The following is a 111,523-nucleotide window of genomic DNA, read 5'->3' on the forward strand; positions in this document are numbered from 1 at the left end:
CGACCGGCTCCTTCGACACCAGGAAGCGTGACCCGCCGGCGGGCGCCGTCATGAACCCGCCGTCGATGCGCACGGCCTCCTCGGCGAACCACCGGAAGAACTCGGCTGCGTAGGTGACCTCACCGCGGGCCTCGGCCAGGGGCTTGCCCATCTCGAGGGTCATGATCAGCGCCAGCCGCTCACTCTCCTCGATGAGCAGGTCGTAGGCGCGGGTGAGGATCTCGCTGCGCTCCCGGGGCGCAGACGCGGCCCACCCGGGTTGCGCCTCGACGGCGGCGTCCAGGGCGGCCGAGGCCTCCTGGGGAGTCGCGTCGGCGATCTCGCACAGGACCGTGCCGGTGGACGGGTCGATGACCGGCAGCGTGGCGGCAGTCGGGCGCCACTCCCCCCCGATGAAGAGGCCGGTGGGAACCGACTCGATGGCCTCCCGCTCGCGGTCCTGCGTGATCTGGGTGTCCTGCATCGCCTGGCTCCTTCGTCGTGTCCTTGCCGTTGCCACCATCCTAGAAGTATTGTCAACAATCAGACAACCAATCTGGAGGTTATCGATGACAGCGCTGTCCCCCCTTCTCAAGCAGGCCACCCCCGTGACCGTCGACCACGCACTCGGTTGCGAGGTCTTCGACTCGGACGGTCGTCGCTTCCTCGACTTCACCGCCGGCATCGGCGTCGTGAGCACGGGCCACTGCCACCCGAAGGTCGTCGCCGCCGCGCAGGAGCAGGTCGGCAAGCTCATCCACGGCCAGTACACCACCGTGATGCACAAGCCACTGCTGGAGCTCGTCGAGAAGCTGGACGGGGTCCTGCCCTCGCACCTGAACTCGCTCTTCTTCGCCAACTCCGGCAGCGAGGCGCTGGAGGCATCGCTGCGCCTGAGCCGTCAGGCCACCGGCCGGCCCAACGTCATCGTCTTCCACGGCGGCTTCCACGGCCGCACGGTCGCGACGGCGACGATGACGACGTCGGGCACCCGCTTCTCGGCGGGATTCAGCCCGCTCATGGGCGGGGTGCACGTCGCCCCCTTCCCCACCGCCTACCGCTACGGATGGACCGAGGAGGAGGCGACCCGCTTCGCCCTCCAGGAGCTGGACTTCATCTTCGCGACGCTCACCTCCCCGGAGGAGACCGCCGCCTTCGTGGTCGAGCCGATCCTCGGCGAAGGGGGCTACATCCCGGGCAACACCGCCTTCTTCCAGGGGCTGCGCGAGCGTGCCGACAAGCACGGCATCGTCCTGGTCATGGACGAGGTCCAGGCGGGCTTCGGCCGCACCGGCAGGATGTTCGGCCACCAGCACTTCGACGTGCAGCCGGACGTCATCACCCTCGCCAAGGGCATCGCCTCCGGCTTCCCGATCTCCGGGATCGCCGCGACCGAGGAGCTCATGGCCAAGGCCTGGGCCGGCTCGCAGGGCGGCACCTACGGCGCCAACGCCGTGGCCTGCGCCGCCGCCGTCGCCACCCTCGGGGTCATCGAGGAGGAGGGGCTGGTCGCCAACGCCGCCGAGCGCGGCCACCAGCTGCTCGACGGGGCGAAGTCCGCAGCAGTCGACGGCGTCGGCGACGTGCGCGGCCTCGGGCTGCTCGTCGGCAGCGAGTTCACCACCGCCGACGGCCAGCCGGACGCCGAGCGCGCCAAGGCGGCTCAGCAGCTCGCGGCGACCAAGGGCCTGCTCCTGCTCACCTGCGGCGCGTACATGAACACCGTGCGGATGATCCCGCCGCTCGTGGTCACGGCCGAGCAGGTCGACGAGGCCCTGGGCATCTGGTCCGAGGTCCTGGCGGAGGTCTGAGATGGCAGCCCGGTACGTCACGATCACGCTCGAGTCGCGGGGGGTGACCGCCCGGGCGCGCCTGCTCGATGACGAGGCGCCGCTGACCTGCGAGGCGGTGTGGCAGGCGCTGCCGACGGGCAGCGACGCCTTCCACGCCAAGTACGCGCGCAACGAGGTCTACACGCTCGTCCCACGGATCACGGCGGCGCCACACCGGGAGAACCCGACGATCACCCCGATCCCGGGGGACGTGTGCCTCTTCGACTTCGAGCCGTGGGAGATCGGCAACCCCGCCTACGGGTACGACCCGGGGTCGACGGCGCACGCGGAGCAGGGCGCGACCGACCTGGCGATCTTCTACGGCCGCAACAACCTGCTCATCAACGGCGACCTCGGTTGGGTACCCGGGTCGGTCTTCGCCACGATCGAGGAGGGCCTGCCCGAGATGGCCGAGGCCTGCAACGACCTGTGGCGCAACGGCTTCGCCGGGGAACGGCTGACCTTCGCGCGGGCCTGAGCACAGCGAAGGGGGTGACCCGCCGGTGATCGGCGGGTCACCCCCTTCGCCATGCCGTGGGCCGGGCGGTGGCGAAGACCGGCAACGCCGGACGACGGGCAGCTCGGCCCCGGTACCCCGCGATGGCCGGGAAACCTCGCGACGGCCGCGCCACAACCCGGTCATGGCTCGCCGGCCCGGCCACGACGGGACGTCCCGGTCCACCACACGCTGATCGGCCCCGCTGCTCGTGCAGTGGGGCCGATCGGCGTGGAGAGGACCGGCGTGCTGTCAGGTGGTCAGCAGCCACTCCACGAAGCGCGCGACGGCCAGGACGAGGTCGTCGGAGTGGCGCGGCCCGATGATCTGCAGCCCGACCGGCAACCCCGCAGAGGTGGTGCCGACGGGGATGCTGATCGCCGGCTGCTGGGTCATGTTGAAGGGGTAGGTGAAGGGGGTCCAGTCCGCCCAGTGGGTCATCCCGCTCCCCGGCGGCACGTCGTGGCCGGCCTCGAAGGCCGGGATCGGCATCGTCGGCGTGATGAGCACGTTGTGCTCCTCGTGGAAGGCTCCCATCGTGATGCCGAGCGCTGCGGCCACGGCACGCGCCTCGAAGACATCGACGGCGCTCGCCGCCTCGCCCACGTCCCACGCCTGTCCCAGGCCGGGGTCGATGGTCTCGCGAACGCCGGGCATGGTCCGCAGCAGGGTTGCCGCACTGGCGCCCCACAGGAGCTTGAAGGGCTCGAGCGGGTCCTCGAAGCCGGGGTCGACAGCCGTGACGGGCATCCCCGCTGCATCGATCCTCGCGACGACCTCGTCGCAGATCCGCCCGACCTCCTCGTCGACCGACACGTACCCGAGCGTCTTGGAGTAGGCCACCGGGAGCCCGGTGACCTCGCGGTTGAACTCCCCCCGGAAGGTCAGCCGCGGTGGGGCGAGCGCGGTCGGGTCGCGATGGTCGGGCAGCGAGATGATGTCCATCAGCAGCGCCGCGTCCTCGACGGTGCGCGTCATCGGGCCGGCGTGCGCCAGCGGCCCGAAGGGGCTCGCCGGGTACATCGGGACCCGGCCGTGGGTTGGTTTGAAACCGACGATCCCGCAGAACGAGGCCGGGATGCGCACGCTGCCACCGGCGTCGGTGCCCACGCAAACCGGCCCCATCCCCGCGGCGATCGCCGCCGAGGCTCCTCCCGAGGAGCCCCCGGCGGTCGTCCGGGGGTCGACGGGGTTGCGGGTGACCCCCGTCAGCGGCGAGTCGGTGACGCCCTTCCACGCCAGCTCCGGTGTCGTGTTCTTCCCGACGAAGACCATCCCGTCGGCGCGCAGCCGTGCGGTGACGGGGGCATCGACCTCCCACGGCTGGTCGGGGTCGATCGCCTTGGAACCACGCAGCGTCGGCCAGCCCTTGGTGAGGAAGATGTCCTTGATCGAGGTCGGCACACCGTCCAGCAGTCCCTGGGGCGTCCCGGCCTGCCAGCGCGCCTCGGAGGCACGCGCCTGCTCCAAGGCGCTCTCCCGGTCGACGAGGCAGAAGGCGTTGATCTCGCCGTCGGCCTCCTCGATGCGGTCGACGACCGCATTGGTCGCCTCGACGGGCGAGAGCTCCTTCGCGCCGTAGGCGGCGACGAGCTCGACGGCGGTCATCTCGGTTGGGTTCATCTCTCAGCTCCCGGTGGTCGGAACGTAGCCCAGCGACGTGTCGACGACGTTGTCCAGCGAACGACCCTCGACCCAGCGCACGAAGTTCTCGGCGAAGAGATCGACCAGTGCGTCACGCCAGCCGACGAAGTCGCCGGAGTTGTGTGGGGTGATCATGACGTTCGGCAGGGTCCACAGCGGGTGGTCCCCCGGCAGCGGCTCCGGGTCGACCACGTCGAGGGCGGCGCCGGCGATCTGCTCGGAGCGGAGGGCGTCGACCAGGTCACCGGTCCGCACCAGCTCGCCACGGCCGACGTTGACGAAGCGGGCGTGCGGCTGCATGGCGGCGAAGGCGTGCGCGTCGAACATCCCTGCGGTCTGGTCGGTCAACGGCGCGATCGCGACCACCCAGTCCGCCTGGCCGAGCGCCTCGTGGAGGTCCTCGGTGGCGCTGACGTCGCCGAAGTCCGGGTCGCCGGTCCGCTCCCTTCGCCCGGATCCCGACACCTCGAGGCCGGCGGCACGCAGGAGGCGCGCGACGGCCCGGCCGATCGGCCCGGTCCCGACGACGAGCGCGCGCGTCCCCGCGACCCGCTCCGACTCGCGGTGCTGCCAGGTGGCCTCGTCCTGCAGTCGCAGCGAGCGAGGCAGGTCCTTGGCGAAGGAGAGGACCTGGCCCAGGACGTACTCGGCGATCGCGTCGTCGAAGACGCCGCGGGAGTTGGTGATGACGACGTCGCTCTCGCGCACCTCGGGCGTCATCAGCGGGTCCACCCCGGCTGCCGCGATGTGCACCCACTGCAGCGACCCGGCCGCGTGCCAGGCCTCGGCGAGCGCCGTGCTGAGGAAGTCGTAGGCGAAGACGACATCGGCGCCGTCCATCGCCTCGGCGAGCCCCGGGGCCTGCGTGAAGCGGACATCTGCCCGCTCGGTCACCGGCGCGAGGGCGTCCACGGACGGGCGATTCTCGTTGTGGAGGACCACGACGACGGGCGTTGTCGACATGTTGACAACCTAGGAGCCCGCTCCCTAGATTGTCAACAATCCGGCAATCTCGCTGCCCGATGAGAGAGGGGCCCTGCGTGGAGCTGACAGACGTCGAGTTCGAGGGGCCGTTGGCCCAACGCGGGATCGGCATCATCGCGCCCTTCGACCTCGCCCTGGAGCGGGAGCTGTGGCGCTGGGCGCCGCTCGAGGTCAGCTTCCACCTGGCGCGGACCCCCTTCGAACCCGTCTCGGTCAGCCTCGAGCAGGCCGAGCTCGTCTCCGGCAAGGAGCACCTGCAGAAGGCCACCCGCGACGTCCTCGGCGTCGACCCCGAGGTCGTGGCCTACCTGTGCACCTCGGGCAGCTTCATCCACGGACCGGAGTACGAGGCCTCGCTGCGCCAGGCGATCCTCGACGCCGGCGCCCCCATGGCGGTCACCACCTCCGGCGCCCTCATCGAGGCCGTCGAGAGGCTGGGCCCACGACGGATGTCGGTGGTCACCCCCTACGACCAGGAGCTGACCGACCGACTCGGCTCCTTTCTCGCCGCGCTGGACGTCGAGGTGATCCACTCGCACTACCTCGGCCTCGGCGGCGGCATCTGGCGGGTCAACTACCGCACCGTCGTCGAGCAGATCCTCGCCGCCGACGACCCCCAGGCGGACGCCATCTTCGTCTCCTGCACCAACCTGCCGACCTACGACATCATCACGCCACTCGAGCGCGAGCTCGGCAAACCCGTGCTCACCGCCAACCAGCTCACCGTCTGGGCCTGCCTCGGGCGGATGGGGCTGCCGATGGTCGGGCCCGGGAAGTGGTTGCGCGACGTCTTCCAGGAGGAGCCATGAGCCACACGATCGGCATGATCTATCCCGACCACGCGGCCGAGGACGAGTACCCGTGGGCCGCCGAGCTGCTGGGGGTCGACCTCCCTGTGGCGCACATCTACGGCACCGACCTGCACGCGGTCCCCCAGCTGCTCGACCTGGGCAGTCCGGAGCGGCTCGCCGGGGGCGCCGAGGAGCTGTCCAGACACCACCCCGACGCGGTCGTGTGGGCCTGCACATCCGGCAGCTTCGTCTACGGCCCGAAGGGGGTCGAGAGCCAGATCGCGGCCCTCACCCATGCCGCCGGTGTGCCGGCGTCGAGCACGAGCGCGGCCTTCGTCGCGGCACTGGCCCACCTCGGGGTGTCGAGGGTCGCCGTCGCCGCCAGCTACCCGCAGGAGGTCGCCTCCCTCTTCGTCGACTACCTCGACGCGAACGGCACCCGGGTGGTGGCCCTGTCGAGCGCGGGAATCGACACGGCGGCCGAGGTCGGCACCCTCACCCCCGAGCAGGTCGTCGAGCTCGCCGCGGCCAACGACCACCCCGACGCGCAGGCCCTGCTCGTGCCGGACACCGCGATGCACACCCTTGCGGTCATACCGGAGCTGGAGACCCGGCTCGGCAAGCCGGTGCTCACCGCCAACCAGGTGACGATCTGGCAGGGACTGCGGCTGGTCGGAGCGACCCCCTCGGCCCCGCAGCTCGGCGCCCTCTTCCGGACGGAGGCAGGCTCATGACACTCGAGGACCTCAAGCCTGTCCGACGGCGCTCCACGGTCGAGCACATCGCCGGCGAGCTCCGTGCGGCGATCATGTCCGGTTCGCTCGAGCCGGGTGACCAGCTCGGTGAGGCCGACCTCGCCGAGCGCTTCTCCGTCTCGCGGGGCCCCCTGCGTGAGGCGATGCAACGGCTGGTGTCCGAGGGGGTGCTGGAGGCGATCGCCAACCGTGGCGTCTTCGTCGCCGAGCTGACCCTCGACGACGTCCGCGACGTCTACCGCACCCGCTCGGTCATCGAGCGCGGCGCGATCGAGGTCGTCCTCCGGCAGCGCCGTCGTGAGCAGCTGCACCGGGCCGTCCAGCCGAGCATCGCTCGGATGCGCCGCGCCGCCACCCGCGCAGACGGGCCCGGGGTGTCGGACGCCGACCAGGCCTTCCACGAGGCGCTCGTCGAGTGCTCGCACAGCCCCCGGCTCATCCGTGCGATGCGCACGCTGCTCGTCGAGACCCGCCTGTGCCTGGGTGAGCTGCGCACCACGTACCCCGACCTGGACACCCAGGTCCACGAGCACGAGGCCCTCGCCCGCGCCTTCCTCGACGACTCTCCCGCCGCGGTGAAGGCCGCGCTGCTCGCGCACCTCGACGACGCCGTCGACCGGCTCGTCACGAAGCGCACCGAGCCGGTCGACTGACCTCGTCGCCAGCGGGGGAGGTCAGGACAGGGGACTTGCCACCTGCGTGGGGTCCGACGACAGCGGCAGCACCATGGCGACCTCGTCGACGTCCTTCTCGCTGGCGCCATCGGGAACTCGCACCGGTCGGCGCTTCGCCGTCGGACGGAAGCCGAACCTGCTCGCGAAGCCGATCGCTGCGGCGTTGTCCGAGACAACCCAGAAGTAGAGGAGTCGCAGACCGTCCTCGGCGGCGTGGTCGCGGGCAGTCGACACCAGACGCCGGGCCACGTGCTGGCCCCGAACCGTCGGCGCGGTCCACAGGCCGAACACCTCGCCGGTGCCGGGATCGGCATCGTGCAGCCCCACGCTCGCGGTGCCCACCGGCTCGCCACCGCGCTCGGCGACGATGCGGTGGGCCCGGCGCATCCGTGCCCGCCAGAAGCTCTCGTCCTGGGCGGCCTCGTCCTCGACCCGGGCCACGAACGCACTCGGCGCCTCCCGCAGCGCCGCCAACCGGACGTCGCGGTAATCACTCCACGCGTCCTCGTCGAGAACGCGAATGCCCACATCAACCATGCTCCACACTCTCACAACGCTCGTCGGGGCCCGGCGGCCGACGCCGGAGGGGAGCCACGGACCGCATGGCTCCCCCCCTTCCCTGCCCGAGGCGTCGTGGCCCCGCGTCAGGGGACGGTGATCTCGGCCCCGGCGAGTCCGGCGTGGTTTGTCGATGCGATGACCCGACCGGTGTCGCGTGGCGAGACACCCATCCCCCGCCACTCGGCGAGCATGACGGCCACCTTGGAGCGCATCTCCGTCTTCAGCCGGGCGAAGGAGTCGTCCGGGTGGTCACCGACCTGCCCCTGGAGCAGCCACCAGGCCCATGCGGCCGCACCGGCGTTGGCGACGAAGTCGGGGATGACCGGGACACCGTTGCCGATGAGCATCGCCTCGGCCTCGTAGGTGGTCGCCGCGTTGGCCGCCTCGACGACGACCTTCGCGGTGATCTCGGAGGCGTTCTCCTCGCGGATCGCGTACGAGATCGCCGCGGGGACGAAGATGTCGGCCCGGGCCGAGAGGACCGCCTCGCGCGGCAGCTGCTCGACGCCCTCGGGGATCCGCGCGCGGTCGATCTCGCCGTACTCGTCACGCAGCTCGAGCAGCGTCGGCACGTCCAGCCCCTCGGGGTCGGACAGGGTGCCGGCGGCGTCCGCGAGCGCCACGACCTTCACCCCTGCCTCGTGCAGGTAGAAGGCCGCGGCCCCGCCCATGGTGCCCACGCCCTGGATGGCGACGCTCGTCGTGCCGATCTCCCAGCCCAGGGAGTCGACGACACCGAGGCACGCCTCGGCGACACCGTAGCCACCGATGACCTCACCGAGCTGCAGGTCGTCGTCGGTTCGGGCGTCCATGCCGGCACGCACGCGCTGCAGGGTCTTGCTCGGTCGGGGCGAGCGCTCGATGGCTGCGTGGTAGGACTGACCGAGCCCGAGCCTGGCGAAGACCTCGTCGATGCGGGACTGCGCCACACCGAGGTCCTCCGCGGTGACCCAGTGGCCGTCGAGCCACGGCAGCATCGCCGAGCAGAAGCGCTCGAGCACACCCACCGCTTCCGGGTCCCTGGGGTCGAAGTCGATGCCTCCCTTCGCCCCACCGACGGGCAGACCGAAGACGGCCGTCTTGGTGGCCATCCCCCGGGCGAGGTCACCGACCTCGGAGATCGTGCACCCCGGCCGCATGCGGGTACCCCCGGTGGCGAGACCACCGACGAGGGTGTGCACGACGAGGTAGCCGCGGGCACCGGTGACCGGGTCGGTCCACGACACCTCGTGCGCCGGCGGGCCGTCGAGGAGGTCCGACCCGGGAGCGGTCTCGGTGGTCCACTCGATCTGCGGATCGTGCTGGCCGACGTACTGCTGCGTTTGCTTCGTCGAGTCCCAGTGCGGACTGTGCATGATCGTCACGTCAACCACCTCTTTCTGCAGGTTCCTGTCCTCTCAGCGTGGGCCCGGCCGCAGCGGGGCGTCCAGCGCGTGAACCTGCACGATCATGTGCACTTCCCCTTAAACATGGGAATCACCCCTACATTGGGTCAATGGAGTTGTCCTTGCGTCGGTTGCAGATGCTGCGCGAACTTCATCGCCGCGGCACGGTCACTGCTGCGGCGGCAGCACTCCACTACAGCCCGTCAGGGGTCTCCCAGCAGCTCGCCCAGCTCGAGCGGGAGGTCGGCGTCACCCTCGTCGAGCGCTTCGGCAGACGGGTCCAGCTGACCGACCTCGGGCTGGTGCTCCTCGAGCACGCCGAGGAGATCCTCGGCGCGGTCGAGCGCGCGACGACGGCCCTCGAGCAGGCCCAGGAGGGCGTCACCGCCAGGCTGACGGTCGGGGTGTGGGCCTCGGTGGCCGCCGGCCTGCTGCCCCGCTCCCTGACCACGCTGGCGGCCAACCACCCGGGGATCGAGGTGCACACGACCGAGCTGGTCCCCGAGCAGAGCGCCGCCGCGGTTCTGGAGGGGAAGTTCGACGCCGCCTTCGTCATCGACTACTCGGACCACGAGATGGACTGGGACCCGAGCCTGACCCGGACCGTGGTCGCCGTGGAGCGGCTGCACGCAGCCGTCCCCGCGGAGACGCTGCTCGGCGACACCGTCTCCCTGCTCCAGCTGGCGGACCACCCGTGGATCCTGTCCGGTCCGCGCTCGCACTTCGGTCGGGCGGTGCGCATCGCCTGCCACAAGCAGGGTTTCGCGCCGCGGATCGCGCACACGGTCGAGGAGCAGCCGACGGCGCTGGCCCTGGCGGCCGCCGGTCTCGGGGTCACCCTCGTCTCGGACCTCGCGCTGGCCATGAAGCCGGAGGGAGTGGACATCGTCGCCCTGGACAAGCCGGTGATGCGCACGATCTCGCTCGCCCACCGCGCGTCCTCGGCACCGCGACGCTCGATCGACCTCTTCATCGACGCGGTGCGCACCACGGCGGCCGAGCAGGGACTCGGGGCCAGCACCTCGCTACCGCTGGCCGCGAGCGACTGATCAGCCGGGCGGTCCCGTGCGCGGTCGACCGAGGACGATGGCGATACCGGCGAGGACCTGCCACACGAGGACCGAGTAGACGGCGATCCGCTCGACGAGACCGAAGCCACCGATCCCCAGCACACCGCAGACGCTGCCGGTCAGGGAGAGCAGACCCAAGGCCGCCGTGATCAGCGACATCCGCCGGTGGCTCCCGGACAGCGACACCGCCAACGCCAGCAGGAGCAGGCTCCCGCCGAGGATGGTCAGGACGGCGCCGACTCCGTGCACGTCCGCGCGAGCCGAGGGCATCCCGGTCGGGAAGAGCCCGACGATCACCGTGCCCAGGCCGTAGGCGATGACGAGGCCGAGCACGCTCCGCCGTGCCCGCCGGGGGACGAAGGGGGCCAGGACCAGCCCCGCGATGAGGACCCGCAGGCCGGTGGCCACGAAGGTCGCGTTCATCACCGCGTGCTTGGTCGCGGCGAAGGGATCGCCTCCCGCGGACCGCGTCTCCGGGACGCCGAGCTCGCTGATCGCGTCGACCGTCCAGCGGTAGGGGCGCCCCTCCCAGCCGGTGGCCGCCCAGGCCTCCCCGACGAAGTACAGACCGGCGAGCAGCAGGAGGACACCGCCGAGGCGGTACCGGGTCGTCCCGTGCCGTCGATCGGGGTCGGTGGGGGTGTGCGGGTCAGCGACGCGGCCGGGTCCGGGGCTCACGCGGGGAGATGGTCGTCGAACCACCGGATGACGTCGGCCATGACCTCGTCGCGGTTGGTCTCGTTGAGGATCTCGTGACGGGCCCCGGGGTAGAGCGTCACCGTCACGTCGCGCACTCCCGCCGCGACGAAGGCGTCGGCGACCTCCCGCACGCCCTGACCCCCCTTGCCACCCACCGGGTCACGGTCGCCGGAGACGAAGTACACCGGCAGGTCGACGGGCACCAGCTGCGCCTTCTTCGGCAGGCTGTTGATCCCGCCGAGCATGTCCGCGAAGAAACCGGCCGTGAAGACCTCACCGCAGCGCGGGTCGGCGACGTACTTCGCCACCTCGTCGGCGTCCCGGGAGAGCCAGTCGAACTTCGTCGTCGTCGGACGGAAACCGAGGTTGAACTGCCCGAAGGTCAGCGTGTTCATCAACGGTGAGGTGGCTCGTCGGCCGCGCACCCGGGACTCGAGGGTGGCGACGGCCTGCCCCACCGTGCCGAGCAGCCCCTGGTCGCCGCCGGTGCCGCTGAGGACCGCACCGTCGAGGTGCTGCCCGTAGCGGGTGATGTGGTCGCGCCCGAGGAAGGAGCCCATCGAGTGCCCGAAGAAGAAGAACGGCAACCCGGGGTGCTGAACGCGCGCGGCCGCGCCGACGGCGTGGATGTCCTCGACGGCAGCGTCCCAGCCGTGCTCGTCGGCGTAGACACCACGGTCCTCCGGTCGTCTCGCGGTCTCCCCGTGGCCACGGTGGTCGTGGGTCCAGACCGCGTACCCGGCATCGGTGAGCGCCTGCGCGAAGCGCTCGTAGCGGCCGGAGTGCTCGGCCATGCCGTGGGCCAGCTGCACGACCCCCTTCGCCTCGCCGTCGGGGAGCCAGGTCCGCACGAAGAGGGGAGAACCATCGTGGGGGGAGGCGATGGTCGTGGTGTCGGGGCGCATGAGGACAGGGTAACGACGGCGGCCGCTCAGGAGACCTTCAGACGCCGATGTCATACTCTCCCCGCCTCTCCACCGCCCCCGACCCGAGGGACCCATGAGCAAGAAGACGAAGCCGACGTCCGCCCGCGATGCCCGGCTCGCCCAGGCACGTCAGGAGCAGCAGGCCAAGGAGCGTCGCCGGACCTTCCTCCTCGTCGGAGTCACCGCCGTGATCATCGTCGCGATCGTCGCCATGGTCGGCTACGCGATCGTCAGCGAGGCCGACGAGCGGGAAGCAGCCGGCAACCTCGAGGCGGTCAAGGAGTACGAGTACCAGGGCGGCAACCACGTCCAGGGCGAGATCGACTACGCGGAGTCGCCACCCGTCGGCGGCGAGCACAACCCGATCTGGCTCAACTGCGGGGTCTACGACGAGCCGGTGCCGAGCCAGCACGCCGTCCACTCCCTCGAGCACGGCGCCGTCTGGGTCACCTACGACCCCGACCTGCCGGCGAGCGAGGTCGAGACGCTCGAGGCGACCCTCCCCGACACCTACACCCTGCTCTCCCCCTACGAGGGCGAGATGCCCTCGAAGATCGTCGCCAGCGCCTGGGGCCACCAGCTGGCGCTGGACTCGGCGGACGACCCCCGGCTCAAGGGATTCATCAAGGAGTACCGCGAGGGGCCCCAGACCCCGGAACCGGGAGCGGCGTGCACCGGCGGTGTTGACGCGTCCGGGACCGTCTCCCAGTGACGCCGAAGGCCATCGTCGCGGTCGTCGTCGCGCTCGCCCTCGGGCTCGTCGGAGGCCTCGCGCTGAGTGGCGTCGGCGGCGAGGAGATGCCGGCCGACGACAGCGTCGCGGCCGGTTTCGCCCGGGACATGAAGACCCACCACGACCAGGCCGTCGAGATGTCGTGGATCGTGCGCGACCGCACCGAGGACGACCTCGTGCGCTCGCTCGCCTACGACATCGCCCGCACCCAGGAGAACCAGTCCGGGCGGATGGCCGGCTGGCTCGCGGTCTGGGGCCTGAGCCCGACCGGGTCCGAAGAGAAGATGGCGTGGATGCAGGGGTTGGGGCACGACCACGAGGACGACCCGGACGCCCAGCTGACCGATGACGGCACGATGCCGGGGATGGCCTCGCCCGAGGAGCTGGAGCGGCTGACGTCGCTCCGCGGCGAGGAGGCCGAGGTCTTCTTCCTGCAGCTGATGATCCGTCATCACCAGGCCGGCGTGCCCATGGCGCAGGTGGCCCTCGACTACTCGCAGAACGAGCCCGTCGAGACCCTGGCACAGTCGATCATCACCTCCCAGACCGCCGAGGTGGAGACGATGACGCAGATGCTCGCCGAGCGTGGCGCGGAGCCGCTCGACTGACGCACGATGGGTCCATGACCTTCGGCATCGAGACGATCAGGGACGCGGCGCGGCGCCTCGAGGGACGGGTGCGCACCACCCCCCTGCTCTCCGTGCCGATGCTCGATGAGCTCACCGGCGCACGGGTGCTCGTCAAGGCCGAGTCGCTCCAGCTGACCGGTTCGTTCAAGATCCGCGGCGCGCTGAACACCCTGCTGTCGCTCACGGACGCCGAGCGGGAGGCCGGGGTGCTCGCCTTCTCCACCGGCAACCACGGTCAGGCGGTCGCGGCGTCGGCGCGGATGACGGGCGCCCGCGCGAGCGTCGTCATGCCGCAGGACGCCCCCCGGATCAAGGTCGAGGGGGTGCGCTGGTGGGGCGGCGAGGTCGTCTTCTACGACCCGGCGACGCAGGACCGCGAGGAGGTCGGGCGCGGCCTCGTCGAGGAGCGCGGGACGACCCTGGTGCACCCCTACGACGACGTCCGCGTGATGTCCGGTCAGGGGACGGTCGGTCTGGAGATCGTCGACCAGCTGCACGAAGGGGGCCACTCCCCCGACGCGATCGTCCTCCCCTGCAGCGGTGGCGGGTTGTCGTCGGGGACGATCGAGGCGGTGCGCTCGACGTACCTGGGGGTCACCCCCTTCGTCGTGGAGCGGGACGGCTACCCGAAGATGGCGCGCTCGCTGGCCTCCGGCCGGGTGGAGACGGTGCCGGCGGTGCCGGTCTTCCTCGACGCGATCGGCTCGCCGACGGTCGGGCAGCACACCCTGACAGCCCTGTCCCGGCACCCGGTGACGCCGCTGACGGTCACCGACGACGACGCCCGGGTGGCCATGCGTGCGGCCTTCCGCACGCTCAAGCTGGTCCTCGAGCCGGGAGGGTCAGCGGCGCTCGCAGCGGTCATCGCGCAGCGGGAGCGCTTCGCCGGGCAGAGCGTGGTCGTCGTGGCCAGCGGGGGCAATGTCGACGCCTCGGTCTTCGCCGAGGTGCTCGCCGGCTGAGCCGTCCTCCGTGGCACCTCCGCGCACACTCAGCGCAGAGTGGCGGCCAGCTGCTCACCGTCGAGGTCTCGGTCCGCGTAGACCAGGCGCACGGCGTCCGGATCGGGGTTGCAGAAGTCCTGCCCCCGCTGCTGCAGAGTCAGGCCGAGCTTCTCGGCGACACGCCGGGAGGCGACGTTGTGCTCGAGCAGGTAGGCGACGACGGGCGCCTCCGGGCGGACGGCGACGGCTGCCTCGAGCCCCGCCCGTGCGGCCTCGGTGGCCAGGCCACGCCCGTGGGTCTCGGCAGCGAAGCGGTACCCGAGGTTCCACCACCCGGCCGGTCGCAACGAGCACCCCGCGTGACCGAGGACGGCGTCGTCGTCGGGCGCCCGGACGATCCACTGCCCCAGGCCGTCCCGGTCCCAGGCATCGATCCACCCCTCGAGCATGGACCGGGTCCGCTGCGCGTTGGTGTGGCGCATCACGGGGAAGTGCGTCCAGACCCTCGGGTCGCTGTAGATCTCGTGGAGCGCGCCGAGGTCGTCGATGGTCGGAGCATCCAGGCGGAGTCGCTCGGTGCGGTGGTGACGACGGTCGGTCATGCGCTGATCCTGTCAGGCGCCGCGGACGATGTCGGGACGGCCACGCTCCTGTGGACGGGTGAGCCCACGCTGTCACCGGGCACGGATACGGTCTGACCGTGGCACTTCACCTCCACCGCGCGCAGCGGACCGACCTCCTCGCCGAGGACCTCGGCGAGCTGCTGTCGACCCCGCTGCCCGACCCCTTCGCCGAAGAGGTCGTGGTCGTGCCCGAGCAGGGCATCGAGCGGTGGCTGGCCCAGCGACTCTCGCACCGTCTGGGCACGGGCGAGCGGGGTGGTGACGGAGTATGCGCCGGCGTCCGCTTCATGCGACCCCGCTCCCTGGTCACGATGCTCACCGGCCGCGACGAGGACGACCCGTGGCTGCCGCAGCACCTCGTGTGGCCCCTGCTGGAGGTCATCGATGCCGCGATCGGCGAGCCCTGGTGCGCGGCCCTGGGCCGGCACCTCGGCCACGGCTCGGGCGATGCGGACCTCTTCGAGGTGCGGGCCGGTCGTCGCTACTCGGTCGCGCTGCGTCTCGCACGCCTCTTCCACCGCTACGGGCAGAGCCGTCCGACGATGCTCACCGACTGGAGCGAGGGCCGCGACACCGGCGGCGGCACCCGCGTCCTCGACGACGACCTGACCTGGCAGCCGGAGCTGTGGCGGCGCCTCGTGACGCGCATCGACGCGCCACCGCCGGACGTGCGGCACCGCGAGACGGTGGCACGGTTGCAGGCCCTGGGCGAAGGGGGCACCGCCACGGCTCCCGCAGACGGCCGTGACGCGCCGGACCTGCGGCTGCTTCCGCACCGGCTCTCCCTCTTCGGGCACACGCGGCTCGCGGTCACCGAGGTCGAGCTGCTCGAGGCGCTCGGGCTCTCCCGTGACGTGCACCTGTGGCTGCCGCAGCCCTCGCCCGTGCTGTGGGAGCGGCTCGCCGACTCCGGCGCGACCGGGGTGGTGCCGCGGTCGCAGGACCGCACGAGCGACCTGGTCCACCACCCGCTGCTCGCCTCGCTCGGCCGCGACTCCCGCGAGCTCGGGCGGGTCCTCGGTGACCGGGCCGAGGACGCCACCGCCCCGGCGACGGCCCCGACCTTCCCGCAGACCGTCCTGGGCTGGCTGCAGTCGGACCTGCGCGAGGACCACGTCCCCGATGCCGCCGAGCAGGCGACCCGCGCCGTCCCCGACGCCGATCGGTCGATCCAGGTCCACGCCTGCCACGGTCCCGCCCGCCAGGTCGAGGTGTTGCGCGAGGTGCTCGTCGGCCTCCTCGAGGACGACCCGAGCCTCGAGCCGCGGGACGTGCTCGTCATGTGCCCGGACGTCGAGACCTACGCGCCACTCATCGGGGCGGCCTTCGGCCTGGGCGACCACGGCACCGATGCCGAGGGCGTCGACACGCACCCCGCGCACCGGTTGCGGGTGCGTCTGGCCGACCGTTCGCTCCGGGCGACCAACCCGCTGCTCGATGTCGCCGACCGGATCGTCGCCCTGGCGGGTGGACGGCTCACCGCGAGTGAGGTGCTCGACCTGGCCGCGACGGATCCGGTGCGTCGCCGCTTCGCGCTCGGCGACGACGACCTGGAGACGTTCACCGGGTGGGTCGGCGACTCCGGCATCCGGTGGGGCTATGACCAGGTGCACCGCGCCCCGTTCCGCATGGAGGTCGAGCACCAGGGGACCTGGCGATTCGGACTCGACCGGCTCCTCCTCGGGGTTGCCGTCTCCGCCGACGGTCCCCTCCAGGTGGGTGAGGTCATGCCCCTCGACGACGTCGGCAGCGGCTCCGTCGACCTCGTCGGCCGCGTCACCGAGTTGCTCGAGCGGATCGGCTCCGGCCTGGACGCGCTGGAGGGCGCCGGCACGGCCGGCGAGTGGATGAGCGCGTTGACCGAGGTCGTGCTGTCCCTGACCGACGTACCGCTGCGCGAGCGCTGGCAGGTCGGGGACCTGCAGCGCACCCTCACCCGCGCCGCCCGGCACGCCGACGACAGCGTGCCGCTGCGGCTGGCGGACGTGCGTGTCCTGCTCGCCGACCAGCTGGCCGGACGTCCGAGCCGGGCGAGCTTCCGCACCGGCGGGTTGACCGTCTGCACGATGACCCCGATGCGCTCGGTGCCCCACCGCGTCGTGTGCCTGCTCGGCATGGACGACGACTCCTTCCCGCGCCAGCAGACGGTCGACGGCGACGACGTCCTGGCCCGGGTGCCGCTCACCGGCGAGCGCGACGCGCGCAGCGAGGATCGGCAGCTGCTGCTCGACGCCGTCCTGGCCGCCCGCGAGCGACTCGTCATCGCCTACACCGGTTCCGACGAGCACACCGGCGAGCACTGCCCGCCGGCGGTGCCGCTCGGCGAGCTCATCGACGCCGCCCGAGAGACGACGAGCGCGCCGCTCGAGGTGGTCCAGCACCCGCTGCAGCCCTTCGACACCCGCAACCTCGCTCCGGGTGCGTTGGTCGGTGCCGCGGCCACGTCGGGCAGTTCAGCGGCGCCCGCCACGCCCTTCACCTTCGACCGCTCCGCCCTGGCTGCCGCCCGCGCGAGCCTCGGCGAGCGCACCGAGCCGGGCCGGCTCCTCACGAGGCCGTTGCCCGGCCGGGCCGTCGAGGACATCGCGCTGGTCGACCTCATCGCCTTCTTCGAGAACCCCGCGCGGGGATTCCTGCGGGACCGGCTGCACGTCGGGGTCTCGCGAGAGGCCGAGGAGGTCAGTGACCGGCTGCCGATCGACCTCGACGGCCTGCAGAAGTGGGCCATCGGCGACCGTGCCCTGCGCGCCCGGTTGGCCGGCGACGACGCGCGCGAGATCTACCGGGCCGAGCTGCTGCGCGGGGAGCTGCCGCCGGCCGGACTCGGCGCCATCACCCTCGAGGAGATCGGCCGGCAGGTCGAGCAGCTGATGGCCCAGGTGGCCAGCGGCCCAGCCGAGCCGACCCGGTCGGTCGATCTCGAGGTCGGCCTGCTCGGCGACCGCCGGCTCACCGGAACCATCGACGGGGTCCGTGGGCTGCACCTGGTCGACGTCACCTACTCCCGCCTCGGCCCCAAGCAGGAGATCGGCTCGTGGATCCGGCTGCTCGCCCTGACCGCCGTCGGTGGCGACGCCGAGCCGTGGCAGGCATCGGCGCTGGGCAAGGGTGCGCGGGGGTCCGTCGCCCGCACCACCCGCGGACCGTTGCCGCGCGAGGCCGCCCGCTCTCACCTGTCCGCCCTCATCGACCTCTACGCGCTCGGCCTCAGCGCGCCCCTGCCCCTGCCGGTCAAGACGGCCCACGCCTGGGCCCGGGTCGTCGAGCGCAACCCGACGATGACCCGGGTCGCGACCACCAAGGGCCGGAGCGAGTGGGAGCCGACCCGGATGCGCAACGGCGGCGTCATCCCCGGCGAGCAGGACGACGCGTGGTGGCAGCTCGTCCACGGGAGCGAGGCTCCCTTCGCCGTCCTGCTGGACGACGTCGCCGGACCCGACACCAACCTCGCCGCCCTCGCGCCGACGGTGTGGGGTCCGGCCCTGACCAACATCACGGGGAGCGCATGAGCACACTGACCCCCTTCGACGTGACCGCGGACCTGCCGACCGGCACGGTCCTGCTCGAGGCGAGCGCCGGCACCGGCAAGACGTGGACGATCGGCGCCCTCGTCGCCCGCTACATCGCCGACGGCACGCCGCTGGAGGAGATGCTCGTCATCACCTTCGGGCGCGCGGCCTCCCGGGAGATGCGCGAACGCGTCCGCGAGCACCTGCGCGACGTCCACCGACACCTGGCCGACCCCACCCTGACCAGCGGCGACGAGGTCGTCGGGCTGCTGCGGGACGGCTCTCCCGAGGAGGTCGCGCTGCGGGAGCGTCGCCTGCGCGACGCACTGACCCACTTCGACGCGGCGACGATCGCGACCACCCACCAGTTCTGCCAACTCGTGCTGCGCGGGCTCGGCGTGGCCGGCGACTCCGACCCGCACTCCCGACTCGTCGAGGACCTGTCCGACCTGCGCGACGAGGTCGTCGACGACCTGTACGTGCGCGGCTTCGCCGGTGGGGGCACGCCTGCCTTCACCCGGGCGCGCGCCGGCGAGATCGCCCGGGCCGTCACCGAGAACCCGCACGCCACCCTCGACCCGCACTCGCTCGACGACGGGTCCGCAGATGCGCGGATGCTGGCCTTCGCCCACCTCGTGCGCACGGAGATGGCCCGGCGCAAGCGCCGCCTCGGCGTGCTCGGCTACGACGACCTGCTCTCCCACCTGGCGACCGCTCTCGAGGCCGAGGACTCCCCCGCCCGCGAGCGGATGCGCCAGCGCTGGAAGGTCGTGCTCGTCGACGAGTTCCAGGACACCGACCCGGTGCAGTGGCAGGTGCTCGACCGGGCCTTCACCGGGCACAGCACACTCGTGCTCATCGGCGATCCGAAACAGGCGATCTACGGTTTCCGCGGCGGTGATGTCGACACCTACCTCACCGCCTCCGCCACGGCAGCAACCAGGCACACGCTCGGCGTCAACCACCGCTCCGACGGACCGCTCGTACGCAGCCTCGGGGTGCTGCTCGGTGGCTCCCGGCTCGGCGACCCCGAGATCGTCGTCCACCCGGTGAGCGCGGCGAAGGGGGGCTCACGCCTGGGCACGATCGACGGCACCGCCCCGGAGGGGATGCTCGCCCCGGTCCGACTGCGGACCATCACGACCGAGCGGGTCCTGCCTCCCGGGGACAGGTCCGTCGCCATCTCGGTGGTGCGTCCCCTCGTCGCCGCCGACTGCGCCGCCGAGATCACCCGACTGCTGGCACGGGGTACGACCTTCGAGGGACGGCCGCTGCGCGCGGGGGACGTCGCCGTCCTCGCGCACACCCGCAACCAGCTCGACCACGTGCGCCAAGCGCTCACGGCCGTCGGGCTGCGCTCGGTGATCGTCTCCAGCGACAGCATCTACTCCTCCCCCGCCGCCGCGGCCTGGCTGACCCTGCTCGAGGCGATGGAGCTGAGCCACCGCCCCGAGCGGGTGCGCGCGGCGGCGCTGACCCCCTTCGTCGGCGCCTCTGCCGCCCAGCTCGACGAGCGTGGCGAGGACCTCACCGAGGAGGTCGCCCACCGGATGCGGACGTGGGCGGGCCTGCTCGGACGTCGCGGTGTCGCCGCGGTGCTCGCGGCAGCCAGCGCCGACGGGCTCGATGCGCGGGTGCTCTCCCGGACCGACGGCGAGCGCCTGCTGACCGACCTGCGCCACGTCGGCGAGACGCTCCACCAGCGGGTCGTCACCGAGAGCGACGGTCTGGCCTCGCTCACCGCGTGGCTGCGCGAGCGGATCGGCGCCGCCCGCAAGGAGGAGCGCGCCCGCCGCCTGGACAGCGACGCGGACGCCGTGCACCTCGCGACGATCCACTCGAGCAAGGGGCTGCAGTACCCGATCGTCATGCTGCCCTTCGTCGCCGATCGGTGGTTGCCGACCCCGGACGTGCTGCACTTCCACCGCGAGGACCGCACCCGCTGCCTCGACATCGGGATCCACTCCGACGAGGGGCGGGCCGACCGGCTCGCGCGGGCCGCCACCGAGGAGAGCGGGGAGTCGCTGCGGCTGTTGTACGTCGCGATGACGCGCGCGCAGAGCCAGGTGGTGACGTGGTGGTTCCCGTCGGCGAAGAACACCGGCCCCTCCCCCCTGCATCGCGTGCTGCTCGGACGGCGCGAGGGCCAGGGCGAGGTCCCCGCCAACCACCCCGTCCCCGGCGACGAGACCCTGATGAGCCAGCTCCAGGAGTGGGAGCGGCGCGGGGCGCTGCGCGTCGAGCTCGTCGACCAGCCCACCCCGATGACCGTCCCGGCGACCGCGCCGATGACGGACCTGTCCGTGCGCTCCTTCACCCGCAGCGTCGACACGCAGTGGCGCCGCACGTCGTACACGGCGCTCACCCGCCCGCTGGACGAGGCACCCCGCCCGGCCGAGGAGCTCGTCGTCAGCGAGCCGGACGTCACCGACCGTCAGGACGACGAAGGGAGTACCCCGCTCGCCGGCGCACGTGGAGCCACGTTCGCCCCCTCCGCGGGGGGCGAGGGGGGCGACGTGCCGGCCCCCCTCGCAGACGACCAGAGCATCTTCGACGCCTCGGCTTCCTCCCCCGACGAGGGGGACGGCCGTCACCTCCCCTCACCCATGGCCGACCTGCCCGTCGGGGCCGGCTTCGGCTCCCTCGTGCACGCGGTGCTGGAGGAGGCGGACGTCTCGGCGCCGGACCTGCTCGCGGAGCTGCGGGAGCACATCGAGGACCAAGTCATCCACTGGCCGGTGCCCGACCTCGACCGTGATGCCCTCGCCGAGGCACTCGTCGAGGTGGTCGACACCCCGCTCGGTCCGCTCGCGCCAGGCACGTCCCTGCGCGACATCGGCCGTGGCGACCGGCTGTGCGAGATGGACTTCGAGCTGCCGCTCGGGGGCGGCGACGCCGCGAGCGATGCCGCCGACCAGGCACTGCTCGGCGACCTCGCCGCGCTCATGCGCGAGTACCTGCCCGAGGGCGACCCCGTGCTGCCCTTCGCCGAGGTGCTCGACGACCCGCTGCTCGGGGACCAGGCCCTGCGCGGGTACCTCACCGGCTCCGTCGACATCGTTCTGCGCGTCGGCGGACGCCACCTCGTCGTCGACTACAAGACGAACTGGCTCGGCCCCGTCGACGCCCCCCTGACCACCGGGCACTACGCCCCGGACGCCCTGCGCGAGGCGATGAACCACTCGTCCTACCCGCTCCAGGCGATCCTCTACGGGGTGGTGCTGCACCGCTTCCTGCGCTGGCGCCAGCCCGACTACGACCCCGGGGAGCACTTCGGCGGGGTGCTCTACCTGTACCTGCGCGGCATGGCCGGTGCGCAGACGCCCATCGTCGACGGCCACCCCACGGGCATCTTCTCCTGGCAGCCGCCGATCGCCCTGATCGAGGCCCTCTCCGATCTGCTCGACGGGCGTCGGCCCGTCACGACGGACGGACGGCGACCCGTGACGCAGGAGGCACGATGACCACGATCGAGGCCGACCGGTACGACCGGCGACTGGCCCTCGGCGCCACGGGCGATCTCGCCACCCTCAACTCCGCCGGAGTCGTCGAGGCCGCCGACGTGCACGTCGCCACCCGCTTGGCGCAGCTCGTCGACGAGGCGGACCCGCTCGTGCGCGTGACGCTCGCGCTCGTCGTGCGGGCTGCCCGCGAGGGGTCGACGAGCCTCGACCCGGAGCATGCCCGCGAGCTGCTCACCGAGTCCGGGGGCGCGTGCGAGGACGCGGTCACCGCGTCTGACCCCGCCGCCTCCATCGATCTGCCACCGACCGAGGAATGGCTGCAGCGGGTCAGCAGCAGTGCCCTCGCGAGGACAGGAGTGCTGTGCGTCGAGCACGCCCTCGTCTACCTCGACCGCTACCACCGCGAAGAGGTGCAGGTCGCCGAGGACCTCGCCCGCCGCGCCGCCACCCCCGCGCCGACGGTGGACGAGGCGATCCTCGGGGCCGGACTGGAGAGGGTCTTCCCCTCAGCTACCTGGACCGAGCAGCGGGAGGCCGTGCGCACGGCAGCCACTCGCCTGACCACGGTGCTCGTGGGTGGCCCCGGCACCGGCAAGACGTCGACCGTCGCCGGGCTGCTCACCCTGCTGCTCGAGCAGGCCGAGGGCACCGACCGCCGACCACGCATCGCCCTCGCCGCACCGACCGGCAAGGCCGCGGCCCGGCTCCGCGAGTCGGTCATCGAGTCCCTCGCGCGGCTCTCCCCCGGGGACCGGACGCGTCTGGGTACGGACATCGAGGCCGTGACCGTCCACCGCTTGCTCGGGTGGCGCCCCGACAGCGGCAACCGCTTCCGACGTGGCCGCGGCAACCCCCTGCCGCACGACATCGTCGTCGTCGACGAGGCGTCGATGCTCTCGCTGACGCTGACCGCCCGGCTGCTCGAGGCGTTGCGTCCCCACGCACGCCTGGTGCTCGTCGGCGACCCCGACCAGCTGGCGTCCGTCGAGGCGGGCGCGGTGCTCGCGGACCTCGTCGCGGGCTACGGCGAAGGCGGTGCCCGCACCTGCGGGGAGGAGGGGCCCACGCCCCGCACGGTCACTGCGACGCACATCCCGAGGAGGGACGACAGCCCGATCGCACGACTGGAGACATCGCACCGCTTCGGCGCGGAGATCGGTTCGCTCGCGGAGGCAGTACGGGTTGGCGACCCCGACACGGCCCTGTCGATCCTCGACGCCGCGACACCGGGCGGTCCCGTGCACCACGTCCCGGTCGACGACGTCCTCGAGGCCGACGAGGCGCTGCGACCCCGGCTGCTAGAGCACGCCCTGCGGATGCGTCGTCGCGCGCTCGACGGGGAGCACGCGGCGGCCCTGCACGAGCTCGGCGCGCACCGGTTGCTCTGCGCACACCGCGACGGCCCGTGGGGGGTCGGCCCGTGGAACCAGCGCGTCGAGCGCTGGCTCGGCGAGGCGACCGACTACCACGGTCGTCAGCAGGTGGGAAGGCCACTGCTCGTGACCGCGAACGACCGCGGCCTGGGTCTTTTCAACGGCGACACCGGTGTGCTGTCGCTGCGCCAGGACGGACGCGTGGTGGGGGTCTTCGGTGAGCCGAACGCGCCGCAGGTGCATGCCGCGACATCGCTCGCGGACGTCGACACCGCGTACGCGATGACGATCCACAAGAGCCAGGGCAGCCAAGCGACGTCGGTGACCGTGCTCCTGCCCGACGCCGACTCACGGTTGCTCACCCGCGAGTTGCTCTACACCGCGATCACCCGAGCGCAGAGGTCGGTGGTGCTCGTCGGCTCGCGGGAGGCGATCCGTGCCGCGATCACTCGTCGGACCCAGCGCGCGACGGGCCTGCGCCACCGCGTCTGACCTCCTGCCCGCACGGGTCGATGTACCACCGCGCCTGCCGCCCCACCCGGCTGCACCGGCCCGCTGGACACGTCGGCCGGGCAGGCCTCAGGCGGGAGCGGGCTCCGCGTGCAGGACGCGGAAGCGCTCGAGGACGACGGGCATGTCCCGTGCGAAACCCTTGTCGTGGCTCGCGTGCTCGGTGAAGAAGTCCTCGTGCACCCGACGCCAGTGCGCGAGGGACCGGTCGCCCTCCCCCTCGGCGCGGGCGTGCTCCTCGTCGACCTCGTCGAAGGGCACCGTGCGCACCTCCGTCGTGACGACCAGGGCCCGCGGCGTCCCTGCGCTGTCGACGACGATGCCCAGCGTGCCGACGTCGGGCAGGTCCTCGCTCTCCGCCTCGTAGTCCCACAGGGCCGACGACGTCGCAGTCTTGGTCCCCTCGAGCACGAGACCGACCAGCTCATCGGCCTGCTCGGGCGTCGCGCCGAACGCCCACGCCGGAGGTCTCAGTGCCGCGATGATGCTCTCGCCCATGTACGACCTCACGGTCGCCAGATCGGCGTGCTGCTGCGCGCGCTCCCAGAAGGCCTCGATGTCATCCATGCACCCATCCTGCCCTGCCGGCACCCCGTGATTCGCGGGCAGGGCGTCCCCCGTCGCGGGGCAGTCAGCGCAGGACGGTGCGCTGGTAGGTCCGGATCGACAGCGGCACGAAGACCACGAGGATCAGCAGCACCCACGCGAGGGTGTAGATCTCCGCGTGCTGCAACGCCCACGTGTACTCGGCCGCGTCCCGAGCAGCCTGCCCACTCATCCCCTGGGCCGCGAGGGCATCGAGGTTGCCGAAGTTGTCCCGGGCAGCGTGCGCCAGGGTCGAGACGGGATTCCAGCCGGCGAAGGTCCGCAGCACCGACGGCAGGTTCTCGGACGGGACGAAGGTGTTGGCGATGAAGGTCAGCGGGAAGATGACGATGAACGAAGCATTGCCGACCACCTCGGGGGTGCGGACCTTGAGCCCGACGAAGGCCATGATCCAACTGATCGCGTAGGCGAAGAGGAGCAGCAGCACGAACCCGACGACGATCTCGACGATCCCTGCGTGGATCCGCCAACCGATGACAAGCCCCGTCACCGCCATGACCACGAGCGAGATGGTGTTGTTGACCACGTCCGAGAGGGTCCGACCGATGAGGACCGCACCCGGGTGCATCGGGAGCGTGCGAAAGCGATCGATGACCCCCTTCTGCATGTCCTCCGCCATCCCGAATCCGGTGTAGGTGCCGCCGAAGACGACGGTCTGCGCGAAGATGCCGGCCATCATGAACTCGCGATATCCCTCGGCGTTGCTGCCGACGAGGGACCCGAAGACGAAGCCGAAGAGCAGCACGAACATGATCGGCTGCAGCGTGGTGAAGACGATCAGGTCGGGCACCCGCTTGATCTTGATCAGGTTGCGCCGCACGATCGTCCAGGAGTCGCTGACGAGGTGGTTCATGCGCTCTCCTCCTGGATGGCGTCCTCGTCATCGGCCCGGTGACCGGTGAGGGAGAGGAAGGCGTCGTCGAGGGTGGGGCGGCGGATGCCGATGTCCTGGACGGTGATGCCCTCGCCGCCCAGCCGACCCACCGCGTCGACGAGTGCGCTCGTCCCGGTGTCGATGGGGATGATGATCGTTCGCGTGTGCTGGTCGACGTCGGCGTCCCCGATGCCCACCGGCTCCAGAAGGGTGACGGCATCGCCGATGCGGTCACCGTCGGTCACGGTGACCGTCAACCGCTCACCCCCGACCTTCGCCTTGAGCTGGTCGGCGGTGCCCTGCGCGATGATCCGGCCCTGGTCGATGACGACGATGTCGTCGGCGAGGTAGTCGGCCTCCTCCAGGTACTGGGTCGTCAGCAGCACGGTGGTGCCACCACGCACCAGGTCGCGGATGACCTCCCACATGTCTCCGCGCGAGCGCGGGTCCAGCCCGGTCGTCGGCTCGTCCAGGAAGACCACCGGTGGGCGGGTGACGAGCGCGCCGGCGAGGTCGAGGCGTCGGCGCATGCCACCGGAGTAGGTCTTGGCCGACCGGTCGGCGGCGTCCTCGAGACGGAAATCGGCGAGCAGCTCCGTGGCCCGCCCCCGGGCAGCCGCTCCGCCGAGGTGGTAGAGCCGACCGATCATCTCGAGGTTCTCCCGACCCGAGAGGTACTCGTCGACGGCGGCGTACTGGCCGGCGACCCCGATCCGCGAGCGGACGGCGAGCGGATCGGCGACGACGTCGATCCCGGCGACGGTCGCTCGGCCCGAATCCGGCTTGATGAGGGTGGAGAGGATACGTACTGCGGTCGTCTTGCCGGCCCCGTTGGGCCCGAGCACGCCCAAAACGCTCCCCGTCGGCACGGACAGGTCGATGCCCCGTAGGGCCCGGACCTCCCCGTAGTTCTTCGTCAGGCCCTGGGCCTCGATCGCTGCATCGCTCACGATCGGCAAGGCTATGCCAGACCACCGACGGACCCAACACGATTTCGGCGGGAACCACGACAGAGCCGGCCGCCTCCCCGGGGGGTGGAGGAGAACCCGCGGGGAGGCGGCGGTCGGCCCCCTTCGCCTGGGAGGTGGGATCAGGCGACGGGGGCGGTCGTCACGACCCGTAGACGGACTGGATGCCCTGTCGGTCCCAGTCGGTCATGGTCAGGCTCCCGTCGGAGCCGTTGCACTGCGGGTAGTGCATGATCGACGACGAGTCGTAGGGGGTCAGCGGACGCCAGTTGTCGTCCTCGAAGCAGGTACCGGCCTCGGGGCGCGTGTGCTCGTGGCGGAACCCGAGGGTGTGCCCGAGCTCGTGGGCCATGACGTTGTCCGCAGCCCACCCCGAGGTGAAGATCTGGCTGGTGTTGACCAGGACGTTCATGTACCGGTCCGACGAGCTGGGGAAGAAGGCCCGGGCGATGTAGTCGGCCTGCGTGACCGGCTCGACGGAGAAGAGGACGTTGCTGTTGCGGGTGGTGCACCGACCGTCCTGGCTCGCGTCGTGCACGAAGTCGACCCCGGAGCTGGCCGACTCCCACTGGGCCGCGCCGGACGCCATCGCCGCGGCGACCGCGTCGTGGTCGCCGCGGAACCGTGTGCTGACGCAGTAGGTGAGGTTCCTGGCCTCGCCGGCGCTCCACACGTCGTCCTGACCGTAGACCTGGTTGACGACGAGGTTGGTGCTGTTGCCCTGCCCGGTCATCGCATCGTAGAAGTCGCGCAGGTCGGCCTGCGTGCTGACCGGGATGTCACCGTCCACGATGTACTGCCGGTCGGCGTCCCGGTAGGTGTCGGCGCGGAACTCCTGGTACGAGGGCGGGTCGACGTCCTCGGCCTGGACGGCCGTCGCCGCCCCCAACGAGACGGAGGCCGCGATGGCGAGGATGCCGGCAGCGCGGGTGGTACGCGTCATGTGGTTGTCCCTTCCCTGTGGCGAAGGGGGTGCGGTCGCACCTCCTTCGCCCGACGGTAGGGCGCCCGCCTCCCTCGAATCTGCCAGCCGTGAGTACGGGAAGAGCCACGACGTCTCGCGATTTGGTCAGGACATCTGACGACCGGCGCGTGGATCCGACGGAGATCCTGCGTCGCTCAGGCAGTCCTGCCGGCTGCTTCGGCGACGATCTCCAGGGTGCGCACCCGCTGCTCGAGACCGGGTGCCGGGTTGGTCAGGATCAGCTCGTCCGCATCGGCGAGCGTCGCGAAGCCCGCGAGCCCGGCGGCGACCTCGTCGCGGTCACCGGCGACGGTGTGGGTGAGCATGTGCTTGGCCTGGGCGCCGACCTGCGTGTCCAGGAGCGCGACGACCATGTCGTCGTCGATGCGCCCGGAGCCGACGCGACCGGCGAGCATCCGCACCCGGGCGTGCAGGACCTTCTCCTGCGCGGCCTGCGCCGCGGCGGAGTCGTCGGCGGCGATGACGTTCACCGCAGCGATGACGTGGGGCTGCTCGAGCTGCTCACTCGGGGTGAACCGCTCACGGTAGACGCGCACCGCCTGCTCGAGCGCGTCCGGCGCGAAGTGGCTGGCGAAGGCGTACGGCAGCCCGTAGGCCGCAGCCAGCTGGGCGCCGAAGAGGGAGGACCCGAGGATGTAGAGCGGCACATTCGTCCCACGCCCCGGGTACGCGTGGATGCCCTCGATCTGCGTCTCCCCGGTGAGGTAGCCCTGCAGCTCGCGCACGTCCTGGGGGAAGGCCTCGGCAGCACGCGGGTCGGTGCGCAGCGCCCGCATGGTCGCACCGTCGGTGCCGGGCGCACGCCCGAGGCCGAGGTCGATGCGATCGGGGTGCAGCTCGGCCAGGGTGCCGAACTGCTCGGCAATGACCAGCGGTGAGTGGTTGGGCAGCATGACGCCACCGGAGCCGACGCGGATGCGCTCGGTGCGGGCCGCGACGTGGGCGATGAGCACCGAGGTCGCCGCCGAGGCGATCCGCGGCATGTTGTGGTGCTCGGCGAACCAGAGGCGTTCGAAGGCACCGAGGTCGTCGGCCGTCCGGGCGAGCGTGACCGTCTCCTCCAGCGCCTCGGCGACCGGGCGATCGCGGCCCACGGTGGCCAGGTCGAGGAGGGACAGGGGTGGCAACGGGGCAACCATGTCCTCATCGTCTCACCAGTCGGGTGCGCGCCGGACGCCCACCCACCACCCACCGGTGGGCCGCGTCGTCAGGGGTGGCGCCTACTCTCTGGCGCATGGACATCGGGGACGCACGACTGCTGGCGAGGGAGCTGATGGACGAGCACGGCCTCGGGGACTGGACGCTGGTCCTCGACCGTGCCAAGAGACGCGCGGGGGTGTGTCGGTACTCCGACCGGGCGATCGGCCTGAGCGCACACCTGACGCGTCTGCACACGCCGGACCAGGTCCGCGACACCGTCCTGCACGAGATCGCGCACGCGCTCGCGGGGCCCCGAGCCGCCCACGGGCCGCGGTGGCGGGCGAGGGCGGTCGCCATCGGCGCCAGTCCCGATCGGTGCCTGCCCGAGGACGCCGCCCGGATCCCCGGTAGCTGGCTCGGCACCTGCCCACGCGGGCACACCGTCGATCGGCACCGCCGTCCGTCGAGGGTCCTGTCCTGCCGCCGGTGCGGCCCCGGCTTCAGCGTCGACTCGATCTTCACCTGGACCCACCACGGAGTACCGACCGACCCGGGTCCGGGCTATCGTCGCGAGCTGGCCGGCATCCTCGCGGGCCGCTGACCGTGGGGCCGGGGATGGATTTCGGGCCCCGGCATGGTTGGCTGGTGGGTGTGAACGTTCGTGAGATCCTGCCCCCCGGCGTCGACCTGCCCTCCCCGGGCACGGTGACGATGTTCTCCACGACCTGGTGCGGCTACTGCCGCCGGCTGAAGTCGCAGCTGGATCGCGAGGGCATCGGTTACACCGAGATCAACATCGAGAACACTCCCGGCACCGCCGAGCTCGTCGAGACGATCAACGGCGGAAACCAGGTGGTGCCGACGCTGCTCTACCCCGACGGGTCCTCCGCCACCAACCCGTCGCTGCCCGACGTGAAGAAGCACCTGGGCTGACCATGGCCAAGCTGTCCCAGCCGACCAAGGCCGCGATCGGCACCAGCCTCGCCGGTGGCGCCTTCTCGGCCCTGTCCAGTGCTCCACTGCAGTTCGGGCACCTCTTCCGGGGGCGCTTCCCGACGGTGGCCGTGACGGGCATGACCGGTGTCGGCAAGACCCGCTTGGCCGACCGTCTTGCCCGGCGGGCCTCCGTCGAGGCCACTCTCGACGACGGCTCGGCGACGATGGAGCGACGTACGCGCAAGACCGCCAAGGGTCGCGGCTTCCGTTTCCGGGTCGTCCCGGGTGACAACGCCGCGACGCGGCTGTCCGCGCTCGACGAGGTCTTCCACGACGACCCGGTCGACGGCGTGCTGCACGTCGTGGCCAACGGCCACGCCACACCGCGCGGGTCCATGTCGACAGACGCCACCCGCGAGGAGCTCCTGGCGACCGAGCTGGAGGACTTCGCGATCACCGCGCACCGGATCGCCTCGATGGCCGTGCGGCGCGACCGACCGATCTGGGTGGTCATCGTCGTGACGAAGGCCGACCTCTTCACCGACGACGTGGACGACGCCGTCAGGTACTACTCCCCCGGCAGCGGCACCCCCTTCGGCGCCAAGGTCGACGAGCTGCGCTCGCTCGCCGGCAGCGCCCGCCTCTCCGTCGACGTCCTGCCGATGTTCACCGAGGCCGAGACCGTCACCGGCAGGGAGAAGAAGCAGGCCGACCGCGGCTCCGCGGAGCTGATCAGCCGCCTCGAGTCCCGGATGGCCCAGCTCAGCGGCCACGTCTGACCCTCCGGGCGCCCACGGTCCGCAGGACGACCGGTGCACCAGACCCTCTCGACCAGCGGGCCACTCAGAAGGTGTGCCGCAGCGGGTAGCTGCTGACCCCCTTCGCGTCCGTGCGGGTCGCGAGCACGTGGGAGAGCTCGAGCTCGTGCCGCTCGAAGGCGATCCGGGAGCCGGTCATGTACAGCCCCCACACGCGGGCAGTGCCCTCGCCGACCTCCGCGACGGCCTCGTCCCAGTGCGCCTCGAGGTTGCGGTTCCATCCGGCGAGGGTCATGGCGTAGTGGGGACGCAGGTTCTCGGCGTGCTGCACCTCGAGACCGACGTCCTGGGCCGCGCCGAGCACCGTGCCCATCCCGATCAGCTCCCCGTCGGGGAAGACGTACCGGTCGATGAACGCACCGGTCTGCTGACGCCGGTTGTCCGGCCGGGTGATGCAGTGGTTGAGCAGTCGTCCCCCGGGACGCAACTTGTCGCGCAGGGTGGTGAAGTACGCCGGGTAGTTGCGCACGCCGATGTGCTCGGTCAGGCCGATCGAGCTCACCGCGTCGAAGTCACCCTCCGGCACGTCGCGGTAGTCCATGAACCGCACCTCGGCGAGGTCGCCGAGCCCGGCGCGGTCGATGGCCTCCTTGGCCCAGTCCGCCTGTGCGCGCGAGAGGGTCACGCCGAGCGCCTTGACCCCGTACTCGCGAGCGGCGTGCATGACCATCCCACCCCAGCCGCAGCCGACGTCGAGCAGCCGCTGACCGGGCTGCAGGTCGAGCTTGCGGGCGATCAGGTCGTACTTGGCGAACTGTGCCTCCTCGAGCGAGGACGCCACCGTCGGGAAGAGGGCGCAGGTGTAGGTCATCGACGGACCGAGGACCAGCTCGTAGAAGCGGTTGGAGACGTCGTAGTGGTGGCTGATGGCCTCCGAGTCGCGGTGCTTGCTGTGCCGCACGCCCTCGAAGACGCGCCGCCAGCGCGGGAGGGTCTCCTGCGGCGGCACCGGCGGCGGGTCGAGGTGGCGCCAGCCGAGCCCGCGCACGAGCTCGAGCGCCTCGCGCGGACCGGGCATGTTCCAGCGCTCCTGGTTGCGCATGGCGTTCATCAGCGGGTACGGGTCGCCGGGGTGGAACCCGGTCGCCACGAGGTCCCCCATGATGTAGGCCCGCGCCACGCCGAGGTCGCCGGGCGCCGTCAGCAGATAGGACAGACCACGCTCGGTGCGCAGGTCCATGGTGAAGGGCGCGTCCGGCGGCCCGGCCGAGCTACCGTCGTACGCCGTGATGTGCACCGGGAGTTCCTCCGGCACGAAGGATGCCAGCGCCTCAGCGATCGCGATCCTGCTCATTTCCTGCCCACCGCCTTCTCGTAGAGGCCGGTCAACCGGCCGTCCGGGTCGTACTCGTCTCGTACTCGGGTGAGGTTCTCGCCATCGTAGAGACGGTCGAAGACCTCTCGCTCGTAGTAGGCCTCGGAGTAGAGGGACTTGTGCCCGCCCAGCTCATGCACCGTGGCCTCGATGGCGCGGTTCAGCGGGCCCCTGGGTGCCTCGTCGCCGACGGGCACCGTGCCCCAGAACCCGACGTTGACGTAGGTGACCCCCGGACGAAGGGGGTAGGTGGGCCAGGTGCGCACCCGGCCGTCGACCTCCCGGAGGCGAAGGGGGCACAACCACACCGGACGCATACCCACCTCGGCGTCGAACCACGCGAGGAACTCCGGCAGCCGGTCGAGGGTCACCTCGACGTCCTGGATGACCCGCTCGCGCCGCGGCCGCCCCGCACGGGCGTCGAGGCGGTCGATGACATCGAAGCGCCGGTCGAGGCCGATGATCGTGTGGTAGACGTCCGACCGCCGCCAGCGGCGGGGCCAGACGCGGCGCACCCAGGGGTTCTGCACGCCGAAGGCGCCGGAGCACCAGAACCAGTCGGTGTCCCAGCGCCAGAGGTAGTCGTGGGTGGTGAGCAGGTCGGTGGTGCGCTCCCGGAGGGAGCGGTAGTAGATCTGCTGCCCGGTGTAGTCACTCGTCGGGCGGGCGTCATCGGTCCACGTCCCGAGCGTCAGGTAGAGCTCGTCCGGGGAGAAGGCGACCCCGTCCAGCGCGTCGACCCGAGTCCCCTCGTGCTCGCCATCGGCGACGATCGCCTCCACCGCCTCGACGAGCGACCGCGCGTCGTCGAAGCGCAGGTGCCGCAGAGCCACCCGGGAACGCACCGGCTCGAGCTCGATCTGCAGCCGGGTGGCGTACCCCAGCGATCCGTAGGAGTTGGGGAAGGCAGCGAAGAGGTCGGCGTGCTCACCGTCCGGGGTGGCGGTGACGACCTGACCGGAGCCGGTGAGGACGTCCATCTCGAGGACGGACTCGTGCGGCAGGCCGTTGCGGAAGCTCGTCGACTCGATGCCCAGCCCGGTGACCGCTCCGCCGAGGGTGATCGTGCGCAGCTGCGGCACGACGAGCGGGATGAGGCCGTACGGCAACGTGGCCGCGACGAGGTCCTCGTAGGTGCACATGCCCTGCACCTGTGCGGTGCGGTGCCGGGCGTCGACCTCGATGACGCCGGTCAGGCCGGAGACGTCGAGGCCGGGTGCGTGGGTGCCAGAGCGGGGCCGGAAGAGATTGGAGGTCTTCTTCGCCAGGCGCACCGGTGCGCCGCGGGGGATCGCGTCGTGGGACCGCACGAGGCGGTCCACGGCCTCGGCGTGCGAAGCCCAGCCAACTGTCTGCGCCATACACAGAACACTATCCCTCGTCCGGTGGACCGCCACACCCGGTTTTCGAGCACCGGACACCGCCCGCACCCCCCCGTCGCACCTGCCCGGGCTCCCGCGCCCGGACACGAATCGCCGCAGCACGTTCGACGGGAGCGAGCCGGTCAGCCAGCGAAGTCGACGATGACGTCGAGGCACTCGCTCGGCGCCTCCCACAGCGTGTTGTGGTCGCGCCCCTCGACCAGGACGCGGCGAGCATCCGGGATGACCGACCCGAGGACCGCGCTCATCTGCGGGGGGACGAGAGAGTCCTGCGCGCCGTGCACGAGCAGCGTGGGCACCGTGACCCGGTCGGCGAGCGCGTCGGTCTCCCACCGGTCCGGCACGAGGAGGCGCGGGAAGGCGCGCACCACCCGACGCACCATCGCGGTCATCGAGATGAAGGGCGAGACGAGGACCAGGCGGCCGCCCCCTTCGCCGTCCTGCAGGTGCCCGTCCGCGGCGAGGTGGGCGGCGACCGCGGATCCGAGCGACTCACCCACCAGCAGCGTGTCAGCGGCGGCGAGCCCGCCCTCGCGCAGGTGGTCGAGGCCGTCCGCGGCGGCTGCGAGGATCCCCGCCTGCGAGATCCGCTGACCGGCAGCCGGGCCGTACCCGGGGTACTCGATCGCTGCGAAGCCGAGACCGTGCCGGGCGAAGAGCTCCGCGAGCGGGGCGATGGAGGCGAGGTCGGACCCGTTGCCGTGCAGGTAGACCACGGTGCGCCCGCCCCGGGGCGCGGGGCGATGGAGCAGGTGGGTCCCGCCCGTCGTCGTCTCGTGCTCGGTACCGGCGTAGTCGGGCACCGGGTAGATCAGGCGACGCAGCATCTAGATGGCCATCGGCGGCGGGCCGAGCAGGATGCCGTCACCGGGATCCGGATCGGGGAGGACGTCCCCGCTGTCGACGATGTGCACGACGTAGCCGTCGAGGCGCATCCGTCGCATCCCCTCGAGCAGCATCCTGCGGGCGACGCTCTCGATGTCGTGGACCTCGGTCAGGTCGACGACGACGGTGCGCTCCGGCGGCGGGTCCTCGCTGAGCCACTGCAGGACACGCTCGGCGGCGGTGAAGCCGATCAGGCCGGACAGCTCGAAGACGCGCACGGCGTCCTCTCCCTCGCCGACGACACGGACTGCGTGGACGACCGAGCGCGCCGGCGGGGCGACCTCCATCAGGTGCAGCCCCATGTCGGCGGACAGGCGCTCGAAGGTCTCGATCCCGCGCACGCTGTTGCCGTGCTGGTCCAGGCGCGGGGAGAAGGTCGAGATGCCGAGCTGCCCCGGCAGGGAACCGATGATGCCGCCGCCGACACCGCTCTTGGCGGGGATCCCGACGGTGGAGACCCAGTCGCCGGCGGAGTCGTACATGCCGCAGGTGAGCATGACCGAGAGCAGCTGGCGCACCTGCTCACCGGAGAAGACGCGCTTGCCGGTCACCGGCTGCACGCCGCCGTTGGCCAGGGTCGCCGCCATCACCGCGAGGTCACGTGCCGTCACGAGCACCGCGCACTGGCGGGAGTAGGCGCTGATGACCTCCTCCGCCGGGTCGGTGATCAGCCCCTTGCTGCGCAGCATGTGGGCGATCGCGAGGTTGCGGTCGCTCGTGTGCACCTCGGACTGCCAGACCTCCTCGTCCACCCCGAGCTCTCGACCGGCCAGGTCGCACAGGAGGCGGTGGATCAGATCGAACCGCTCACCGGCGTCGATGCCGTCCCTCCCGACGAGCGTGTGGGCCGTGATGGCACCGGCATTGATCATCGGGTTGCGGGGTCGCCCGGTGCTCGCCTCGAAGGAGAGCTCGTCGTAGGGGTCGCCCGAGGGCTCGACATCGACCTTCTCCAGGACGGCGGCCAACCCCCGCTCGCGGATCGCCAGACCGTAGACGAAGGCCTTGGAGATCGACTGCATCGTGAATTCGACGTCGCCATCGCCCACCGAGTAGATCGAGCCGTCGACCGTGGCCATGGCCAGACCGAAGTACCTCGGGTCCACCCTGGTCAGCTCGGGGATGTACGAGGCCAGCTCGCCACCGGTCGACGACGCGCACGCATCGGCGACCTCCGCCAGGTAGTCCGGGACGGGAGTATGCATGCGGCGATCCTGTCATGGCCGACCCTGCGTCCGGTTCAGGCGAGCGGCACGCACACCTCGGTGAGCAGGTCCTCCGGTGCGGTCTGGCTGGGGTCACTCAGGGAGCGGTTGAAGCCGAGCCGCTCGATCGGGTCGTCGAGACCGTGGCGCTCGGCGGGCACCGGGCCCTCCGCCGCGACGAACTCCTCGATCCCGGCGTGCGCCCCGACGATGAGCGTGAAGGGACCCTCGACCCTGGCCATGACGACCTGCTGCTCCGGGACCTCGTGCACCTCGAGCGGGGCCTCGACGGCGGTGCCGGCGGGCACGGGGAGCCAGATGGACAGGGTCGGGTCGCCCTCGCGGTACTCCCCGACGGGCCGTCAGCCGCTGCTGGACCCGTCAGGTCGGCTCGACCCGCCCAGGACGGGCGGCGCAGGCGCGGCCGCCCTCGCCCGGTCCCGTGCCTCTCAGATCGTCGCGGCGTCGATGACGAAGCGGTAGCGCACGTCGGATGCCAGCACGCGCTCCCAGGCCTCGTTGACCTTCTCCGCCGGGATGACCTCGACCTGGGAGCCGATGCCCTTCTCCGCGCAGAAGTCGAGCATCTCCTGGGTCGCGGGGATGCCACCGATGAGCGACCCGGCGAGGTTCTTGCTCCCCGCGATCAGCGAGAAGGCGGGCACCGCGAACGGCTCCGGTGGTCCGCCGAGGTTGACCATCGTCCCCTCGGGCCGCAGGAGCGACATGAACTCGGCGATGTCCAGCGGAGCGCTGACGGTGCTGATGATCAGGTCGAACTGCCCGCGCAGGTCCGTGAAGGTGGTCTCGTCGCTCGTGGCCCGGTAGTCGGTGGCACCGAGCGCGAGCCCGTCCTCCTGCTTCTTCAACGACTGGGACAGCACGGTCACCTCGGCGCCGAGCGCGACCGCGAGCTGGACCGCCATGTGGCCCAGTCCGCCGAGGCCGACCACGGCGACCTTCGAGCCCTCTGCGACGTTCCACCGGCGCAGCGGCGACCACGTCGTGATCCCGGCACACAGCAGCGGGGCGGCGACGTCGAGGGCCAGACCCTCGGGGATGCGCAGCACGAAGTCCTCGGTGACGACGACGTGGGTGGAGTACCCGCCCTGGGTGATCGTCCCGTCGACGTCGGTCGCGTTGTACGTCCCGACCTGCTTCGGGCAGTACTGCTCGTTGCCGGCGAGGCAGGCCGCGCACTCGCCGCACGAGTTGACCATGCAGCCCACGCCGACGCGATCGCCGACGGCGTGCTTCGTCACGCCGGGCCCGACCTCGACGACGGTGCCGGCGATCTCGTGGCCGACGACGACCGGATAGTTCGCCGGGCCCCACTCACTACGACCGGTGTGGATGTCGCTGTGGCAGATGCCGGCGTAGGCGATCTCGATGAGGACATCGTGCTCACCGACGTCGCGGCGCTCGATGGTGGTCTCGGTCAACGGATCGGTGGCGGACGTGGCCGCCCAGGCCTTCACGGTGCGCACGAGGGCGCTCCTCTCATCGGGGCAGGGAGTGACCCCAGTCAACTCCTCCCCCGCCGTCACCGCCAAACCCCGGGCGAGTGACTGCATGCGGCCCGTTCGTCAGGCGTCCTCGACGGGCACGCCCGTGTCGCGCACGAGGTAGATCCACGGGAAGGCCCGGATCGCCACCTGCCAGCCATCGGTCTCGAAGCGGCGGACGGGCCCGGTCCACACCACGCGCTTGTGCTCCCACTGGGTGGTCGTGCGGCGGACCCTGTGCGTGAGCATCCCGGCACCGACGGTGCGCCATCCCTGTCGACCGGCGATCTCGAGCTCCGCCATCTCGTCGAAGGCCGTGACCGGCCCGAGCCACCGCTCCTGCCCGTCGCTGCGCCCGTCGTCGTGGGCGTCACCCCTGCGGGCGCCGAAGCGCTGCTGGGCCGCCTGCCTGCTCATCCCGAGGACGTCGCCGAGGCTCGCCCAGCTGTGGCCGGCGCCCCTGGCCGCACCGACGGCGTGATGCAGGAGTGCATCGACCTCGTCCTCGGCGGCGGCTGCGCGCCGGACGATCGCGAGGTGGTCCTGGTGGCCGTCCTCGACCTCGAGGCCGGCCAGGATCGCGGCGCCCAGGGCCTGCGCCAGGGCGGGGGCCTCGTGCTCAGCGCCCACTGTCACGACTCGGCAGCCACGCGCCCGGCTCCACCCCGCGTGCCACGGACTCTTCCGCACCGTGGAGCATTCCGAGGACGAACGCCCCGACCAGCGCGAGAGCGAAGCTCGCCCCCTGCAGCGCCCCGCCGACGAATCCGTCGGGGCCGAGATCGATGCTCACGAAGAGCGCCACCGCGCCCACCGCCAGGAGCGCCCACATGAGGCGCCGGGTCCGCTGAGTGGTTGTCGCCATGCGTCAACACTGCCTTGACATCGACCAGCATGTCAAGCGCCGGTTGACATGTCGTGGACGAGCAGCCGCAGCAGCGGTGCGGCGTCGTCGGGCAGGTCGGCGGTGGGATCGAGCCAGCGCACCTCCTCGATCTCGGCGGCGGGGACGACATCCGGCCGGGACCGTGCCGACAGGTGGGGATGGCTGAAGACACTCGCGATGAGCGGGCGGCCGACCTCGTTGGCGGCGGCGGTCCGGTACACCCCGACCAGGTCGAGCAGCTGCGGCTCGAGCGTCAGACCGAGCTCCTCCAGGACCTCGCGCAGCGCGCACTGCGGCGGCGCCTCGCCCGCCTCGGGCTTGCCACCGGGATGCATGAAGGAGGTCGTCCCCCGCTTGCGGACGGTGAGCACGGACCCGTTGGCATCACGCAGGACCACGGCGCTGACGACGATCGCGTCGCCGACGTCGCGCGGATGATCGGTGGCCAGAGCGGCATAGACGAGTGAATCGGTCCACTCGCCCTTGCTCCACCAGTCCTGACGGTGCCGGGCCTCCAGGTGCATCCCGAGCCGCTCGCACAGGGCCGCGGAGGCGGTATTGCGTGCGTCCAGCTGCGCGACGATGCGGTGCATCCCGTACCGCCCGAACCCGACCTCGAGGATCGCCCGCGCCGCCTCGTTCGCGAACCCCTGCCCCTCGACGTCCGGGTGGAAGACCCAGCCGATCTCCCCCTTCGTCCCGGTCCCGTCGCTGGCCCACAGCCCGACATCGCCGATTACCTGCCCCTCGTGCTCGACGACGACGGTGAGCGCCCGCCCCGGGGTGTCGAGACCGACACCGCCCATCCGCTCGGCGACCACGGCCCGCCCGGACTCCAGCGTCCACGGCCGGCTCAGCAGGTAGCGCGCCACCTCGGGGCGGGAGTAGTAGGCGAGCAACGCATCAAGATCCGACTCGACGTAGGGGCGCAGGACCAGGCGCTCGGTGCGGATGGGGACGAAGGGGGCGGACACGGCGTTCAGGATGCCCTCCGGAACACCGCCGGGTCACCTCCGCACCAGCGGAAGGATCGACCAGCCCACGGTCGCAGACCTCCGCCATAGCGCCTTTCTGCGAGTCTGGCCGTTTCCTGAACGCGGTGTTCAGATTTCTTGACCCCAGCGTGACCATTTCGTGTCCTGATGGGTTAGTCTCGTCCACGCCGCCGCACCCAGCGGAGGCCCGCTCTGGTCGCCGAGTCCTGCCACCCGGATCGGAACAGCACAAACAGGAAGTGGCAGGAGCGGGGGACCCACGACCTCTGGCCGACAGGCCTCGGGGTGAAGTCCTTCGGCCCGGACATCCGGGCCCGGACGGGTGGTCTCCATCCCAACCCGACAGCTAACCCCGCAGGCGCAGGAGAGACCGATGACCCACTTCTATGCAGGTCGCCACCGCGCCCAGCAGCTGCCCACCCTCCGCAAGACCGGTCTGAGCGTCGCTGCGGCCGCAGCGTTCGGCCTCACCGCCCCGGCCCTGCTGACCACCGGCAGCGCCTCCGCCGCGCCGGCGACCGTCAGCACCCCGTCGGCCCCGAGCACGACGACCACCTTCTCCGGGATCGTCAGCTACGGCGACCGCGGCTCCGTGGTCCGCAAGATCCAGCGCGTGGTCGGCACCAGCGCCGACGGCATCTTCGGCCCCGCGACGCTCTCGGCCGTCAAGCGCTACCAGGCCGGCCACGGCCTGACCGTCGACGGCGTCGTCGGACCCCGCACCGGATCCGAGATGGGGCTGGGCGGCTCGACGTCGGGCTCCAGCGCGTCGACCCGCACGTCGAGCAGCACCACCAACTTCTCCGGCGTCGTCAGCTACGGCGACCGCGGCTCGCTCGTGCGCGAGATCCAGGGCGTCGTCGGCACCGGCACCGACGGCGTCTTCGGTCCCGCGACGCTCTCGGCCGTCAAGCGCTACCAGGCCGGCCACGGTCTGACCGTCGACGGCGTCGTCGGCCCCCGCACCGGCTCGGTCATGGGCCTGACCGGCTCGACGAGCTCCGACCGCGCCTCGCGCGACAGCGACCGCACCTCGCTCTCCGGGAGCGCGAGCACCAGCTCGGTCCTGGCGACTGCGGCCAGCCTGGTCGGCACGCCCTACCGGTACGGCGGGACCACGCCCAGCGGCTTCGACTGCTCGGGCTTCACCCAGTACGTCTTCGCCAAGCACGGGATCTCCCTCCCGCGTACGGCCGAGCAGCAGCGTCAGGCCACCACCCGCGTGTCCTCGCCCCAGCCGGGCGACCTCGTCTTCTTCGGTGCCCCGGCGTACCACATGGGTATCTACGCCGGGAACGGCATGATGTACGACTCCGGCAACTCCCGCGTGCCCGTCTCCAAGCGGGCGATCTGGACCTCGAACGTGACCTACGGTCGCGCCTGATCCACTCCTGCGACGACGACGGGCCCCGACCACACGGTCGGGGCCCGTCGCCGTCCCGGGTCCGGGCCGGGTCCGTGGTGGGACCGGAGCACGACGGGGCCCCTCTTCGTCGCGTCCTAGGCTGGTGGCCGATGCACACCGATACTGCGGAGACGACATGAGCGGGACACCCGAGCTGTCCGACGAGGCCGTCCGCCGCTTTGCCCGGATTCGCGAGGACTTCACGCGGATGATGCTCGGGTACCGCTTCGGCATGGAGCAGGTGGCGACCCGGCTGGACATCCTCCGCGAGGAGTTCACCGAGCTGCACCAGGACAATCCGATCGAGCACATCTCCACGCGACTGAAGAGCCCCGAGAGCATCATCGCCAAGGCGGCCCGCCAGGGTGTCGAGCTGGAGATCGAGCCACTGCGGCAGGCGATCACCGACATCGCCGGCATCCGCGTCGTCTGCCCCTTCGTCGCCGACGTCTACCGGCTCGTCGACTCGCTTACCGAGCAACCGGACATCACGGTGTGCACCGTCAAGGACTACATCGCCAACCCCAAGCCGAACGGCTACCGTTCCCTGCACGTCATCCTGGAGATCCCCGTCTTCCTGTCCTCCGGGGCAGTGCAGGTCCCGGTCGAGGTGCAGTTCAGGACCGTCGCGATGGACTTCTGGGCGAGCACCGAGCACAAGATCTTCTACAAGTACGAGGGGGACGTCCCCGCCGACCTGCGCCGGCGCATCACCGAGGCGGCCTCGACCGCGGCCCGGATGGACGAGGAGATGGCCGACCTGCTCCGCCGCGTCCACGGGGAAACCGGCGGACCTCCCGACCAGGCCCGGATCGCCGGTCCGGAGTTCATCTGAGGCGATCGGGAGTCCGGGCACGGACACCCCGTCGTTATTGATTCGTTACCTGATGCCCTACGGTGGTCCGCGGCTCCGGCATGCGCCAGAGCCCCGTCGGGAGCGCCGCGTCCTGCCGAACCCGACGGCCCCCTGTTCGACACAGGCAGGAGCGGGCTGCCGACAGCCGGCGGTCCGCAGGCGTGAGGAGAATCCATGACCATGTTCTACGCCGGGAGCCACCGCGCGCCCCGCACGGCCCCGACCACGACCCAGCGCGCCGGAGTCGGCCTCGTCGCCGCCGCCGCGCTCAGCCTGGGCGCGACCACCATGACCGCGACGAGCGCCTCCGCCAACGCGGGGGGCCCGACCGGCAGCGCGCCGGCACCGTCGGGCACGGCCACGACCGGGTCGTCGAACTTCAGCGACGACGTACGTCTCGGCGACGAGGGTGACGTCGTCACCGAGATCCAGCAGCAGGTCGGTGCCACCGAGGACGGCGCCTTCGGCCCCGAGACCGAGGCGGCCGTCCAGGAGTGGCAGGGCGACAACGGCCTCGCCGCCGACGGTGTCGTCGGCCCGGAGACCGGCTCCGCGATGGGGCTGGACGGTGGGGCCGAGTCCACGTCCAGCGCCTCCGGCGGTGGGGCCACCTCCGTGGCGGGCAACGGCGGGGCCACCTCCGTGGCGAGCAACGGCGGGGCGACCTCCGTGGCGAGCGATGCCGACAGCGGCTCGCTCCTGGGCACGGCCGCGAGCCTCGTCGGGACCCCGTACGTCTACGGCGGCGAGGACCCCTCCGGTTTCGACTGCTCCGGCTTCACCCAGTACGTCTTCGCCCAGCACGGGATCGACATCCCGCGGATGACCGGCGACCAGCAGGCCGCGGCCACCCCCGTGTCCGACCCGCAGCCGGGCGACCTGGTCTTCTTCGGCTCGCCGGCCTACCACGTGGGCATCTACGCGGGCGACGGCCAGATGTACGACTCCGGCACGGAGGGCTCGACCGTCACCAAGCGTGACATCTGGACGGCGAACGTGACGTACGGTCGCTTCTGATCCGATCCTCGCAGGGCCCCGACCGGCAACGGTCGGGGCCCTTCGCAACTGCCCGGGCTCTTGCAACCCCCGGACCAATGCCGCGCAACTGCTTGGGCTCCTGCGCAGACCGAGCGGTCCGCGGCAGATGGCAGGCTAGGGGGCATGGGCAGCGAACAGACGGAACACGACCACGCGGGACACACCGGCACGGGGAACTTCGACGACAAGGCCGCCACCTGGGACGAGGACCCGGACAAGGCCCGCCAGTCGGGTGAGGTCGCCCGCGGCATCGCCGCAGCAGTGCCGCTGGCCCCACGCAGCCGGGTGCTCGAGTACGGCGCGGGCACCGGCCTGGTCACGATCGCGCTGCTCGACGACCTCGTCGAGCCGACCCTCACCCTGGCCGACAGCTCCTCCGGCATGCGTCAGGTGCTCGCCGACAAGGTCGAGGCGGGGGTCCTCCCTTCGCCGACCCGGGTCTCGGACCTCGACCTGGAGACCCACCCGGTCCCGACCGACCACTACGACCTGATCCTCTCCTCGATGGTCATGCACCACGTGAAGAGCTTCGACGTCGTGCTCGGCGCCTTCTTCGAGATGCTCGACCCGGGCGGTCACCTGTGCATCGCCGACCTCGACGCGGAGGACGGCTCCTTCCACGGGCACGACTTCGACGGGCACCACGGCTTCGACCGGGTGAGCCTGCAGGCATCCGTGGAGCGGGCCGGGTTCACCGACGTCACCGTCTCGGACTGCTCCTCGATCACCCGCGAGGACGCCACCTATCCCGTCTTCCTCGCGGTCGCCCGCAAACCCTGAGACCCCCGCGCGACGCCACGGTTCCCGCATGATGGGCCCCGGCACGGGTAGGTCGGGGGTCCCCCTGCCTACCGTGGAGCGCTCCATGCCAGAGAACTCGATCGTCATCGATGCCCCACCCGGCGCCGTCTGGGAGGTGCTCGCCGACGGGTGGCTCTTCCCGCTGTGGGTCGTCGGTGCCTGCCGGATCCGCGACGTGGAGCCGAGCTGGCCGGCAGCGGGAAGTCGCATCCACCACTCCGTCGGCGTGTGGCCGGGCGTCATCGACGACGACACCGAGGTGCTGGCCTCCGAAGAGGCAACGGCGCTGCGCCTGCGGGCCCGGGCATGGCCGATGGGCGAGGCAGAGGTCCTCATCACCGTGGCTCCCTCCGGCCGGCAGAGCGAGGTGACCATCGTCGAGGAGGTCGTCTCCGGTCCCGGTCGGCTCGTGCCCGCAGTGGTCATGGGGATCGGGATCTCCTGGCGCAACAAGGAGACCCTCCGTCGGCTCGAGCTCCTCGTCGAGGGCCGCGCCGCCCGATCGGTCTGACGGCGTAGCAGGATGGCTTCATGACCAGCACAGCACCCGACGCGGTCGTCATCGGTGCCGGGCCCAACGGTCTCGTCGCCGCCAACCACCTCGTCGACGCCGGGTGGTCGGTGCTGGTCCTCGAGTCCGCACCAGAGGTCGGCGGTGCGGTGCACAGCTCGCGCGACGTCCATCCGGACTTCGTCCACGACACCGGCAGTGCCTTCTACCCGCTCGCCGCGGCCTCACCGGCGATCACCTCGCTCCACCTCGAGGACCACGGGCTGCGGTGGCGGCAGGCGCCGGCCGTCCTCGGGCACCCCACTCGTGACGGCGAGTGGGCGCTGCTCCACCGAGACCGGGAGGTCACCGCCGCGTCGATGGAGGGACAACACCGCGGCGACGGCGACGCCTGGCTGCGGTTGTGCGAGCAGTGGGACCGGATCGGCGACCACCTCGTCAGGGGGTTGCTCACCCCCTTCCCTCCGGTACGCGCAACGGCGGGCGGGCTCCCCCGGCTGCCCGGAGTCGGCGGGCTGCGCTTCGTCAGGGACCTGTTGACCCCGGTGCAGCAACTCGTGCGCGACCGCTTCGGCGGACGCTCCCCGCAGCTGCTCCTCGCCGGGAACGCCGGGCACGCCGACATCCCGCTCGACTCTCCGGGGTCCTCGCTCATGGCCCTGATGCTCACGATGCTCGGGCAGACGGTGGGCTACCCGGTCCCCGAGGGTGGCGCGCACCAGCTGACGCTGGCCCTCGCCCGGCGTCTTGAGTCCCGCGGCGGCGAGATCCGCCGTGGTACACGGGTGTCCGGCATCGACGTCATCGACGGCCGGGTCGCGCGTATGCGCACCGCCGAGGGTGAGGCCATCGCCGCCGGCCGAGCGGTCGTCGCGACGGTGAGCGCACCCGCGCTCTACGGGAGTCTGCTCGACGCGCAGGACGTCCCCGCGAGGGTGGCGAAGGGGATGGAGCACTTCGCCCTGGACCCCGCCACGGTCAAGGTGGACTGGGCGCTCGACGGTCCGGTTCCGTGGGCGTCCGCGCCCTCCTCTGCCCCGGGCACGGTCCACATCGCCGACTCCCTGGAGCAGATGACCGAGTCGCTGCAGCAGGTCTCGACGGGAGCGGTCCCGGCGCAGCCCTTCATGCTCGCCGGGCAGATGACCACGACCGACCCCACCCGTTCACCGGCCGGCACGGAGTCGATGTGGGCATACACCCACGTGCCGCAGAAGACGCGCACCGACGCGGGCGACAGCGGCATCCGGGGTGAGTGGGACCGTGACGACTGCGAGCGCTTCGCCGACCGGATGCAGGAGCGGATCGAGCAGCTGGCACCCGGATTCGGCTCACGGGTCGTCACGCGGCGCATCCTCGGGCCGCACGAGCTCGAGGCCCACGACGCCAACCTCATCGGCGGGGCGCTCAACGGCGGCACCGCGCAGCTGCACCAGCAACTCGTCTTCAGGCCGGTACCGGGCGCCGGCCGGGCGGAGACCGGGATCACGGGGCTCTACCTCGGGTCGGCCTCCGCCCATCCGGGCGGCGGGGTCCACGGCGCTCCCGGAGCGAATGCGGCGCGGGCCGCGCTGGCGCACGCGCGGATGCGCAACGTCCTGCCCTGGTGACCGGACCCGGTCGGTGCGTCGCGATCGTGCCGCTGCGCGCCGACGCGCTGCCCGCCGTCAGGCCGGGGCCATCTCGGCGCGCCACCCCTCGGGCAGGTCCCCGTCGACGAGCGACGTCGCCACCTGGTCCAGTTCCTCGGTCGCGAGGCTCTCGTCCGCCGCCGGGTAGAGGATCTGCTCCTCCTTCAGGTTGTGCGCCGCAAGCTGCGCGGTCAGGCGATCGCACTCCCGACGAAGGGAGGTCACGTCCGGGCGGTCATCGGCCAGGAGACCGTCGACCGTGTCGAGGGTCCCCCAGATCTCCCCGTGCTCACGGAGCATGACCAGGACCGGTGGGATCATGCCGGCCGCACGCAGCGGGGGAAAGAGGTGGGCCTCCTCGACGTGGATGTGGTGACGCAGCTCCCTCGCCGACGCGCGGAAGGTCCCCGCCCGCACCTCCCCTTCGTCCAGACCCGCGACGAACTCGGCGAGCCGCTCGTCGATGCTGTCGTGCTGCGTCTTCAGGTCCTCGGCCACGCCGCTCATCGCGCCCTCCTTGTATTAACTACGAGTTCAGTAGTGACAATACCCGGTCACCGACCGGCACACTGGGTTCATGAGCGATCTCCCCGACGCAGCGATCGAGCTCGCCCACCAGCTGTTCGACATGGCGCGCGAGGGGCGCGGGGAGCAGCTCGGTGCCTACCTCGACGCCGGCGCACCGATCGACCTGACCGACCCGAGCGGCAACACCCTGCTCATGCTCGCGGCCTACCACGGCCACGCCGGCCTGGTGAGCGACCTGGCGCGGCGCGGAGCCGATGTCGACGCCCTCAACGACCGCGGCCAGGCCCCACTGGCCGGGGCAGTCTTCAAGGGGGAGGACGAGGTCGTCGCCGCACTGCTGGAGGGGGGCGCCGATCCGGACGCCGGGCAGCCGAGCGCCCGCGCGACCGCGCAGATGTTCGACCGTCCCGACCTGCTGCCACCCGCCTGAGGGCCGTGCACAAGAGGGACTCCTGGTGCACGATCTCCAAGAACCAGGGGGCGCCGGTGACCAGGAGTCCCTTCCGTGTTCGCGTCCGATCGGCGCGAGGCGCAGAGCGGCCCACTGTCGCGCGGAGGAGTCCTCGCGTACCGGCATGGTGGGGTCGGTACCGTCACGTCATGAACAAGGTCTTCACCATGAGCGTCGCCTCCGTCTACGTCCACTACGTCACCAAGGTCGAGCGGAAGGGCCGCACGACGGCCGAGCTCGACGAGGTGATCCGCTGGCTGACCGGCTTCGACCAGCAGCAGCTGCAGCGCCACCTCGACGAGGAGACGACCTTCGAGGACTTCTTCGCCGATGCCACCCTCAACCCCAACGCCTGCCTGATCACCGGCTCCGTCTGCGGCGTGAAGGTCCAGGAGGTCGAGGACCCGCTCATGCAGCAGATCCGCTACCTGGACAAACTCGTCGACGAGCTGGCCAAGGGCAAGGCGATGGCCAAGATCCTGCGCACCCCGGCGGTCTGACCCGGCCGAGGTTCGTGCGTCGACGGGTGACGGTCGACGCGCTCATGGCTCGTCCGCGCGCCCACCTCCACCCGGGGTCGTCCCCGCATCCTCACTCGACGGCGTCACCCAGTGGGATCGACACGTCGCGCAGTGCGTCGGTGGCCTCGTACCCAACGCACGCGCGCAGGTGGTCCGTGGCGTCCCAGTCATTGGTGTGCATGCCCGCCACGACCACGCCGTCCCTGATCATCAGGGCGTTGAGCACCCGGCTGTCCCGGTCGCCGCGGATGACGACCTCGTCGGCCCCGTCCGGTCCGAGGTGGCCGACGTACTCCATGCCCAGGTCGTACTGGTCGGTGAAGAAGTACGGCTGACGGGTGTACGGCTCCCGGCCACCGAGCATGCTGCGGGCCGCGTGGCGTCCCTGCTGGATCGCGTTGTCCCAGTGCTCGACCCGGATCCGGCCCAGCGTCGGGTGGGCGTGGTTGGCGACATCACCGGCGGCGAAGACGTGCGGATCGCTGGTGCACAGCCGCTCGTCGACGACGATCCCGTTGTCGACCTCCAGGCCGGCTGCCTCGGCCAGCGCGACCTCGGGCTGTGCCCCGATCGCGACGAGGACGATGTCCGCGACGACCTCGGTGCCGTCGGAGAGGGTGGCTCGGGCGCCCCCTTCGCCGCGCTTGATGGCGGTGACGGTCGTGCTGGTGCGCAGATCGACCCCGTGCTCGCGGTGCAGACCGGCGAGGACCTCGGCCATCTGCTCGCCGATCGGGCCGGCCAGCGGTGTCGCTGCTGCTTCGACGACGGTGACCGTGCCGCCGGCCTGCCGGGCCGCGGAGGCGACCTCGAGCCCGATCCAGCCGGCGCCGATGACCAGCAGACGGCCGGAGAGGTTCTTCCTCAGTGCCTCGGACTCCTCGATCGTGCGCAGGTAGGCGAAGGGGGCCCCGGACTCGTCGACCATCGGCAGGTGCCGCGAGGTGGCACCGGTGGCGACGAGCAGCTCGTCGTAGCCGATCGTGCGGCCGTCGACGGCGAGGGTCCGCGCGGCCGGGTCGAGGTCGCCGACCACGCTCCCGGTGATCAGCTCGATCCGCTGCCGTTCGTACCAGTCGGCGTCCTTGACGGCGGCGTCCGCGGCGGTGCCGGTGCCCAGGAGGATGTCCTTGGACAGCGGCGGGCGCTCGTAGGGGGCGTGGGGTTCGGCGCCGACGAGGACGATGTCGCCGTCGTAGCCCTGATCGCGCAGCTCGGCGGCGGCGCTGGCGCCGGTGAGGCCGGCCCCGATGATGGCGATGGTCATGGCGTGCTCCTGGTGAGTTCGAGGAACTCGGCCCGGCTGCGCGGATCCTCCCGGAGCCGGCCGAAGAGTGCTGACGTGCTCGTCACTGTGCCCGGCACCTTCGCACCGCGCAAGGACATGCAGGTGTGCTCCGCGTGGACGACCACCCCGACCCCGCGGGGCCGCAGGGCGTCGGTGAGGTGGGTGGCGACCTCGTGGGTGAGCCGCTCCTGGGTCTGTGGGCGGCGGGCGTGCCACTCGACCATCCGCGCGAACTTCGACAGGCCGAGGATGCGCCGGCCCGGCAGGTAGCCCACGTGGGCGACCCCGGTGAAGGGCAGGATGTGGTGCTCGCAGACCGACTGGACGGGGATGTCGCGGACGAGGACGAGCTCGTCGTAGCCCTCGTCGTTCGGGAAGGTCGTCAGCTCGAAGTCCTCGCTGCTCGTCATCTCGATCAGCGCCTGCGCCATGCGATGCGGCGTGCGGGCGAGGTGCTCGGAGGTGGTGTCGAGCCCGAGGGCCGTGAGCAGGGCGTCCGCGGCAGTCTCCGCCGCGGCGGCGTCGATGGCCGGGCGGGAGCCCGCGACCCGCAGGTGGGGTCGCGTCACCCCCGGTCGGCCGTCGACATCGTCGACACCCTCGGGCCGGAGGGCTCTCGCGCGGCTCATGCCCGCTCCGACGTGCCCGACCAGGCCAGCGCGGCGAGCGCGAGCGCGCCGACGAGCAGGCCGAAGTCACGCAGGGCGACGTCGTAGAAGCCGCTGAAGGTGAGCAGATTGATGATGATGCCCACGAGCCAGGCCGAGACCAGCAGGGAGCCGTAGCGGGGGGCGAGCGCGACGACGATGCCGGCGAGGATCTCGATGACGCCGACCGCGTACATCGCCTGCTGGGCGGTGCCGGGGACGATCGCGTCGATCCACGGCGCGAGGTAGCCCGGCCAGTCCGTGAGGATGTTGGCGAACTTGTCCAGGCCGAAGGCGATCGGGGCGATGGTGAAGACCGTGCGCAGCAGCAGGAAGGCGCGCTCGGCCCCCTTCGTCGAGATCGCGGGCGGGTGGGAGGTGGAAGGGGGGTGGGCAGTCGTGGCGCTCATGGCAGGTCCTCCGGTCGAATTCAGGAAACCTCTCTAAACAAGAGATTCTTGAATCTTAGACCGCAGCCAACCTCTTGTGTCAACAAGAATGTGTTTTAGACTTCGTTCATGAGGCTCAGTGCACTGGCGGCCGGGATCGGCGCCCTCTCCGACGACACGCGACGCGCGCTCTACGAGTACGTCGCGGCGCAGCACGCGCCCGTCGGTCGCGACGAGGCGGCCACGGCCCTCGGGATCCGCGCGCACAAGGTGAACTTCCACCTCGACCGGCTCGTCGAGGAGGGACTGCTCGACGTCGAGTACCGACGCCTCACCGGCCGCACCGGCCCCGGCGCCGGTCGCCCGAGCAAGCTCTATCGTCGATCCGACCGGGAGTTCTCCGTCTCGCTCCCGCCGCGCCGTTACGACCTGGTCGGCAACATCCTCGCCTCCTCGATCACCCGGGCACGGGACGGCCAGTCCCTCGAAGCCGCCCTGCACGAGTCCGCCCGCGAGCACGGGCTGACAGCCGGCCGGGCAACGATCCACGACGAGGACGCGACGATCACCCAGCTCGCCGCGGCGCTAGCGGAGCAGGGCTACGAGCCCGATGACCACGACGGCGTGCTCGCGCTGCACAACTGCCCCTTCGACACCCTGGCGAGCAAGCACACCGCCTTGGTGTGCGCCCTCAACGAGAGCTATGTGCAGGGTGTCGCGGACGGTATGGGGTGTTGCCAGGTGGATGCCCGCCTCGAGCCGGGCGAAGGCAGATGCTGCGTCCGGGTGCACCGCCGCGAGGAATCAGCGCGCGAGTAGTCGGCGTCGGGTAGGCCGAGCCAAGGGTCACCGGCAGCAGTCGTGTCCCTCCGCGGCCGGACGTGGTGCGTGGGGTCGCCTCGCACCACTGACGAGACGGTCGGTCGCGTTACGAGATGGTCGGTCGCGCGTCGTCCTCGGGGTCGTTGATGTGCGGTTCATCCATCTCGTTGGTGGCAGGGCCACCCGACTCCACGAACCCCAGGATGCTCCCGTCATCCGACTCGATCACCAGGCTGGATCGCGCACCGCGCATGATCTTGTCGGTGATGTTGTCCAACTCGACCGGATTCGGGTCGCGGCCGATGCGGTGCATGGCCGCGCCGAGGCGCTCCAGCACGACAGCACGCTCGAGCTCGGGGCCCGCGCTCACGACCTCGACCACGGCATCGGCGAAATGCTGCAGGGCCTGCCCGTTCTCGCCGCGATCGGTGCCGTTGAGCACGAGTCGCTCCGAGGTGTGCTTGAGATTCGGATGCCCATGGTGTGCAGGGATCCTCGACTCGTCGTGTGACATCCTCGACCTTCCTGTGTCATCGCCCGCCAAGGGACCGACACACACGATGGGTGCGTGCGGCCGCCACGGCAGATTCTGCCCCGATTCTCGTCCTCCGCTTCCGGGTTGTCGAGCCCCGGGGCCCGCCTCGCACGACGGGCGGCAGCAACGACCGCACCGAGGGTATGGACGTGGCGCGCGCCACACAGTTGGATGGGTGGCATGCAGAGCACCATGCAGGACTACCAGCTGACCATCGCCTCCCTGATGCACCACGGGACGAGCGTCCACCCCGACTCGGAGGTGGTCACCGCGACCGCCGAGGGCTCGCGATCCATCACCTATGCCGAGCTCGGGAAGCGCACCGCCCGGCTCGCGGGCGCCCTGCGCGCGCTCGGCATCGAGGGCGACGACCGGGTCGCGACCTTCCAGTGGAACAACGCCGAGCACCTCGAGGCCTACCTGGCGATCCCGTCGATGGGCGCTGTGCTGCACACCCTGAACATCCGCCTCTTCCCCGAGCAGCTGATCTACGTCGCCAACCACGCCGAGGACAAGATCGTCATCGTCGACGACTCACTCGTCGGCCTGCTCGCCCCGCAGCTGCCGCACCTGGAGACCGTCACCCACGTGCTGGTCGCCGGGCCCGAGGCGGCACAGGCGAACCTGGACTCCCTTCGATCCTCGGGCAAGGAGGTCCTGCTCTACGAGGACGTCCTCGCCGAGCAGCCGGAGACCTTCGACTGGCCGGAGCTGGACGAGAACGACGCTGCCGCCATGTGCTACACGAGCGGCACGACCGGCAACCCCAAGGGCGTCGTCTACAGCCACCGCTCTGCCTACCTGCACTCGATGGCCTCCTGCACCGGCAATGTCGCCGGCCTGACCTTCGCCGACCGGGTCCTGCCGATCGTGCCGATGTTCCACGCCAACGCGTGGGGCCTGGCCTACGCCGCGATCATGAGCGGTGCCTCGCTGTGCATGCCCGACCGCTGGCTGCAGGCCGAGCCGCTCGTGCGCTTCGTGACCGAGAGCCGGCCGACGATCTCCGGAGCGGTGCCCACGGTCTGGAACGACGTGCTCACCCACCTCGACGACCACCCCGAGGTGAAACTGGACTCCCTGCGCCGCATCCTCTGCGGTGGCTCCGCCGTCCCGGTCTCGCTCATGCAGGCGCTGCGCGAGCGCCACGGCCTCGACATGATCCAGGCGTGGGGCATGACCGAGACCTCTCCGGTCGCCTCGGTGGCCAATGTCCCGCTGGGGATCCGGGGCGAGGAGGAGTGGCGTTACAAGGCCACGGCCGGCCGGCTGCTCTGCGGGGTCGAGGGGCGCATCGTCGCCGATGACGGCAGCGTCCTCCCCCGCGACGGCGAGGCCGTGGGCGAGCTCGAGGTCAGGGGGCCGTGGGTCACCGCGGGCTACTACGCCTCCGACGACCCCGATGCGGAGGCGAAGTTCGACCACGGCTGGCTGCGCACCGGCGACGTCGGCACCCTCGACCACCTCGGGTACATCACCCTGACCGATCGCGCGAAGGACGTCATCAAGTCCGGCGGCGAGTGGATCTCCTCGGTCGACCTGGAGAACGCGCTCATGGGTCACCAGGCCGTCCTCGAGGCCGCGGTCGTCGGCATCCCGGACGAGAAGTGGCAGGAGCGGCCGCTGGCCACCATCGTCGTCAAGCAGGGCGCCACCGTCACCGCCGACGAGCTGCGCGAGCACCTCGCCGGGGACTTCGCGAAGTGGCAGCTGCCCGACGCCTTCGCCTTCATCGAGGAGGTGCCGCGCACGTCGGTCGGCAAGTTCGACAAGAAGGTGCTGCGCCAACGCTTCCGGGAGGGGGAGCTGCGGGTGGAGCCGCTGTCATGAGCGCCCCGCATCCCGAGCGGACGGCCACCGACGACGACGTCGACGTGGTGGTCCTCGGCGGCGGCCCCGTCGGGGAGAACCTCGCCCAGTACGCGGTCGAGGGCGGGCTGAGCGCCACGATCGTGGAGGGCGAACGCTACGGCGGGGAGTGCAGCTACTGGGCGTGCATCCCGAGCAAGGCCCTGCTGCGCCCCGCGGCGGTCGCCACCACCAGCACCCGGCTGCACGGGGTGGTCCCGACCGACGTCGACCGCGACGCTCTCCTGGCCCGACGCGACGAGTGGGTCTCGCACTACGACGACTCCGGCCAGTACGAGTGGGCCGAGAGCGCGGGGATCACCGCGCTCCGGGGGCAGGCTCGCCTCGTCGGCGAGCGGGAGGTGGAGGTCGAGGGCGAAGGGGGCACCCGTCGCCTGCGCGCGCGGCGCGCCGTGGTCATCGCCACGGGCAGCGAGGCGGTCGTGCCGGAGCCTTACCGCGCCGCCCACCCGTGGGACTCCCGTGACGCGACCGCGGTCCGTGAGGTGCCCGACCGGCTCGTGATCGTCGGCGGCGGGGTCGTCGCCTGCGAGGCGGCGACGTGGATGGCCGCACTCGGCTCCCACGTGACGATGCTGGTGCGCGGTCCGGGTCTGCTGGAGCGGATGGAGCCCTTCGCCGGCGAGGTGGTGGCCGACTCCCTGCGGGCCAAGGGGGTGGACGTGCGTCTGGCCACGGAGGCCGGCGGCTGCGAACGCCGGGACGGCCAGGACACCGGCGTCGGCCGGATCCACGGCGGCCCGGTGACGCTGACGACCGGCGACGGGAGCATCGAGGCCGACGAGCTGCTCGTCGCGACCGGCCGCCGCCCACGGCTCGGGGACGTGGGGCTCGACGCGGTCGGGTTGACCGCGCAGGACGTCACCGACGGGCGGCTGCCGCAGTGGCTGCACGCGCTCGGGGACGCCGGTGGTGAGGCCCCGCTGACGCACTGGGGGAAGTACCGCGCCAGGGTGCTCGGGTCGCGGCTGACCGCCGAGGCCGAGGGCCGCCCGGTCGAGCCGGTTCCCGATGACGTGCCGGTGCCGCAGGCCGTCTTCACCGACCCGCAGGTCGGATCGGTCGGCGCCACCGAGCAGGAGGCCCGCGAGGCGGGACGCGATGTGGTGACCAGCGAGGTTGCCTTCGACGGGGCCGCCGGCGGGGCGCTGCTGCGCGATGACGTCGCCGGCCGCGCCTCGATCGTCGTCGATCGCTCCACCGGCTGCCTGCTCGGCGCGACCTTCGTCGGCCCCGAGGCCGGTGAACTGGTGCACGGCGCCACCATCGCGATCGTCGGCAGGACACCGGTGCACCTGCTGCGGCACGCCGTCCCGAGCTTCCCGACGGCGTCCGAGCTGTGGCTGCGCCTGCTGGAGGACCTGCCGACGCGGCTGCGCCGCCCGTAGCCGGACGGAGGCGGGTCCGTGCCCCGCCCGACTCCTCGCATGAATCGTCTCCCGCTGGGTAGGGTCAGGTGAAGGCAGACCACCCGCCCGACTCGCCTGCAGGAGGACGTCCGTGCCACGCAATGCCGCACAGAAGCTCATCGCCGACCACCTCGTCGAGGGCTCGATGGAACCGGGCTCGGAGATCGGTTTGACGGTCGACCAGACCCTCACCCAGGACGCGACCGGCACGATGGTGATGCTCGAGCTCGAGGCGATGGGTCTCGACCGGATCCGTACCGAGCTGTCCGTGCAGTACGTCGACCACAACCTGCTGCAGACCGACGAGAAGAACCCCGACGACCACCTCTTCCTGCAGTCGGCGGCGCAACGCTTCGGGCTCTGGTACTCCAAGGCCGGCAACGGCGTCTCGCACCCGGTGCACCAGGCGCACTTCGGTCGCCCCGGTGCGACGTTGATCGGGTCGGACTCGCACACCTGCGCGGCCGGGGCCCTGGGGATGCTGGCGATCGGCGTCGGCGGACTCGAGGTCGCGATGGCGATGGCCGGGCAGCCGCTCTACGTGTCCATGCCGCAGGTGTGGGGCGTCGAGCTGACCGGTGAGCTCCCCGACTGGGTCTCCGCGAAGGACGTCATCCTGGAGATGCTGCGGCGCCACGGCGTCAAGGGCGGGGTGAACCGGATCATCGAGTACCACGGGCCGGGACTGGCCCAGCTGACGGCGATGGACCGACACGTCATCGCCAACATGGGCGCCGAGCTCGGGGCGACCGCCAGCGTCTTCCCCGCGGATGACGCCGTGCGCGACTACCTCGAGGCGGTCGGACGAGGGGACGACTTCACCCGGCTGGAGGCCGACGAGGGCGCGACCTACGACGTGACCGAGCACATCGACCTCTCCGCGCTGGAGCCGCTGATCGCCAAGCCCTCCTCCCCGGGCAATGTCGTGCCGGTGGCCGAGGTCGAGGACGAGGACGTCACCCAGGTCGTCGTCGGTTCCTCCGCGAACCCGGGCCTGCGCGACTTCGCCGTCGTGGCCGAGATCCTCGACGGGCAGCAGGGCGCGTCCGGGGTGTCCGTCGACATCAACCCGACATCCCGGGAGGTCCTCGCCGACCTCATCAGCGGCGGATGGCTGACCTCCCTCGTCGGCTCCGGAGCACGGATCCACCAGTCCGGCTGCATGGGCTGCATCGGGATGGGACAGGCCCCGGCGAGTGGCCGCAACTCGCTGCGCACCATGCCGCGCAACTTCCCCGGACGCTCGGGCACGGAGGAGGACGCCGTGTGGCTGTGCTCCCCGGAGACGGCCGCGGCCGCGGCCCTGACCGGCCGGATCACCGATCCGCGCACGCTCGCGGACAGTCACGACCTCGCCTACCCGCGCCCGACGATGCCGGAGCGCTACAGCACCATCGACGACATGCTCCAGGCTCCGCTGCCGCAGGAGGAAGCGGAGCAGGTCGAGCTGGTCAAGGGTCCGAACATCTCCTCGTTGCCGGAGTTCGCCCCGATCAGCGACCGCGTGGAGGTGCCGACGCTGCTCGTCATGGGCGACGACGTCTCCACCGACGAGATCATGCCGGCCGGGTCCCAGGTGCTGCCCTTCCGCAGCAACATCCCCCGGATCGCCGACTTCTCCTTCGTCCGGGTCGACGAGACCTACCCGGAGCGGGCGAAGGGGGGCGAGGGCCACGTGGTCGTCGCCGGCGAGAACTACGGCCAGGGCTCGTCCCGCGAGCACGCGGTGATCGCGCCGCGATACCTGGGGTTGGTGGCCGTGATCGCGAAGTCCTTCGCGCGCATCCACTGGCAGAACCTCGCCAACTTCGGTGTCCTGCCGCTGGAGTTCGACGACCCGTCCGACCACGACTCGATCTCGGTCGACGACACCGTCGTGCTCGACGGGGTGCACGATGCCCTGCGCGCCGGTCGCGGCCTCACCGCGACGATCGGCGGACGCGAGGTCGCGCTGCACCACCGTCTGTCGGATCGCCAGGTCGACATGGTGCTCGCGGGTGGCCGGATCCCGCTGACGGCAGAGTCGCTCTGAGGGATCACCCGCCCGGGCCGTGACGCCGGCGGCGACCGTCCCGACGGAGGCACCGCATCACCCGTCCACGGACGGGTAGGGACTGGTCAGGGTGGCCATGCACTCGCGTGCCCACCGTGACGATGACCGCAAGAGAGCAAGGAGGATCGTGATGAACGACCTGACGGGCACGAGGATCGCCGTCCTGCTCGCCAACTCCGGCGTGGAGCAGGCCGAGCTCACCACCCCGTGGCAGGCGCTCGGTGACGCCGGGGCCCGGATGACCCTCATCGCTCCGGAGACGGGCGAGGTCCAGGCCTTCAACAACGACGTCGAGAAGGGAGACACCTTCCGGGCCGACGTCGCCGTCGCCGACGCGAACGCGGCTGACTACGACGCGCTGGTGCTGCCGGGTGGCACCACCAATGCAGACCGGTTGCGGATGGACTCCGACGCGATCGGGTTCATCACGGCGCTCGCCGGCTCCGGCACGCCGATCGCCTCGATCTGCCACGGCCCGTGGGCGCTGGTCGAGGCGGGGCTCGTCGACGGTCGGACGCTGACGTCGTTCCCCTCGCTGCAGACGGACATCCGCAACGCCGGCGGCACGTGGGTCGACGAGGAGGCGGTCACCTGCACCGCGGGGAACTTCACCCTCGTCACCAGCCGCAACCCCGGTGACCTCGACCCCTTCGTCGAGGCCGCGGCCAAGGCCTTCGCCTGACCGACACTCCCTCCGCTCGGGTTGCACCGCCGCTGTTGACAGCCGGCGCAGGCTGACGGAACGTGACGGGTACCGGTCGTGGTCGCGGCCGGTACCCGCCTGCGTGCAGGCCGCGAGAAAGTAGCTCCCCACATGCCGCACCCCCGGACCGAGCCGAGCACCTCCCTTCGCGACCGGATGAAGCCCCGGTCCAAGGACGTCACCGACGGCCTGGAGAAGACCGCCGCGCGCGGGATGCTGCGCGCGGTCGGCCTGGCCGACGAGGACTTCGACAAGCCGCAGATCGGGATCGGCTCCAGCTGGAACGAGATCACCCCGTGCAACCTGTCCCTGCAGCGGCTGGCCGCCGCAGCCAAGGACGGGGTGCGCGAGGAGCTGGGCGTGCCGATGGAGTTCGGCACGATCTCGGTCTCGGACGGGATCGCGATGGGCCATGTCGGGATGCACTACTCACTCGTCTCCCGCGAGGTCATCGCCGACTCCGTCGAGACGGTGATGGAGGCCGAGCGCTTCGACGGGTCCGTGCTCCTGGCCGGCTGTGACAAGTCGCTGCCCGGGATGATGATGGCGGCCGCCCGGCTCGGGCTGGCCTCGACCTTCGTCTACGCCGGTACCGCCCTGCCGGGTCTCGTGCGCATGCTCGACGGCGCGGACCGGGAGATCACGATCATCGACGCCTTCGAGGCGGTCGGCGCCTGCCAGGCCGGGACGATGGAGCGCGAGGACGTCGACACCGTCGAGCGTTCCTTCTGCCCCGGTGAGGGCGCGTGCGCCGGGATGTACACCGCCAACACGATGGCGAGCATGGGCGAGGCCCTCGGGCTGTCGCTGCCGGGCAGCGCGTCACCGCCCTCGGCCGACAAGCGTCGCACGATCATCGCGCGCGAGTCCGGGGCGGCCGCGGTGCGGATGCTGCGTGACGGGGTCACGGTCCGCGACATCCTCACCCTCCAGGCCTTCGAGAACGCCATCACCGTGCTCATGGCGCTGGGCGGCTCGACCAATGCCGTGCTGCACCTGCTCGCGATCGCCAACGAGGCCGGGGTGCCGCTGACCCTGGACCACTTCGACGAGATCGCCGGGCGCACACCGGTGCTCGCCGACGTCAAGCCCTTCGGCCAGCACGTGATGCGCGACGTCGACCAGGTCGGTGGCATCCCCGTCGTCATGCGGGTGCTGCTCGACGCCGGTCTGCTCCACGGCGACGCGATGACCGTCACCGGACACACCGTGGCCGAGAACCTCGAGACCATCGCCCCACCGCTGCCGGACGGGCACGTCCTCTTCGGCTCCGACCGGCCGTACCGCGCCACCGGTGGGTTGGCCGTGCTCCGGGGCAGCTTCGCCCCGGACGGCGCCATCGCCAAGGCCGCCGGGTTCTCCTACGACACCTTCCGGGGCCCGGCACGGGTCTTCGAGGGCGAGCGCGACGCGCTGGACGCCCTCGCCGAGGGCAGCATCGAGTCGGGGTGCGTCGTGGTCATCCGCCGGGAGGGACCCCAGGGTGGGCCCGGCATGCGCGAGATGCTCGCGATCACCGGTGCGATCAAGGGAGCCGGGCTCGGCGCCTCGACGTTGCTGATCACCGACGGCCGCTTCTCGGGTGGGACGACCGGCAACTGCATCGCCCACGTCGCCCCCGAGACGATGGACGCCGGCCCGATCGCACTCGTCCGCGACGGCGACAGCATCTCCCTCGACCTGACCGCGCGCCGTCTGGACCTGGAGGTGGACGAGGCCGAGCTCGCCGCTCGCCGCACGGACTGGGTCAAGCCGCCGATGACGAGCACCGGTGTCCTGGCGAAGTATGCCGCGCTCGTCGGCTCGGCCTCCCAGGGTGCGGTCTGCCTGCCGTGACGGCATCGGCGTCGGTCGGGGTCGCCGGGCCCACCCCGACGGGCCTGCCGGTCTGATCGTCTCGCGCGGCTCGTCCGACACCGGCGGGCATGTCCGCGGCACGTGCGGGTAGGGCCCGTTCGTCACCATGACGACGAAAGGAGTCGACGATGAAGGCCGTTGTCTACCGGGGACTGTACGACGTGGCCGTGCGCCGTGAGGCGCTTGTTGTTCGAGTGGAGGTGAGAGACCTTTGCCTGATTCCCTGCCGTAGCAGGGAGTCCGTAGCTGGGGGCAGCCTGATCGCAGGGACGTGCGGGAGGGCGGGAGCAGCCCCGACAAAGCCGTGTCGCGTCAGCACCGTTGGATGGCGTGGGCGCGGCGAGCAAGCCGAAGAGGTATACGCGAGGAACCGGTGTCATCACCTGTCTTGACGTACTACCGCCTCAAACCCAGTGGATATGGGGCGGGCGCGGCCAGCCACCTGCCGGAGTGATGGGCGGTGGACCGCCCGGGGCACGAGTTACATGTCCCGGGTCGGGTCGGCGGTGAAGGACTACGGAGTAGTCGCCGACGAGTGCCGCAGGCAGATAGCCGGGTGCCTCCTTCGGTCAGCGGACAGCAAGTGAACACGGGAAGGTCCCCGGGGCCTGCCCGCCGAGCCTGTACAGCCAGCGCGGGTCGGTGTGGCTGGGTGCGTCGCCTGCCGATCGGCCCGGGGGCTGGCGGAGCCGCCGTAGTACTGCGAGTCCGGGAAAGCCGGACACATCGGGAAGGGCGGCAGCGAGGATGGATAGGAGGTACTGCGATGGCGCAAGAGGCGTTGGTGAACTCCGACGCTCGAGCCTTGATGGAGCAAGTCAGGGAGCGGGTAGCGCGGACGCAGATCAAGTATCACCGGTGGGCCAAGACCGACCGCGATCAGCGGTTCGGGGACTTGTTCAACCTCGTGTCACACCCGGACTACCTGCGGGTGGCCTGGCAGCACGTGGCACGAAACAAGGGGGCTCGCACCGCGGGGGTCGACGGCGTGACCGTGCGTCAGATCGCCCAGCGGGGTGAGATCGGGGATTTCCTGAATGGGATCGCCGCGAGCCTGAAGGACGGCACGTATCGGCCCTCGCCGGTGCGGCGGGTGCTCCTTCCCAAGCCGGGCGGCAAGTCGCGCCCGTTGGGGATCCCGACCGTGACCGACCGGGTCGTGCAGCAGTCGTTGAGGATGGTGCTGGAACCGATCTTCGAGGCCGACTTCCAGCCGGTCTCCTACGGGTTCCGGCCCAAGCGGCGCGCCCATGACGCGGTCGCCGAGATCCACCACTACGCCACCAGCGGGTACCGGTGGGTGCTGGACGCAGACATCGAAGGATGTTTCGACCACATCGACCACACTGCCCTGCTGGGTTTGGTGCGGGAACGGATCAAGGACAAGAAGACCGTGGCACTGGTCCGCGCGTTCCTCAAGGCCGGAGTTCTTGATGAGCTCGGTCTGCAGGCCGCGACCAGTGAGGGAACCCCACAAGGCGGGATCATCTCGCCGCTGTTGGCCAACATCGCCTTGTCCGTGCTGGACGAGGCGATCATGGCCCCGTGGAAGCCAGGTGGTGACCAGTCAAGCCAGGCTGAACGCGCCAAACGTCGTTACCACGGGTTGGGCAACTGGCGGATCGTGCGCTACGCGGACGACTTCGTCATCATGACCAACGGCAGCAAGGATGACGCGCTGGCCCTGAAAGAACAGGCCGCCGAGGTGCTGGCCGGGATCGGGCTGCGGCTTTCCGAGGCCAAGACCCGCGTCACGCACCTACGCGAAGGGATCGACTTCCTCGGCTTCCACATCCAGTGGAGGAAACGCAGAGGAGGCGGCAAGTGGTGCTGCATGGTCTTCATCAGCAACAAAGCGTTCGCGAGGATCAAACAGACCATCCGCGCTCTGACCCCTCGCCGGTCACCACGGCCCATGATGGACGTGATCATTGAGGTCAACGCGGCGCTGCGCGGGTGGACGTCCTACTTCCGCCACGCCATCGCCGGGCGACGATTCAGTTTCCTTCGGTACTTCACCTGGAGACGCTTTGTCGCGTGGCAGCGCGAGCAGCGCCGCTGGAACTGGTCCAAGGTCAAACGATGGCTCCGCCGCCCAGACGGCAGTTGGAAACCCATCGCGACTACGGACGTGGCCGTCTTCGACCCCACGAAAGTGCGGGTTCGACGCTATCGGTACCGCGGGAATCGGATCCCCAGTCCCTACGACCCGGCCACGGCCGCCTGACGGCATCACCTCGTGGAGAGCCCGTTGCGTTGAAAGGCGCACGGCGGGTTCGGCGGGCGGTCCGGGGAAACGGGGCAGCAGCAATGCCGCCACCGCGCCCCGGACCGACCCAACGTCCAGGACGTGGAGGACGCGCGCATCGAGGACCCGACCGACGCACTGGTGCGGATCACCACCACCGCCATCTGCGGGTCCGATCTGCACATGTACGAGGGACGGACCGACGCCGAGCCGGGCATCACCTTCGGGCACGAGAACATGGGGATCGTCGAGGACGTCGGGCCGGGGGTCACCTCGGTCCGCACGGGCGACCGGGTGGTGATGCCCTTCAACGTCGCCTGCGGCTTCTGCGACACCTGCCGGGCGGGCAAGAGCGCCTTCTGCCTGACCGTCAATCCCCCCGGTGCGGGCGGCGCCTACGGGTACGTGGGCATGGGGCCCTACCCGGGCGGGCAGGCCGAGTACCTGCGGGTCCCCTTCGCCGACTACAACTGCGTCCCCCTCCCCGAGGGCTCCGAGCACGAGAAGGACTTCGCGTTGCTCGCCGACATCTTTCCCACCGGGTACCACGCCACGGAGCTGGCCGGCGTCCGCCCCGGGGACACGGTCGCGGTCTACGGAGCCGGGCCCGTCGGCCTGATGGCGACGTACTCGGCCCTGCTGCGCGGTGCCAGCCGGGTCTTCACCGTCGACAAGTTCGCCGACCGGCTCGATCTGGCGGCCCAGATCGGCGCCGAGCCGATCGATTTCACCACGGGGGACCCGGCGCAGCAGATCGCGGACGAGCTCCGGGCACCGGGGGTGGATCGGGGCATCGACGCCGTCGGGTACCAGGCCACGGCCGAAGGGGGCGACGAGCAGCCCGCGATCGTGCTCAACCAGTTGGTCGAGACGGTCCGCTCGACCGGGTCCATCGGGGTCGTCGGGCTGTACCTGCCTTCCGACCCCGGCGCACCCAACGAGCACGCCGCGAAGGGGGAGCTGCTCTTCAAGGTCGGGCGCTACTTCGAGAAGGGCCAGACCATGGGCACCGGCCAGGCCGATGCCAAGCAGTACGCACACTTCCTGCGTGACATGATCATCGCCGGCCGAGCCGAGCCCGGCTTCGTCGTCTCCCAGGAGCTGCCGCTCGCCGAGGCCCCCGATGCCTACTCCCGGTTCGACAAGCGCGAGGAGGGCTACACCAAGGTGCTCCTCCAGCCCGGGACGTAGGTCGGAGCGGCCCGCACAGGTCGGCCCGTCCGGGTCAACCCGCGCGGGTCGGCCCACGGTGCGTAGGGTCTCGACCATGTCCGACAAGACCCGCCGCGTCCTCGCGATCATCCTTGCCCTGGCGATGGTCGGCAGCCTCGCCGCGGGCGTCATCCTCTCCAGCCTCGGCGGGGGTTCCGGCAACAGCGCCCCGGGAGCCGGCCAGAGCGGGTCGAGCTCGGCCCACGGTGACCCCCGCGAGGCCGAGGACGACATCGCACTGGCACGGCGTGACGCCGATGACCCGACGGCCATGGGGGACGTGGACGCGCCACTGGTGCTCATCGAGTACGCCGACTACCGGTGCCCGTACTGCGGGGTCTTCAACCAGGACACCCTGCCCACGATCGTCGAGGAGTACGTCGACACCGGCAAGGTCCGGATCGAGTGGCGCGACCTACCGCTCTTCGGTGAGCAGTCGAGCGATGCCGCTGTCGCCGCGCGTGCCGCCGGGAGGCAGGACCGTTTCTGGGAGTACCACGACGCGGTCTACGCAGATGCGCCCGAGCGCGGGCACCTCGAGGTCACCCGGGACAAGCTCCTCGCCTGGGCCGAGGAGGTCGACGTGCCGGACACGGAGCAGTTCGAGGAGGACCTCGACGACCCGCAGCTGCTGGACCTCGTCGAGGCTGACGCCCGCGAGGGCCAGCAGGTCGGCGCCACCGGGACGCCGACCTTCGTCATCGGCCACGAGGCGCTCGTCGGCGCCCAGCCGATCGGGCTCTTCCGCGACCTGCTCGACGACCAGCTCGAGGCCGTCGGGGTGCAGTAGCGATCGCCGGTCCCGGAACCGTCGAGACCTTCTCGCTGTCGGGCACCGGGCCTAGAATGAGGTGATCGACGAAGGAGCACCCGATGCCCGACGATCACCGTCCTGACGGACTGACCAGATATTCCATCCACGCGTGGGACGACTCCTCGACCGAAGCCCTCTCGACCATCACGGCGCACCGCGGGGTCCGCGCCGGGATCGCTCCGGAGGTGCACGACGTCCTCGACCCGGAGTCCGCTGCGCGGGGGTATCTCGACGACGCCCTGGCGAGTACCTCCCTTCCCTCCCTGACCGTGCCCGAGGTCGCCGGCACGCGGACCGGTTTCACCCCGATCGGCACCGAGACCGTCGCGCTCACCGGGACGCGCACGGTGAAGTTCCGTCAGGTCCTCCACGACATCCCCGTCTACGGGTCCTTCGTCGTCGTCGAGCTCGACGGGGACAACGAGCTGGTCGGCATCGACACGACGACGGGACGACCCGAGGACGTGGACCCGGTCGCCACCATCGCCCCGGCCCGCGCCGTCGAAATCGCTCGCGAGGCGCCCGGTGGCTACTCGCCGGTGGCCACCGCGGTCCCCCGGCTGCACTTCTACTACGACGGCGGGGAGGAGCGGTGGCGCTTGGTCTACCTGCTCGAGGACGTGCCCGTGACCACGTCAGGCGGGGCGACGGGGGCGGACCCTCCGGTCCCGGAGGCGCCCCACCTCGTGGACTACGTGATCGACGCCCACGACGCGTCCGTGGTCGATGTGCTGCCACGCACGCCCAGCCTGACCGCCGAGGGCGTGGAGCAGACGGCCGCGGACTCCTACGGTGTCCAGCGGACCTTCGTCGCACAGTCGGAGCAGGAGCGGCTGGTGCTGCGGGACCCGGTGCACAACGTCGAGACCTTCGACTTCGGCTTCGACGACCCGGCGACCGATGCCGACGCCCTGCCGGGGGCGCTCGTCGAGAACCCACCCGACTGGTCACCGGCGGCCGTGAGCGCCCACGCCAACGCGATCGTCGTCTCGCGCTTCCTGCGCACGGTGGTGCTGCGCAACAACATCGACGGCCGGGGCGGGCCGCTGACCTCGACCATCAACTGCGTCGTGCAGTCCGCCAGCAGCGGACCGAAGGAGTGGGCCAACGCCTTCTGGAACGGCACGCAGATGGTGTACGGCCAGATCCGCAACGGCGACGACCTGCGCTCGCTGTCGGCGAACGTCGACGTCGTCGGCCACGAGATCTTCCACGGTGTCACCGGCTCGACCGCGCGGTTGGAGTACCGCGCCCAGTCGGGTGCGCTGAACGAGTCGTACTCCGACGTCTTCGGCACGATCATCGCCAACATCGGCAACGAGGATCCCCGCACCTGGGACTGGCTGATCGGCGAGAAGCTCTTCCCGGACCGTGAGGCGCTGCGCGACATGGCCGACCCGACCCGCTTCGACCAGCCGGCGCACATGGACGACTACCAGGACCTGCCCGTCACCCAGAACGGGGACTGGGGCGGGGTGCACACCAACAGCGGCATCCCGAACAAGGCGGCCTACGTCCTGCTCACCACCGAGGATCCCGATGGCACTCTCGCGCTCACGCCGCACGAGGTCGCCGCGGTCTACTACATCGCGCTGACCCAGCGGCTCTCCCGGACATCGCAGTTCGCCGACGCCCGGCGGGCGTCCGTCGCCAGCGCCCGCTCCTTCCTGCGCGGCAGGCCCCGGGACGAGCGGGACCGGAAGGTCGCCGCCGTGGGGGCGGCCTTCGACGCCGTGGGGATCGCCTGACCAGCCGTGGGGGTCACCTGACGAGGTGGGATCACCTGGCTACGTGTGCCCACGGAGTCGCAAGAGCCAAGCAGGTGCGACGTCACCCGCCGCCGGCGTCGGGCCGGTCGGGGGCGAAGGGGGGCGTGCCTGCGCCGGTCGGTGTGGAGCCGGGCGCAGGGTGGCCGGCCCGGCCCACTCGGTCTCCAGGAGCGACTGACTCTCGCTCCCGGCTCACCGATCCGCCGTGGTCCAGCGCGGCCGCTCACGCCCGCCGCCGTAGCCCAGCGGCACGCGCGGCGGACGGACGACCAGATCGGTGAGGAACATCCGTCGCGACAGCAGGACCAGAGCTGCGGCGGCGAAGAAGACCAGGGCCGACAACCGCCACGAGGTCTCGTAGCCGAAGGCGTCGACGGCCATCCCGAAGAGGAGCGGCCCGGTCGCCCCGCCGAAGAAGGCGCCCGCCTGGACGTACCCGGAGGCCTTGGCCGGGGACTCGCGACCGATCCTGGTGACGGCGAAGAGGAACAGGCCGGGCCAGGACCATCCGATGGCGAAGGCCACCAGGCTCGCCGCGACGTAGCTGGCGACGCCGGGCAGCGAGAGGGCCAGCAGGGCCACCCCACCGATGGCCATCTGGGTGGCCACCACGGGCAGGTTGCGTCCGTGGCGGCGATCGGCGAGCTGCCCCACCAGGAGCCGACCGACGACGTTCAGCGCGCTGCCGGCGGCCATCAGCCCACCGGCCTGTGAGGGCGTGAGCCCGACCTCGAAGCCCCACGAGGCGATGAAGGACCCCATCGAGTTGGCGGCGGCGCTCCCCAGTGCGATGGCGGCCGTGACCACCAGCAGAGCCCTGACCGGTGGAGCATCCAGGCCGGCGCCCCGTGGCGGGGCAGCCGTCGAGCCGTTGCGCCCGGGGGCCAGCAGACCGGCGAGGACGACGACGAGCCCGACGCCGCCCAAGGTCCAGTACGTCGAGCGCCACCCGAGCTGGGAGGTCATGGTCGGCACGGCCAGACCGGCCAGCACGATCGCCACCGGGACCGCGGACTGCTTGACCCCGAAGCCGATGCCACGGCGATGGGCCGGGATGCTCCGGGACATCGCCAGATTCGCCGTCAGCTGGTGTGCGGCATTGGCGCAGCCGAGCACGACCATGCAGGCGACGAGGGTCAGCCACCCGTGGGCGAGCAGGGCCACCCCGACTCCCCCGACGGCCGAGAGCCCGCCGGCGACCATCGTCGACAGGCGTGGGCCCGCGCGGTCGGCCACTCCCCCGCCGAGAATCGCCACCAGGGAGGCGGCCGTGAAGAAGGCGGCGACGGCAACCCCGAACCGCTGCTCCCCGAACCCCAGCTCACGGCGCAGCGGCACCGACTGGGTCGCGAGGAGGAAGACCGGCACGGAGCCCACGGTGGTCAGCAGGCTGGCCCCGAGGACCTTCCACACCGCCGACGACATCACCACCCCATGATGCGACATCCCCGGTCAGGAGCGTGGCCGCGTCCGGCGAGGAGGCTGCAGTCGTCGGGACCGCCCCACCCCGGAGGCGGCGCGAAGGGGGAACGTCCGGCTGGCGGCTACGCGCTCACCAGCGCGGCGTCCACCGTGATCGTCGCTCCGGTGAAGAGCCGCGAGACCGGGCACAGCGCAGACGCGGACTCGACGATCGAGCCGAAGGCCTCCTCGTCGATCCCGTCGACGACGGCCCTGACGGTGATTGTCGAGGTGGTGATCGTCGGCGTCCCGTCGACCTCCTCCAGGGAGATGGTCGAGCTCACGTCGAGGCGGCTCGGCGGAGTCTTGTTCTCGTCCAGGGTCAGCGCAAGTGCCTGCGAGAAGCACGAGGAGTGCGCTGCCGCGAGGAGCTCCTCGGGGCTGCTCCTGCCGCCGGGCGCCTCGGTGCGCGAGCCCCACGTGACCAGCTGGTCGTCCAGGACACCACTGCTGGAGTCGTGCAGGGTCCCGCGTCCGGTGGCGAGGGGACCCTCCCAGGTGGTCGTGACGGAACGGTCGGCGATGCTCATGCTGATCCCTTCAGTTGGTATTTTTCCCACCGTACTCCGTGGAAAATGGCAACACCAGCCCTCGCCCCCATCAGTCAGGCGCAGTCGATGCACCGTCGCGCGGTGGGCCTGGCCTCGAGGCGCCCGGGCGCGATCGGACGGCCGCACTGCTCGCACGTGCCGTAGACGCCTCGGTCGAGCCGCCCGAGCGCGGCATCGACCTCCTCCAGGTGCGCCCGCCCCTGCCTGACGAAGGCGTCGACCTGCGAGCGCTCGAAGGCGATCGTCGCGCCCTCCGGGTCGTGCTCGTCGTCGGCGTTGCTCCCTTCGCTCGCCTCGACGAGTGCGGTGAAGTCGTCGGTGAGCACCGACAGTCGTTGGAGCGTCGCCCGACGCTCCTCGTCGAGGTGTGCCCGATGATCCGTCATCAGCCCATCATCCCGGCTCCGGCCCGTGAGCCACGGATCCGACAACCTCGCTCCCGACGCACCCGCACGACCAGCGCCCACAGGAGCACGCCGATCGCCGTGGCAGCGAGGAAGGGCTGCACGGGCGCGAAGTACTGCAGGGCTCCCGCGTAACCGAGCGCGATCAGGACCAGCTTGTTGCACACGGGGCAACCCACGGCGAAGAAGGTCGCGAATGCCCCGGCCATGCCCAGGCGGGAGCCGCGCTCACCCCCGTCGTCCGGGTCGCGACGGGCGACGTAGGTCGCGGTGACCAGTCCGGCCAGCACCGAGGTGACCACCAGGACCGGCCACGCCCACACGGTCGTCGGGATCTCCCGGCTGAAGAGCGGGGTGGGGATCATCGCGGTCGGGACCGCCGTCACGATCATCGTCAGGACCGCGACCCCCGCAGCGGTCCACCAGCGCCGGGCCTGCCACGTGCGCAGCTCGTCGAGGAACGACGACGTGGTCGCCTGCTCTCGGGGCGGGGTCAGGGTGTCCATGTCAGTTCTTCCTGCTCATCGGGTCGGGACCGACGGCGTGGTCCCCCGTGTCGGCGGGGTCCACGGGCCGGGAGTCACGCCGCCCACTGCGTTGGCGCCACAGGGCGATCCCACCCAGGACCACGACAGTGGCGGCGATGAACCAGATGTCCGAGACCCCGGCGCTCCAGGTGCTCAGCGCCGACTCGGCCGAACGCTGGGTACTGATCGTGAAGACACCACTGAGACTGGCGGTGCCCTCGGTGAGGATCAGCAGCACGCCGATGGCGATCGACAGGACTCCGGAGATGACCATCGCCCAGGTGTTGCGCCACGGGCCAATCGAGACCTCCTTGGGGGCGATGGCGGCCCGTCCGCGCGTCCCCAGACGCTTCCAGACCGCCGCGAGCACGAAGAGCGGGACGGTCATGCCCAACGCATAGAGGGCGAGCACGGAGCCGCCGTAGATCGGGCTGCCGCTCACGGCCGCCACCATCAGCACCGACCCGAGGATCGGTCCGGCACAGACCCCGGCGACGGCGTACACCGCGCCCAGGGCGAAGACCGATCCGACCGAGGTGCTGTCGCGCTGCCGGCTGGTGGATCGGGACAGTCCCGGCACCGGCAACCCGGACAGCTGCCACAGCCCCAGGAGGATGATCACGGTCGCGGCCACGGTCACCAGCGTCATCCGGTGGGTGGTCAGCAGGGAGCCGAGCGACCCGGAGAAGACCCCCAGGGGCACGAGCGTGACGCTCAGGCCCGCGTAGAAGATCGCCGTGCGACCGATGAGTGCGCTCGGGGAGGTGAAGGCGTAGGCGAAGAAGGCCGGCAGCAGCATCACCGAGCACGGACTCAGCAGGGTGAGGATGCCTCCGAGGAAGGCCCCCGTGTAGCCGATGTCCATCTACTCGTCCTCGACGGCGGCGAGCTCGTCGTCGATGAGATCACGGAAGGTGTCCGTCGGCTGGGCGCCGACGACCCGCTGGTCACCGATGACGAAGGTCGGCGTCCCCGTCGCGCCCACCTCGGTGGACGCCTCGCGGGAGTCGGCCTCGACCTTCTCGCGCAGCTGCGGGTCGTCGAGATCCTGCTCGAACTGCTCGAGATCCGGCACGTCGGCCTCCTTCGCCCAGTCCATGATCTTCGCGTCGGTGATCTCCAGGTGGCCGCGCTCGGGCGCGTCCGCGTACATCGCGTCGTGGTACTCCCAGTACCTGTCCTGCTCCCCGGCGGCCCGGGCAGCCATCGCACCCTTGACCGACTCGTCGCCGAAGACGGGGAAGTCGCGCCACTCGAAACGCAGCGTGCCGCTGTCGATGTACTCCTCGATCAGCGTCGGCATGGTGTCGCGGGCGAAGGCACCGCAGAAGGGGCAGCGGTAGTCGGAGTACTCGATGAGCACGACGGGCGCGTCGACATCACCCATGGCGGTGACGTCGTCGACGTCCCGGCGGACCAGCCCGACCTCCTCCTCGGTCATGCTCTCCTGGGCAGGTGACTGCTCCGCGGTCGCGTCGGCGGATGAGGAGGTCTCGGCGGACTCGTCGTTCCCCTTGGAGAGGAAGACCCCCGCTGCCAGCAGGACCACGACCGCCACGGCAGCGACTATGGTCAGGACACGTCGGTTGGAACCGGTCATGACGACGACGGTACCTCAATGTATATACATTTCAATCGGGAGGCGGACGTGCGGACACTGCCACGGTGGCGCGAGATCAGCGACGACCTCCTGCACCGGGTGCAGGAGGGCGAGTTCGCCCACGGCTTCCCGGGTGAGCTGGCGCTGTCCGAGCGCTACGGGGTCAGCCGTGGCACGATCCGGCAGGCCCTGACCCCGCTGCGCGAGCAGGGGATCGTCGGCGGCGGGCGCGGTCGTCGCCCCTACGTGATCAACACCAGCCGCACGTCCGGCTTCGGGCCGATGTACAGCCTGCGCGACGCCATCACCGCCCGGGGCGGGAACGAGAGCTCCGAGGTCGTCGCTCAGCGCATCGTGACCAGCCCCCAGGTGTCCACCGCCCTCGGGCTGGCGGCGCAGACCCCCTTCGTCCACGTGGCACGGGTGCGCACGGCCGACGGTGCCCCCTTCGCCATGGACCGACTGTGGATCATCGCCTCCGCCGCCGAGCCGCTGCTCGAGGCGGACCTCACGGAGACCTCCGTCCACGACGTGCTGCGCACCCGGTGCGGCGTCGAGTTCGACGCCGGGGTGGAGTACACCCACTCCGTCCCGGCGAGCGCCGAGGTCGCCGACCGGCTCGCAGTCGACGAAGGGAGCCCCCTCCTGACCGTCCGCCGCAAGTCCTGCCTCGCCGGCCGGCCGGCGGAGCTGCGCGACACCTGCGCCGTCGGCGACCGGGTCACCCTGACCCACGTCTTCGGCGACGCCTCGGCCGTCCTGGACTGCGGCGGGGACGGGCGGCCCATCGAGATCCCGTGGGACTGAGCGAGAACCGACGTGACGTCGCCGTCCCGCGCCCGGCGCACTGCCCGCCCCTGACGAGTCAGACTCCCGCGGGGGCCCGCTCCGCCCAGGCGGCGTAGCCACCGACCAGGTCGGTCACGTCAGCGTGGCCGTGCGAGCGCAGCAGGCTCGCTGCGACCGAGGAGCGCCACCCACTGGCGCAGTGCACCAGCACCGGCCGGTCGCTCGGCAGCTCACCGTGGCGGTCCGCCAGCTCGGCCAGCGGGATGTGCACGGCCTCGGGGATGAGCTGACCGTCCTCGCGCTCGCCGTCGTTGCGGACATCGAGGAGGACGGTCCCGTCGGCGAGGTCCCCTATCTCCGGCACGGCGATGCGCTGTGCGGCGGTCACCAGGTCGGACAGCGCCGCGAGGGCGGTGGCGGGCTCCTGCACGTAGCCCACGACGGAGTCGAAGCCGATGCGTCCCAGACGCAGGGCGGCCTCGCCCTGACGGCCCGGCTCGGTGAGGACGAGGATCTCGGCCTCGTGGTCCAGGACCGTGCCCGCGGTCTCGGCGAATCGGCCGTCGAGGCCCACGTTGACCGACCCCGTCAGGTGCTCGACGGCGAACTCCTCGGGCGAACGGGTGTCGACGACGACGGCCCCGCCCTCGATCGCGGCACGTACCTCGGTCGGCGTGAAGGGGACGACCGGCTCGTCCGGGTCGAGCAGCTCCCGGTTGCGCAGGTTCAGCGCGGCGTCGACCTGGAAGTAGGCCGGCGCGGAGGGCTGACCCGTGGTCACCATGTCGACGAACTCCTCCACCGACATCTGCGCGGCGAAGGGGTTGGTCTCGCGCTGGGCGCCGATGTTCGACTCGAGCTCGTCGGACAGACCGCGGCCACAGGAGGACCCGGCGCCGTGGGCCGGCATCACCCTGGTCGTCCCGGGCAGCGTGAGCAGGACGTCGTGCAGCGTGCCGTACATGGCCTCGGCCAGGGGCTGGGGGGTGGACCCGTCGGAGACGACCAGGTCGGGTCGACCGACCCCGCCGATGAAGAGCGAGTCGCCGGTGAGCACCGCGTGCGCGGTGCCGTGCTCGAGGACGAGCACGCTGATCGACTCCCAGGTGTGGCCGGGGGTCTCCAGGATCTCCAGGGTCACCTCGTCTCCCAGCTCGATCCGGTCGCCCCGGCCCAGGCTGCGCACCTCGAACTCGGCACGCTCGGCGGCAGTGGGGCCATAGCCGATCCACGCACCGGTCGCGGCGGCGAGCTCCAGGTGGCCGGCGACGAAGTCGGCGTGCACGTGGGTGTTGATGACGCCCACGATGTCGAGGCCCTGTTCCTTGGCATCAGCCAGGTACTCGCTGATGTCGCGTCGCGGGTCGACGACGACGGCCTTGCCGGTGCCTTCGTCGGCGATGAGGTACGAGCCGTGCGACAGGCAGCCCAGGTAGTACTGCGTGAGGATCATCGGATCTCTCTCCTTCGGTGCATGTGGGTCAGCGGCGGCCCTCGCGCAGCTGCGCGAAGACCGTCTCGGGGGCGGGCATGTTGCGGCGGTTGTACGGGAGCTTGGACAGCAGCATCCCCATCGCGCAGGTGTCGGTCAGGGCCGCTCCGGTGAGACCGGCTCCGATCCCGGCAGAGATCCACTTGGCCTGTGGCACGACGGTGCTCGCGAGGACTCCGGTCAGCACGATGGAACCGGCCACCAGGCGGACCTGCCGCTCGAGGTCCCACGTGCCGTCGCCGCGCACGACGTCGCCACCGGCGCTCTCCCACGCGGTGATCCCGCCGTCGAGGATGTGCAGGTTGGGCAGACCGGCCGTGGCCAACGCACCCTCGGCGCGGCAGGCGCGGCCACCGGAGCGGCAGACGAGGACGACGTGGTCGTCGAGGTGCTCGACCAGCTCACGGCGGTGCTCCTCGAGGAGATCCAGGGGCACGTTGTAGGAGCCGGGGATGTGCACGTCGGCGAACTCGCCGGGGGTGCGCACGTCGATGATGCGGCCGGTGGGTCCGTCCATCCAGTCGCGCAGTTGCGCGACGTCGAGGGTGGCGGGCCGGGTGGCGGTGTCAGTGGTCACGGGGGTCCTTCCGGATGGTGGTGGTGCTGGGTTCGGGTCAGGCCAGCAGCGCTGGCACGGACTGCGCGGCGGTGAAGGCGGCGATGGCCAGGACGAGCACCGCGAATGCTTGCGAGAGTCGCTCTGCAGGGAGTCGGTCGGCGACGCGGCTGCCGACGAGACTGCCGACGACGGCGACCGCGGCGAAGCCGAGGATGAGGGGCCAGTCGAGATCGCCGACGCCCTGCTGCGCCCGTGCTGCCAGCGCCGTCGCGCTGTTGATGGCGACGACGAGCAGGGAGGTGCCCACCGCCACCGGCATGGTGAAGCCGAGGACGAGCACGAGGGCGGGGACGAGCACGAAGCCACCACCGACGCCGAGGAAGCCGGTCAGCAGCCCGACGAGGGTGGCCGCGACCACGAGCTTGAGCAGCCGTGGGCACGCGCAGGTCAGGGGTCGGAGGGTGAGGATCGGCTCATGGGGTCCGGCCTCCTCGCTCCGCGGTGCCCCGGCGCGGCTGCGCCGCAGCATCAGGACGGCGACGACGACCATGAGTACCGCGAAGACGGTCATCAGGACCTCACCGGGAACGGCCCGGGAGGCCGCCGACCCGGCGAAGGAGCCGGCCGTGCCCAGCAGGCCGAAGGTCAGACCCTGACCGAACCGCACGCGCTGCGCACGGTGGTGCGCCGGCAGTGACAGCAGGGAGGTGATGCCCACGATGATCAGCGAGCTGGTCGTCGCGGTCACCGGGTCCTGCCCCAGCACGTGCACGAGAGCCGGAACGGCCAGGATCGACCCTCCTCCGCCCAGGGCTCCGAGGGCCAGACCGATGATCAGGCCGAGGGGGATGACTGCGAAGGGCACCGGCGGCTCAGCCGCGGCCGAAGAGGCGGGCGAGGGGCCCGCGGGTGGCGGTGTCCCCCTTCGTCGGGGTGGAGTGTCCGGGGCAGCGCTGGCTGCCGGGCACCGACTTCATCACCTGGTCGACGTGCTGGCCGCAGCCGGCCCAGGTGGTCTTGCCGCACTGGCGGCAGGTCGCTTGACGGCACATGGGGGTCTCCTTGGGTCAGGGGGGAAGGGTGTGTCAGCGGGAGGAGGTCATCGGCAGCCCGGCGTCGCCGGCATTGCCGAAGGCGTCGTCGACGAGCACGACCGTGTGGTCGCGCGCCGCGAGGACCGATGCGGCGATCGAGGCCCGGTAGCCGCTGCCGCAGTGGACCCACAGCTCGCGGTCGGGGACCTCGTCGATGCGGTCGAGGAGCTCGCCGATCGGGACGTTCTGCGCGCCCTCGATGTGGCTGTCCTCGTACTCGCCCACGAGGCGGACGTCGAGGACGTGCACCGGACGGTGGTGGCGCACCTGGGACAGGTCGGCGAAGACCGCGGTCTCCAGGGTGCCCAGTGGACGGTCGGTCCAGTCCTGCGGCCCACCGGTGGCGGCGCCGGCGATCCGGTCCAGGCCGATCCGGACCATCTCGCGCTGGGCCTGGGCGACCTGCTCGGAGCTCTCACCGAGCAGGGTGACCCGGGCGCCCCAGGGGATGAGCCACCCGAGGTAGGTGGAGAACTGGCCGTCGAGGCCGAAGTTCAGCGTCCCGGTCATGTGCCCGGCCGCGAAGGCGGTGCGGGTGCGCAGGTCCACGACCCACTCGCCAGCGTCGATGCGCCGGGCGAGGGTGTCCTTGTCGGCCCGCTCGGGGGCGCTCAGGTCGGCCTCGGTCGGCCCCGCGGCGTTGGCCGGGGTCATGTGGACGTAGTAGGCCGGGTAGGCGTCGAGGCCCGCGAGGGTGTCGGCGACCCACTGCTCCTCCTCCTGGGTGAGCGCGGGGTTGGTGCGCTTCTCCTCGCCGATCGTCGACTCGGTGGCGCCGCCGGTGGACCCGGCGGAGCAGAAGGAGCCGAACCCGTGGGTCGGCAGTACGTCCGCCTGCTCCGGAAGCTCCTCCGCGAGGCGGTTGATCGAGGCGAACTGGTGGCGCACCAGGTCGTCCGTGTGCTCCTGGCCGAGCAGGTCCGGGCGACCCGTGGCCCCGAAGAGCAGCGACCCGCCGGTGAAGACCGCCGAGGCGGTGGCCCCGGAGTCGGTGACCGTCTCCACCGCGTACGAGAGGTGGGTGAAGGTGTGGCCCGGAGTCGCGATGGCCCGCACGCGCATCGTCGGGGAGATCTCCACGACGTCACCGTCACGGATCGGCTCGCGGTCGAAGGAGACCTCGTCCTGACCGTTGACGTGGTAGCGGGCGCCGAGACGGCGCGCCAGGGCCAGGCCCCCGGTCACGTAGTCGTTGTGGAGGTGCGTCTCGAAGACGTCGGTGATCCGCACCCCGGCCTCGTCGGCGGCCGCGAGCACGCGGTCGATGTCCCGCTGGGGGTCGACGACGAAGGCGACGTCGCCGTCATGGGCGAGGTAGGAACGGTCGCCCAGGCTCGGGGTCTCGATGGTCATGATCGTGGGTTCCATGGGTGACAAATTAATACCCCTAGGGGTATGCTGTCAACATCGGTCGACACGGCCGCACACCGAGAGGAGATCGACATGCAGTACGCGATGACCACCGCAGTGGACGCCCCCTTCGCCGAGACGCTCGCCGCCACCCGTGAGGCACTGGCCGACCAGGGCTTCGGGGTGCTCACCGAGATCGACCTGGCTGCCACGCTGAAGGCGAAGGTCGACGCCGACATCGAGCCGCACGTCATCCTCGGCGCCTGCCGTCCGCAGCTGGCCGAGCAGGCAGTCACCCGGGAGGCGTCGATCGGCCTGCTGCTTCCCTGCAACGTCGTCGTGCGGGCCGATGGGGACCAGCGCACAGTCGTCGAGGCACTCGACCCCGACACGATGGTCGGCGTGACGGAGAATGAGCAGTTGCAGGACGTCGCCCGCGAGGCGCGTACCCGACTGGACGCCGCCCTGACCGCGCTGCCGACCCGCGTCGGCTGAAGCACCCGATCACGAAGGAGCAATGGACATGGTCACGTTGGACATGGAGGACATGGGACCGGTCGTCAACCGGTTGCGCCGGGCGCAGGGCCAGATCGGTGGGGTGATCCGCCTCATCGAGGAGGGCCGCGACTGCAAGGACGTGGTGACCCAGCTCGCCGCGGCCAGCCGGGCCCTCGACCGGGCCGGCTTCGCCATCGTCTCCTCCGGCCTGCAGGAGTGCCTGTCCTCGCCCGACGGCGTCAACGAGGACGACAAGGCCGCGATGGAGAAGCTCTTCCTCACCCTCGCCTGACGGGCGCGGGCCCCTGTTGCGACGGCCCCGGGCTCGGATAGCCTCGAAGCACCGTCAGGAGGCGATGGCATGACCGAGGAACACGACGTCGAGCGGCTCTCGGTGGACACCTGCTGGGCGCTGATGCGCACGACCACGGTCGGGCGGCTGGCCGTGGTCCTGGACGACCACCCGGACATCTTCCCGATCAACTACGCGGTCGACCGAGGCACCGCGGTCTTCCGCACGGGCGAAGGGAGCAAGGTCGCCGGCGCCCTGTCCGGCGCCCCCGTCGCCCTCGAGGCCGACGGCTACGACCACGAGACCGGCCGCGCCTGGAGCGTGGTGGTCAAGGGCAGGGCGCGCACCATCACCGAGGTCGATGACCTGATGGACACCCTTGACCTCGCCCTCTCCCCCTGGCAGGGGGGCGAGAAGGACCGGTTCATCCGCATCACGCCGGGCGAGGTCACCGGGCGTCGCTTCGGCGTCGTCGATCCGAGCACGTGGGGCACCCTCCCCAGCGGCTCACCTCGGGCGTCGACGGAGTAGGCAGACCGACGGCACCGCCATCTGGTGACGATCACGGCAGCTGAGGTCGTGCGAGCGTGATGGCTACCCGTCGCGCCGCAGCGCGCGCCACCACTCACCGATGCGCCTGACAAGGTCTTCGGAGCGCTCCACGGAGTCGCGGCGACGCTCGCGCTCGAGTTCCTTCTCGGCCATGAATGTCTTCGCGTCCTTCTCGGTGCGTGTCCGCACCCAGTGGCCGCTTCCTCCGAGACCGTAGGCCATGGCCCCCACTCCTTCCGATCATTGGACGGGACTACCGAGTCCCTCGACGGTAGCAGCGAAACGCCACACCGGGCCCGGTCTGCCGGCAACCAATCCCGGGCCGCTCGAGGTTCGTGCTGCGGGGGAGGCAGCTCGGCCGGTTTGCCGCGGTGACGCGGCGCCCGCCGACCCACTTGGCCTGCGCCGCAAGGCGATCGGGAATCAAACCGTTCTCCTTCCCGCTGAACCGGACAGTTGTCCCACACACGTGACCGGACAGGTCACCAGCACAAGGAGTCGCACAGATGGTCGTCTACAACGAACTCGTCGCGGTCACAGCGGGCGCCGGCCTGCTGGGCTTCGCCTGGTTCCTCAAGCAGCTCGTCCAGGACCGGGTCGTCGAGAGCGAGGGATGGGCGGCGTTCTTCGGCATCACCGGGCTGCTCCTGCTGATCACGGGTCTGCACACGACCATGACCTGGCCCTTCGGCGGCGAGGGCTTCGAGTACGCCAACATCGCCTTCGGCCAGCCCGCGGCAGGATTCGGCGCCCTTCTCCTCTTCGCCGCGATCTACCTGTGGCGCCACCGGGAGCTGTTCTCCGGTGATCTCGACGCGGCCACCGTGAACGCGACGGCCCTGCGGGCCCTGAAGCCAGTGAGCATCTTCGTCGGCGCACTCGGCCTGGCCATGGGGGTGCTGGCCATCACCTTCGTCCGCTTCCAGCTCGGAGCCGCCCCGCCGGAGGAGCCGATCAGTGGTCGCTTCGGTCACCTGCCGATCCTCGAGGCGCTCTTCCTCGGTGGGCTCTGGGGCATCGTGGCCGTCGGGGCCATCCTCTTCGCGATCGCGCTGCTCACCGATCGTCCCGGGCTGCTGCGCTGGGCCATCTGGGCGTGGGTCATCGGCGGCGTGGTGTTCCTGCTCTTCGGTGCGATGAACTTCTACACGCACATCGGGATGTACTACAACATCGAGCACGGCACCATGCACAAGTGGTGACGACGCGCTGAACCAACCGAAGGAGGCGCCGACGGTGGGCGCTCCTGCGCGGAGGCGGGCCCTACGCTGAGGTCGTGTCCCGCCTCCGCGCCGTCTCGTTGGTCCTGCTCGTCATCGTGCTCGTCGCCACGGTCGGTGGGTACTGGTACGCCCGGCCGTTGCTGCTCACCGGCACCGGGTACGCCGCGCACAATGCCTGCGCCCTGCAGGAGATCGCCGGCCGCAGCGACCCGGAGGACGACCTCCCGCCCAACCCACTGGTCCCCCTCCTGAGCAGTGACGTCGACGAGAACGGCGCCTCCTCCAGCGTGCTCGGCATCCTCAGCACGCAGCGCGCGTGGGCGACGCACGGGTACGGGTGCACCCTCGCCGACGAGCGTCCCGAGCTCGACGACCCGACTGCGGTGACCGCGTCGGGCAACCCCTTCGCCGATGCCTCGCGACCCGCGCCGGATCCCGCCGTCGAGACAGCCGTCGACACCGCCTTCGGCCAGGACCTCCCCCCGCAGGAGCAGGAGGACCTGGGCACCCGCGCCGTCGTCGTCCTCCAGGACGGCGAGCTCGTCGCCGAGCGCTACGCCGACGGCTTCGACCGGGAGACACCGCAGCTGGGGTGGTCGATGGCCAAGAGCGTGACCAACCTGCTCGTCGGTCGGCTGGTCATGCAGGACGCGGTTGGTCTCGAGGACGACCACCTGCGTCCGGAGTGGGACGACGGCCGTGGCGAGATCACCATCCGCAACCTGCTGCAGATGACCAGCGGGCTGGCCTGGGACGAGACGTACGCGCTGGGCACGCCGATCACCCGCATGCTCTACCTGGAGGAGGACATGGGCTCCTACGTCGCCTCCCAGGACCTGGAGCACGAGCCGGGTGAGTACTTCGAGTACTCCAGCGGCAGCACCACGCTGCTGTGCTCGATCCTCACCGAGCGGTCCGGGACCGGGGCCGATCTGCCCCGACAGGAGGTCTTCGCGCCCCTGGGCCTGGGCAGTGCCGTCCTCGAGCCGGACGGTTCCGGCACGCCGGTCTGCAGCTCCTACATGTGGGCGACGCCGCTCGACTGGGCGGCGGTCGGCCAGTTCGCGCTGCAGGACGGCGTCTGGGACGAGGAGCGTCTGCTTCCGCAGGGGTGGATCGAGGAGTCCACGACACCGGCGAGCGTCGCCGATGACGGCCAGGCCTACGGGAGCGGATGGTGGGTCAACAGCCGACCCGACGGCAGTCCCGTGCACCCCGAGCTGCCCGAGGACGCCTACTTCGCGCAGGGACACGACGGGCAGAGCATCACCGTGGTGCCGTCGCAGGGTCTGGTCGTGGTGCGGATGGGCTTCACCCCGACCCGCGATGACGACCGCTCGGTCCGGCTCGCCGCGGACCTCGTCGAGGCCGTGCGATGACGGCTCGCAGGGGGTCTCGGATGGTCACCGCACCGGACCTGCGGCGTCTCATCGGCGAGGCCGTCCGCTCCAGGGTGGCCGGCCCGGATGCGGACGCGGCCCACGCTCGGATCTGGGACACCCCGGGAGCCCGGTGGTTCACCCCGGCGGACCCGATCTGGCGCGTGCACAGCGATGCGTCGATGTTCGTCGCCGGGATCACGGCCCTGCTCCTGCAGTCCCTGCACCCGTCCGCGATGGCCGGCGTGGCCGGTCACAGCGGCTACCGCAGCGACCCGTGGGGTCGGTTGCAGCGCACGAGTCACTACCTGGCGACGACGACGTTCGGCACCATCGAGCACGCCCAGGAGGCGATCGCCGCGGTGCGCAGCGTGCACGAGCGGGTCCGCGGCACGGACGACGAAGGACGTCCCTACCGAGCCAGTGACCCCGACCTGCTCCGCTGGGTGCACATCGCCGAAGCGTGGTCCTTCCTCACCGCGCACCAGCGACACGGCGCGGATCCGCTCACGCCGGACGAGGCCGACACCTACGTGGCCCAGAGCGCCGTCTCGGCGTCGGCGCTCGGTGCCACGGATCTGCCGATGACCGTCGCCGAGCTCGAGGCGGCCCTGGCCGACGCCCGCGACGGCCTGCGCGCCACGCCGGCGGCCCGGGACGCGGCCGCCTTCCTGCTGCGGGAGCCGCCTCTGCCATGGGCCGCCCGCCCCGGTTATCAGCTGCTCGCCCTGGGCGCCGTCGCGCTGCTTCCCGACTGGGCGCGCGAGGAGCTCGACCTGCCCCGCCGCCGGGGCGCGTCCGTAGCCGGGGCGCTGGGGACCCGCCTGGTGCGCTGGGGCCTGGCGGCTCTCGACCAGGGGTGACGGTGAGGAGCACCGCGCGCGTGAGCGTGACCGGCACGGCCACGGTCGGGACGGTCTGGCAGCGCTACGTCGAGCCACGCCTGTGGCCGACGTGGTCGCCACAGATCCGGTCGGTCGAGTACGACCACCCCCGGCTGCGGTCGGCGACGAAGGGGGTGGTGCGCACCTTCGGCGGCCTCGGCGTCCCGTTCACCATCGAGGAGGTCTCGTCCACCGAGCACACGTGGCGCTGGCGGGTCGAGGCGTTCGGGCTCCCCCTTCGCCTCGATCACGGGGTGCGCGCGCACCCTCGGGGCTGCGAGACCTGGCTCGAGGTCACCGGCCCACCGGTGATCAGTCGGGTCTACGCCCAGGCCGCGACCATCGCGCTCCGTCGTCTCGTGCGCCGGGAGTGAGACAGTTGGGGCGAGGCGGCCGAGGCAGCAGCGGCCGCGCGTCCTGGAGAGGGCCACACCATGGAAGCCACCGGCGTCACCGAGTCGAGTCTGGGTCGACTGCGGATCTGGAACATCGGCCTCACCGTCCTGCACGCGGCCCAGGCCGTGCTCGTGCTGGTGCTGGCCAGCGACTTCGCCATCACGGTCACCTCGCAGTACCCCCAGGGACCGCCCGGATCGGCACCGCCGGCGCCCGAGGCGCTCTTCGACGTGCGGATCGGCGCCGCGATCGCCGTCTTCCTCGCCTTGGCAGCCCTGGACCATCTGCTCACCGGCACCGTGCTGCGGCACCGGTACGAAGGGGGTCTGCGCGCCGGGGTCAACCGCTTCCGGTGGATGGAGTACTCGGTCAGCGCGACCCTGATGATCATCCTCATCGGCTTCTACACCGGCCTGACGGGCATCACCGAGGTCCTCCTGATCATCGGCGCCAACGTCGCGATGATCCTGTTCGGATGGGTGCAGGAGCTGATGAACCCACCAGGCCGGACGAGGACGACGATGCTCCCCTTCTGGTTCGGGTGCGTGGCCGGCGCGGCCCCGTGGGTGGCGATCCTGGTGAACACGCTCGGGGCGGCCGAGGTGCCCGGCTTCGTCCTCGGGATCATCGCCTCGCTGTTCGTGTTCTTCATGAGCTTCGCGCTCAACCAGTGGCTGCAGTACCGACAGGTCGGCCGGTGGGCCGACTACGCCTACGGCGAGAAGGTCTACCTCGTGCTCAGCCTCGTCGCCAAGAGCGCGCTGGCGTGGCAGATCTTCGGAGGGTCACTCGCCGGCTGAGCGACGACCGCTACGTCCACAGCGACGCGAGGACCATGGTCGCCGCGAAGACCACCCCGGTGACCAGGAGCGTGACCGTGGTGAAGCCCATGACGTCCCGGATGCGCAGGCGGGCGATGGCCAGCATGGGCAGCGCCCAGAACGGCTGGATCATGTTCGTCCACTGGTCGCCGTAGGAGACACCCATGATGACGATCGCCGGGTCGACGCCGAGCTGCTTGGCCGCATCGAGGAAGATCGGCGCCTGGATGGCGAACTGGCCGCCGCCGGAGGGGACGAAGACGTTGACCAGGCCCCCGGCGAGGAAGGCCCACAGGCCGAGGGTGACGTCGTTGGAGATCGAGACGAAGAAGTCGGCGAGCATCTCCACCAGTCCGCTGGCGGTCATGATCCCCATGATCCCGGCGTAGAGCGGGAACTGCACGAGGATCTCGCCGACGTTGGATGCGGCCTTGGCCACGAGCTGGCCGAGTTCGCGCGCGCTCGTCACCAGCAGCAGGATCAGGCACAGGAAGGTCCAGTTGACGATGTCGAGCGTCAGGGCCATGCCCTCCTGGGCGAAGTAGATCACCAGGTAGGCCAGCAGGAACAGACCCAGGCCCGTGGTGACGATCCGGGACCCGTCGATCCGGTCGGCCGGGACGGGCCCGTGGCCGGCGTCGATCGGGCTCGCGTCGTCGGCCTCCTCCAGTGAGGCGTCCTTGGGGAGCTCGAGGATGCGGTCCTTCGGGCCGGGCGCCATGAGCATCATCGCGACGACGATGACGATGACCGTGACGACGGCCGCGATCATGTTCCACGAGGAGAAGATGGTCTCGCTGACGGGGACGGTGTACCCGAGCTGCTCCTCGACGAAGCTGTCCGGCGTCGCCGCGGCCAACGGTCCGGAGCCGGAGTAGCCCATGTGCCAGACGACGAACCCCGAGTACCCGGAGGCAACGAGTAGGGGGTAGTGCAACCGCAGTCCGCGATCGCGCCCGACTCGGGCCACCTCGATGGACAGCAGTGCCGCCACGACGAGCCCCAGACCCCAGGTGAAGAGGGACGCGATGGCCGCGCAGAACGCGACGAAACCGTATGCCTGCACCGGTGTGCGGGGCACCCGGGCCAGACGTTCGAGCAGTCGCCGCACCGGGCCCGTGTTGGCGAGGATGTACCCGAGCAGGAGCACCAGGGCCATCTGGGTCATGAACGCCAGGAGGCCGGTCAGTCCGTCACCCCAGGCGCGGACCACGTCGACGGGCCCGATGTCGGTCGCGGCCAGTGCGACGACCGCCACGATCGCGGTGAGGACGACGGCGAAGACGTAGGCAGTGGGCAGGTACCGCTCGGCCAGCCTCACCAGGGGCGCGGACATCGCCTTGAGCATGGCGGACTCCTCGTGCAGATGTGTTGTGGGCCACAGCAGTGTAGGAGCCCCCTCCCGGGCGCGCAGGTCGTGGAGGACGAGCGCTCAGGCGTCGAGGCGGCTGGGCCTCACTGCCCCCTTCGCCCGGCGACGAGCGTGACCACCTGCAGCAGGAGCAGCACTGCCACGCCGGCCCACCCCCACCACCCGCGGTCACCACTGATGGCGGTGGGAAGCAGCAGGACGGCACAGAGCAACGGCACGATCGGGCGAACTCGGTCGTACACGGACCGCCGCCGGGTGCCGGTCCCCGGCGGCTGCTCCCGGCCGCTCAACTGAGCACGTCCTTGCGGGCGAAGTGGTGGTAGCCCAGGGCGATGAAGACCGTCGCGTAGAGCAGGGCCCACAGCACCCCGGGCACCAGGGCCCCGTAGTCGGCGTCGGGAGCGAAGAGGGCGATCCACTCCCGGGCGTAGTGGTTGGGCAGCGCCCGTCGGTAGTCGCCGAGCGCACTCAGGGCATCCAGGATCGAGGAGACGATCGACGCGAACACCGCGACGCCGACCGCGGCCAGGGGTGCGTCGGTGCGCACCCCCATCCAGAACGCGATCCCGGCGAAGGGCAGCTGGGCCACGAACACGTACCCGGCGCCCACCGCCAACCGGCGCAGCACCTCCCCCCAGCCCAAGGTCTCGCCGCCGCTGAGCGACAGCGGGCCCCACCCGTAGAAGACGCCACCCACGAGCACCACCCACACGAGCAGAACAAGGACCGCCACCGCGGTCAGGACCAACCCGACGAGCAGCTTGCTGGTCAGCAGCCTGCCTCGGGGAACCGGGGCGATGAGCAGGTAACGCAACGAGGACCACGAGGCCTCCGCGGGCACCGGGTCGCCGACGAAGAGGGCGGCGAGGATCAGGATGAGCAGCTCGGCGGTGATGATCAGCATGAAGACCGCGAAGTTGGCGGCGCCCGTGGTGGCCAGATCGGCGAAGCTCTGCCCGCCGCTCTCGTCGTCGCCGAGGGTGAACGCGCCGACCACGACCAGCGGCAGGGCGAGCAGGATGAGGTACGACCACCGGGTGCGGGGGCGGGTGACCTGGCGCCGCAGCTCCACGCTCGGGCTCAGTGGGCGCCTCATCGTGGCCGCACCCGGTTGAGGTGGTCCCCGTCGCCGGCCCCGGCGATGGTCGAGAGGAAGACCGACTCCAGGGTGTGTCCCTCCGCGACACCCACGTCGTCGACCGAACCCGCCGCCAGCACCCGCCCAGCGTGCATCATCACGACGTGCGAGCAGGTCATCTCGACCTCGGCGAGCAGGTGGCTGGAGACGACGACCGTGCGCCCACCTGCCGCGTACTGCGCCAGGATGGGTCGCATGGCGGCGATCTGCGGTGGGTCCAGCCCGTTGGTCGGCTCGTCGAGGATCAACACCTCGGGCATCCCGAGCATCGCCTGGGCGATGCCCAGTCGCTGTCGCATGCCTTGGCTGTAGGCCTTGACCGGGCGATCGATGGCGTCACCGAGCGCGGCGATGTCCAGCGCCTCCTCCAGCTGCGCCTCCTCGACCGGGCGGCCGGTGGCCGCCCAGTAGGAGAGCAGGTTCGCGCGGCCACTCAGGTGCGGCAGGAAGCCGGGGCCCTCCACCAGTGCACCGACCCGACCGAGGACGGCGGCGCCGGCCGTGACCGGTTGGCCCAGCACGTGTGCGGTCCCTGCGTCGGGGCGAATCAGACCCATGACCATCCGCAGGGTCGTGGTCTTGCCGGCGCCGTTGGGGCCGAGCAGCCCGACGACCTGGCCGCGCTCGGCCCGCCAGCTGACGTCATCGACGGCGCGGTGCCCGTCGGGGTACTCCTTGACCAGTCCCTCGATGACCAGGGGCACGTCCACCAGGTCCGACCGGATCGGGTGCGGTGTCCGTCGGCGGTGGACCGCCGCGCCGCCGGCCAGGAGGAGCAGCAGGGCCAGCGCCCCGGCCACTGCGAGGGTCTCGCGGTCCCAGATGCTGTCGGCGGCCACCGGCACACCGGTCGCGACGGGAAGGCTCAGCCCGGGCTCGGCCACGAGCACCTGATCCGCGCGCACCCGGTCCGGTCCGGTGTAGGCCGCGTCGGTCGCTGTCACCAGCACCCGCCACGTCGAGCCGGCGTCCATCCGCCAGGTGCCGCCGGGAAGGGCCACCTCGACCTCGGTGGGTGTGCCCGGGTCCAGGTCGACCTGGATCGGCGCGACGAGGCGTCGGGGCAGCACCGGGCTGTCGTTGCGCACCTCCCACAGCGAGAGGAAGAGGGTGCTGCGCGACTGCGTCGAGGCCAGCTCCACCGTGACGGAGGGTTGGCCGACCACGGTCACGTCCTCCGGCAGCGGCGCACTGTCGAAGGCCACCGACTGACCGGGGAGCGCCGACAGCGGGTAGGTGGACAGCTGCGACGCCAGTCCGCCGAGTGCGCCGAGGCCCGGCAGCCCGGTGTTGGCCTGCGGTACCCCACCGGGTGGGTTGACCAGGGCCGTGCCGGCCACCGGGGCCATCGGCAGCACCACGGAGTCGGCATCCGCACCCGTGGGTGGGTAGCTCACGGCCTCGACGAACTGCTCACCCTCGTCCGCGGCGACCTGGCTCGACGGGGGCAGTGCGTACCTGAATGCGGGCACCGGCAGCGTCTCCCGGGTCGTGGGCTCGTCAGCGCGCAGCGTGCCCGCCAACCAGGTCAGCAGGTCCCGGGTCTGCCGCTCCTGCTGGACGGACGGGTCGATCGGCTGGGGCACCGCGGCCTCGCCCGATGGGCCGCCGCCGGTGCCGGTCGACTGCGGGTCGACGCCCTGGGTGGCACCGTCGTGCCCACCGTTGAACCACGTGACGGCCACGGGCGTCCCCGCCTCCTGCAGAGCCGTGGCACTGGCATCGGCCTGGTCGATGCCGAACAACGTGTCGGACATGCCCTGCTCCAGGTACACCGGAGCCTCGATGTCACCGAGCGTGGCTGCGGGGCTGTGCCTGCGCAGCAGCTGCAGCAGGTCCGGATCGGCCTTCCCGGTCTCGGCTGCCCGGGTGAAAAGGTCGCACACCCTGGCGGAGAATCCGCCGCAGAGCGAGTCGGTCTGCGACCCGCCACCCAGCGCACCCATGAAGAAGTTCGAGGCCCACAGCGCCTTGAACGGGCCGGGCTGGTCGACCCCCTTCGCCGACTGGGGGAAGAAGGCCTCGGCGAGGTCGTGCCAGGTGATCGACGCGACCACCGAGTCGATCCGCGGGTCGGCACCGGCTGCCATCAGGGCCAGTGCACCGCCGTAGCTCCCTCCGGCGACGGCAACCCGCGGGTCATCGCTGGCATCGAGTCGTACCTGCGGCTGCTCCGCGATGAGGTCGACGAGAGCGAGCGCATCGGCCACCTCGTAGTCCGGGTCGTTCAGGTGGACGGCCCCGCCGGACTCGCCGAATCCGCGCGCGCTGTACCCGATGACGAGGTACCCCTGATCCGCCAGGGACCGTGCCCGGTCGGCGACGTCGTCCTTGCTGCCGCCGAAGCCGTGGGCGAGCAGCACCGCCTCGTGCGGGCCCTCGGTCGCGGGGCGGTAGATGGTGGCGTCGATGGTGACCTCCTCGCCACCGGGTTCCGCCCCGACGGGCACCCGCACCTGCTCGGTCCGCACCTGGGGAGTGCTGTCCGTGCCCTGGGCCGCGGCGACCGGTGCGCCGAGCGCGCCGATGACCGCAGCGGCGACGAGCATGGAACGGGCCTTCGGCATGGTCCATTGTCTCAGGCGCGCGTGTCTCAGGGGCGCGCCTACCGCTTCGCGACCTGCTCGGCCCGGCGTCGGACCTGGTCGGACAGGACCGAGGCGAGTGTGCCGATGAAGACGAGGTTGAAGGCCATCTGGATCGTCACCAGGATCCGGGCCACCTGACCGGTCGCGTGCACGTCCCCGAAGCCGACCGTGGCGAGTGTCGTCATGGTGAAGTACAGCGCGTCGGTCTTGGTGACCAGGTCGGCGAACTGGTTCCCGGTGTGCTGCTCGATGACGAAGTACCCGAGGGCGAAGAGCGGGACGACGAGGTAGATCAGCAGCAGCAGGGACTGGATGCGCACCGCGGTCTCGTGCCCCGCTCGCAGTTGACGCCTGACCTGGTGGGTGATGACCCAGCCCAGGAGCGCCACGGCGATGAGCAGCGCGACGACGGACAGGGCCCACTCGCCCGAGGACTCCAGGGAGCGCACCGGGACGGTGTAGTAGAAGAGCATGACGGCCGCGAAGGCGACCACGCTGCGCAGGGTCTCGTGCCGGGGCTGATGCATCGGGGTTCTCCTATCGCCGCCCGGTCGAGCGTGACTACTCGTGGTCGGCGGTGACGATGGCGAAGTTCGTGTCGCGCTCGTCCAGCACGGCCCCGGGCGCTGGCGTCGGCGTCATGGCGAGACTGTAGCCAAGGGTGCGTCCGAGCGCCACGGTCGAGCGCGGGTCGGCGCGCCAGCCCGGGTCGGGGTCGACGGGCACGGGCCCAGCACCACCATGATGGTCGCTTCGGGTCTATGTTCGTCCCACTGACAACATGAAGGGGAGGGGCCATGAGCGGTTTCGCCATGATCATCGTGGGCCTGGTGCTCGGCGTCGCCGGGGGGTGGTCCATCAGGACGGTTCTGGTCACCGCAGGCTTCGGCGCCGGCTGGCTTCTGTCCAGTGTCTTCGGGGCCACCTTCCTCACGACCCTGATCATTGCCCTGGTCACCGCTCTGCTTGCGTGGCTCGTCCTGCGGTTGGCTGCCACGATCGTCTTCTTCACCATCGGTGCGCTCGTCGGCCTGCTCGTCGGGGCGCGGCTCTTCCGCCTCCTCGAAGGGGGCGACGGGAACGTCCTGCTGGCCGTCGTCTTCATCCCGGCGATCGGCATCGTCGGTGGCTGGTTGGCGGAGAAGGCGCGGGAGCGCTTCGTCGCGTGGGGCACCGCGATCGGTGGCGCTGCCCTCCTGCTCAACGGTGTCGGGGTGCTGACGGGCTGGCTGTCCTGGCTGCGGGACCCGACCCAGGGGTGGCAGGTGGTCCTGGGCGCCGTGGCCTGGGTGGCGCTCGCGGTCGGCTTCCGCATCACCCAGAAGGTGGTCGGGACGGGCGACCTCTCGGAGCACTGATCCACGGTGGCCGTCGCCCGGATGGTGCCCGGGCATGCAGGTGGTGAGGTGGCGGCCCCGGCTGCTGCGTCGGTCGACCGTCACTTCGGGGTGCGCGACGTGGCGAGCGCCCGCTCGGTGATCGTCGCGCCGACCACCCAGATCGGGCCCGTGACCAACCAGAGCACCGTGACCAGACCCATGAGCGGGAGCACTTCGAACAGGCCGGCGCGCTGCTGTCCGTCGGCGACGGTGACGGCCAGGAGCCCCATCGCGACGAGGGTGAGCACGGCTGCCACCAACCACCGGGCGAAGCTGCCCAGCTCGTGCCGGAGAGCCGCCGGCCCCGTCTTCGGGGCCTTGGCCGGTCTGGGACCGTCCGCGAAGAGGTGCGCTGCGTGCGCGTCGGCCCAGCGCACGAGGGTCGGGCCGAAGGCGAGTGACACGCCGAGGTAGAGACCGGCGAGCTGGTGGGTGCGGCCCACGGGGCTGCCGCGGTGCAGGTCCACCCCGACCGCGATGAGCAGGACGAGGTCGATGATCGGCACCGTGGCCAGCAGGACGGCCCCGGCCCGGGGCCGGCGAGCCAGGTACCGCATTCCCAGACCCGCTGCGATCACCACCCAGAACCCGACCTCCGACGCGATGATGAGGTAGGCGACGACGGACATGAGGACATCCTGCAGGACCTGAGTTCGCGCGCCTCCCGCGGCGTCACGATCCGCGGTGTCGCTGTCCTCGCTGTCCGTGGTCACCGTGATGGGGCAGGGTGGCGGGATGGAGACGAGGAACAGCGCGGTCAGGCTCGACAGGTACGGCGACGTGGGCGTGCTGGACGTCCGGGACGTGGAGGTGCCGGTAGCCGGACCCGAGGAGGTGGTGGTCGAGGTGGTCGCCACGTCGATCAACCCGGGCGAGGCCGCGATCCGGGAGGGGGCCATGGACCCGGACCGGTCCGCGGTGTTCCCGATGGGCGAAGGGAGCGACGTCGCCGGTCGAGTGGTCGAGGTCGGTGTCGACGTGACCGGCTGGGCTGTCGGGGACGAGGTGATCGGCTGGTCCGGGCAGCGCTCCGCGCACGCCCGGTACGTCGTGGTCCCGTCCGCGCAGGTGACTCCTCGCCCCGAGCAGGTGCCCTGGGAGCAGGCGGGCAGCCTGTACGTCGCGGGCGGCACCGCTGTCGCGATGCGCGATGCGGTATCAGCGCAGCCGGGGCAGACCGTGACCGTGACCGCAGCGGCAGGCGGGGTGGGCTCGATCCTGACCCAGCTGCTCGTGCATCGCGGTGTCCGGGTGCTCGGCGTAGCAGGCCCGGACAACGACTCCTGGCTCCGGGGGGCCGGTGCCGAGCCGGTGAACCGGGGCGATGACCTGGCCGAGCGGCTGCGGTCCGCCGCGCCCGATGGTGTGGTGGCCTTCTTCGACTGCTACGGGCAGGGCTACACAGATCTTGCGCTCGAGCTCGGCGTCCCACTGCAGCAAGTGGTGACGATCGCTGACTTCGAGGCCGCCCGGAGCAACGGCACCCGGGTGGTCTTCGGGTACGAGTCCACAACGGCCGGCACGTTGGCCGACCTGGCACAGATGATCGTCAGCGACGACCTGGTGGTACCCATCGCGGCGACATACGCCCTGGATGAGGTACGGGCGGCGTACACCGCGCTGGCCGAGCGCCGCACGCGGGGCAAGATCGTCCTGCTGCCCTGACGACCATCAACAGGTCGCGTCCGGGGAGGGCTGCACCTCCGTCATCCGCTCCCGGCGGACTCTAGAAGTGTCGTACCCACGGGCGCAGCTCGATCTCCCAGCTCCATGCTGAGCGGTCCTGCTCGATCATGTGGATGTAGTTCCGGGCGATCTCATCAGGCACCATCGGGCTGTACGTCTCGTCGAGGGATGCTGCGGTGTCCTCCTCCCCCGCTCTGCCGATACGGCCGTCGATGACGACATGAGCGATGTGGATGTTCTGCGGATGAAGTTCGCGTGCCAATGATTGGCACATCCCGCGCACGGCGAACTTGCCCATGGCGTAGGGCGCGGATTCCGGGTAGCCCTTCACCGACGAGGAGGCTCCGGTGAAGAGCATCGTCCCGCCGCCGGAGTTCAGCATTCGCCCGGCAGCGTGCTGGGCCACCAGGAAGGCCCCGAATGCGGTGACCTCAAGTACTTCGCGGACGTCCAGCGGGTCGAGTTCGGTGATCGAACCCCGGATCCACGGACTCGGGTTGTAGACGGCGACATCAAGGGAGCCGTCCATGCCGTCGATCGTTTCGAACAGCTCGGCCACAGAGTCGGGAACGCTGGCGTCGCACTGCAGCGCGGTGCCGTCGACCTCGGCCCGAAGTGCATCGAGTGTGCTGATGTCACGCGCTACCAGGATCGGGTGGTACGAGCGGTGCGCGAGGGCACGAGCGATCGCAGCGGACAAGCCGGACCCGGCACCGACGACAAGGGCGAGAGAAGTCACGGTGCATACCTCCTTGCAGCGCACCACGCCGCTGCTGCGAACCGTTGGACTCGACTCACCCTGACACAGGGTGCAGCCGAGGGGGCCGTCGCGAGCCGCGACATCCCGGGGCAGCGACGGCTACGTTGTCGCCATGCGCACTTCAGGAGCTGCAGTCGGCGTCCACCCGCGCCCCCGGGCTGGGACGCAATGAGCCTGTATGCGGAGGTGACCGCCCGACGACGACGTCAAGCACTCTTCGACGTCTTGGTGATCCTGTGGATCGTGGTGTGGGGGCTCGTCGGGTGGGTGGTGCATCGCCAGGCAGTGGACAGTGCCTCGGGTGCACGCCGACTGCAGGAAGGGGGGACCGGTGTCGCGACGAGCTTGTCCGATGCTGGTGAGAGCCTGTCCACGATTCCGCTGATCGGTGACACCGCGAAGAAGCCGTTTGATGAGGCAGCGGACGCGGGCCGTCAGATCTCCGACGCCGGCCAGAGCATCGTGGACGGGTTGGACGCGCTGGGGGCGCTGCTCGGAACGCTCACGGCTGCTCTTCCGATCGCGATGGCCGTGCTGATCTGGGCTTACGTACGCATGCGCTACGCGCGCGCAGCGTCACGGGCCGTGACCCATCGCGAGCGGCCCGGCGGCGCGCAGATCCTGGCCCTGCAGGCGCTCGTCCTCGGCGCGACCGGCATCGAGGAGGCACTGGCCACCGACCGACCCGGCGCCGACCACGGGTTCCACGTGCTGGGCGACAGTGCGACGGTGCGCCGCCTGGCAGACGCCCGGCTCGGCGCCCTCGGCCTCCACCCTCTCCCGCCGTCGTCGTAGCCGAACGGTGTGCGGCGACGAGGCGAGGAGCGGTTCGCTGACCCCTCTCGTGGGTCGACGAGGCCTGCCATGCACGGCCTTTCGATCAGGAGCGCGATCTGTTGGCACGGTCGGCGGATATCGCTACGCTCCATGCACCGATCCGGTCCATCAGGGGAGCAGTGATGAGTGAACCCAAGCCCGCCACCGAAGCTACGATCCGCGCCAACCGCGCCGTTCGAGACCAGTTGCCGTTCGACGACGAGACGGACTTCGCGAATGCGGATCGCGGTCTGATCGTGCGCGCCACGGGGCAGATCTACACGGAGGACGGAAACCTCGCGTGGGACTTCGACCGTTGGGACTTCATCGATGGCGATGCCCCTGACACCGTCAACCCTTCGCTGTGGCGACAGGGCAAGCTGGTGTCGAAGGCGGGCATCTACGAAGTGGTCGATGGCATCTACCAGGCTCGTGGCTTCGACCTTGCCGTCACCTCGTTCATTCGTGCGACCAACGGCTGGATCGTCGTCGACCCATCGATCTCGACCGAGCCCGCGGCCGAGGCCCTCCGGCTGGTGCGCGAGCACGTCGCTGACGTGCCGGTCGTCGCCGTCATCCACACCCACAGTCACATCGACCACTACGGCGGTGTGCGCGCCATGGTCGACGAGGAGGACGTGCGCGCCGGCCGGGTGCGCATCATCGCGCCCGTCGACTTCCTCGAGGAGGCCGTCAGTGAGAACGTGATGTTGGGCAACGCGATGGCCCGTCGCAAGTCCTACATGTACGGCGAGATCGTCGGTGACGGTCCGCAGGCTGCCGTCGGCACCGGCCTCGGTCAGGTCACCTCCGCCGGTACCGTCACCCTCATCCCCCCGACAGACATCGTCTCCGAGACCGGCGCCGAGCTGACGATCGATGGTGTCCGGATCGTCTTCCAGCACACTCCCGGAGCCGAGGCTCCCGCCGAGTTGTGCTTCTACCTGCCCGAGCACAAGGCCCTGTGTGGCGCCGAGATCGTCACACACAACCTGCACAACCTGTACACGCTGCGAGGGGCAAAGATCCGTGACTCACTGATCTGGTCCAAGCACCTGCACGAGATGCTTCAGCTCTTCGACGATGCCGCGGTGCTGTTCTCGTCCCACCACTGGCCCACGTGGGGCAACACCGAGTTGCGGGACTTGATCGCGGGGCAACGCGACATGTACCGCTACTTGCATGACGAGACGGTGCGGCTGGCCAACCACGGTTACACGCCCGTCGAGATCGGCGAGCGGGTCCACCTTCCTGATGCGGTGGGCAAGCGATTCGCCAACCGTGGCTACTACGGCTCGGTGAACCACAACGTCAAGTCGACGTATGTCTATTACCTCGGCTGGTTCGACGCGAATCCCGCAACTCTCCATCCGCTGGAGCCCACGGAGTCGGCGGCCAAGTACGTCGACTACATGGGCGGTGCCTCCGCGCTGCTGGATCGCGCACGCGTGGACTTCGACGCCGGCAACTACCGCTGGGTCGCCGAGGTTGTCAACCACGTGTTGTTCGCCGACCCTGACAATCGCGAGGCGCGCGACCTCCAGGCCGACACGTTCGAGCAGCTCGGCTACCAGAGCGAGAACGGCACCTGGCGCAACTTCTACCTGACCGGCGCGATGGAGCTACGCAACGGGCTGCAACGTCGTCACGTGCTGGAGACCGCGAGCCCGGACTCGGTACGCGCCATGTCCGTCGAGATGTTCCTCGACTACATCGCGATGCGGCTGCGTGGACCAGAGGCGAGCGACCTGTCCGCGACCTTGCAGGTTGAGCTTCCCGACATCGACGAGTCCTACGTGCTCATCCTGGGCAACGGTGTGCTCAACCACCACGCCGGCCGGATCGACTCGCCTGACGCGACCATCACCTTGGATCGCTCCGTCCTCGACGCCGTGGTGCTCGGCACGGTCGACCTGCAGGACGCCGTCGAGGCGGGGGACATCACCATTGCCGGTGACGGTGACAAGGCCCGTGCGTTCTTCGGCCAGCTCGACTCCTTCGACTTCTGGTTCGACATCGTCACGCCCTGATCCGAGGCACCAGGGAATGGCCCTGTCCCCGGCTCGTGTCCACGAATCGGGGACAGGGCCCTTCACGTGCTGGACGAAGTCGTCGGAGCCGAGCGAGCGGGCCCAGTCGAGACCGACGCGTGGCTCCTGGCCACCTCGGTAGACGCGTGGAAGGAAGCCGGGACCGATGAATTCGGTGCCTCGCGTCGGTCAGTAAGTGGTGAGAGACGCTGGATGAAGAAGCCGGCACATGTCAGGGCGCACAGCGCGCTCGAGGATCGAGGGGATCATGCGCAGACTGCTGCTGACCGAGAACACCACCGCTGACGGACGGGTTGAGATGCTCGATGAGTGGTTCGATCCCTCGCCCACCGGGGACGCCAGCGATGTGCAGGACGAGCTGGAACGCTTGGCCGCGACGTCCGACGCGGTGCTGCTCGGTAGGCAGACGTTCGAAGACTTCCGCGGCTACTGGCCCCATCACACGGATGAGCCCGCTGGTGCTCATCTCGATCGAGTCCACAAGTATGTCGTCTCCTCCACGATGACCGATCCGCAGTGGCGCAACTCCTCGATCCTGCCAGGCGACCCTGTCACCGAGGTGCGTCGACTCAAGGGCACCCAGGGCGGCGACATCACGTTGACCGGAAGCATCACCCTGGCCCACGCGGTGCTCGCGGCGGGCCTCGTTGACGAGATCCGCTTGTTCGTCTTCCCAGCCGTCCAAGGACGTGGCAAGGGCCTGGTCGCCGAGGGCGCTTCGCTCCCAGAGCTCGAGCTCATCGAGTCGAAGACCTTCCGCTCCGGCGTGGTGCTGCTCCGGTACGCCAGCACAGGAGGCTGACTCCCCGCCGACACGCGCACGAGGCGACGTCCATGATCGAAGCGGTGCCAGGCCTTCACCGATTCGCCGCCCACCCGGGTCCAGTGGTGGGCGACATTGCGGCCGGGTCCACCCCGTTCCTCGAGGCCTCCTTCGGGTGGGGTCACTTCGCGGTGATCGCCTCGATGGCGGCGGTGGCCTTCTCCTGCGTGGCGTCGCTGATGGGGGCGGAGCCGGCGGTCTTGGCGGAGGCCTGCTGGCCCTCGTCGCTGGTGACATGGGTCAGCCACGCCTTGACGAGGGCGGCGGTCTCGGCGTCGTCGTACTGGGTGCAGGCCAGCTCGTAGGACGCCAGCACGATCGGGTAGGTGCCCGCCTCGGTGGTGTCGCGCGTGATGTCGATGGCGTGGTCGTACTGGCCGCGGCCCTCCACCTGGGCGGAGGTCTCGATGATCCTGGCGGCGGCCTCGGCGCTCGGGCCGACCCAGTCCTGGCCCACCTCGACCTGCACGGCGGGGAGGTCGCCGATCTGCGAGACGTCGGAGTAGCCGATGGCGCCGTCGGTGGCCTCGACGGACTGGACCACTCCGGTGGTGCCCTTGGCTGCGGTGCCACCGGCGACCGGCCAGTCCCCGGAGACCTCGTGCGGCCAGGCGTCACCCGCCGCGACCGAGAGGTAGTCGACGAAGTTCTCGGTGGTGCCCGACTCGTCGGAGCGGTTGACGACCGTGACCGGCGTCGACGGCAGGTCGGTGCCCGGGTTGTCCCGGGCGATCGCCTGGTCGTCCCAGCTGGTGATCTGCTGGTCGAAGATCAGCGCCAGCGTCTCGGCGGAGAGCTTCAGGTCGTCGACGCCCGCGATGTTGTAGGGCACCGCGATCGGTGAGATGTAGGCGGGGATCTCGATGACGTTGCCCTCGCCGCCACAGCGCTGCCGCGCCGTGGCCAGCTCGTCCTCGTCGAGGTAGGCGTCCGAGCCGGCCCAGGGCACGGCGCCGGAGACGAACTGCTCGCGCCCACCGCCGGAGCCGACCGGGTCGTAGTTGACCGTGGCGTCCGGGTTGGTCCCCAGGAAGCCGTTCTTCCAGGCGTCGACGGCAGCGGCCTGCGAGGAGGCGCCGGCGCCGGACAGTGTGCCGGAGACACCGCCACTGCCCGTGCCGACGTCCGCGGTGGCGCCCGAGCCGGAGTTGTTGGCCGCACTGCAGGCGGCCATGCTCAAGGACAGTGCCAGGGCGGTCGTTGCGGTCAGTGCCGTGCGCCTGCGGGTGGAACGAATCACGTCTGTCAGACCTCTCATCAGTGGTGGACACGACCTGCGGCGGACAGTCCCCGCCGCGAGCGCCGTGGTCGTACAGGAGCGAAGGTAGGCAGCGTCGGTGGCCGGGTGGGCCCGGGACGGTGAACTGTCGGTGAAGTGGATCTGCACACCTCGTGGTCCGCCGAAGATGACGCGGCCGACGACGTCGACGGGGACGCGGGCCGGGCGGGTCAGGCCCGGCCGCGGGAGTGGAGGTGCTGATCGCAGCGGCCGAACGAGGTCCCGCCAGTGGTCATGGTCGTCTTCGGCTCAGCCGGTTGTCCCAGCGGTGAGTGGTCCAGGCCCGGCGAAGAGCTGACCGCACGGTGATCGCGGCGTGTGCCCGAGCGTCTGGTGTCGGTCGGCATGGCGAGAGACCACTCGCGCGGTGGGCAGGTCCGGCGTCCGAGGCACTTCTTGATTCGCCGTCGAGACGGCGGCGTCCTGATCGTCGGCCGGGTCCTTCACGACGCAATGGAACTACGACGACACCTCGACCTCCAACAGCCTTGGGAGTAGTCGTCGAAAGCGGACGGGTCATCGGACCGACCCCTCGAGTTCGACGACGCGCCCAACATCCAGGACTGATCCGCGGTCACGCGCGACGTCCGTCGCTGGAGGAGCGCGGCGACTGGAGCCCCCAATGAGGGTGGTCTGTGGTTGAGAACTCTGTGCCAAGACTGCAACGGCCTCGCGAGCAAGTACGACGGAGCCTACGGAGACTCGCCGACGACCTCCTTCCGCACGTCAGAGAGCATCCGCTGATCTTGCCGAGCAGCAACGGCGCGCCGCCCGTCGCCGTCGCACCCGGTCGCGTGGCGAGGTCCGCGCTCCACGCGATGGTGGCCCTGGCTCCGTCGTTCAACTTCATCGACCGGCGTTTCGTCCGCGACCTCCTCGAGGATGGTGACGATCTCCGGCTCCAGGCGGGAGGCGGCTGCGTGTTGCACTCACGTCGGGCCGTTACGCCAGTATCGCCAGCGCCTACCACCTGCGCCGCGTCCTGGACCAGTGGATCGAGATGAGCGGTCCCACCTCCTACGTCCTCGAGGGCCGAATCGCGAGCTGACCTGCCGACAGTCGGGCAGTCGTCAGGGTTGCGGTGGGCAGCGCTCCACCGTAGGCGTTGGTGAGGCCCGAAGGTTCGGAGGGTGAGGACCGGTGCGTCATTCCGCCGCGTATGACTCTCCTTCGGGGCAGTCCTGCGCTCGACGCTCTGATCCGTTCCGTCCGAATGGGGTCCTACAATGATCTCCCGAACCGAGAGGACCAGATCCATGAGCGAACTGCACGTCGTGGCCACCATCCCCATCAAGCCTGAGGCCGTCAAGGAAGCTCGCTCCGTGCTCAGCACCCTCATAGCCGCCACCCGCCGCGAGGCAGGCGTCGTGTCGTACGACCTGTACGAGTCCGCCTCGACCCCGAGCACCTTCGTCACGGTCGAGCGCTACAGGGACCAAGCGGCGCTGGACGAGCACATGGCCTCGCCGCACCTCGCCGCCGCGTTCGCGGCAGCCGAGCCTCTGCTCGCCGGCGAGGTCGCCATCCACCCGCTGCAGCCGGTCGACGTCGGCTGACCGCGCCGACCCCTCGTACGGCTGCGGAACGCTGCTCGAACCGCTTCGCGGGATGAGCGTGGCCCGCCCGCTTGTAGAGCACGTCCCATACGGATGCCCATGCGAACAGGTCGGTGACGTCGCTCCAGGGGGCAGTACCTCGACAAGAGAGACCTGGATGAAGTGTCTCTCGGTACCCTTGACCTATGAGTGAACTGACCGCCGCGTCGCTGAGACTCCGTGCTGCCCTCACGCAGCATAAGAGTCGCGTTGTTGACGTGCTGGAACGGTACAGCGCCACCAACCCACGTCTATTTGGGTCGGTGGCGCGCGGCGATGCCGAAGAGGACAGCGATCTGGATCTTCTCGTCGACCTGACCGCAGGGGACGGTAACGAGCTGCTGCGTGTGGCCGGGCTCGCCGAGGAACTGAGTGAGCTGCTTGGCGTCCGAGTTGATGTCGTTGCGGCAACGCTCTTGCGCGACGAGGTCTCCACTACTGCGCTCGCAGACGCGGTTGCAGTGTGAGCCGCTCGGAGGCGCAGCGCCTGGAAGACATTCGGGCCGCAATCTCGCGATGCATCGCCTACCGCGACCATCTCGATTCGGCAGAGTTGGGCTCGATGGCGTACGACGCCGTGCTCCGCAACCTGGCCGTTGTCGGCGAGGCAGTGAAGTCCCTGCCCGAGGACTTCAGGCAGGAACACCCCGACACGCCGTGGGCCTCGATAGCCGGTCTCCGCAACGTGGTTGTCCATGAGTACTTTCGGGTCAACCCGGATCTGATCCGCGACATCGTTGACAATCAGCTGGCGCCCCTACTGGACGACATCTGAGGGCCCCTCAGGGATCTCGTTCGTCGGATCGGTTAGTGGGGGCGGGCGATGTTGCGGGTGACGGGATCGAGGTGCCTGCTGATGAGGTCGGACGTTGTCCGATGTCGGAGCCGGCTGCGTCCTGTGGTCTGGCCTGATCCATCTCATTGGAGGTGCGCCATGAGCGCACTGCTTGTCGGGTACGCCCGATGCTCCACCGACCAACAAGATCTCACCGCTCAACGTGACGCCCTGGGCAACCTCGGGGTCCAGACCGAGCGGATCTACGTCGACCACGGCCTGACCGGCACCAACCGAGAGCGCCCTGGGCTGCGCGAAGCACTCGCTGCCTGCCGGGCCGGCGACACCCTGGTCGTCACCAAGCTCGACCGCTTGGCCAGGTCCTTACCGGATGCCCGGGCGATCGCTGATGAGCTCACCTCCCGGCAGATCAGCCTCTCGCTCGGCGGGTCGGTCTATGACCCCACCGATGCTGTCGGGCGGCTGCTGTTCAACGTTCTCGCGATGGTCGCTGAGTTCGAATCTGACCTCATCAGGCTTCGCACCGTCGAGGGCATGAAGCTCGCCAAGGCCAAAGGACGGCTGCGTGGAAAGCAACCGAAGCTCACCCGAAAGCAGGAAGCCCACCTGGTGTCCTTGGTGAGCAGCGGCGAGTACAGCACCGCCGAGGTCGCCGACCTGTTTAGCGTGGGTCGCTCCACCGTCTACCGGGCCATCGAACGCCAACGGATCGCAGCCAAGGCTCAGACCACGAAGGCGACTTCGAGGCGTTGATCCGGCCGTAGCGCCGGTCGTCCCGTATCCGACACCCCACCGGGACACCGGCGCTGCGGACGTTCCCATCGACTAAAGGCGTCCGGTCTGGGTTGGTCATTCGGTCTTGGTTGCGGGAAGGAGCATGCTGCTTGCCGTGGCCAGGGTCATGAGGGCGGCCATGGCGATGAAGGCTGGTCGATAGTCGGCGGGGCCGGTGGTCGCGAGCAGCGCGGTCAGGGCGGCCAGGCCGATGGCGGCGCCGACCTGTTTGGTGGTGTTGAGCAGGCCGGAGACTGCCCCGGAGTCGTTGGGTGATGCGCCGGCGAGGATCGCTGTCGTCAGTGGTGTGTTGAGGAGTCCGCCGCCGACGCTGATCACGATGGCTGGCCCGAGGATCACGCTCAGATAGGTCCCAGCGTCACCGGATGTCGGCGGCCCAGCCGTGAAGGCTTGCCAGGCGAACCCGGCGGCAGCGATCAGGCATCCACAGAGCACGAGTACCCGCGCGGAGACTCGATCCATCAAACGCGGCGCGAGTCCGGCGCCTATGAGGGCGGTGACCGTTGCGTGGGGCAGGAACCCGAGCCCGGCGCGGAGGGGGTTGTATCCGAGGGTGTTCTGCATCAGCAACGAGATGTAGAACCACATCGGCATCAAGGTCGCACCGGCAAGCAGCATCGTCACCGTCCCGGAGCTGATGCCTCGGTGGGCGAACAGCCCCAAGGGAAGCAACGGGTCCACCGGCATCGTGCCGGTGCCTTCCTGGACGGGAGTCGTCGTCGGTCGCCGCTGTGACCATACGAAAGCGATGAGCAGGAGGCTACCGATCGCCAATGCCCCGAATCGGGGCCACCCGGAGCTGAGGGCTCCCGAGGAGATGAGGTCGGTTCCTGAGATCGCCCACGAGGCGATCACCAGCCCAACCGTGGCCAGGGCCGCGCCCTGAAGATCCAGTCGTCTGGCGCGAGTCCCGGCAGGGTCCTTCCTCTGGGCACTGGTTGGCGCCTGGAGCACGATCGCGGCTGCGACGACGGCGAGGACGCCCAGTGGCACGTTGAGCCAGAACACCCAGCGCCAGTCCGCGAGCTGGGTCAGAGTCCCGCCCACGACATTGCCGACTGCGCCACCGGCGATACCCACCGCGGTCCACAGACCGACCGCGCGCGACCGGGCAGGACCCTCGGGCAAGGTGGCGCTGATCAGCGCCAGCGAGACCGGCGCCAGTGCCGCGCCGCCCATACCTTGGACAGCACGGGCCGCGAGGAGTTGCCAGCCCTCGCTGGCCAGGCCTGCGACCAGGCTAGCTCCGGCGAAGACGATGGTGGCGAGGATGAACACTCGCCGCAAGCCGAACAGGTCACCGAGACGACCTCCCACGAGCATCCCACCGGCGAACATCAACACATAGGCGTTCACCACCCAGGACAGGGCACCGGGTGACATCTGCAAGTCGCTGCCGATTGACGGGGTCGCGATCGCGATGATCGAGGCGTCCATGACGACCATGAACTCGGCCGCGCACGCCATCGCGACCACCACGCTGGTGCCCGGCTTCATGTCAGCGCGAGGTGTCCTGGCAGTGGTGTCGAAACCCAACATGCTGTGATGGTACCGACGTACCATGAAGATATGCCAAAGCTCGTCGATCACGACCAACGCCGCCGACAGATCACCGACGCCCTAATTCAAGTCGCCGCCACCTCAGGACTGCACCAAGTCACCATGCGCAAGGTCGCTGCGCAGGCTGGGGTCTCGGTGCGACTGGTGCAGTACTTCTTCACCGACAAGGCCTCGTTGATGATGGCCGCGTTGGAACACCTCACCCAGCAGAGCAACGACCGCTGGACTCGCGCACGCGACCAGGCCATCGACGAAGAGATGTCAGTGCGCCACGCTATCGAGGCGTTCTTGGCGGCTGCCGCCGTCGATGACAGGGACTCACGAGTCTTCCAGCTGGTCTGGACCTCGTACGCGACGATGGCGATGACCGACCCCGGCCTCGCCGCTCGGCCATTCATCGACGGCCCCGACAGGGTCGAGGCGGAACTCGTCGAACTCCTCGAGCTCGCCGCCAACCGCGACGAGCTCGCCACCCGTTCTGACGGGACACTCCCGGCGGTGGCTATCGAGGCGGCCCGGATACTGACGCTCAACCACGGACTCGGAACCAGCGTTCTCATCGGCCAGAAGACGCCCGAACAAGCGGCCGCCATCCTGCGCTACCACCTCGACGGACTCTTCGACCGATAAATCCCCGCTCGCCGAACCCAGCCCCCTGACCGTCTTGCAGGCCGACCCCACAGCGGGTTGCTTCGGCGCGGTGGCAGGATGCGGTGGTATGGCCTCTGGTACTCGCTTGTTGACTGTCGTCGACCTCGCCGAGAGCATCATCGTCCCTTCTGAGGTCCGCGACGCCCCCGTCATTGACGGTCCTCCTCCGGAAGGCTTCGAACCGGCGGCGATGGACATCACCTACGGCGAACCCGACTTCGATCCCAGCGAGATGTCGTTCTCGGCGTTGCACCTGGCCGTCCTTGAAGACGGTCGCCGGCTGACCTTGCTCGATGACCGCGGCTGGGGCGTATCCGGAACTCCCGATCTCTGGCAGACGACCACCGTCGAAGAGATCGCGGCAGACGCTCGGGTAGTGGTCGGGCCAGACGAGGCCCACGGCAATCACACTCGTACAGACATGGCGGCAGCGCACTGGTCCGAGCTGGCCGACACCCTCCGACACCATGGCGTGCTCATTGTTCCCGCGGAACTGAGCCGCCTCCCGCACGATGTCGAGATCACCGAGCGAGTGCGAGAGCGCCTCACCGATACCTGATACTGCCACGCCCCGGCAGTGTCATCGAAACCGTCGCTCGAGGACTACCGAACGGCGAATCCGCTGGAGGATCCCCATGTGGGGAGGCTCGTGGGCGCTGTGCAGAGGACTTCGGGCATCTGTGCAGCCGACTTCGGAAACTGACACCAGGCTGCAACTGAACGTGCGGTGACGATCACTTGCGCTGTCACCTACCGGCGGCAAGATCGCAGTAGAGAAATCGGTCCGGCCGGCGAACGAGACGCCGACTGGGCCTGGCAACGAGGTGGTCCCATCACGCTGGCAAGCGACAGACGTGGTGACTCGATGCCTGCCTGGCCACTGGCCAGAAATCACTAGTTGACACATCTACCTGTTGCGAGCGGCCACTTGCGCTGCGAACTTGTTGGCCACCATCGCGTTCAGCGGCGAGGAAGTCCACGCCGCGCCACTGGGGCAACTGGCAGAGGAGGGGGAGTGAGCAAGGCCTTCGCGCCTGCCGAATTCGCCAAGGTTCACGTCGCCACATCATGCACGATCAATCTTGAGGGGTCCGTAATGCCACGCACAACCAAGAGGATGATTGCCGTTACCGTCATTTTAGGCATTCAAAGCATGGCCTTGAGCGTACCTAGCAGCGGGGTCTCCGGCGACACGCAACTCAAGATCGTTGGAAGCCAATCTGGCCTTGCGGTGGTAGGCAAGAATCTATCGTTCATGCCTACGCAGTCAAATCGTGCCAGTTTCCAAGATCGGCTCACTCAATCTGCTCGAACAAGCGAGAGTCCCGGGGAGATGAGTCGCTACTTCGTGCAGGATGCGCGTGGCAGAGCTCAAGATTATGTACTGGATCGGACGATTGCAGCAGAGCCTAAAAGCGGCCGACGCGTCGGCTGGGTGCAGACAACATCGTCAATCGGGATCGAGTGGACGAGTAAGAAGAACATCTCGAGATGGAGCATTACACTCCCGAGCGGGCAGGAACTGCACACAACGAAGAACTACCTTGTCGACAACACTGCCGCTGAGAGCGGCACCTATCTAATCACGGGTTCGACCCCTGACGGAGGGGTTGAGTCGTTTATCCTCACCGTCCCCGAGAACACCGTGAGCAGCATAAATCAAAAGTCCCAATATACAGAGAAAATGACTGGCGATCGACCTGACCAGTATCGCGCGGTGGTCTGGGACGCCTTCATCGAAGACGAATTTGTTGGCGCAGATGTGCGGGGTATTGACGCGTGCGTTGAAGCGTACACTAAAGGGTACGAGTACTACGGTGGCAACGGCCGAGGCTTCGCGAATTCAATATATGATCTTTACTCAGGAGACGATGATGTCATCACGGCAGACGAGCATAAATTCAAAGTCTCCTCTTCCGTGGCCAGCAACTGGGGCGGTGCGGATTGGGTAAACCCTTGGATTTACGATTATTTCATGTCGGCGCAGACAGGAGTAACGAGGGCATACGACGAGAACAAGCAGCTTCTTGCCACCGCCCAAACAGATGCAAGCGATGACATCACGCTAGTCGAGAGTTATTCACAGGTCCGTTCTGATGGCCTTGGGATCGCAAAGAGAACCGTAAAGGTGGACTCGCCCAACCCTCTCTGCTCGCTTCCCGATGGCAGCGAGGCCCCTGCAATATCAATCGACTACGAATATCAGCATGATAGTAGTGGATACGTAACCGTGGACGGTTCCCACGACCAGGCGCCGATGCACGAAGTGCTGTGGGTTGCGTCCCCGGACGAGGGTGACCCGTCGAAGCCACACGGGTGCCTATATCGGTTCCCGAACCAGGGTTTCACAAATTTGGCTAACACAGGCTTCAACAACGCAGACGTTCTCTTGGACTTCAATCCAGTTCTAAGTAGCCCGGAATGCACTACAGTCATCCCGGAGTGAAGGTGAAGATATTAACCTGGGCTACGGCAGTGACCCTGCCTTGGTTATCTCTGATGCTGCTCACGTCCCCCTCGGATGTGGGCGCTTGGCTTTCGACTCTCCTAAGCCTTATGTTGGCGCTGACGGTGACAAGTTTGCTCTTGGTTGTGCACCTTCCGCAGCCTTTGGTAGGTCTTCTATTGCCTTTCCTTCTTATTCTGTGCTTCTTTGCTGGTGGAGAAGCTGCTGAATCGTACGGTCTGGTGGAGGACTCGCCGGACCTGCTCAATGGGTGGACGCTTTGGGTAGGGGCGATCTGGGCAGTGACCGCTCTCGTTCTCGTGGGCGCGATATACGGAGTGCGAACATTGACGAGGTTGGCCCGCGGTGGGCCCGAAGATGACTGATCGAAACGAGGCTTTCAATAGAGTGGTCTTTGGTTGCTCATGCTCTTAGATGGTTTCTTTTATAGTGGGTGAGCAAGGTGGAGGTTATCGGGGTGTGTCCCTATGGGTTTCCGCTGCGGTACGTCGCGCATGGGTATGAGGGAGGCGCTGCCTGTTTATCCGAGGAGGTCGATGACCGCCCAGGCCAGCTGGTGGCGAATGTCTTCGCGAAGCGCGTCCTCATCACGGTCGGCGAGGCTGGTCCACCCGCTGCCGTCGGAAGACCCGTCGGCACGCACGCTGGTGGTCCACAGGTCACCTCGACGCAAACGCCGCGGGCGCCGCGCGGTGGCCGTCACCGTGCCGAGCTGGGTCTGCACACGCCCTTGGTGTCCCTGCATGACTTGGGAGACCGCCGCGTCGACCGCAGTCACCAGCCACGGTGGGAGGCGCAGATGGTGACTGTCCGCCGGCTCGGCGCGAACCGCCTCGATCCGGCTGTCCCCGACGATGTGGTCGATCAGGTCCGGTGAACCGCCGATATAGGTCCACCCGAGATCCAGCTCACTGGCCAGACACCAGACACGGTCCGCTGGCCACCACAGGTTGGGCGTCTGCTGCTCTGGCTCTAGGAAGGCCAGTGCTGCGTCAAGCACTCCCTTGTAGAGGAAATACTCACGCCCTGGTAACTCCGCCCGAGGCCCGTCCCGCACCTGGCGCGGAATCGGGTCCTTGGGAGCACCATGCGGCTCAGGGACGCTGACCTGAGTGTCGGGACCTACATACAGGCCGGGCTCGGCCCCGGGCTGCGGCTCGTCGCCGAAGATGGCCGACGGTATCGAGTACAAGGCGCTCGTCTCCCACCCGTAGCCGTCCCACAGGCAAAACCAGCATCTGTCCGGGGAGGTGGTGTGCTGGCGCAGGATGTCAACGAGCGCGGTGGCCTCTGCGAGGCAGAGTGTGCCTTCCTGGGGTGCGACGACGTTCCACGCCTGGCTTCGGTCGCCCGGGGGCTGCAGCGCAATCTCGGGGAAGTGAGCATCGCGAGGTAGCTCGATCCCGTTGTGGGCTGCGACCTCGAACCCGCGGATCGGGCGTTCCTGGGAGTCGTGGGCTGGATGCAGGACTCGCGCGTATGCCCCAAAGCCGACCGGCACGACCGAAGTCACTTCACCCGACTCAAACGGGGCGAGTCGTTCTCGGACCCAGTCGACCTGCTCCACCTCGGCGCTCCACTCGACCTTTCGCATACGCTCGCGCTTCCTCTCCCGGTGCCTAAGGTCCCGTGCAGGATACGACGAATGTGGGGAGACCCATGGCCATCCCTGGGGAACTTTCGTGACCGCCCGTGGGGAGGTCGACCGACCGTCACTCAGCAGAATCAAGTGTATGAGGACGTTCCAGTCGAAGCTCTTCGCGGAACGCAAACATCAGAGCGCTGCTGCCAGAATTCATCAAGACCCCTCATCCGCCCGGTGCCCGTAGGAGGGAACCCCCGCCGAATTCAAGCCATACCTGATCTGAATCACGACGGCCCGCGCATGGCATCGTCCCGCAAGACCCGTCCGGTGATCTGCCCGGTGACCGGGCCCTATACGACACGAAGCAGACAGTCTTCTCCAATTTCCGTGGTGCGCAATCGCCGGCCCAATACAACCCCAGCCTTGGATAACGGTCCGTTATTGAACTGACGTGACCGATAACGAATGGTCTTGCTGCATACGAAGACCGTCTGTGCAATCTTCGCTGCATCTCGACACTAGAACCCGCCAGAGTCCTTCGCCATATTCGAGAACCGCGCGTAGTGCCCCTGGAAGCCAAGCACGATGTCGGCCGTCGGACCGTTTCGGTGCTTGGCCACGATGACGTCCGCCTCGCCCTCGCGTTCGGACTCCGGACCCCGCTCGCGGTGCAGCAAAATCACGAGGTCGGCGTCCTGCTCGATCGAGCCCGACTCACGCAGGTCGCTCATCGCCGGTCGCTTGTCGGTGCGCTGCTCCGGGCCACGGTTGAGCTGGCTGATCGCGATCACCGGCACCTCGAGCTCCTTGGCCAGCAGCTTGAGCGCCCGGGAGAACTCCGAGACCTCCTGCTGGCGGGACTCGACCTTCTTGCCCGAGGTCATCAGCTGCAGGTAGTCGATGACGATGAGCTTGAGGTTGTGCTGCTGCTTCAGCCGCCGGGCCTTGGCGCGGATCTCCATCAGGGCCAGGTTGGGCGAGTCGTCGATGTAGAGCGGGCTGTCGCTGATCCGCCCGACGACGCGGGAGAGCTTGCGCCAGTCCGGGTCGCTCATCTTGCCGCGACGCAGGTGCTGCAGCTGGATGCTCGCCTCCGCCGCGAGCACACGCATCGTGATCTCGCTGCGGCTCATCTCCAAGGAGAAGATCGCAGTCGCCATCTGGTGGTGGATCGCCGCCGCGCGGGCGATGTCCACACCCAGCGTCGATTTACCCACGGCCGGTCTCGCCGCGATGACGACCATCTGCCCGGGATGCAGGCCGTGGGTCAGCTCGTCGAGGTCGTGGAACCCGGTGGGCACGCCGGTCATCTCGTCGGTACGGCCGGCGGCGACCTCGATCTCGGTCATCGTGTCGTTCAGCGTGTCCCACAGCGGGGCGTAGTCCTCACCGCCCCGCTTCTCGGCGACGGTGTACACCTCGGCCTGGGCCTGGTTGACGATGTCCTCGACGTCACCGCCGCCCTGGGCGTAACCCATCTGCACGATCTTCGTCCCGGCCTCGACCAGACGCCGCAGGACCGCGCGCTCGGCGACGATCTGCGCGTAGTACCCGGCATTGGCCGCCGTCGGCACCGACTGGATGAGGTCGTGCAGGTAGGCCTGCCCACCGGCACGCTGCAGGTCGCCGCGCTTGCTCAGCTCGTCGGCGACGGTGATCGCGTCCGCCGGCTCGCCCCGGGAGTACAGGTCGACGACCGCGTCGAAGATCAGCTCGTGCGCGGGACGGTAGAAGTCCTTGCTGCGGACCGCCTCGTTGACGTCACCGATCGCGTCCTTGCTCAGTAGCATGCCGCCGAGCACCGACTGCTCCGCGCCGACGTCCTGCGGAGGCAGGCGGTCATGAGGGGTCGAGGAGTAGGAGGGCGCGTCGCCGTAGACGCTGGATTCCAACTCGCTCGTCGTCACGTGCTCCCCTTTGGTCCGGCGGCTCCGGGACCCCCCACGGAGGGATCCGCACACCCCCGCGAAAGGGGCGCTCGTGAAGACTCGCACCACCCTCTGACAACGCCAAATGACCCTGTGGACGGCGGTGTGGAGAGACTGTGGACGACGCGCCATGGGACTGTGCACAGCCCGTGGACAACTCTGTGGATCTGCGAGTGGTCGTCCTCACAACACCCCTTCTGACCTGCGGAAACGCACGATCGCGTGTGTGGACCCAAGAATTTTCGGCCATCGGCCATCCACAAGCACGGGACACGCCCGATCCACATCTCGGGCCGTTTCGCAACTCCGCAGACACCGTCCGGCAGCATCCCGGACGTTGTGTGCGAAAGGCCTGATCAGAGCAGGTTCACCCCGCCTGTTGGTACCGCTTGCGCGCCCGCTCCTTCGCCTTCGCCGCCTCGACCTCCCGGTCCTTGGGCTCGGCGGTCGTCACGAGGTGGTCCAGCAGGTGCTGGGTCACCCGGGCGACCTCCTCCACCGCCTCGTCGAAGGCGGCCTGATTCGCCTGACTCGGCTTGGTGGACCCGCTGACCTTGCGCACGTACTGCAGCGCGGCGGCGCGGACCTCGTCACTGGTGGCGGGTGGTTCGAAGTTGTGCAGCTGACGGATGTTTCGGCACATGCACCAAGTCTCCTCCCCGACCAGGTGGGGGGCACCCCTTCGCCCAAATCATTTGTCTCGTGCACACGGTTTGCCTGATCATTGATCCATGCCCACGATCGCGCCGCAGGCGCCTGCCGTCACCACGCCTGCGCAGACGACACTGGTCCTGCGGGTGCTCACGGTCGCCACCTTCGTCGTGATCCTCAACGAGACGATCATGAACAACGCGATCCCGCGCCTGATGGACGACTTCTCGGTGCCGGCGACGTCGGCGCAGTGGCTGACGACGGCGTTCATGCTCACCATGGCCGTGGTCATCCCGATGACCGGCTGGATCATGCAGCGGCTGGCCGTGCGACGCACCTTCGCGCTGTCGATGGGCCTGTTCTGCCTGGGCACGGCAGTGGCCATGGTGGCCCCGACCTTCGGGGTGCTCCTCGGTGCCCGGATCGTGCAGGCCACCGGCACCGCGCTGATGATCCCGCTGCTGATGACCACCCTGATGAACCTCGTGCCCGCCGCCGACCGGGGCCGCACGATGGGCAACGTCTCCCTCGTCATCGCGGTCGCGCCCGCCATGGGCCCGGCGGTCTCCGGCGCGCTGCTGCGCCTGGGCTCGTGGCGGCTGATCTTCATCACGGTCCTGCCGATCGCCGCGGTCGCACTGTGGGTCGGCCTGCGCAGCCTCCCGGACGTCGGCGAGCGCGCGGACAGCCGCCTCGACCTGCCCAGCGTGCTGCTGTCGGTCGTCGGCTTCGGCGGGCTGGTCTACGGCCTCTCCGGGGTCGGTGGCGGCCAGCCCGGCGACGGGGGCGCCGCACCCGAGCCGGTGGTCGACCCGCTCCTGTGCGTCGGCGTGGCGATCCTCGCGCTGGCCGCCTTCGCCTGGCGCCAACGCTCCCTCGTGCGCAGCGGCGACCCGTTGATGGACCTGCGCACGCTGCGTTTCCGCAGCTTCACCGGCGCCTTCCTGACGATGTGCCTCGGGTTCGCCGCGCTCATCGCCACGCTGATCCTGCTGCCGATCCACCTGCAGGACGGCCTCGGGCTGACCACCCTGCAGACCGGGCTGCTGCTCATCCCCGGCGGGTTGCTCATGGGTCTGCTCGGCCCCACGGTCGGGCGCCTCTACGACCGGCTCGGCGCGCGCCCCCTCGTCCTGCCCGGCAGCATCGGGGTGACCATCTCGCTCGCCTCGTTGGCGGCGCTCGTCCCGGTCGCCGGCCCGTGGGTGATCCTCGGGCTGCACGTCCTGCTGTCCCTGTCGCTGGCGCTGACCTTCACCCCGCTCTTCACTGCCGGTCTGGGCTCGCTCCCCCCAGGCCTGTACGCGCACGGGTCGGCCCTGCTCGGCTCCTCGCAGCAGGTCTTCGGCGCCGCCGGGACCGCGACGAGCATCGCGGTGATGTCCCTCGTCGCCGGGTCCGACCCCACGACCGCCGAGCTGGCGAAGGGGGCCCAGGCCGGCTTCGCGCTGCTGGCCGTCCTCGCCGCGATCTCCGTCCTCACCTGCCTGATGGTCTCCACGCCCCCGGCCGAGGGCGAGTGAGCGCCGGCCCCGGCTGACGCGCCGTGCCGACTGCGCTCACGCGCGGCCGCTACGGCGCATGCGAGCGGGGACGTTGTAGCGGGTGACCACGTGCACCCCGGAGGCCATCGACGTGGGCGCGCCCGGGGCCAGCCCGTGGTGCTGCAGCACCGCTCGCAGCGCCGAGCGGGCGTCCTCGTGCAGGTCGTGGTGCAGCACCACGCCGATCTCGCCCGTGCGCAGCAGCTCGAGGTTGTCCGGGTCGAGGTCGTGGCCGACGAAGACCGAGGGGGCCACCCCCTTCGCCCGCAGCGACGCGAGGATCGCCCGGTTGGCCCCACCGACCGAGTAGACCCCGACGAGGTCATCGCCCGTGCCCAGCTCCGCGGTGACGACGTCCGCGGTGGCGGCGTCCAACCCGTCGGCGTCACTGACCCGCCGCACCGACAACCCGGGAGCGTCGCGGGCGAGCTGGTCGACGAATGCCTCCGCCCGGGTGCGCTCGCCGACGAAGGACGAACGGCTCAGCGTGACCAGGACTGCACCCGCCTCCCGTCCGCCCCACCGGTGGATCAGGTGGGCTGCGGTCCGCCCGGCCGACTCGTGGTCGGGTCCGGCGTAGGCGATCCGCGCGGAGCCGGAGACGTCGGTGACGAGGGTGACCGCCGGGATGCCGCGCCCGGCCAGGGCGGCGATGGCCCCCGCGACCGCGGGATCGTCGGGGACCTTCAGCAGGACGCCGTGACTGGTCCTCCCCCGCCGCCCGATGCCCTCGAGCGTGCTGACGACGTCCTCGACGGTGCCCGACTCGCGCAGGTGGAAGCGTGCCCGCACCGCCGCCGGCCGCAGCCCGGTCAGCTGCGCCTCGAGCGCATCCCGGACCTCCCCGGAGAAACGGGTGGGCGCCTGCATCACCACGTCCAGCACGAGCGAGCGGGCAGCCAGGCGCAGGGCGCCGGCCTGGCGGTCGAGCTCGGCGATGGCCTGCTCGACGGCCCGGACCGCGCGGGGGCTGGCGCCGGGACGGCCGTGGAGGACGCGGTCGACGGTCGCCGCGGACAGGCCCGACTGCTCGGCGATGTCGGCGATCCGGTGGCCGCGCACTCAGGCCCGCTCGGCCGCCAGCGACCGGTCCCAGTGGCAGACCGCGAGGACGATCAGGGCCTGCCCGAGCACGTAGGTGAGCATCACCCAGAAGCCGTGCAGCGGCAGCTCGAGCGAGGCGAAGGCGCTGAGCGCGATGAGGCCGTCGGAGACGAGGAAGAGAGCCGCGCCCGTCGTCGCGACGGCATCGATACCGGTGGCCAGCACCGCCATCCCGACGATGACCAGCCCGTAGAGCAGGACTGCGGGGAAGAGCGCCCCGGCGCCGCTTGCACTCACCGCCACGATCACGCCGAGGAGCACGACGTAGGGCGCCAGCAGGGCGGGCCTGCGCCGGATGATCGACCGGGAGGCGAAGGGGAGGAAGGCCGCCACGTAGGCCAGTTGCGCCAGGAAGAACGCCCCCAGCATCAGGCCGAAGCCGAGATCGCTCCCGTCGACGGCGAAGCGCGGCAGCGTGTCGCCCAGCCACGACAGGCCGAGGGCCAACCCGACGAGGCGCACCAGCAGGGACTTGGGGTTGGGTGTGCCCGCGAGCAGGATCCACAGCAGGGCCGGCATGAGCAGGATCTGGCTCAGGTCGGCCACCACACCGTCGGGCGCGGCCACCTGTGCGCCGAGATGGACGACGGTGACGACCACGAGGGCGAGAAGGGCGATCGGCATGGCCCAGAGACTATCCGCGGCGTGGCCGTCCCTGCCGACCGTGACCGGCAGCGTCCCGGCCGGGGCGCTCCCACCGGTGGGGGTCGTTGTGGATTCATACCCTAGGGGGGTAACGTGGTGAGTGCACCGACAGCCACCACACGAAGGACCCCGCATGAGCGCCACCAGCACCTACACCGTCACCGGCATGACCTGCGGCCACTGCGTCGCCTCCGTCACCGAGGAGGTCCAGGAGATCAGCGGTGTCCAAGACGTCGCGGTCGATCTCGAGTCGGGCGCCGTGACCATCACGAGCGCCGAGCCGGTCGACGAGTCGACCGTGCGCTCCGCCGTCGAGGAGGCGGGTTACCGGCTGGCCTGAGCCGGACCCGACCGGGCCGCCGGCTGCCCCAGTTCCGCCCGCGCCACCGCGACGAGGTAGCGCACCCCGTCACCGAGGACGTCGTCGTTGACGTCGTAGTCGCTGCTGTGCAGCGGGGTGCCGCCGCGGCCGGGCTCGATGCCGTTGCCGAGGAAGGCGAAGCACGCCGGCACGTGCTCGGCGAAGACCCCGAAGTCCTCGCTCGGCATCGCCGGCGGGCACTGGCCGTCGACCCGCTCGGCGCCGAGGGCGGTCACGGCCGCTGACACCGCACGTGCGGTCGCCTCGGGGTGGTTGACCGTGGGGGCGAACTCGTGCGTGTAGGTCACCTGGCAACTCGCCCCGTGGGCGGCGGCGATCCCGGTCGAGATCTCCCGGATGCGCCGCTCGAGCAGCTCCTGCACCCCGGGAGCGAAGCTGCGCGTGTCCCCGGTGATCCGTACCTGCGTCGGGATGGCATTGCGCGCGCCGTCGGTCTCGAAGCCGGTGCAGGAGAGGACCGCCGGGTCGACCGGGTCGAGGCTCCGGGCGACGACCGTCTGCAGTGCCAGGACGATCTCGGCCCCGATCACCAGCGGGTCGACCACCGCCTGCGGCCGGGCAGCGTGCCCACCCCGGCCGGTCACGACGATCTCGAAGTTGTCCTCGCTGGCCATGAACCCACCGACCCGGGTGTGCAGATGTCCCGCGGGGACGCCCGGCATGTTGTGGATGCCGTGCATCGCGTCGACGGGGAAACGCTCGAAGAGGCCGTCGGCGACCATCGCCCGCGCACCGCGACCCGGCTCCTCCGCCGGCTGGAAGACCATCCGCACCGTCCCGTCGAAGTCCTCCTCCGCGAGAACCGCGGCCGCGCCCAGGGCCATCGCCATGTGCCCGTCGTGGCCGCACGCGTGCATCCGCCCCGGGCTGGTCGAGCCGTGGGCACGCCCGTCGACCTCGGTGAGCGGAAGTCCGTCCATGTCGGCCCGCAGACCGACCGATCGGGGGGAGGTCCCCTTCGTCAGGGAGGCGACGAGTCCGGTGCCGCCGATGCCGCGGGCCACCTCGTAGCCGGCCTCCCGGAGCACCGCGGCCACGAAGTCCGCGGTCGCGTGCTCCTCGAAGGCCGTCTCCGGGTGGCGGTGCAGCTGGTGCCGCCAGGCACGCAGTCGCGCGTCGAGGTCACGCATCGTCCTGACGGCCTTCCGTGCTCAGCAGGACGATGGTCGCGCCGTCGGGCAGCTCGAGGTGGCGCCACAGGTCGACGTCGTGACGGGCGGTACGCACCCCGGCGTAGGTGGCGGCACCACTCGGCCCGGAGGAGACACCCTGTGCCAGCAGGTCGTCGGACGCCTGCCGCGCCCGGTCGTCGGTGACCGTGGCCGCTGCGTCGACGCCGTCCCGCAGGAGGGGCCAGGCGAGGCTGGACAGGGTGCCGCAGTTGAGGCCGGCCATGATGCTCTCGCCGGTGCTGACGCTGACCGGCTCTCCCGCGGTCAGGCTCGCCACGGTGCAGTCGGCGGTGTCCGGCTCGACGACGAGGAGCCGGGTGCGCCCCGAGCTCCCGGACTGCCGGTAGTGGGCGACGACCGCCTGGGCGAGCGAGCCGACGCCGGACGGGATGACGACGAGGTCCGGCGGGACCCCCAGCTGCTCGTCGATCTCCTCGGAGAGGGTCTCGTAGCCCTCGACGATCCACGTCGGGACCTGCTCGTACCCCTCCCACGCGGTGTCCTGGACGAGCTCGCGGGAGGCGTCGGCCGCGGCGTGCTCCGCCGCTGCGCGCACGGCATCGTCGTAGGGGCCGTCGACGCGCACGAGCCTCGCTCCCTCGGACTCGATCCGCTCGGCGGCCTGCGCACGCATCCCGCCGGGGATGAAGACCGTGGCGCTCGTGCCCAGGTGCGTCGCCATGCGCGCGACCGCCCGACCGTGGTTGCCGTCGGTCGCGGTGACCAGCGCCGCACCGGGGTGGCGCTCGATGACCTGGTGACAGGCCCACGAGGCGCCGAGCATCTTGAAGGCCGGCATCCCGAGCCGGGCGGACTCGTCCTTGACGAGGACTCGCCCGACGCCGAGCTCCTCGGCGGCTTGCGGCAAGTCGACCAGCGGCGTCGGCGCGTATCCCGGCAGGGTGCGGTGGAAGTCGCGGACGCTGGTCGTCGTCACGCCCGTCGACCACGAGCGGGCGGCGGGGTTGCTGTACGTCCTCATGGCACCAGTCTTGCCCGGCCAACCCATCAGGTCCAGCACGCATACTTGGCCATGACCCATCACTTTCGTTGATGAATCGAGGAACAGTGCTGGACGTGCGACGGATGCGACTGCTGCTCGAGCTGTCCCGACGCGGCACCATCGCGGCTGTCGCCGACGCGCTCGCCTACAGTCCGTCCGCGGTCTCGCAGCAGCTGGGCGTGCTGGAGAAGGAAGCCGGTACCGCGCTGCTCGAGCCCTTCGGTCGACGGGTGCGGCTCACCCCCGAGGGGGAGGTCCTGGCTGCGCACGCCGAGGCGATCCTCACCGAGCTGGAGCGGGCCGAGGCCGACCTCAGCGCCTCGAGCGGGCAGGTGCGCGGCACGCTGCGGATCGCCGCCTTCCAGAGCGCGGTCCTGACGCTGCTGCCCGATGCCCTCATCGGTCTCTCCCGTGACCACCCCGACCTGCGCGTCGAGGCCACC

General features: G+C 70.3%; 113 protein-coding genes and 1 riboswitch (2 of these 114 running past the window's edge). Of the genes, 57 read left to right on the top strand and 56 right to left on the bottom strand.

The window, feature by feature from the left end:
- Positions 1-463: the 5' end (the start) of an NAD-dependent succinate-semialdehyde dehydrogenase gene (locus tag V1351_RS15070; protein WP_338749032.1), read on the bottom strand. It extends 1,010 nt beyond the left edge of the window; 463 of the gene's 1,473 nt are visible here — the first part of the coding sequence; the start codon lies at positions 461-463; the stop codon falls past the left edge of the window.
- 85 nt (positions 464-548) lie between these two features.
- On the opposite strand from V1351_RS15070, the gene V1351_RS15075 reads away from it, so the two are divergent.
- On the top strand, positions 549-1,790 hold the full coding sequence (locus V1351_RS15075; protein ID WP_338749034.1) for an aspartate aminotransferase family protein: 1,242 nt from the start codon (positions 549-551) through the stop codon (positions 1,788-1,790).
- Position 1,791: 1 nt separating this feature from the next.
- Positions 1,792-2,289, top strand: a complete 498-nt coding sequence (locus V1351_RS15080) for a DUF3830 family protein (RefSeq protein WP_338749036.1) — start codon at positions 1,792-1,794, stop codon at positions 2,287-2,289.
- A 270-nt stretch (positions 2,290-2,559) separates the two neighbouring features.
- On the opposite strand, the gene V1351_RS15085 is transcribed toward V1351_RS15080, so the two are convergent.
- Both V1351_RS15085 and V1351_RS15090 read right to left on the bottom strand, forming a co-directional pair.
- A complete protein-coding gene (locus V1351_RS15085; protein WP_338749038.1) occupies positions 2,560-3,930 on the bottom strand; it encodes an amidase in 1,371 nt (456 codons plus the stop codon).
- 3 nt (positions 3,931-3,933) lie between these two features.
- A complete protein-coding gene (locus tag V1351_RS15090) occupies positions 3,934-4,914 on the bottom strand; it encodes a D-2-hydroxyacid dehydrogenase (RefSeq protein WP_338749040.1) in 981 nt (326 codons plus the stop codon).
- 77 nt (positions 4,915-4,991) lie between these two features.
- Between V1351_RS15090 and V1351_RS15095 the strand changes: the two genes are divergently transcribed.
- The 3 genes from V1351_RS15095 to V1351_RS15105 are packed head-to-tail and all read left to right on the top strand — an operon-like array spanning position 4,992 to position 7,134.
- A complete protein-coding gene (locus tag V1351_RS15095) occupies positions 4,992-5,744 on the top strand; it encodes a maleate cis-trans isomerase family protein (RefSeq protein WP_338749042.1) in 753 nt (250 codons plus the stop codon).
- Positions 5,741-6,460, top strand: coding sequence for a maleate cis-trans isomerase family protein (locus V1351_RS15100; RefSeq protein WP_338749044.1), 720 nt, complete (start codon positions 5,741-5,743; stop codon positions 6,458-6,460). The genes V1351_RS15095 and V1351_RS15100 overlap by 4 nt, the downstream gene beginning before the upstream one ends.
- On the top strand, positions 6,457-7,134 hold the full coding sequence (locus V1351_RS15105) for a GntR family transcriptional regulator (protein ID WP_338749046.1): 678 nt from the start codon (positions 6,457-6,459) through the stop codon (positions 7,132-7,134). The genes V1351_RS15100 and V1351_RS15105 overlap by 4 nt, the downstream gene beginning before the upstream one ends.
- A gap of 21 nt (positions 7,135-7,155) precedes the next feature.
- Here V1351_RS15105 and V1351_RS15110 read toward each other — a convergent pair whose 3' ends face one another.
- Together V1351_RS15110 and V1351_RS15115 are read right to left on the bottom strand one after the other, a co-directional pair.
- Positions 7,156-7,692 (bottom strand): GNAT family N-acetyltransferase, encoded by a 537-nt coding sequence (locus tag V1351_RS15110; protein WP_338749048.1) that lies wholly within the window; start codon positions 7,690-7,692, stop codon positions 7,156-7,158.
- Between the two features lie 107 nt (positions 7,693-7,799).
- Complete coding sequence (locus tag V1351_RS15115; protein WP_338752567.1) at positions 7,800-9,071, bottom strand: Glu/Leu/Phe/Val dehydrogenase dimerization domain-containing protein; 1,272 nt, start codon at positions 9,069-9,071, stop codon at positions 7,800-7,802.
- Between the two features lie 140 nt (positions 9,072-9,211).
- Here V1351_RS15115 and V1351_RS15120 point away from each other — a divergent pair, with 140 nt between their 5' ends.
- A complete protein-coding gene (locus V1351_RS15120) occupies positions 9,212-10,150 on the top strand; it encodes a LysR family transcriptional regulator (RefSeq protein WP_338749050.1) in 939 nt (312 codons plus the stop codon).
- On the opposite strand, the gene V1351_RS15125 is transcribed toward V1351_RS15120, so the two are convergent.
- Together V1351_RS15125 and V1351_RS15130 are read right to left on the bottom strand one after the other, a co-directional pair.
- A complete protein-coding gene (locus V1351_RS15125; protein WP_338749052.1) occupies positions 10,151-10,849 on the bottom strand; it encodes a DUF998 domain-containing protein in 699 nt (232 codons plus the stop codon).
- Positions 10,846-11,775 carry an alpha/beta hydrolase gene (locus tag V1351_RS15130; RefSeq protein ID WP_338749054.1) on the bottom strand — a complete coding sequence of 310 codons (930 nt, stop codon included), beginning with the start codon at positions 11,773-11,775 and terminating at the stop codon, positions 10,846-10,848. The genes V1351_RS15125 and V1351_RS15130 overlap by 4 nt, the downstream gene beginning before the upstream one ends.
- Positions 11,776-11,869: 94 nt before the next feature.
- Here V1351_RS15130 and V1351_RS15135 point away from each other — a divergent pair, with 94 nt between their 5' ends.
- From V1351_RS15135 to V1351_RS15145, 3 genes are read left to right on the top strand one after another with little or no spacing between them, the layout of a single operon-like run.
- On the top strand, positions 11,870-12,508 hold the full coding sequence (locus V1351_RS15135) for a DUF3105 domain-containing protein (protein WP_338749056.1): 639 nt from the start codon (positions 11,870-11,872) through the stop codon (positions 12,506-12,508).
- Positions 12,505-13,137, top strand: a complete 633-nt coding sequence (locus V1351_RS15140) for a DUF305 domain-containing protein (RefSeq protein ID WP_338749058.1) — start codon at positions 12,505-12,507, stop codon at positions 13,135-13,137. The genes V1351_RS15135 and V1351_RS15140 overlap by 4 nt, the downstream gene beginning before the upstream one ends.
- A 14-nt stretch (positions 13,138-13,151) precedes the next feature.
- Complete coding sequence (locus tag V1351_RS15145; protein ID WP_338749060.1) at positions 13,152-14,120, top strand: threonine ammonia-lyase; 969 nt, start codon at positions 13,152-13,154, stop codon at positions 14,118-14,120.
- 29 nt (positions 14,121-14,149) lie between these two features.
- Here the strand turns inward: V1351_RS15145 and V1351_RS15150 are convergent, their stop codons facing one another.
- Positions 14,150-14,704: a GNAT family N-acetyltransferase gene (locus V1351_RS15150; RefSeq protein WP_338749062.1), complete on the bottom strand. Its 555-nt coding sequence runs from the start codon at positions 14,702-14,704 to the stop codon at positions 14,150-14,152.
- A 98-nt stretch (positions 14,705-14,802) separates the two neighbouring features.
- On the opposite strand from V1351_RS15150, the gene recC reads away from it, so the two are divergent.
- Genes recC through recD form a run of 3 tightly spaced genes read left to right on the top strand, consistent with a single transcriptional unit; the run spans position 14,803 to position 23,563 of the window.
- Positions 14,803-18,234, top strand: coding sequence for an exodeoxyribonuclease V subunit gamma (gene recC, locus V1351_RS15155; RefSeq protein ID WP_338749064.1), 3,432 nt, complete (start codon positions 14,803-14,805; stop codon positions 18,232-18,234).
- Complete coding sequence (locus V1351_RS15160; RefSeq protein WP_338749066.1) at positions 18,231-21,698, top strand: UvrD-helicase domain-containing protein; 3,468 nt, start codon at positions 18,231-18,233, stop codon at positions 21,696-21,698. Before recC ends, V1351_RS15160 begins: the two co-directional genes overlap by 4 nt.
- Entirely contained in the window at positions 21,695-23,563 is a 1,869-nt protein-coding gene (gene recD / locus V1351_RS15165; protein ID WP_338749068.1) for an exodeoxyribonuclease V subunit alpha, read from the top strand. Before V1351_RS15160 ends, recD begins: the two co-directional genes overlap by 4 nt.
- 87 nt (positions 23,564-23,650) lie before the next feature.
- Here the strand turns inward: recD and V1351_RS15170 are convergent, their stop codons facing one another.
- The 5 genes from V1351_RS15170 to V1351_RS15190 all read right to left on the bottom strand — a co-directional run bounded on the left by V1351_RS15170 (position 23,651) and on the right by V1351_RS15190 (position 28,153).
- Positions 23,651-24,148, bottom strand: a complete 498-nt coding sequence (locus V1351_RS15170; protein WP_338749070.1) for an ASCH domain-containing protein — start codon at positions 24,146-24,148, stop codon at positions 23,651-23,653.
- 64 nt (positions 24,149-24,212) lie between these two features.
- Positions 24,213-25,040 carry an ABC transporter permease gene (locus V1351_RS15175; protein ID WP_338749072.1) on the bottom strand — a complete coding sequence of 276 codons (828 nt, stop codon included), beginning with the start codon at positions 25,038-25,040 and terminating at the stop codon, positions 24,213-24,215.
- Positions 25,037-26,011, bottom strand: a complete 975-nt coding sequence (locus tag V1351_RS15180) for an ATP-binding cassette domain-containing protein (RefSeq protein WP_338749074.1) — start codon at positions 26,009-26,011, stop codon at positions 25,037-25,039. The genes V1351_RS15175 and V1351_RS15180 overlap by 4 nt, the downstream gene beginning before the upstream one ends.
- A 160-nt stretch (positions 26,012-26,171) precedes the next feature.
- The gene (locus V1351_RS15185; protein ID WP_338749076.1) at positions 26,172-26,972 is read right to left on the bottom strand and encodes a M57 family metalloprotease; all 801 of its coding nucleotides are present in this window, start codon (positions 26,970-26,972) and stop codon (positions 26,172-26,174) included.
- A gap of 176 nt (positions 26,973-27,148) precedes the next feature.
- A complete protein-coding gene (locus V1351_RS15190; RefSeq protein ID WP_338749078.1) occupies positions 27,149-28,153 on the bottom strand; it encodes an LLM class flavin-dependent oxidoreductase in 1,005 nt (334 codons plus the stop codon).
- Between the two features lie 95 nt (positions 28,154-28,248).
- Between V1351_RS15190 and V1351_RS15195 the strand changes: the two genes are divergently transcribed.
- The 3 genes from V1351_RS15195 (at position 28,249) to V1351_RS15205 (ending at position 29,869) form a co-directional block, all read left to right on the top strand.
- Positions 28,249-28,755, top strand: coding sequence for a SprT-like domain-containing protein (locus tag V1351_RS15195; protein WP_338749080.1), 507 nt, complete (start codon positions 28,249-28,251; stop codon positions 28,753-28,755).
- Positions 28,756-28,865: 110 nt separating this feature from the next.
- Positions 28,866-29,087: a mycoredoxin gene (locus V1351_RS15200; protein WP_338752569.1), complete on the top strand. Its 222-nt coding sequence runs from the start codon at positions 28,866-28,868 to the stop codon at positions 29,085-29,087.
- 2 nt (positions 29,088-29,089) lie between these two features.
- The gene (locus tag V1351_RS15205; RefSeq protein ID WP_338749082.1) at positions 29,090-29,869 is read left to right on the top strand and encodes a GTPase domain-containing protein; all 780 of its coding nucleotides are present in this window, start codon (positions 29,090-29,092) and stop codon (positions 29,867-29,869) included.
- 64 nt (positions 29,870-29,933) lie between these two features.
- Here V1351_RS15205 and V1351_RS15210 read toward each other — a convergent pair whose 3' ends face one another.
- The 9 genes from V1351_RS15210 to V1351_RS15250 form a co-directional block, all read right to left on the bottom strand.
- Positions 29,934-31,202 (bottom strand): cyclopropane-fatty-acyl-phospholipid synthase family protein, encoded by a 1,269-nt coding sequence (locus tag V1351_RS15210; protein WP_338749084.1) that lies wholly within the window; start codon positions 31,200-31,202, stop codon positions 29,934-29,936.
- Positions 31,199-32,584, bottom strand: coding sequence for an FAD-binding oxidoreductase (locus tag V1351_RS15215; protein WP_338749086.1), 1,386 nt, complete (start codon positions 32,582-32,584; stop codon positions 31,199-31,201). Before V1351_RS15215 ends, V1351_RS15210 begins: the two co-directional genes overlap by 4 nt.
- A gap of 143 nt (positions 32,585-32,727) precedes the next feature.
- Complete coding sequence (locus V1351_RS15220; RefSeq protein WP_338749087.1) at positions 32,728-33,432, bottom strand: alpha/beta hydrolase; 705 nt, start codon at positions 33,430-33,432, stop codon at positions 32,728-32,730.
- On the bottom strand, positions 33,433-34,695 hold the full coding sequence (locus tag V1351_RS15225) for a glutaminase (protein WP_338749089.1): 1,263 nt from the start codon (positions 34,693-34,695) through the stop codon (positions 33,433-33,435).
- 35 nt (positions 34,696-34,730) lie between these two features.
- Positions 34,731-35,003 carry a GyrI-like domain-containing protein gene (locus V1351_RS15230; protein ID WP_338749091.1) on the bottom strand — a complete coding sequence of 91 codons (273 nt, stop codon included), beginning with the start codon at positions 35,001-35,003 and terminating at the stop codon, positions 34,731-34,733.
- A 141-nt stretch (positions 35,004-35,144) separates the two neighbouring features.
- On the bottom strand, positions 35,145-36,182 hold the full coding sequence (locus V1351_RS15235) for an NAD(P)-dependent alcohol dehydrogenase (RefSeq protein ID WP_338749093.1): 1,038 nt from the start codon (positions 36,180-36,182) through the stop codon (positions 35,145-35,147).
- 99 nt (positions 36,183-36,281) lie between these two features.
- Positions 36,282-36,836, bottom strand: a complete 555-nt coding sequence (locus V1351_RS15240; RefSeq protein ID WP_338749095.1) for a hypothetical protein — start codon at positions 36,834-36,836, stop codon at positions 36,282-36,284.
- The gene (locus tag V1351_RS15245) at positions 36,820-37,065 is read right to left on the bottom strand and encodes a hypothetical protein (RefSeq protein WP_338749097.1); all 246 of its coding nucleotides are present in this window, start codon (positions 37,063-37,065) and stop codon (positions 36,820-36,822) included. The genes V1351_RS15240 and V1351_RS15245 overlap by 17 nt, the downstream gene beginning before the upstream one ends.
- A 32-nt stretch (positions 37,066-37,097) precedes the next feature.
- Positions 37,098-38,060: a GNAT family N-acetyltransferase gene (locus V1351_RS15250; protein WP_338749099.1), complete on the bottom strand. Its 963-nt coding sequence runs from the start codon at positions 38,058-38,060 to the stop codon at positions 37,098-37,100.
- A 236-nt stretch (positions 38,061-38,296) separates the two neighbouring features.
- Positions 38,297-38,457: riboswitch (cyclic di-AMP (ydaO/yuaA leader) on the top strand.
- Here V1351_RS15250 and V1351_RS15255 point away from each other — a divergent pair.
- From V1351_RS15255 to V1351_RS15280, 6 genes are all read left to right on the top strand, one after another.
- Entirely contained in the window at positions 38,455-39,465 is a 1,011-nt protein-coding gene (locus V1351_RS15255; protein WP_338749101.1) for an NlpC/P60 family protein, read from the top strand. (Overlaps the previous riboswitch by 3 nt.)
- Positions 39,466-39,622: 157 nt before the next feature.
- Complete coding sequence (locus V1351_RS15260; protein WP_338749103.1) at positions 39,623-40,321, top strand: GTP pyrophosphokinase; 699 nt, start codon at positions 39,623-39,625, stop codon at positions 40,319-40,321.
- A gap of 195 nt (positions 40,322-40,516) precedes the next feature.
- Positions 40,517-41,359, top strand: coding sequence for a C40 family peptidase (locus V1351_RS15265; RefSeq protein WP_338749105.1), 843 nt, complete (start codon positions 40,517-40,519; stop codon positions 41,357-41,359).
- A gap of 144 nt (positions 41,360-41,503) precedes the next feature.
- Complete coding sequence (locus V1351_RS15270; protein ID WP_338749107.1) at positions 41,504-42,160, top strand: class I SAM-dependent DNA methyltransferase; 657 nt, start codon at positions 41,504-41,506, stop codon at positions 42,158-42,160.
- Between the two features lie 85 nt (positions 42,161-42,245).
- On the top strand, positions 42,246-42,692 hold the full coding sequence (locus V1351_RS15275) for an SRPBCC family protein (RefSeq protein WP_338749109.1): 447 nt from the start codon (positions 42,246-42,248) through the stop codon (positions 42,690-42,692).
- A gap of 20 nt (positions 42,693-42,712) precedes the next feature.
- On the top strand, positions 42,713-44,302 hold the full coding sequence (locus V1351_RS15280) for a phytoene desaturase family protein (protein WP_338749111.1): 1,590 nt from the start codon (positions 42,713-42,715) through the stop codon (positions 44,300-44,302).
- 57 nt (positions 44,303-44,359) lie between these two features.
- Here V1351_RS15280 and V1351_RS15285 read toward each other — a convergent pair whose 3' ends face one another.
- A complete protein-coding gene (locus tag V1351_RS15285) occupies positions 44,360-44,830 on the bottom strand; it encodes a hemerythrin domain-containing protein (protein ID WP_338749113.1) in 471 nt (156 codons plus the stop codon).
- Between the two features lie 70 nt (positions 44,831-44,900).
- Here V1351_RS15285 and V1351_RS15290 point away from each other — a divergent pair, with 70 nt between their 5' ends.
- Together V1351_RS15290 and V1351_RS15295 are read left to right on the top strand one after the other, a co-directional pair.
- Positions 44,901-45,281 carry an ankyrin repeat domain-containing protein gene (locus V1351_RS15290; RefSeq protein ID WP_338749115.1) on the top strand — a complete coding sequence of 127 codons (381 nt, stop codon included), beginning with the start codon at positions 44,901-44,903 and terminating at the stop codon, positions 45,279-45,281.
- Between the two features lie 170 nt (positions 45,282-45,451).
- The gene (locus V1351_RS15295; RefSeq protein WP_338749117.1) at positions 45,452-45,802 is read left to right on the top strand and encodes a DUF2200 domain-containing protein; all 351 of its coding nucleotides are present in this window, start codon (positions 45,452-45,454) and stop codon (positions 45,800-45,802) included.
- Positions 45,803-45,893: 91 nt separating this feature from the next.
- Here the strand turns inward: V1351_RS15295 and V1351_RS15300 are convergent, their stop codons facing one another.
- The 3 genes from V1351_RS15300 to V1351_RS15310 are packed head-to-tail and all read right to left on the bottom strand — an operon-like array spanning position 45,894 to position 48,168.
- Positions 45,894-47,090, bottom strand: coding sequence for an NAD(P)/FAD-dependent oxidoreductase (locus tag V1351_RS15300; RefSeq protein ID WP_338749119.1), 1,197 nt, complete (start codon positions 47,088-47,090; stop codon positions 45,894-45,896).
- Positions 47,087-47,740, bottom strand: a complete 654-nt coding sequence (gene folE, locus V1351_RS15305; RefSeq protein ID WP_338749121.1) for a GTP cyclohydrolase I — start codon at positions 47,738-47,740, stop codon at positions 47,087-47,089. Before folE ends, V1351_RS15300 begins: the two co-directional genes overlap by 4 nt.
- Positions 47,737-48,168 (bottom strand): hypothetical protein, encoded by a 432-nt coding sequence (locus V1351_RS15310; protein WP_338749123.1) that lies wholly within the window; start codon positions 48,166-48,168, stop codon positions 47,737-47,739. The genes folE and V1351_RS15310 overlap by 4 nt, the downstream gene beginning before the upstream one ends.
- Before the next feature lie 108 nt (positions 48,169-48,276).
- Between V1351_RS15310 and V1351_RS15315 the strand changes: the two genes are divergently transcribed.
- Positions 48,277-48,966 carry a helix-turn-helix transcriptional regulator gene (locus tag V1351_RS15315; protein WP_338749125.1) on the top strand — a complete coding sequence of 230 codons (690 nt, stop codon included), beginning with the start codon at positions 48,277-48,279 and terminating at the stop codon, positions 48,964-48,966.
- Positions 48,967-49,075: 109 nt separating this feature from the next.
- Here V1351_RS15315 and V1351_RS15320 read toward each other — a convergent pair whose 3' ends face one another.
- Entirely contained in the window at positions 49,076-49,483 is a 408-nt protein-coding gene (locus tag V1351_RS15320) for a hypothetical protein (protein ID WP_338749127.1), read from the bottom strand.
- A 201-nt stretch (positions 49,484-49,684) separates the two neighbouring features.
- On the opposite strand from V1351_RS15320, the gene V1351_RS15325 reads away from it, so the two are divergent.
- From V1351_RS15325 to V1351_RS15365, 9 genes are all read left to right on the top strand, one after another.
- Positions 49,685-51,334, top strand: coding sequence for a fatty acid--CoA ligase (locus tag V1351_RS15325; protein WP_338749129.1), 1,650 nt, complete (start codon positions 49,685-49,687; stop codon positions 51,332-51,334).
- The gene (locus V1351_RS15330) at positions 51,331-52,761 is read left to right on the top strand and encodes a dihydrolipoyl dehydrogenase family protein (RefSeq protein WP_338749131.1); all 1,431 of its coding nucleotides are present in this window, start codon (positions 51,331-51,333) and stop codon (positions 52,759-52,761) included. Before V1351_RS15325 ends, V1351_RS15330 begins: the two co-directional genes overlap by 4 nt.
- 112 nt (positions 52,762-52,873) lie before the next feature.
- Positions 52,874-54,814, top strand: a complete 1,941-nt coding sequence (locus V1351_RS15335) for an aconitate hydratase (protein ID WP_338749133.1) — start codon at positions 52,874-52,876, stop codon at positions 54,812-54,814.
- A gap of 145 nt (positions 54,815-54,959) precedes the next feature.
- Positions 54,960-55,517 carry a DJ-1/PfpI family protein gene (locus V1351_RS15340; protein ID WP_422389033.1) on the top strand — a complete coding sequence of 186 codons (558 nt, stop codon included), beginning with the start codon at positions 54,960-54,962 and terminating at the stop codon, positions 55,515-55,517.
- A gap of 132 nt (positions 55,518-55,649) precedes the next feature.
- Complete coding sequence (gene ilvD, locus V1351_RS15345; protein WP_338749137.1) at positions 55,650-57,374, top strand: dihydroxy-acid dehydratase; 1,725 nt, start codon at positions 55,650-55,652, stop codon at positions 57,372-57,374.
- Between the two features lie 673 nt (positions 57,375-58,047).
- Positions 58,048-59,622 carry a group II intron reverse transcriptase/maturase gene (gene ltrA, locus V1351_RS15350; RefSeq protein WP_338747878.1) on the top strand — a complete coding sequence of 525 codons (1,575 nt, stop codon included), beginning with the start codon at positions 58,048-58,050 and terminating at the stop codon, positions 59,620-59,622.
- 123 nt (positions 59,623-59,745) lie between these two features.
- Positions 59,746-60,834 (top strand): glutathione-independent formaldehyde dehydrogenase, encoded by a 1,089-nt coding sequence (locus V1351_RS15355; RefSeq protein ID WP_338749139.1) that lies wholly within the window; start codon positions 59,746-59,748, stop codon positions 60,832-60,834.
- Between the two features lie 76 nt (positions 60,835-60,910).
- The gene (locus tag V1351_RS15360) at positions 60,911-61,645 is read left to right on the top strand and encodes a DsbA family protein (protein WP_338749141.1); all 735 of its coding nucleotides are present in this window, start codon (positions 60,911-60,913) and stop codon (positions 61,643-61,645) included.
- A gap of 83 nt (positions 61,646-61,728) precedes the next feature.
- A complete protein-coding gene (locus V1351_RS15365; RefSeq protein WP_338749143.1) occupies positions 61,729-63,417 on the top strand; it encodes a M4 family metallopeptidase in 1,689 nt (562 codons plus the stop codon).
- 213 nt (positions 63,418-63,630) lie between these two features.
- Here the strand turns inward: V1351_RS15365 and V1351_RS15370 are convergent, their stop codons facing one another.
- The 6 genes from V1351_RS15370 to V1351_RS15395 all read right to left on the bottom strand — a co-directional run bounded on the left by V1351_RS15370 (position 63,631) and on the right by V1351_RS15395 (position 67,981).
- On the bottom strand, positions 63,631-64,863 hold the full coding sequence (locus V1351_RS15370) for an MFS transporter (RefSeq protein ID WP_338752571.1): 1,233 nt from the start codon (positions 64,861-64,863) through the stop codon (positions 63,631-63,633).
- A gap of 119 nt (positions 64,864-64,982) precedes the next feature.
- Complete coding sequence (locus V1351_RS15375; protein WP_338749145.1) at positions 64,983-65,429, bottom strand: OsmC family peroxiredoxin; 447 nt, start codon at positions 65,427-65,429, stop codon at positions 64,983-64,985.
- Between the two features lie 74 nt (positions 65,430-65,503).
- Positions 65,504-65,836 carry a TraR/DksA family transcriptional regulator gene (locus tag V1351_RS15380; RefSeq protein ID WP_338749147.1) on the bottom strand — a complete coding sequence of 111 codons (333 nt, stop codon included), beginning with the start codon at positions 65,834-65,836 and terminating at the stop codon, positions 65,504-65,506.
- Entirely contained in the window at positions 65,836-66,360 is a 525-nt protein-coding gene (locus V1351_RS15385; protein WP_338749149.1) for a hypothetical protein, read from the bottom strand. Before V1351_RS15385 ends, V1351_RS15380 begins: the two co-directional genes overlap by 1 nt.
- Position 66,361: 1 nt before the next feature.
- Positions 66,362-67,246 (bottom strand): cytochrome c biogenesis CcdA family protein, encoded by an 885-nt coding sequence (locus tag V1351_RS15390; protein WP_338749151.1) that lies wholly within the window; start codon positions 67,244-67,246, stop codon positions 66,362-66,364.
- Positions 67,247-67,981: a DsbA family protein gene (locus V1351_RS15395; RefSeq protein WP_338749153.1), complete on the bottom strand. Its 735-nt coding sequence runs from the start codon at positions 67,979-67,981 to the stop codon at positions 67,247-67,249.
- A 48-nt stretch (positions 67,982-68,029) separates the two neighbouring features.
- Here V1351_RS15395 and V1351_RS15400 point away from each other — a divergent pair, with 48 nt between their 5' ends.
- Positions 68,030-68,788, top strand: coding sequence for a GntR family transcriptional regulator (locus tag V1351_RS15400; RefSeq protein WP_338749155.1), 759 nt, complete (start codon positions 68,030-68,032; stop codon positions 68,786-68,788).
- Between the two features lie 58 nt (positions 68,789-68,846).
- Here V1351_RS15400 and V1351_RS15405 read toward each other — a convergent pair whose 3' ends face one another.
- From V1351_RS15405 to V1351_RS15425, 5 genes are read right to left on the bottom strand one after another with little or no spacing between them, the layout of a single operon-like run.
- A complete protein-coding gene (locus V1351_RS15405) occupies positions 68,847-70,223 on the bottom strand; it encodes an MBL fold metallo-hydrolase (protein ID WP_338749157.1) in 1,377 nt (458 codons plus the stop codon).
- A 28-nt stretch (positions 70,224-70,251) separates the two neighbouring features.
- Positions 70,252-70,839: a rhodanese-like domain-containing protein gene (locus tag V1351_RS15410; RefSeq protein ID WP_338749159.1), complete on the bottom strand. Its 588-nt coding sequence runs from the start codon at positions 70,837-70,839 to the stop codon at positions 70,252-70,254.
- A gap of 37 nt (positions 70,840-70,876) precedes the next feature.
- Entirely contained in the window at positions 70,877-71,686 is an 810-nt protein-coding gene (locus V1351_RS15415; protein WP_338749161.1) for a sulfite exporter TauE/SafE family protein, read from the bottom strand.
- A gap of 7 nt (positions 71,687-71,693) precedes the next feature.
- Positions 71,694-71,873, bottom strand: a complete 180-nt coding sequence (locus V1351_RS15420) for a hypothetical protein (RefSeq protein WP_338749163.1) — start codon at positions 71,871-71,873, stop codon at positions 71,694-71,696.
- A gap of 33 nt (positions 71,874-71,906) precedes the next feature.
- Entirely contained in the window at positions 71,907-73,283 is a 1,377-nt protein-coding gene (locus V1351_RS15425) for an MBL fold metallo-hydrolase (protein WP_338749165.1), read from the bottom strand.
- 27 nt (positions 73,284-73,310) lie between these two features.
- Between V1351_RS15425 and V1351_RS15430 the strand changes: the two genes are divergently transcribed.
- The 3 genes from V1351_RS15430 (at position 73,311) to V1351_RS15440 (ending at position 74,586) form a co-directional block, all read left to right on the top strand.
- Positions 73,311-73,760 (top strand): DUF302 domain-containing protein, encoded by a 450-nt coding sequence (locus V1351_RS15430; protein WP_338749167.1) that lies wholly within the window; start codon positions 73,311-73,313, stop codon positions 73,758-73,760.
- A gap of 28 nt (positions 73,761-73,788) precedes the next feature.
- Positions 73,789-74,055, top strand: coding sequence for a metal-sensitive transcriptional regulator (locus V1351_RS15435; RefSeq protein ID WP_338749169.1), 267 nt, complete (start codon positions 73,789-73,791; stop codon positions 74,053-74,055).
- A gap of 69 nt (positions 74,056-74,124) precedes the next feature.
- Positions 74,125-74,586 carry a pyridoxamine 5'-phosphate oxidase family protein gene (locus V1351_RS15440; protein WP_338749171.1) on the top strand — a complete coding sequence of 154 codons (462 nt, stop codon included), beginning with the start codon at positions 74,125-74,127 and terminating at the stop codon, positions 74,584-74,586.
- A gap of 63 nt (positions 74,587-74,649) precedes the next feature.
- On the opposite strand, the gene V1351_RS15445 is transcribed toward V1351_RS15440, so the two are convergent.
- Positions 74,650-74,829, bottom strand: coding sequence for a hypothetical protein (locus V1351_RS15445; RefSeq protein ID WP_338749173.1), 180 nt, complete (start codon positions 74,827-74,829; stop codon positions 74,650-74,652).
- Between the two features lie 284 nt (positions 74,830-75,113).
- Here V1351_RS15445 and V1351_RS15450 point away from each other — a divergent pair, with 284 nt between their 5' ends.
- The 5 genes from V1351_RS15450 to heR all read left to right on the top strand — a co-directional run bounded on the left by V1351_RS15450 (position 75,114) and on the right by heR (position 79,289).
- Positions 75,114-75,809, top strand: a complete 696-nt coding sequence (locus V1351_RS15450) for a DUF981 family protein (protein ID WP_338749175.1) — start codon at positions 75,114-75,116, stop codon at positions 75,807-75,809.
- A 74-nt stretch (positions 75,810-75,883) separates the two neighbouring features.
- Positions 75,884-77,209, top strand: a complete 1,326-nt coding sequence (locus V1351_RS15455) for a serine hydrolase domain-containing protein (protein ID WP_338749177.1) — start codon at positions 75,884-75,886, stop codon at positions 77,207-77,209.
- 20 nt (positions 77,210-77,229) lie between these two features.
- A complete protein-coding gene (locus V1351_RS15460; protein ID WP_338749179.1) occupies positions 77,230-78,072 on the top strand; it encodes an oxygenase MpaB family protein in 843 nt (280 codons plus the stop codon).
- Between the two features lie 20 nt (positions 78,073-78,092).
- Complete coding sequence (locus V1351_RS15465; protein ID WP_338749181.1) at positions 78,093-78,467, top strand: SRPBCC family protein; 375 nt, start codon at positions 78,093-78,095, stop codon at positions 78,465-78,467.
- 60 nt (positions 78,468-78,527) lie between these two features.
- On the top strand, positions 78,528-79,289 hold the full coding sequence (gene heR, locus V1351_RS15470) for a heliorhodopsin HeR (protein ID WP_338749183.1): 762 nt from the start codon (positions 78,528-78,530) through the stop codon (positions 79,287-79,289).
- A 10-nt stretch (positions 79,290-79,299) separates the two neighbouring features.
- On the opposite strand, the gene V1351_RS15475 is transcribed toward heR, so the two are convergent.
- The 6 genes from V1351_RS15475 to V1351_RS15500 form a co-directional block, all read right to left on the bottom strand.
- Positions 79,300-80,646 carry a short-chain fatty acid transporter gene (locus V1351_RS15475; protein ID WP_338749185.1) on the bottom strand — a complete coding sequence of 449 codons (1,347 nt, stop codon included), beginning with the start codon at positions 80,644-80,646 and terminating at the stop codon, positions 79,300-79,302.
- A gap of 119 nt (positions 80,647-80,765) precedes the next feature.
- On the bottom strand, positions 80,766-80,972 hold the full coding sequence (locus V1351_RS15480; protein ID WP_338749187.1) for a hypothetical protein: 207 nt from the start codon (positions 80,970-80,972) through the stop codon (positions 80,766-80,768).
- Positions 80,969-81,778 (bottom strand): ABC transporter permease subunit, encoded by an 810-nt coding sequence (locus V1351_RS15485; RefSeq protein ID WP_338749190.1) that lies wholly within the window; start codon positions 81,776-81,778, stop codon positions 80,969-80,971. The genes V1351_RS15480 and V1351_RS15485 overlap by 4 nt, the downstream gene beginning before the upstream one ends.
- Complete coding sequence (locus V1351_RS15490; protein WP_338749192.1) at positions 81,775-84,387, bottom strand: alpha/beta fold hydrolase; 2,613 nt, start codon at positions 84,385-84,387, stop codon at positions 81,775-81,777. Before V1351_RS15490 ends, V1351_RS15485 begins: the two co-directional genes overlap by 4 nt.
- A 38-nt stretch (positions 84,388-84,425) precedes the next feature.
- Positions 84,426-84,935, bottom strand: coding sequence for a potassium channel family protein (locus tag V1351_RS15495; RefSeq protein ID WP_338749194.1), 510 nt, complete (start codon positions 84,933-84,935; stop codon positions 84,426-84,428).
- A gap of 34 nt (positions 84,936-84,969) precedes the next feature.
- The gene (locus tag V1351_RS15500) at positions 84,970-85,134 is read right to left on the bottom strand and encodes a hypothetical protein (RefSeq protein WP_338749196.1); all 165 of its coding nucleotides are present in this window, start codon (positions 85,132-85,134) and stop codon (positions 84,970-84,972) included.
- Between the two features lie 71 nt (positions 85,135-85,205).
- Here V1351_RS15500 and V1351_RS15505 point away from each other — a divergent pair, with 71 nt between their 5' ends.
- Positions 85,206-85,766 (top strand): hypothetical protein, encoded by a 561-nt coding sequence (locus tag V1351_RS15505; RefSeq protein ID WP_338749198.1) that lies wholly within the window; start codon positions 85,206-85,208, stop codon positions 85,764-85,766.
- Between the two features lie 80 nt (positions 85,767-85,846).
- Here the strand turns inward: V1351_RS15505 and V1351_RS15510 are convergent, their stop codons facing one another.
- A complete protein-coding gene (locus tag V1351_RS15510) occupies positions 85,847-86,500 on the bottom strand; it encodes a hypothetical protein (RefSeq protein WP_338749200.1) in 654 nt (217 codons plus the stop codon).
- Positions 86,501-86,522: 22 nt separating this feature from the next.
- On the opposite strand from V1351_RS15510, the gene V1351_RS15515 reads away from it, so the two are divergent.
- Entirely contained in the window at positions 86,523-87,452 is a 930-nt protein-coding gene (locus V1351_RS15515; RefSeq protein WP_338749202.1) for an NADP-dependent oxidoreductase, read from the top strand.
- Positions 87,453-87,513: 61 nt separating this feature from the next.
- Here the strand turns inward: V1351_RS15515 and V1351_RS15520 are convergent, their stop codons facing one another.
- Positions 87,514-88,212: an SDR family NAD(P)-dependent oxidoreductase gene (locus tag V1351_RS15520; protein ID WP_338749204.1), complete on the bottom strand. Its 699-nt coding sequence runs from the start codon at positions 88,210-88,212 to the stop codon at positions 87,514-87,516.
- 189 nt (positions 88,213-88,401) lie between these two features.
- On the opposite strand from V1351_RS15520, the gene V1351_RS15525 reads away from it, so the two are divergent.
- From V1351_RS15525 to V1351_RS15535, 3 genes are all read left to right on the top strand, one after another.
- A complete protein-coding gene (locus V1351_RS15525) occupies positions 88,402-89,028 on the top strand; it encodes a hypothetical protein (RefSeq protein WP_338749206.1) in 627 nt (208 codons plus the stop codon).
- Positions 89,029-89,192: 164 nt separating this feature from the next.
- Positions 89,193-91,079, top strand: a complete 1,887-nt coding sequence (locus V1351_RS15530; RefSeq protein ID WP_338749207.1) for an alkyl/aryl-sulfatase — start codon at positions 89,193-89,195, stop codon at positions 91,077-91,079.
- 229 nt (positions 91,080-91,308) lie between these two features.
- Positions 91,309-91,902 carry a dihydrofolate reductase family protein gene (locus V1351_RS15535; protein ID WP_338749209.1) on the top strand — a complete coding sequence of 198 codons (594 nt, stop codon included), beginning with the start codon at positions 91,309-91,311 and terminating at the stop codon, positions 91,900-91,902.
- Between the two features lie 142 nt (positions 91,903-92,044).
- On the opposite strand, the gene V1351_RS15540 is transcribed toward V1351_RS15535, so the two are convergent.
- The gene (locus V1351_RS15540; protein ID WP_338749211.1) at positions 92,045-93,163 is read right to left on the bottom strand and encodes a phosphate ABC transporter substrate-binding protein PstS; all 1,119 of its coding nucleotides are present in this window, start codon (positions 93,161-93,163) and stop codon (positions 92,045-92,047) included.
- A 1,295-nt stretch (positions 93,164-94,458) separates the two neighbouring features.
- On the opposite strand from V1351_RS15540, the gene V1351_RS15545 reads away from it, so the two are divergent.
- The 4 genes from V1351_RS15545 (at position 94,459) to V1351_RS15560 (ending at position 96,346) form a co-directional block, all read left to right on the top strand.
- Positions 94,459-94,758: a putative quinol monooxygenase gene (locus V1351_RS15545; protein ID WP_338749213.1), complete on the top strand. Its 300-nt coding sequence runs from the start codon at positions 94,459-94,461 to the stop codon at positions 94,756-94,758.
- A gap of 185 nt (positions 94,759-94,943) precedes the next feature.
- Positions 94,944-95,264: a nucleotidyltransferase family protein gene (locus V1351_RS15550; RefSeq protein ID WP_338749215.1), complete on the top strand. Its 321-nt coding sequence runs from the start codon at positions 94,944-94,946 to the stop codon at positions 95,262-95,264.
- Entirely contained in the window at positions 95,261-95,572 is a 312-nt protein-coding gene (locus V1351_RS15555; RefSeq protein ID WP_338747886.1) for a DUF86 domain-containing protein, read from the top strand. The genes V1351_RS15550 and V1351_RS15555 overlap by 4 nt, the downstream gene beginning before the upstream one ends.
- 159 nt (positions 95,573-95,731) lie before the next feature.
- Positions 95,732-96,346: a recombinase family protein gene (locus tag V1351_RS15560; protein WP_338749217.1), complete on the top strand. Its 615-nt coding sequence runs from the start codon at positions 95,732-95,734 to the stop codon at positions 96,344-96,346.
- A gap of 96 nt (positions 96,347-96,442) precedes the next feature.
- On the opposite strand, the gene V1351_RS15565 is transcribed toward V1351_RS15560, so the two are convergent.
- Positions 96,443-97,978, bottom strand: coding sequence for an MFS transporter (locus V1351_RS15565; protein ID WP_338749219.1), 1,536 nt, complete (start codon positions 97,976-97,978; stop codon positions 96,443-96,445).
- Between V1351_RS15565 and V1351_RS15570 the strand changes: the two genes are divergently transcribed.
- The 3 genes from V1351_RS15570 (at position 97,958) to V1351_RS15580 (ending at position 101,045) form a co-directional block, all read left to right on the top strand.
- Positions 97,958-98,578, top strand: coding sequence for a TetR/AcrR family transcriptional regulator (locus tag V1351_RS15570; protein WP_338749222.1), 621 nt, complete (start codon positions 97,958-97,960; stop codon positions 98,576-98,578). The two genes, V1351_RS15565 and V1351_RS15570, sit on opposite strands and share 21 nt — an antisense overlap.
- Before the next feature lie 88 nt (positions 98,579-98,666).
- Positions 98,667-99,158, top strand: coding sequence for a hypothetical protein (locus tag V1351_RS15575; RefSeq protein ID WP_338749224.1), 492 nt, complete (start codon positions 98,667-98,669; stop codon positions 99,156-99,158).
- Positions 99,159-99,614: 456 nt separating this feature from the next.
- Positions 99,615-101,045 (top strand): hypothetical protein, encoded by a 1,431-nt coding sequence (locus V1351_RS15580; protein ID WP_338749226.1) that lies wholly within the window; start codon positions 99,615-99,617, stop codon positions 101,043-101,045.
- Positions 101,046-101,586: 541 nt separating this feature from the next.
- On the opposite strand, the gene V1351_RS15585 is transcribed toward V1351_RS15580, so the two are convergent.
- The 3 genes from V1351_RS15585 to V1351_RS15595 form a co-directional block, all read right to left on the bottom strand.
- Complete coding sequence (locus V1351_RS15585; protein ID WP_338749228.1) at positions 101,587-102,660, bottom strand: hypothetical protein; 1,074 nt, start codon at positions 102,658-102,660, stop codon at positions 101,587-101,589.
- 509 nt (positions 102,661-103,169) lie between these two features.
- On the bottom strand, positions 103,170-104,543 hold the full coding sequence (gene dnaB / locus V1351_RS15590) for a replicative DNA helicase (protein ID WP_338752573.1): 1,374 nt from the start codon (positions 104,541-104,543) through the stop codon (positions 103,170-103,172).
- Positions 104,544-104,946: 403 nt separating this feature from the next.
- Complete coding sequence (locus tag V1351_RS15595; protein WP_338749230.1) at positions 104,947-105,222, bottom strand: DUF2277 domain-containing protein; 276 nt, start codon at positions 105,220-105,222, stop codon at positions 104,947-104,949.
- An 88-nt stretch (positions 105,223-105,310) separates the two neighbouring features.
- On the opposite strand from V1351_RS15595, the gene V1351_RS15600 reads away from it, so the two are divergent.
- Positions 105,311-106,753 (top strand): DHA2 family efflux MFS transporter permease subunit, encoded by a 1,443-nt coding sequence (locus tag V1351_RS15600; protein WP_338749231.1) that lies wholly within the window; start codon positions 105,311-105,313, stop codon positions 106,751-106,753.
- A 36-nt stretch (positions 106,754-106,789) separates the two neighbouring features.
- Here V1351_RS15600 and V1351_RS15605 read toward each other — a convergent pair whose 3' ends face one another.
- Together V1351_RS15605 and V1351_RS15610 are read right to left on the bottom strand one after the other, a co-directional pair.
- On the bottom strand, positions 106,790-107,836 hold the full coding sequence (locus V1351_RS15605) for a LacI family DNA-binding transcriptional regulator (protein ID WP_338749233.1): 1,047 nt from the start codon (positions 107,834-107,836) through the stop codon (positions 106,790-106,792).
- The gene (locus tag V1351_RS15610; RefSeq protein WP_338749235.1) at positions 107,837-108,502 is read right to left on the bottom strand and encodes a lysoplasmalogenase; all 666 of its coding nucleotides are present in this window, start codon (positions 108,500-108,502) and stop codon (positions 107,837-107,839) included.
- Positions 108,503-108,656: 154 nt separating this feature from the next.
- On the opposite strand from V1351_RS15610, the gene V1351_RS15615 reads away from it, so the two are divergent.
- A complete protein-coding gene (locus V1351_RS15615; protein ID WP_338749237.1) occupies positions 108,657-108,863 on the top strand; it encodes a heavy-metal-associated domain-containing protein in 207 nt (68 codons plus the stop codon).
- On the opposite strand, the gene V1351_RS15620 is transcribed toward V1351_RS15615, so the two are convergent.
- Entirely contained in the window at positions 108,848-110,035 is a 1,188-nt protein-coding gene (locus V1351_RS15620) for a M20 aminoacylase family protein (protein ID WP_338749239.1), read from the bottom strand. The two genes, V1351_RS15615 and V1351_RS15620, sit on opposite strands and share 16 nt — an antisense overlap.
- On the bottom strand, positions 110,028-111,059 hold the full coding sequence (locus V1351_RS15625) for a pyridoxal-phosphate dependent enzyme (protein WP_338749241.1): 1,032 nt from the start codon (positions 111,057-111,059) through the stop codon (positions 110,028-110,030). Before V1351_RS15625 ends, V1351_RS15620 begins: the two co-directional genes overlap by 8 nt.
- Before the next feature lie 86 nt (positions 111,060-111,145).
- On the opposite strand from V1351_RS15625, the gene V1351_RS15630 reads away from it, so the two are divergent.
- Positions 111,146-111,523: the start of a LysR family transcriptional regulator gene (locus tag V1351_RS15630; RefSeq protein WP_422389034.1), read on the top strand. 492 nt of this gene lie beyond the right edge of the window; 378 of the gene's 870 nt are visible here — the first part of the coding sequence; it begins with the start codon at positions 111,146-111,148; its stop codon lies beyond the right edge, outside the window.

The sequence above is a fragment of the Janibacter sp. A1S7 genome (genome assembly GCF_037198315.1).
In the GTDB taxonomy this organism is placed as follows: domain Bacteria; phylum Actinomycetota; class Actinomycetes; order Actinomycetales; family Dermatophilaceae; genus Janibacter; species Janibacter alittae.

What these genes read in the sequence shown, in the direction of transcription:
- V1351_RS15550 (WP_338749215.1), top strand. Translation starts at nt 94,944, where the DNA reads ATGAGTGAACTGACCGCCGCGTCGCTGAGACTCCGTGCTGCCCTCACG.
- V1351_RS15365 (WP_338749143.1), top strand. Translation starts at nt 61,729, where the DNA reads ATGCCCGACGATCACCGTCCTGACGGACTGACCAGATATTCCATCCAC.
- V1351_RS15405 (WP_338749157.1), bottom strand. Translation starts at nt 70,223, where the DNA reads ATGATCCTCACGCAGTACTACCTGGGCTGCCTGTCGCACGGCTCGTAC.
- V1351_RS15195 (WP_338749080.1), top strand. Translation starts at nt 28,249, where the DNA reads ATGGACATCGGGGACGCACGACTGCTGGCGAGGGAGCTGATGGACGAG.
- V1351_RS15395 (WP_338749153.1), bottom strand. Translation starts at nt 67,981, where the DNA reads ATGACCGGTTCCAACCGACGTGTCCTGACCATAGTCGCTGCCGTGGCG.
- V1351_RS15615 (WP_338749237.1), top strand. Translation starts at nt 108,657, where the DNA reads ATGAGCGCCACCAGCACCTACACCGTCACCGGCATGACCTGCGGCCAC.
- V1351_RS15575 (WP_338749224.1), top strand. Translation starts at nt 98,667, where the DNA reads ATGGCCTCTGGTACTCGCTTGTTGACTGTCGTCGACCTCGCCGAGAGC.
- V1351_RS15120 (WP_338749050.1), top strand. Translation starts at nt 9,212, where the DNA reads ATGGAGTTGTCCTTGCGTCGGTTGCAGATGCTGCGCGAACTTCATCGC.
- V1351_RS15285 (WP_338749113.1), bottom strand. Translation starts at nt 44,830, where the DNA reads ATGAGCGGCGTGGCCGAGGACCTGAAGACGCAGCACGACAGCATCGAC.
- V1351_RS15150 (WP_338749062.1), bottom strand. Translation starts at nt 14,704, where the DNA reads ATGACCGACCGTCGTCACCACCGCACCGAGCGACTCCGCCTGGATGCT.
- V1351_RS15445 (WP_338749173.1), bottom strand. Translation starts at nt 74,829, where the DNA reads ATGGCCTACGGTCTCGGAGGAAGCGGCCACTGGGTGCGGACACGCACC.
- V1351_RS15200 (WP_338752569.1), top strand. Translation starts at nt 28,866, where the DNA reads ATGTTCTCCACGACCTGGTGCGGCTACTGCCGCCGGCTGAAGTCGCAG.
- V1351_RS15420 (WP_338749163.1), bottom strand. Translation starts at nt 71,873, where the DNA reads ATGTGCCGTCAAGCGACCTGCCGCCAGTGCGGCAAGACCACCTGGGCC.
- V1351_RS15170 (WP_338749070.1), bottom strand. Translation starts at nt 24,148, where the DNA reads ATGGATGACATCGAGGCCTTCTGGGAGCGCGCGCAGCAGCACGCCGAT.
- V1351_RS15110 (WP_338749048.1), bottom strand. Translation starts at nt 7,692, where the DNA reads ATGGTTGATGTGGGCATTCGCGTTCTCGACGAGGACGCGTGGAGTGAT.
- V1351_RS15440 (WP_338749171.1), top strand. Translation starts at nt 74,125, where the DNA reads ATGACCGAGGAACACGACGTCGAGCGGCTCTCGGTGGACACCTGCTGG.
- V1351_RS15360 (WP_338749141.1), top strand. Translation starts at nt 60,911, where the DNA reads ATGTCCGACAAGACCCGCCGCGTCCTCGCGATCATCCTTGCCCTGGCG.
- V1351_RS15330 (WP_338749131.1), top strand. Translation starts at nt 51,331, where the DNA reads ATGAGCGCCCCGCATCCCGAGCGGACGGCCACCGACGACGACGTCGAC.
- V1351_RS15370 (WP_338752571.1), bottom strand. Translation starts at nt 64,863, where the DNA reads ATGTCGTCGGCGGTGTGGAAGGTCCTCGGGGCCAGCCTGCTGACCACC.
- V1351_RS15260 (WP_338749103.1), top strand. Translation starts at nt 39,623, where the DNA reads ATGAGCGGGACACCCGAGCTGTCCGACGAGGCCGTCCGCCGCTTTGCC.
- V1351_RS15255 (WP_338749101.1), top strand. Translation starts at nt 38,455, where the DNA reads ATGACCCACTTCTATGCAGGTCGCCACCGCGCCCAGCAGCTGCCCACC.
- V1351_RS15425 (WP_338749165.1), bottom strand. Translation starts at nt 73,283, where the DNA reads ATGGAACCCACGATCATGACCATCGAGACCCCGAGCCTGGGCGACCGT.
- V1351_RS15115 (WP_338752567.1), bottom strand. Translation starts at nt 9,071, where the DNA reads ATGCACAGTCCGCACTGGGACTCGACGAAGCAAACGCAGCAGTACGTC.
- V1351_RS15100 (WP_338749044.1), top strand. Translation starts at nt 5,741, where the DNA reads ATGAGCCACACGATCGGCATGATCTATCCCGACCACGCGGCCGAGGAC.
- V1351_RS15280 (WP_338749111.1), top strand. Translation starts at nt 42,713, where the DNA reads ATGACCAGCACAGCACCCGACGCGGTCGTCATCGGTGCCGGGCCCAAC.
- V1351_RS15505 (WP_338749198.1), top strand. Translation starts at nt 85,206, where the DNA reads ATGAGCGGTTTCGCCATGATCATCGTGGGCCTGGTGCTCGGCGTCGCC.
- V1351_RS15390 (WP_338749151.1), bottom strand. Translation starts at nt 67,246, where the DNA reads ATGGACATCGGCTACACGGGGGCCTTCCTCGGAGGCATCCTCACCCTG.
- folE (WP_338749121.1), bottom strand. Translation starts at nt 47,740, where the DNA reads ATGAGCCGCGCGAGAGCCCTCCGGCCCGAGGGTGTCGACGATGTCGAC.
- V1351_RS15450 (WP_338749175.1), top strand. Translation starts at nt 75,114, where the DNA reads ATGGTCGTCTACAACGAACTCGTCGCGGTCACAGCGGGCGCCGGCCTG.
- V1351_RS15495 (WP_338749194.1), bottom strand. Translation starts at nt 84,935, where the DNA reads ATGCATCAGCCCCGGCACGAGACCCTGCGCAGCGTGGTCGCCTTCGCG.
- V1351_RS15145 (WP_338749060.1), top strand. Translation starts at nt 13,152, where the DNA reads ATGACCTTCGGCATCGAGACGATCAGGGACGCGGCGCGGCGCCTCGAG.
- V1351_RS15160 (WP_338749066.1), top strand. Translation starts at nt 18,231, where the DNA reads ATGAGCACACTGACCCCCTTCGACGTGACCGCGGACCTGCCGACCGGC.
- V1351_RS15620 (WP_338749239.1), bottom strand. Translation starts at nt 110,035, where the DNA reads ATGCGTGACCTCGACGCGCGACTGCGTGCCTGGCGGCACCAGCTGCAC.
- V1351_RS15325 (WP_338749129.1), top strand. Translation starts at nt 49,685, where the DNA reads ATGCAGAGCACCATGCAGGACTACCAGCTGACCATCGCCTCCCTGATG.
- V1351_RS15430 (WP_338749167.1), top strand. Translation starts at nt 73,311, where the DNA reads ATGCTGTCAACATCGGTCGACACGGCCGCACACCGAGAGGAGATCGAC.
- V1351_RS15375 (WP_338749145.1), bottom strand. Translation starts at nt 65,429, where the DNA reads ATGAGCATCGCCGACCGTTCCGTCACGACCACCTGGGAGGGTCCCCTC.
- V1351_RS15220 (WP_338749087.1), bottom strand. Translation starts at nt 33,432, where the DNA reads ATGCTGCGTCGCCTGATCTACCCGGTGCCCGACTACGCCGGTACCGAG.
- V1351_RS15485 (WP_338749190.1), bottom strand. Translation starts at nt 81,778, where the DNA reads ATGAGGCGCCCACTGAGCCCGAGCGTGGAGCTGCGGCGCCAGGTCACC.
- V1351_RS15295 (WP_338749117.1), top strand. Translation starts at nt 45,452, where the DNA reads ATGAACAAGGTCTTCACCATGAGCGTCGCCTCCGTCTACGTCCACTAC.
- V1351_RS15525 (WP_338749206.1), top strand. Translation starts at nt 88,402, where the DNA reads ATGAGCCTGTATGCGGAGGTGACCGCCCGACGACGACGTCAAGCACTC.
- V1351_RS15315 (WP_338749125.1), top strand. Translation starts at nt 48,277, where the DNA reads ATGAGGCTCAGTGCACTGGCGGCCGGGATCGGCGCCCTCTCCGACGAC.
- V1351_RS15075 (WP_338749034.1), top strand. Translation starts at nt 549, where the DNA reads ATGACAGCGCTGTCCCCCCTTCTCAAGCAGGCCACCCCCGTGACCGTC.
- V1351_RS15600 (WP_338749231.1), top strand. Translation starts at nt 105,311, where the DNA reads ATGCCCACGATCGCGCCGCAGGCGCCTGCCGTCACCACGCCTGCGCAG.
- V1351_RS15585 (WP_338749228.1), bottom strand. Translation starts at nt 102,660, where the DNA reads ATGCGAAAGGTCGAGTGGAGCGCCGAGGTGGAGCAGGTCGACTGGGTC.
- V1351_RS15270 (WP_338749107.1), top strand. Translation starts at nt 41,504, where the DNA reads ATGGGCAGCGAACAGACGGAACACGACCACGCGGGACACACCGGCACG.
- V1351_RS15205 (WP_338749082.1), top strand. Translation starts at nt 29,090, where the DNA reads ATGGCCAAGCTGTCCCAGCCGACCAAGGCCGCGATCGGCACCAGCCTC.
- recD (WP_338749068.1), top strand. Translation starts at nt 21,695, where the DNA reads ATGACCACGATCGAGGCCGACCGGTACGACCGGCGACTGGCCCTCGGC.
- V1351_RS15135 (WP_338749056.1), top strand. Translation starts at nt 11,870, where the DNA reads ATGAGCAAGAAGACGAAGCCGACGTCCGCCCGCGATGCCCGGCTCGCC.
- V1351_RS15215 (WP_338749086.1), bottom strand. Translation starts at nt 32,584, where the DNA reads ATGGCGCAGACAGTTGGCTGGGCTTCGCACGCCGAGGCCGTGGACCGC.
- V1351_RS15085 (WP_338749038.1), bottom strand. Translation starts at nt 3,930, where the DNA reads ATGAACCCAACCGAGATGACCGCCGTCGAGCTCGTCGCCGCCTACGGC.
- V1351_RS15545 (WP_338749213.1), top strand. Translation starts at nt 94,459, where the DNA reads ATGAGCGAACTGCACGTCGTGGCCACCATCCCCATCAAGCCTGAGGCC.
- V1351_RS15515 (WP_338749202.1), top strand. Translation starts at nt 86,523, where the DNA reads ATGGAGACGAGGAACAGCGCGGTCAGGCTCGACAGGTACGGCGACGTG.
- V1351_RS15380 (WP_338749147.1), bottom strand. Translation starts at nt 65,836, where the DNA reads ATGACGGATCATCGGGCACACCTCGACGAGGAGCGTCGGGCGACGCTC.
- V1351_RS15080 (WP_338749036.1), top strand. Translation starts at nt 1,792, where the DNA reads ATGGCAGCCCGGTACGTCACGATCACGCTCGAGTCGCGGGGGGTGACC.
- V1351_RS15105 (WP_338749046.1), top strand. Translation starts at nt 6,457, where the DNA reads ATGACACTCGAGGACCTCAAGCCTGTCCGACGGCGCTCCACGGTCGAG.
- V1351_RS15185 (WP_338749076.1), bottom strand. Translation starts at nt 26,972, where the DNA reads ATGACGCGTACCACCCGCGCTGCCGGCATCCTCGCCATCGCGGCCTCC.
- V1351_RS15310 (WP_338749123.1), bottom strand. Translation starts at nt 48,168, where the DNA reads ATGAGCGCCACGACTGCCCACCCCCCTTCCACCTCCCACCCGCCCGCG.
- V1351_RS15475 (WP_338749185.1), bottom strand. Translation starts at nt 80,646, where the DNA reads ATGTCCGCGCCCCTGGTGAGGCTGGCCGAGCGGTACCTGCCCACTGCC.
- V1351_RS15265 (WP_338749105.1), top strand. Translation starts at nt 40,517, where the DNA reads ATGACCATGTTCTACGCCGGGAGCCACCGCGCGCCCCGCACGGCCCCG.
- V1351_RS15290 (WP_338749115.1), top strand. Translation starts at nt 44,901, where the DNA reads ATGAGCGATCTCCCCGACGCAGCGATCGAGCTCGCCCACCAGCTGTTC.
- ilvD (WP_338749137.1), top strand. Translation starts at nt 55,650, where the DNA reads ATGCCGCACCCCCGGACCGAGCCGAGCACCTCCCTTCGCGACCGGATG.
- V1351_RS15535 (WP_338749209.1), top strand. Translation starts at nt 91,309, where the DNA reads ATGTCAGGGCGCACAGCGCGCTCGAGGATCGAGGGGATCATGCGCAGA.
- V1351_RS15320 (WP_338749127.1), bottom strand. Translation starts at nt 49,483, where the DNA reads ATGTCACACGACGAGTCGAGGATCCCTGCACACCATGGGCATCCGAAT.
- V1351_RS15190 (WP_338749078.1), bottom strand. Translation starts at nt 28,153, where the DNA reads ATGGTTGCCCCGTTGCCACCCCTGTCCCTCCTCGACCTGGCCACCGTG.
- V1351_RS15435 (WP_338749169.1), top strand. Translation starts at nt 73,789, where the DNA reads ATGGTCACGTTGGACATGGAGGACATGGGACCGGTCGTCAACCGGTTG.
- V1351_RS15300 (WP_338749119.1), bottom strand. Translation starts at nt 47,090, where the DNA reads ATGACCATCGCCATCATCGGGGCCGGCCTCACCGGCGCCAGCGCCGCC.
- V1351_RS15460 (WP_338749179.1), top strand. Translation starts at nt 77,230, where the DNA reads ATGGTCACCGCACCGGACCTGCGGCGTCTCATCGGCGAGGCCGTCCGC.
- V1351_RS15490 (WP_338749192.1), bottom strand. Translation starts at nt 84,387, where the DNA reads ATGCCGAAGGCCCGTTCCATGCTCGTCGCCGCTGCGGTCATCGGCGCG.
- V1351_RS15275 (WP_338749109.1), top strand. Translation starts at nt 42,246, where the DNA reads ATGCCAGAGAACTCGATCGTCATCGATGCCCCACCCGGCGCCGTCTGG.
- V1351_RS15570 (WP_338749222.1), top strand. Translation starts at nt 97,958, where the DNA reads ATGCCAAAGCTCGTCGATCACGACCAACGCCGCCGACAGATCACCGAC.
- V1351_RS15595 (WP_338749230.1), bottom strand. Translation starts at nt 105,222, where the DNA reads ATGTGCCGAAACATCCGTCAGCTGCACAACTTCGAACCACCCGCCACC.
- V1351_RS15625 (WP_338749241.1), bottom strand. Translation starts at nt 111,059, where the DNA reads ATGAGGACGTACAGCAACCCCGCCGCCCGCTCGTGGTCGACGGGCGTG.
- V1351_RS15225 (WP_338749089.1), bottom strand. Translation starts at nt 34,695, where the DNA reads ATGCATACTCCCGTCCCGGACTACCTGGCGGAGGTCGCCGATGCGTGC.
- V1351_RS15090 (WP_338749040.1), bottom strand. Translation starts at nt 4,914, where the DNA reads ATGTCGACAACGCCCGTCGTCGTGGTCCTCCACAACGAGAATCGCCCG.
- V1351_RS15130 (WP_338749054.1), bottom strand. Translation starts at nt 11,775, where the DNA reads ATGCGCCCCGACACCACGACCATCGCCTCCCCCCACGATGGTTCTCCC.
- V1351_RS15210 (WP_338749084.1), bottom strand. Translation starts at nt 31,202, where the DNA reads ATGAGCAGGATCGCGATCGCTGAGGCGCTGGCATCCTTCGTGCCGGAG.
- V1351_RS15385 (WP_338749149.1), bottom strand. Translation starts at nt 66,360, where the DNA reads ATGGACACCCTGACCCCGCCCCGAGAGCAGGCGACCACGTCGTCGTTC.
- heR (WP_338749183.1), top strand. Translation starts at nt 78,528, where the DNA reads ATGGAAGCCACCGGCGTCACCGAGTCGAGTCTGGGTCGACTGCGGATC.
- V1351_RS15245 (WP_338749097.1), bottom strand. Translation starts at nt 37,065, where the DNA reads ATGGCGACAACCACTCAGCGGACCCGGCGCCTCATGTGGGCGCTCCTG.
- V1351_RS15560 (WP_338749217.1), top strand. Translation starts at nt 95,732, where the DNA reads ATGAGCGCACTGCTTGTCGGGTACGCCCGATGCTCCACCGACCAACAA.
- V1351_RS15610 (WP_338749235.1), bottom strand. Translation starts at nt 108,502, where the DNA reads ATGCCGATCGCCCTTCTCGCCCTCGTGGTCGTCACCGTCGTCCATCTC.
- V1351_RS15175 (WP_338749072.1), bottom strand. Translation starts at nt 25,040, where the DNA reads ATGAACCACCTCGTCAGCGACTCCTGGACGATCGTGCGGCGCAACCTG.
- V1351_RS15530 (WP_338749207.1), top strand. Translation starts at nt 89,193, where the DNA reads ATGAGTGAACCCAAGCCCGCCACCGAAGCTACGATCCGCGCCAACCGC.